Annotated in this window: 113 protein-coding genes and 1 pseudogene (1 of these 114 cut by a window edge); 58 read left to right on the top strand and 56 right to left on the bottom strand. The window is 60.6% G+C overall.

Going from position 1 to position 111266, the window contains the following annotated elements; translation table 11 throughout:
• Nucleotides 1-77, bottom strand: partial view of an SURF1 family protein gene (locus GV819_RS00275; RefSeq protein WP_161752375.1) — the beginning only. The gene continues 664 nt to the left of window position 1, outside the view; the window shows 77 of its 741 coding nt (coding positions 1-77); it begins with the start codon at nt 75-77; its stop codon lies off the left edge, out of view.
• A gap of 70 nt (nt 78-147) precedes the next feature.
• Between GV819_RS00275 and GV819_RS00280 the strand changes: the two genes are divergently transcribed.
• Nucleotides 148-351: a twin transmembrane helix small protein gene (locus GV819_RS00280; protein WP_161752377.1), complete on the top strand. Its 204-nt coding sequence runs from the start codon at nt 148-150 to the stop codon at nt 349-351.
• A gap of 7 nt (nt 352-358) precedes the next feature.
• Here GV819_RS00280 and GV819_RS00285 read toward each other — a convergent pair whose 3' ends face one another.
• From GV819_RS00285 to coxB, 4 genes are all read right to left on the bottom strand, one after another.
• Nucleotides 359-1246, bottom strand: a complete 888-nt coding sequence (locus tag GV819_RS00285; RefSeq protein WP_161752379.1) for a cytochrome c oxidase subunit 3 — start codon at nt 1244-1246, stop codon at nt 359-361.
• Nucleotides 1247-1281: 35 nt separating this feature from the next.
• Nucleotides 1282-1839 (bottom strand): cytochrome c oxidase assembly protein, encoded by a 558-nt coding sequence (locus GV819_RS00290; RefSeq protein ID WP_161752381.1) that lies wholly within the window; start codon nt 1837-1839, stop codon nt 1282-1284.
• Nucleotides 1840-1950: 111 nt separating this feature from the next.
• Entirely contained in the window at nt 1951-3546 is a 1596-nt protein-coding gene (gene ctaD, locus GV819_RS00295; protein ID WP_161752383.1) for a cytochrome c oxidase subunit I, read from the bottom strand.
• 82 nt (nt 3547-3628) lie between these two features.
• Nucleotides 3629-4756: a cytochrome c oxidase subunit II gene (coxB, locus tag GV819_RS00300; RefSeq protein WP_161752385.1), complete on the bottom strand. Its 1128-nt coding sequence runs from the start codon at nt 4754-4756 to the stop codon at nt 3629-3631.
• Between the two features lie 370 nt (nt 4757-5126).
• Here coxB and GV819_RS00305 point away from each other — a divergent pair, with 370 nt between their 5' ends.
• Nucleotides 5127-5777, top strand: coding sequence for a hypothetical protein (locus tag GV819_RS00305; protein WP_161752387.1), 651 nt, complete (start codon nt 5127-5129; stop codon nt 5775-5777).
• A 263-nt stretch (nt 5778-6040) separates the two neighbouring features.
• Here GV819_RS00305 and GV819_RS00310 read toward each other — a convergent pair whose 3' ends face one another.
• Nucleotides 6041-6775, bottom strand: coding sequence for a carbonic anhydrase (locus GV819_RS00310; protein ID WP_161752389.1), 735 nt, complete (start codon nt 6773-6775; stop codon nt 6041-6043).
• Nucleotides 6776-7018: 243 nt separating this feature from the next.
• On the bottom strand, nt 7019-8077 hold the full coding sequence (locus GV819_RS00315) for a PA0069 family radical SAM protein (RefSeq protein ID WP_161752391.1): 1059 nt from the start codon (nt 8075-8077) through the stop codon (nt 7019-7021).
• 192 nt (nt 8078-8269) lie between these two features.
• Between GV819_RS00315 and GV819_RS00320 the strand changes: the two genes are divergently transcribed.
• Entirely contained in the window at nt 8270-8626 is a 357-nt protein-coding gene (locus GV819_RS00320; RefSeq protein WP_161752393.1) for a hypothetical protein, read from the top strand.
• A gap of 45 nt (nt 8627-8671) precedes the next feature.
• Here GV819_RS00320 and GV819_RS00325 read toward each other — a convergent pair whose 3' ends face one another.
• The 3 genes from GV819_RS00325 to GV819_RS00335 are packed head-to-tail and all read right to left on the bottom strand — an operon-like array spanning nt 8672 to nt 12528.
• Nucleotides 8672-9976, bottom strand: coding sequence for a c-type cytochrome (locus tag GV819_RS00325; RefSeq protein WP_161752395.1), 1305 nt, complete (start codon nt 9974-9976; stop codon nt 8672-8674).
• A gap of 12 nt (nt 9977-9988) precedes the next feature.
• Nucleotides 9989-11773, bottom strand: a complete 1785-nt coding sequence (locus GV819_RS00330) for a GMC family oxidoreductase (RefSeq protein ID WP_161752397.1) — start codon at nt 11771-11773, stop codon at nt 9989-9991.
• A gap of 2 nt (nt 11774-11775) precedes the next feature.
• Complete coding sequence (locus GV819_RS00335; RefSeq protein WP_161752399.1) at nt 11776-12528, bottom strand: gluconate 2-dehydrogenase subunit 3 family protein; 753 nt, start codon at nt 12526-12528, stop codon at nt 11776-11778.
• Nucleotides 12529-12822: 294 nt separating this feature from the next.
• Between GV819_RS00335 and GV819_RS00340 the strand changes: the two genes are divergently transcribed.
• On the top strand, nt 12823-13482 hold the full coding sequence (locus GV819_RS00340) for a phosphatase domain-containing protein (RefSeq protein WP_161752401.1): 660 nt from the start codon (nt 12823-12825) through the stop codon (nt 13480-13482).
• Between the two features lie 121 nt (nt 13483-13603).
• Here the strand turns inward: GV819_RS00340 and GV819_RS00345 are convergent, their stop codons facing one another.
• From GV819_RS00345 to GV819_RS00355, 3 genes are all read right to left on the bottom strand, one after another.
• Nucleotides 13604-13882, bottom strand: coding sequence for a YheV family putative zinc ribbon protein (locus tag GV819_RS00345; protein ID WP_161752403.1), 279 nt, complete (start codon nt 13880-13882; stop codon nt 13604-13606).
• Nucleotides 13879-15930, bottom strand: coding sequence for an oligopeptidase A (prlC, locus tag GV819_RS00350; RefSeq protein WP_161752405.1), 2052 nt, complete (start codon nt 15928-15930; stop codon nt 13879-13881). Before prlC ends, GV819_RS00345 begins: the two co-directional genes overlap by 4 nt.
• 82 nt (nt 15931-16012) lie before the next feature.
• Nucleotides 16013-16192, bottom strand: a complete 180-nt coding sequence (locus GV819_RS00355) for a hypothetical protein (RefSeq protein WP_178124883.1) — start codon at nt 16190-16192, stop codon at nt 16013-16015.
• Nucleotides 16193-16367: 175 nt separating this feature from the next.
• Between GV819_RS00355 and GV819_RS00360 the strand changes: the two genes are divergently transcribed.
• Both GV819_RS00360 and GV819_RS00365 read left to right on the top strand, forming a co-directional pair.
• Nucleotides 16368-16916 carry a gamma carbonic anhydrase family protein gene (locus GV819_RS00360; RefSeq protein ID WP_161752409.1) on the top strand — a complete coding sequence of 183 codons (549 nt, stop codon included), beginning with the start codon at nt 16368-16370 and terminating at the stop codon, nt 16914-16916.
• A 28-nt stretch (nt 16917-16944) separates the two neighbouring features.
• Entirely contained in the window at nt 16945-17595 is a 651-nt protein-coding gene (locus GV819_RS00365; RefSeq protein ID WP_161752410.1) for an HAD family hydrolase, read from the top strand.
• Between the two features lie 21 nt (nt 17596-17616).
• Here GV819_RS00365 and GV819_RS00370 read toward each other — a convergent pair whose 3' ends face one another.
• Nucleotides 17617-18726: an aminopeptidase gene (locus GV819_RS00370; RefSeq protein WP_161752412.1), complete on the bottom strand. Its 1110-nt coding sequence runs from the start codon at nt 18724-18726 to the stop codon at nt 17617-17619.
• Nucleotides 18727-18785: 59 nt separating this feature from the next.
• On the opposite strand from GV819_RS00370, the gene GV819_RS00375 reads away from it, so the two are divergent.
• Together GV819_RS00375 and GV819_RS00380 are read left to right on the top strand one after the other, a co-directional pair.
• The gene (locus GV819_RS00375) at nt 18786-19199 is read left to right on the top strand and encodes a hypothetical protein (protein WP_161752414.1); all 414 of its coding nucleotides are present in this window, start codon (nt 18786-18788) and stop codon (nt 19197-19199) included.
• Between the two features lie 43 nt (nt 19200-19242).
• On the top strand, nt 19243-19662 hold the full coding sequence (locus tag GV819_RS00380; protein ID WP_161752416.1) for a hypothetical protein: 420 nt from the start codon (nt 19243-19245) through the stop codon (nt 19660-19662).
• Nucleotides 19663-19668: 6 nt separating this feature from the next.
• Here GV819_RS00380 and GV819_RS00385 read toward each other — a convergent pair whose 3' ends face one another.
• Together GV819_RS00385 and GV819_RS00390 are read right to left on the bottom strand one after the other, a co-directional pair.
• Nucleotides 19669-19902 carry a DUF1161 domain-containing protein gene (locus GV819_RS00385; RefSeq protein WP_161752418.1) on the bottom strand — a complete coding sequence of 78 codons (234 nt, stop codon included), beginning with the start codon at nt 19900-19902 and terminating at the stop codon, nt 19669-19671.
• A gap of 163 nt (nt 19903-20065) precedes the next feature.
• Entirely contained in the window at nt 20066-20497 is a 432-nt protein-coding gene (locus GV819_RS00390) for an OsmC family protein (RefSeq protein WP_161752420.1), read from the bottom strand.
• A 241-nt stretch (nt 20498-20738) separates the two neighbouring features.
• Here GV819_RS00390 and GV819_RS00395 point away from each other — a divergent pair, with 241 nt between their 5' ends.
• Complete coding sequence (locus GV819_RS00395) at nt 20739-21740, top strand: LLM class flavin-dependent oxidoreductase (RefSeq protein ID WP_161752422.1); 1002 nt, start codon at nt 20739-20741, stop codon at nt 21738-21740.
• A gap of 79 nt (nt 21741-21819) precedes the next feature.
• On the opposite strand, the gene GV819_RS00400 is transcribed toward GV819_RS00395, so the two are convergent.
• Entirely contained in the window at nt 21820-22044 is a 225-nt protein-coding gene (locus tag GV819_RS00400; RefSeq protein WP_161752424.1) for a DUF1161 domain-containing protein, read from the bottom strand.
• Between the two features lie 134 nt (nt 22045-22178).
• Complete coding sequence (locus GV819_RS00405; RefSeq protein WP_161752426.1) at nt 22179-22394, bottom strand: dodecin; 216 nt, start codon at nt 22392-22394, stop codon at nt 22179-22181.
• Nucleotides 22395-22552: 158 nt separating this feature from the next.
• On the opposite strand from GV819_RS00405, the gene GV819_RS00410 reads away from it, so the two are divergent.
• On the top strand, nt 22553-22879 hold the full coding sequence (locus GV819_RS00410; RefSeq protein ID WP_161752428.1) for a DUF883 family protein: 327 nt from the start codon (nt 22553-22555) through the stop codon (nt 22877-22879).
• On the opposite strand, the gene GV819_RS00415 is transcribed toward GV819_RS00410, so the two are convergent.
• On the bottom strand, nt 22876-23769 hold the full coding sequence (locus GV819_RS00415) for a LysR family transcriptional regulator (RefSeq protein ID WP_161752430.1): 894 nt from the start codon (nt 23767-23769) through the stop codon (nt 22876-22878). The two genes, GV819_RS00410 and GV819_RS00415, sit on opposite strands and share 4 nt — an antisense overlap.
• Nucleotides 23770-23915: 146 nt before the next feature.
• Between GV819_RS00415 and trpB the strand changes: the two genes are divergently transcribed.
• The 3 genes from trpB (at nt 23916) to GV819_RS00430 (ending at nt 26541) form a co-directional block, all read left to right on the top strand.
• Nucleotides 23916-25151, top strand: a complete 1236-nt coding sequence (gene trpB, locus GV819_RS00420; protein WP_161752432.1) for a tryptophan synthase subunit beta — start codon at nt 23916-23918, stop codon at nt 25149-25151.
• A complete protein-coding gene (gene trpA, locus GV819_RS00425) occupies nt 25151-25963 on the top strand; it encodes a tryptophan synthase subunit alpha (RefSeq protein ID WP_161752434.1) in 813 nt (270 codons plus the stop codon). Before trpB ends, trpA begins: the two co-directional genes overlap by 1 nt.
• A 122-nt stretch (nt 25964-26085) precedes the next feature.
• A complete protein-coding gene (locus GV819_RS00430) occupies nt 26086-26541 on the top strand; it encodes an RcnB family protein (protein ID WP_161752436.1) in 456 nt (151 codons plus the stop codon).
• 59 nt (nt 26542-26600) lie between these two features.
• Here GV819_RS00430 and GV819_RS00435 read toward each other — a convergent pair whose 3' ends face one another.
• Together GV819_RS00435 and GV819_RS00440 are read right to left on the bottom strand one after the other, a co-directional pair.
• On the bottom strand, nt 26601-26927 hold the full coding sequence (locus GV819_RS00435) for a DOPA 4,5-dioxygenase family protein (protein ID WP_161752438.1): 327 nt from the start codon (nt 26925-26927) through the stop codon (nt 26601-26603).
• A gap of 312 nt (nt 26928-27239) precedes the next feature.
• Entirely contained in the window at nt 27240-28190 is a 951-nt protein-coding gene (locus GV819_RS00440) for a choline sulfate utilization transcriptional regulator (protein WP_161752440.1), read from the bottom strand.
• A gap of 114 nt (nt 28191-28304) precedes the next feature.
• Between GV819_RS00440 and betC the strand changes: the two genes are divergently transcribed.
• The 3 genes from betC (at nt 28305) to GV819_RS00455 (ending at nt 32454) form a co-directional block, all read left to right on the top strand.
• Complete coding sequence (gene betC / locus GV819_RS00445) at nt 28305-29819, top strand: choline-sulfatase (protein WP_161752442.1); 1515 nt, start codon at nt 28305-28307, stop codon at nt 29817-29819.
• Between the two features lie 15 nt (nt 29820-29834).
• Nucleotides 29835-30752 (top strand): choline ABC transporter substrate-binding protein, encoded by a 918-nt coding sequence (gene choX, locus GV819_RS00450; protein WP_161752444.1) that lies wholly within the window; start codon nt 29835-29837, stop codon nt 30750-30752.
• A gap of 133 nt (nt 30753-30885) precedes the next feature.
• Complete coding sequence (locus GV819_RS00455; RefSeq protein ID WP_161752446.1) at nt 30886-32454, top strand: SulP family inorganic anion transporter; 1569 nt, start codon at nt 30886-30888, stop codon at nt 32452-32454.
• A gap of 104 nt (nt 32455-32558) precedes the next feature.
• Here GV819_RS00455 and aroE read toward each other — a convergent pair whose 3' ends face one another.
• Both aroE and hemF read right to left on the bottom strand, forming a co-directional pair.
• Nucleotides 32559-33380: a shikimate dehydrogenase gene (gene aroE / locus GV819_RS00460; protein ID WP_161752448.1), complete on the bottom strand. Its 822-nt coding sequence runs from the start codon at nt 33378-33380 to the stop codon at nt 32559-32561.
• A gap of 68 nt (nt 33381-33448) precedes the next feature.
• The gene (gene hemF, locus GV819_RS00465; RefSeq protein WP_161752450.1) at nt 33449-34366 is read right to left on the bottom strand and encodes an oxygen-dependent coproporphyrinogen oxidase; all 918 of its coding nucleotides are present in this window, start codon (nt 34364-34366) and stop codon (nt 33449-33451) included.
• Between the two features lie 167 nt (nt 34367-34533).
• Between hemF and GV819_RS00470 the strand changes: the two genes are divergently transcribed.
• Nucleotides 34534-35511, top strand: a complete 978-nt coding sequence (locus tag GV819_RS00470; RefSeq protein WP_161752452.1) for an NADPH:quinone reductase — start codon at nt 34534-34536, stop codon at nt 35509-35511.
• An 81-nt stretch (nt 35512-35592) separates the two neighbouring features.
• On the opposite strand, the gene GV819_RS00475 is transcribed toward GV819_RS00470, so the two are convergent.
• Both GV819_RS00475 and dprA read right to left on the bottom strand, forming a co-directional pair.
• Nucleotides 35593-36150 (bottom strand): L-threonylcarbamoyladenylate synthase, encoded by a 558-nt coding sequence (locus GV819_RS00475; protein ID WP_161752454.1) that lies wholly within the window; start codon nt 36148-36150, stop codon nt 35593-35595.
• A 54-nt stretch (nt 36151-36204) separates the two neighbouring features.
• Nucleotides 36205-37311: a DNA-processing protein DprA gene (gene dprA, locus GV819_RS00480; RefSeq protein ID WP_161752456.1), complete on the bottom strand. Its 1107-nt coding sequence runs from the start codon at nt 37309-37311 to the stop codon at nt 36205-36207.
• 507 nt (nt 37312-37818) lie between these two features.
• Here dprA and def point away from each other — a divergent pair.
• From def to GV819_RS00510, 5 genes are all read left to right on the top strand, one after another.
• Nucleotides 37819-38325: a peptide deformylase gene (def, locus tag GV819_RS00490; RefSeq protein WP_161752458.1), complete on the top strand. Its 507-nt coding sequence runs from the start codon at nt 37819-37821 to the stop codon at nt 38323-38325.
• Between the two features lie 69 nt (nt 38326-38394).
• Complete coding sequence (gene fmt, locus GV819_RS00495) at nt 38395-39354, top strand: methionyl-tRNA formyltransferase (RefSeq protein WP_161752460.1); 960 nt, start codon at nt 38395-38397, stop codon at nt 39352-39354.
• The gene (rsmB, locus tag GV819_RS00500; RefSeq protein ID WP_161752462.1) at nt 39351-40676 is read left to right on the top strand and encodes a 16S rRNA (cytosine(967)-C(5))-methyltransferase RsmB; all 1326 of its coding nucleotides are present in this window, start codon (nt 39351-39353) and stop codon (nt 40674-40676) included. Before fmt ends, rsmB begins: the two co-directional genes overlap by 4 nt.
• Before the next feature lie 22 nt (nt 40677-40698).
• On the top strand, nt 40699-42072 hold the full coding sequence (gene trkA / locus GV819_RS00505) for a Trk system potassium transporter TrkA (RefSeq protein ID WP_161752464.1): 1374 nt from the start codon (nt 40699-40701) through the stop codon (nt 42070-42072).
• A 104-nt stretch (nt 42073-42176) separates the two neighbouring features.
• Complete coding sequence (locus GV819_RS00510) at nt 42177-42488, top strand: tetratricopeptide repeat protein (protein WP_161752466.1); 312 nt, start codon at nt 42177-42179, stop codon at nt 42486-42488.
• 21 nt (nt 42489-42509) lie between these two features.
• Here GV819_RS00510 and GV819_RS00515 read toward each other — a convergent pair whose 3' ends face one another.
• From GV819_RS00515 to tag, 3 genes are all read right to left on the bottom strand, one after another.
• On the bottom strand, nt 42510-42749 hold the full coding sequence (locus tag GV819_RS00515) for a PilZ domain-containing protein (RefSeq protein WP_161752468.1): 240 nt from the start codon (nt 42747-42749) through the stop codon (nt 42510-42512).
• A 72-nt stretch (nt 42750-42821) separates the two neighbouring features.
• Nucleotides 42822-43709 (bottom strand): lysophospholipid acyltransferase, encoded by an 888-nt coding sequence (locus GV819_RS00520; RefSeq protein WP_161752470.1) that lies wholly within the window; start codon nt 43707-43709, stop codon nt 42822-42824.
• 42 nt (nt 43710-43751) lie between these two features.
• Nucleotides 43752-44315: a DNA-3-methyladenine glycosylase I gene (tag, locus tag GV819_RS00525; protein WP_161752472.1), complete on the bottom strand. Its 564-nt coding sequence runs from the start codon at nt 44313-44315 to the stop codon at nt 43752-43754.
• Between the two features lie 81 nt (nt 44316-44396).
• Between tag and glyQ the strand changes: the two genes are divergently transcribed.
• The 4 genes from glyQ (at nt 44397) to GV819_RS00545 (ending at nt 48804) form a co-directional block, all read left to right on the top strand.
• Complete coding sequence (glyQ, locus tag GV819_RS00530) at nt 44397-45350, top strand: glycine--tRNA ligase subunit alpha (protein ID WP_025132111.1); 954 nt, start codon at nt 44397-44399, stop codon at nt 45348-45350.
• Nucleotides 45347-47401 (top strand): glycine--tRNA ligase subunit beta, encoded by a 2055-nt coding sequence (glyS, locus tag GV819_RS00535; protein WP_161752474.1) that lies wholly within the window; start codon nt 45347-45349, stop codon nt 47399-47401. Before glyQ ends, glyS begins: the two co-directional genes overlap by 4 nt.
• 10 nt (nt 47402-47411) lie before the next feature.
• Nucleotides 47412-47951 (top strand): D-glycero-beta-D-manno-heptose 1,7-bisphosphate 7-phosphatase, encoded by a 540-nt coding sequence (gmhB, locus tag GV819_RS00540; RefSeq protein WP_368668857.1) that lies wholly within the window; start codon nt 47412-47414, stop codon nt 47949-47951.
• 82 nt (nt 47952-48033) lie between these two features.
• Nucleotides 48034-48804 carry a lysophospholipid acyltransferase family protein gene (locus tag GV819_RS00545; RefSeq protein WP_161752478.1) on the top strand — a complete coding sequence of 257 codons (771 nt, stop codon included), beginning with the start codon at nt 48034-48036 and terminating at the stop codon, nt 48802-48804.
• 222 nt (nt 48805-49026) lie between these two features.
• Here the strand turns inward: GV819_RS00545 and GV819_RS00550 are convergent, their stop codons facing one another.
• The 3 genes from GV819_RS00550 to GV819_RS00560 form a co-directional block, all read right to left on the bottom strand.
• Nucleotides 49027-51348: a CHASE2 domain-containing protein gene (locus GV819_RS00550; RefSeq protein ID WP_161752480.1), complete on the bottom strand. Its 2322-nt coding sequence runs from the start codon at nt 51346-51348 to the stop codon at nt 49027-49029.
• An 18-nt stretch (nt 51349-51366) separates the two neighbouring features.
• A complete protein-coding gene (locus GV819_RS00555) occupies nt 51367-52365 on the bottom strand; it encodes a FecR family protein (protein WP_161752482.1) in 999 nt (332 codons plus the stop codon).
• Between the two features lie 405 nt (nt 52366-52770).
• On the bottom strand, nt 52771-53055 hold the full coding sequence (locus tag GV819_RS00560; protein WP_161752483.1) for a hypothetical protein: 285 nt from the start codon (nt 53053-53055) through the stop codon (nt 52771-52773).
• A 232-nt stretch (nt 53056-53287) separates the two neighbouring features.
• Between GV819_RS00560 and GV819_RS00565 the strand changes: the two genes are divergently transcribed.
• Nucleotides 53288-54016, top strand: a complete 729-nt coding sequence (locus tag GV819_RS00565; protein WP_161752485.1) for a response regulator transcription factor — start codon at nt 53288-53290, stop codon at nt 54014-54016.
• Nucleotides 54017-54043: 27 nt separating this feature from the next.
• Here GV819_RS00565 and GV819_RS00570 read toward each other — a convergent pair whose 3' ends face one another.
• From GV819_RS00570 to dnaA, 9 genes are all read right to left on the bottom strand, one after another.
• Nucleotides 54044-54364, bottom strand: a complete 321-nt coding sequence (locus GV819_RS00570; RefSeq protein WP_178125904.1) for an immunity protein Imm33 domain-containing protein — start codon at nt 54362-54364, stop codon at nt 54044-54046.
• 11 nt (nt 54365-54375) lie between these two features.
• Nucleotides 54376-54717 (bottom strand): hypothetical protein, encoded by a 342-nt coding sequence (locus GV819_RS00575; RefSeq protein ID WP_161752489.1) that lies wholly within the window; start codon nt 54715-54717, stop codon nt 54376-54378.
• 23 nt (nt 54718-54740) lie between these two features.
• Entirely contained in the window at nt 54741-55226 is a 486-nt protein-coding gene (locus tag GV819_RS00580) for a DUF4265 domain-containing protein (protein WP_161752491.1), read from the bottom strand.
• Nucleotides 55227-55355: 129 nt separating this feature from the next.
• Complete coding sequence (locus GV819_RS33055; RefSeq protein ID WP_161752493.1) at nt 55356-55826, bottom strand: hypothetical protein; 471 nt, start codon at nt 55824-55826, stop codon at nt 55356-55358.
• 12 nt (nt 55827-55838) lie between these two features.
• Complete coding sequence (locus GV819_RS00590; protein ID WP_161752495.1) at nt 55839-56354, bottom strand: Imm21 family immunity protein; 516 nt, start codon at nt 56352-56354, stop codon at nt 55839-55841.
• Between the two features lie 114 nt (nt 56355-56468).
• The gene (gene gyrB / locus GV819_RS00595) at nt 56469-58886 is read right to left on the bottom strand and encodes a DNA topoisomerase (ATP-hydrolyzing) subunit B (protein ID WP_161752497.1); all 2418 of its coding nucleotides are present in this window, start codon (nt 58884-58886) and stop codon (nt 56469-56471) included.
• A gap of 4 nt (nt 58887-58890) precedes the next feature.
• Nucleotides 58891-59994: a DNA replication/repair protein RecF gene (gene recF, locus GV819_RS00600; RefSeq protein ID WP_161752499.1), complete on the bottom strand. Its 1104-nt coding sequence runs from the start codon at nt 59992-59994 to the stop codon at nt 58891-58893.
• A gap of 20 nt (nt 59995-60014) precedes the next feature.
• The gene (gene dnaN / locus GV819_RS00605) at nt 60015-61118 is read right to left on the bottom strand and encodes a DNA polymerase III subunit beta (protein ID WP_161752501.1); all 1104 of its coding nucleotides are present in this window, start codon (nt 61116-61118) and stop codon (nt 60015-60017) included.
• 38 nt (nt 61119-61156) lie between these two features.
• Nucleotides 61157-62674, bottom strand: coding sequence for a chromosomal replication initiator protein DnaA (gene dnaA, locus GV819_RS00610; RefSeq protein ID WP_161752503.1), 1518 nt, complete (start codon nt 62672-62674; stop codon nt 61157-61159).
• A 566-nt stretch (nt 62675-63240) separates the two neighbouring features.
• Here dnaA and rpmH point away from each other — a divergent pair.
• The 25 genes from rpmH (at nt 63241) to GV819_RS00735 (ending at nt 89700) form a co-directional block, all read left to right on the top strand.
• The gene (gene rpmH / locus GV819_RS00615; protein WP_003213577.1) at nt 63241-63375 is read left to right on the top strand and encodes a 50S ribosomal protein L34; all 135 of its coding nucleotides are present in this window, start codon (nt 63241-63243) and stop codon (nt 63373-63375) included.
• A gap of 16 nt (nt 63376-63391) precedes the next feature.
• Nucleotides 63392-63793, top strand: a complete 402-nt coding sequence (gene rnpA / locus GV819_RS00620) for a ribonuclease P protein component (RefSeq protein ID WP_368668858.1) — start codon at nt 63392-63394, stop codon at nt 63791-63793.
• Nucleotides 63786-64031 (top strand): membrane protein insertion efficiency factor YidD, encoded by a 246-nt coding sequence (gene yidD, locus GV819_RS00625; protein WP_010465488.1) that lies wholly within the window; start codon nt 63786-63788, stop codon nt 64029-64031. The genes rnpA and yidD overlap by 8 nt, the downstream gene beginning before the upstream one ends.
• Before the next feature lie 2 nt (nt 64032-64033).
• Complete coding sequence (yidC, locus tag GV819_RS00630) at nt 64034-65731, top strand: membrane protein insertase YidC (protein WP_161752505.1); 1698 nt, start codon at nt 64034-64036, stop codon at nt 65729-65731.
• A gap of 79 nt (nt 65732-65810) precedes the next feature.
• Nucleotides 65811-67181, top strand: coding sequence for a tRNA uridine-5-carboxymethylaminomethyl(34) synthesis GTPase MnmE (gene mnmE / locus GV819_RS00635; RefSeq protein WP_161752507.1), 1371 nt, complete (start codon nt 65811-65813; stop codon nt 67179-67181).
• 344 nt (nt 67182-67525) lie between these two features.
• Nucleotides 67526-68929, top strand: a complete 1404-nt coding sequence (locus tag GV819_RS00640) for an amino acid permease (protein WP_161752509.1) — start codon at nt 67526-67528, stop codon at nt 68927-68929.
• Between the two features lie 4 nt (nt 68930-68933).
• A complete protein-coding gene (locus tag GV819_RS00645; protein WP_161752511.1) occupies nt 68934-69746 on the top strand; it encodes a phytanoyl-CoA dioxygenase family protein in 813 nt (270 codons plus the stop codon).
• Nucleotides 69747-70286: 540 nt separating this feature from the next.
• Nucleotides 70287-72179, top strand: coding sequence for a tRNA uridine-5-carboxymethylaminomethyl(34) synthesis enzyme MnmG (mnmG, locus tag GV819_RS00650; protein WP_161752512.1), 1893 nt, complete (start codon nt 70287-70289; stop codon nt 72177-72179).
• The gene (gene rsmG / locus GV819_RS00655) at nt 72176-72820 is read left to right on the top strand and encodes a 16S rRNA (guanine(527)-N(7))-methyltransferase RsmG (protein ID WP_161752514.1); all 645 of its coding nucleotides are present in this window, start codon (nt 72176-72178) and stop codon (nt 72818-72820) included. The genes mnmG and rsmG overlap by 4 nt, the downstream gene beginning before the upstream one ends.
• An 18-nt stretch (nt 72821-72838) precedes the next feature.
• Entirely contained in the window at nt 72839-73636 is a 798-nt protein-coding gene (locus GV819_RS00660; RefSeq protein WP_161752516.1) for a ParA family protein, read from the top strand.
• Between the two features lie 9 nt (nt 73637-73645).
• Nucleotides 73646-74518 carry a ParB/RepB/Spo0J family partition protein gene (locus GV819_RS00665; protein WP_161752518.1) on the top strand — a complete coding sequence of 291 codons (873 nt, stop codon included), beginning with the start codon at nt 73646-73648 and terminating at the stop codon, nt 74516-74518.
• Between the two features lie 148 nt (nt 74519-74666).
• On the top strand, nt 74667-75074 hold the full coding sequence (locus tag GV819_RS00670; protein WP_161752520.1) for a F0F1 ATP synthase subunit I: 408 nt from the start codon (nt 74667-74669) through the stop codon (nt 75072-75074).
• Nucleotides 75075-75090: 16 nt separating this feature from the next.
• On the top strand, nt 75091-75963 hold the full coding sequence (gene atpB, locus GV819_RS00675) for a F0F1 ATP synthase subunit A (protein ID WP_161752522.1): 873 nt from the start codon (nt 75091-75093) through the stop codon (nt 75961-75963).
• Nucleotides 75964-76096: 133 nt separating this feature from the next.
• Complete coding sequence (gene atpE / locus GV819_RS00680; protein ID WP_002555987.1) at nt 76097-76354, top strand: F0F1 ATP synthase subunit C; 258 nt, start codon at nt 76097-76099, stop codon at nt 76352-76354.
• 57 nt (nt 76355-76411) lie between these two features.
• Nucleotides 76412-76882, top strand: a complete 471-nt coding sequence (locus GV819_RS00685) for a F0F1 ATP synthase subunit B (RefSeq protein WP_161752524.1) — start codon at nt 76412-76414, stop codon at nt 76880-76882.
• A 12-nt stretch (nt 76883-76894) separates the two neighbouring features.
• On the top strand, nt 76895-77431 hold the full coding sequence (locus GV819_RS00690) for a F0F1 ATP synthase subunit delta (protein ID WP_161752526.1): 537 nt from the start codon (nt 76895-76897) through the stop codon (nt 77429-77431).
• A gap of 21 nt (nt 77432-77452) precedes the next feature.
• Nucleotides 77453-78997: a F0F1 ATP synthase subunit alpha gene (gene atpA / locus GV819_RS00695; protein ID WP_161752528.1), complete on the top strand. Its 1545-nt coding sequence runs from the start codon at nt 77453-77455 to the stop codon at nt 78995-78997.
• A 50-nt stretch (nt 78998-79047) separates the two neighbouring features.
• On the top strand, nt 79048-79908 hold the full coding sequence (atpG, locus tag GV819_RS00700) for a F0F1 ATP synthase subunit gamma (protein ID WP_011064382.1): 861 nt from the start codon (nt 79048-79050) through the stop codon (nt 79906-79908).
• 27 nt (nt 79909-79935) lie between these two features.
• A complete protein-coding gene (atpD, locus tag GV819_RS00705) occupies nt 79936-81312 on the top strand; it encodes a F0F1 ATP synthase subunit beta (protein WP_161752530.1) in 1377 nt (458 codons plus the stop codon).
• A gap of 45 nt (nt 81313-81357) precedes the next feature.
• Nucleotides 81358-81783 (top strand): F0F1 ATP synthase subunit epsilon, encoded by a 426-nt coding sequence (locus GV819_RS00710; RefSeq protein ID WP_009041460.1) that lies wholly within the window; start codon nt 81358-81360, stop codon nt 81781-81783.
• 114 nt (nt 81784-81897) lie between these two features.
• On the top strand, nt 81898-83265 hold the full coding sequence (gene glmU, locus GV819_RS00715; RefSeq protein WP_161752532.1) for a bifunctional UDP-N-acetylglucosamine diphosphorylase/glucosamine-1-phosphate N-acetyltransferase GlmU: 1368 nt from the start codon (nt 81898-81900) through the stop codon (nt 83263-83265).
• 169 nt (nt 83266-83434) lie between these two features.
• Nucleotides 83435-84202 carry a DeoR/GlpR family DNA-binding transcription regulator gene (locus GV819_RS00720; protein WP_161752534.1) on the top strand — a complete coding sequence of 256 codons (768 nt, stop codon included), beginning with the start codon at nt 83435-83437 and terminating at the stop codon, nt 84200-84202.
• A 10-nt stretch (nt 84203-84212) separates the two neighbouring features.
• The gene (gene glmS, locus GV819_RS00725) at nt 84213-86045 is read left to right on the top strand and encodes a glutamine--fructose-6-phosphate transaminase (isomerizing) (RefSeq protein ID WP_161752537.1); all 1833 of its coding nucleotides are present in this window, start codon (nt 84213-84215) and stop codon (nt 86043-86045) included.
• Nucleotides 86046-86620: 575 nt separating this feature from the next.
• Entirely contained in the window at nt 86621-88363 is a 1743-nt protein-coding gene (locus GV819_RS00730) for an ABC transporter permease (RefSeq protein ID WP_161752538.1), read from the top strand.
• Nucleotides 88364-88377: 14 nt separating this feature from the next.
• Nucleotides 88378-89700: an ABC transporter ATP-binding protein gene (locus GV819_RS00735; RefSeq protein WP_161752540.1), complete on the top strand. Its 1323-nt coding sequence runs from the start codon at nt 88378-88380 to the stop codon at nt 89698-89700.
• Nucleotides 89701-89861: 161 nt separating this feature from the next.
• On the opposite strand, the gene GV819_RS00740 is transcribed toward GV819_RS00735, so the two are convergent.
• From GV819_RS00740 to GV819_RS00810, 15 genes are all read right to left on the bottom strand, one after another.
• Nucleotides 89862-91106 carry a glycosyltransferase gene (locus GV819_RS00740; protein WP_368668850.1) on the bottom strand — a complete coding sequence of 415 codons (1245 nt, stop codon included), beginning with the start codon at nt 91104-91106 and terminating at the stop codon, nt 89862-89864.
• A gap of 22 nt (nt 91107-91128) precedes the next feature.
• Nucleotides 91129-91536, bottom strand: a complete 408-nt coding sequence (locus tag GV819_RS00745; protein ID WP_161752542.1) for a hypothetical protein — start codon at nt 91534-91536, stop codon at nt 91129-91131.
• 60 nt (nt 91537-91596) lie between these two features.
• Nucleotides 91597-92601 carry a WavE lipopolysaccharide synthesis family protein gene (locus GV819_RS00750; protein WP_256667312.1) on the bottom strand — a complete coding sequence of 335 codons (1005 nt, stop codon included), beginning with the start codon at nt 92599-92601 and terminating at the stop codon, nt 91597-91599.
• On the bottom strand, nt 92598-94076 hold the full coding sequence (locus tag GV819_RS00755; RefSeq protein WP_161752547.1) for a GMC oxidoreductase: 1479 nt from the start codon (nt 94074-94076) through the stop codon (nt 92598-92600). The genes GV819_RS00750 and GV819_RS00755 overlap by 4 nt, the downstream gene beginning before the upstream one ends.
• Nucleotides 94076-94387, bottom strand: a complete 312-nt coding sequence (locus GV819_RS00760; protein ID WP_161752549.1) for a hypothetical protein — start codon at nt 94385-94387, stop codon at nt 94076-94078. The genes GV819_RS00755 and GV819_RS00760 overlap by 1 nt, the downstream gene beginning before the upstream one ends.
• 4 nt (nt 94388-94391) lie before the next feature.
• Nucleotides 94392-95006 (bottom strand): hypothetical protein, encoded by a 615-nt coding sequence (locus GV819_RS00765; RefSeq protein ID WP_161752551.1) that lies wholly within the window; start codon nt 95004-95006, stop codon nt 94392-94394.
• A complete protein-coding gene (locus GV819_RS00770; RefSeq protein ID WP_161752553.1) occupies nt 95003-96778 on the bottom strand; it encodes a hypothetical protein in 1776 nt (591 codons plus the stop codon). Before GV819_RS00770 ends, GV819_RS00765 begins: the two co-directional genes overlap by 4 nt.
• Nucleotides 96775-97101, bottom strand: coding sequence for a hypothetical protein (locus tag GV819_RS00775; RefSeq protein ID WP_161752555.1), 327 nt, complete (start codon nt 97099-97101; stop codon nt 96775-96777). Before GV819_RS00775 ends, GV819_RS00770 begins: the two co-directional genes overlap by 4 nt.
• On the bottom strand, nt 97098-97829 hold the full coding sequence (locus GV819_RS00780; RefSeq protein ID WP_161752557.1) for a glycosyltransferase family 2 protein: 732 nt from the start codon (nt 97827-97829) through the stop codon (nt 97098-97100). The genes GV819_RS00775 and GV819_RS00780 overlap by 4 nt, the downstream gene beginning before the upstream one ends.
• The gene (locus GV819_RS00785) at nt 97826-98473 is read right to left on the bottom strand and encodes an HAD family hydrolase (RefSeq protein ID WP_161752559.1); all 648 of its coding nucleotides are present in this window, start codon (nt 98471-98473) and stop codon (nt 97826-97828) included. The genes GV819_RS00780 and GV819_RS00785 overlap by 4 nt, the downstream gene beginning before the upstream one ends.
• Before the next feature lie 4 nt (nt 98474-98477).
• Nucleotides 98478-99095, bottom strand: a complete 618-nt coding sequence (locus GV819_RS00790) for a phosphodiesterase (protein WP_161752560.1) — start codon at nt 99093-99095, stop codon at nt 98478-98480.
• Between the two features lie 6 nt (nt 99096-99101).
• Nucleotides 99102-99857 (bottom strand): glycosyltransferase family 2 protein, encoded by a 756-nt coding sequence (locus GV819_RS00795; RefSeq protein ID WP_161752561.1) that lies wholly within the window; start codon nt 99855-99857, stop codon nt 99102-99104.
• 11 nt (nt 99858-99868) lie between these two features.
• The gene (locus GV819_RS00800) at nt 99869-100570 is read right to left on the bottom strand and encodes an ABC transporter ATP-binding protein (protein WP_161752562.1); all 702 of its coding nucleotides are present in this window, start codon (nt 100568-100570) and stop codon (nt 99869-99871) included.
• Complete coding sequence (locus GV819_RS00805; RefSeq protein WP_161752564.1) at nt 100567-101355, bottom strand: ABC transporter permease; 789 nt, start codon at nt 101353-101355, stop codon at nt 100567-100569. Before GV819_RS00805 ends, GV819_RS00800 begins: the two co-directional genes overlap by 4 nt.
• A gap of 162 nt (nt 101356-101517) precedes the next feature.
• On the bottom strand, nt 101518-102942 hold the full coding sequence (locus GV819_RS00810; RefSeq protein WP_161752566.1) for a mannose-1-phosphate guanylyltransferase/mannose-6-phosphate isomerase: 1425 nt from the start codon (nt 102940-102942) through the stop codon (nt 101518-101520).
• Nucleotides 102943-103108: 166 nt separating this feature from the next.
• Between GV819_RS00810 and GV819_RS00815 the strand changes: the two are divergent.
• The 6 genes and pseudogenes from GV819_RS00815 to GV819_RS00840 form a co-directional block, all read left to right on the top strand.
• Nucleotides 103109-103348 (top strand): annotated as a pseudogene (locus GV819_RS00815) (AAA-associated domain-containing protein); the annotation flags it as partial.
• Nucleotides 103349-103390: 42 nt separating this feature from the next.
• On the top strand, nt 103391-104293 hold the full coding sequence (locus GV819_RS00820) for a LysR family transcriptional regulator (protein ID WP_161752568.1): 903 nt from the start codon (nt 103391-103393) through the stop codon (nt 104291-104293).
• 126 nt (nt 104294-104419) lie between these two features.
• On the top strand, nt 104420-105049 hold the full coding sequence (locus GV819_RS00825) for a glutathione S-transferase (RefSeq protein ID WP_161752569.1): 630 nt from the start codon (nt 104420-104422) through the stop codon (nt 105047-105049).
• 25 nt (nt 105050-105074) lie between these two features.
• A complete protein-coding gene (locus GV819_RS00830; protein ID WP_161752571.1) occupies nt 105075-107114 on the top strand; it encodes an FAD-binding oxidoreductase in 2040 nt (679 codons plus the stop codon).
• 137 nt (nt 107115-107251) lie between these two features.
• On the top strand, nt 107252-108454 hold the full coding sequence (locus tag GV819_RS00835; protein ID WP_161752573.1) for a DUF3142 domain-containing protein: 1203 nt from the start codon (nt 107252-107254) through the stop codon (nt 108452-108454).
• Nucleotides 108441-110573, top strand: coding sequence for a hypothetical protein (locus GV819_RS00840; protein ID WP_161752575.1), 2133 nt, complete (start codon nt 108441-108443; stop codon nt 110571-110573). The genes GV819_RS00835 and GV819_RS00840 overlap by 14 nt, the downstream gene beginning before the upstream one ends.
• Before the next feature lie 43 nt (nt 110574-110616).
• Here the strand turns inward: GV819_RS00840 and GV819_RS00845 are convergent, their stop codons facing one another.
• The gene (locus GV819_RS00845; RefSeq protein ID WP_178125906.1) at nt 110617-111258 is read right to left on the bottom strand and encodes a LysE family translocator; all 642 of its coding nucleotides are present in this window, start codon (nt 111256-111258) and stop codon (nt 110617-110619) included.
• Nucleotides 111259-111266: the final 8 nt, after the last annotated feature.

A 111266-nucleotide genomic window follows, 5' to 3' on the forward strand; every position in this document is an offset into this window, starting at 1 on the left:
AAGCCCAGGGAAACCAGCACCGGCAGCAGCAACAGCACCACCAGGGTCGGCACGATTCCCGGCCGGAAGCCCTTCATGGCCTGCCCGCAAAGTTATGAAATCGACTCGCTATACTGATGTGCATCGCGCTTCCCCCGGAGTCCCACCATGCTCAAAGCAGCCATCGTCCTGACGCTGATTGCCACGGTTATCAGCCTGTTCAGCGGCCTGTTCTTTCTGGTCAAGGACGACAGTCAATCCAAGCGCCTGCTGACGTCCCTGAGCATTCGTGTATGCCTGGCCGCGATCACCGTCGGCCTTATCGCCTGGGGCTTCTTCAGCGGCCAGCTGGTATCCCACGCTCCCTGGTAAGACTGCCTTAGAGCACGTAGACGAAAACGAACAAACCGATCCAGACCACATCGACGAAGTGCCAGTACCAACTGGCGGCTTCGAAGCCGAACTGGTGCTCGGCGTCGAAATGCCCACGCATGATGCGCATCAGCATCACGAACAGGATCAACGTGCCGATGGTCACGTGGGCACCGTGAAACCCGGTGAGCATGAAGAAGGTCGCGCCGTAGACACCCGACCCCAGCGTCAGACCAAGCTCGTGATAGGCGTGGATGTACTCTTGAGCCTGAAAGCCGAGAAACCCGCAGCCCAGCAACACGGTCAGCGCCAGCCAGATTTTCAGCGCCCCGCGATGGCCCTTTTTCAACGCATGGTGGGCAATGGTCACCGTGACGCTGGAGCTCACCAGCAGCACGGTGTTGAGCAGCGGCAGGCCCCAGGGACTGATGGTGCCCTTGGGCGAGGGAAAGAGTTTCGGATCGGGGTTGTTGAGCAGCGGCCAGACGAACTCGAAGTTCGGCCAGAGCATATGGGCGATGCCTTTGTGGCCTTCGCCTCCCAGCCAGGGTCCGGACAGATGACGCACGTAGAACAGCGCGCCAAAGAAGGCCATGAAGAACATCACTTCAGAGAAGATGAACCAGCTCATGCCCCAGCGGAACGAGCGATCGAGCTGGGCGCTGTAGAGACCGGCACGGCTTTCCTTGATCACCGCGCCGAACCAGCCGAACAGCATGTAGGCCAGCAACAAGCCGCCGACGAAGAAGATCAACGGGCCATGGGATTCCGGGCGCGCCGCCTTGAGGTCGTTGAACCAGGTTGCCAGGCCGAACATGGTGACAAACATGCCCACCGTCGCGATGATCGGCCACTTGCTCTGTGCGGGAACGTAATAGTGCTCATGAGTCGCCATTTATTGTTCTCCTTATTCGGTCACGCTGGAACCTCTTAACCACCCGTCTTGGCGCTGACCGCCACCGGTGGATGACGCGCGGTGATATCGAACAGCGTGTAAGCCAGCGTCAGGTGCTTCACATCCTTGGGCATGTCGCGATCGACAATGAAACGCACCGGCATCTCGATCTTCTCGCCGGGTTGCAGCACTTGCTGGGTGAAGCAGAAACACTCGGTCTTGTGGAAATACATGGCCGCGCTGCTGGGGGAAATGCTCGGGATCGCCTGGGCGCTCATCGGGTGGTTGCTGGGGTTGCGGGCGACGAAAATCATCTCGTTCACGGCCCCCGGATGGACCACGATGTCATCGGCCTTGGGGTAGAAATCCCAGACCATGTCGATGGCGTTGGTGGACAGGAACTGCACCCGTATCTGACGCGACACATCCACCTGCTCACCCTGCGCCGAGTACTGCCCTCCGGTCTTGCCATTGATCCCCAGGGCCTTGCACATCACGTCGTAGATCGGCACCAGGGCAAAGCCGAAGACAAACATCGCCGCCACCACCAGCAGCAACCGAGTGACCAGCTTCTTCAACGAAATATCGGCCATCTCAAGCCCCTCCCGAACGTGTAGGAGCCGGCTTGCCGGCGAAGCGGGCGACGCCTTCTAGCGCCTGGCCCGACGCCTTCGCGAGCAAGCTCGCTCCTACAACACAGATGTTCATTTCACTTCCGGCGGCGTGACAAAGGTGTGATACGGCGCCGGTGAAGGAATGCTCCATTCCAGCCCCTCGGCGCCTTCCCAGGGTTTGGCCGGAGCCGGCTTGCCGCCACGGATGGTCTTGATGACGATGAACAGGAAGAAGATCTGTGTCGCGCCAAAGGTGAAAGCCCCGATGGACGAAACCATGTTGAAGTCGGCGAACTGCAGGTTGTAATCCGGAATCCGCCGCGGCATGCCCGCCAGCCCGACAAAGTGCATGGGGAAGAACGCCATGTTCATGCCGACAAAGGACAGCCAGAAGTGCAGCTTGCCCAGGGTTTCGTCGTACATGTGCCCGGTCCACTTGGGCAGCCAGTAGTAGGCCGAGGCGAAGATCCCGAAGATCGCTCCAGGCACCAGCACGTAGTGGAAGTGCGCCACCACGAAGTAGGTGTCCTGGTACTGGAAGTCCGCCGGGGCGATGGCCAGCATCAGCCCGGAGAAACCGCCAATGGTGAACAGGATGACAAAGGCCACGGCGAACAGCATCGGCGTCTCGAAGGTCAGCGAGCCCTGCCACATGGTGCTCACCCAGTTGAACACCTTGACCCCGGTGGGCACGGCGATCAGCAGGGTGGCGTACATGAAGAACAGTTCGCCCACCAGCGGGATGCCCACTACGAACATGTGGTGCGCCCAGACGATGAACGACAGGAAGGCGATGGCCCCGGTGGCATAGACCATCGAGGTGTAGCCGAACAGCGGCTTGCGGCTGAAGGTCGGGATGATCGAGCTGACCGCGCCGAAGGCCGGCAGGATCATGATGTACACCTCGGGGTGGCCGAAAAACCAGAACACGTGCTGGAACAGCACCGGGTCACCGCCGCCGGCAGCGCTGAAGAAGCTGGTGCCGAAGTGGATGTCCATCAGCATCATGGTCACGCAGCCGGCCAGTACCGGCATCACCGCAATCAGCAGGAACGCGGTGATCAGCCAGGTCCAGACAAACAGCGGCATCTTCATCAGGGTCATGCCCGGGGCACGCAGGTTGAGGATGGTGGCGATTACGTTGATCGCTCCCATGATCGAACTGATGCCCATCAGGTGGATGGCGAAGATGAAGAACGTCACGCTTTCCGGCGCATAGGTGGTGGACAGCGGGGCGTAGAAGGTCCAGCCGAAGTTCGGCCCGCCACCGGGCATGAACAGGGTCGAGACCAGCAGCAGGAAGGCCGCCGGCAGCAGCCAGAAGCTGAAGTTGTTCATCCGTGGCAGGGCCATGTCCGGCGCGCCGATCATCAGCGGGATCATCCAGTTGGCCAGGCCGACGAAAGCCGGCATCACCGCACCGAAGACCATCACCAGGCCGTGCATGGTAGTCATCTGGTTGAAGAACGCCGGCTCGACGATCTGCAACCCGGGCTGGAACAGCTCGGCGCGGATCACCATGGCGAAGGAACCACCCAGGAGGAACATGCAGAAGCTGAACCACAGGTACAGGGTCCCGATGTCCTTGTGGTTGGTGGTCAGTACCCAGCGCATCAGGCCTTTGGCGGGGCCATGGGCGTGGTCATCATGGCCGGCTTGGCCGTGGTCATCGATCACAGTACTCATGTCCTGTCTCCTGCGAGCGAATGGACTGGATGATCGGCGGCGGCGTGCCGCGACCGGTTGCGCAAATACCCGAAAGGCCGGCTCATTTGCTTTCCGCCTGTTTCAGCGCCAGGACTTCCTTGGGCGTGACCATGTCACCCTTGTTGTTGCCCCAGGCGTTGCGCTCGTAGGTCACTACCGCGGCAATGTCGACTTCAGACAGCTGCTTGCCGAAGGCCGCCATGGCAGTACCCGGCTTGCCGTGGAACACCAGGCTCAGGTGAGCCTCCTTGGGGCCGGTGGCAATCTTCGAACCCTTGAGCGCCGGGAACATCGGCGGCAGGCCCTGGCCCTCCGCCTGGTGACAGGCAACGCAGGTGGTGTGATAGATCTTGTCGCCACGGGCCACCAGTTCGTCGAGGGTCCACTCCTTGCTGGTCAGCTCCTTGAGCTTGGCGGCCTCGGCCTTGCGCTCGCCCATCCAGGTGTCATAGTCGGCCTGGCTCTTGACCTCGACCACGATCGGCATGAAGCCGTGATCCTTGCCACACAGCTCGGCGCACTGGCCACGGTAGATGCCGGGCTGGTCAACCCGCGTCCAGGCTTCGTTGACGAAACCGGGGATGGCATCGCGCTTGACCGCAAAGGCCGGTACCCACCAGGAGTGGATGACATCGGCGGCGGTCACCAGGAAACGCACCTTGGCGCCCACTGGCAGCACCAGCGGCTGGTCGACTTCCAACAGGTAGTGCTCGCCCTTGGCGGCCTTGTTGTGAATCTGCTCGGCGGGGGTCGCCAGGTTGCTGAAGAACTCCACATCCTGGCCCAGGTATTTGTAGTGCCACTTCCACTGGTAGCCGGTGACCTGAATGTCCACGTCCGGCTCACTGGTGTCGTACATTTTGATCAGGGTCGCGGTTGCAGGCACTGCCATGGCCACCAGGATCAGGAAAGGGATGATGGTCCAGAGGATTTCCACGGTGGTGCTTTCGTGGAACTTGGCCGGGACCTGGCCGGTGGAGCGACGGTGAACGATCATTGACCAGAACATCGCGCCGAAGACGATGACGCCGATCACCACACAGATCCAGAAGATGGTCATGTGCAGGTCGAATACCGCGTGGCTTATCTCGGTAGCCCCAGGCGTCATATTCACGGTCCAGGCGGCCTGCGCCTGGCTGAATATCGACCACAACAGGAGGCCCATCCAGACATGTGGATGTCGCATCATTGCGGGTTCCCCTTATCGTTCTTGTTATCCCGCCGGCTTTCACCTGCGGCAAGGGAGCGGCTGCCTAGACTACGAACTTAAACCGCCGGGCCTTCGCTGCACATGCAGTCGGGCGTCATCAGCTAACTTCATACAAGGGCGAGTATAGACAGCGACTCTCACCTCGCAACGCAGGGCGTAAATCAGCTGAAACACTTGCCAGGGAGGTTGCAGGCCACGGTAGGAAAGGAGTCGCAGGCCCGGGATGGCAGAACGATATAACCGTGATGACTAAGCATGAAATAATTATGACAAATGCGTCTTAGGCGATTTCGTGAGCGCGCTAACTTATGTCTTCCCTATTCAATTGCCCTTGTTCCCTGGAGTTTTCATGAACACCGCCGCCCTGCGCGAGCAGATCCAACTGGCCCAGCAACACGAAGCCAGCACGGGCCTTTTGACCCGTCAGTTGGAAACGCAACTGCCACACCTGCACCCCGCCATCCTGCTGCCCGAAGTCGACGCCAAGGGCGTCATGACCCGTTTCGTCAGCGCCTACATCAATCAGGTCCCGGACCTGCTGGACGCCGCCAACGCGGTCGCCCGGGAAGCCGGTATCGAATCGCAGATCAAACCCGTGCTGAAGATCGCCGAACAGTTCTTCCTCCAGCCTCCGGCCATCATGGAAGGCCACGTCGGCCTCGACAGCCTGCTGGACGAAGCCTACTTGGCACTGCGCCTGGTAGAAGAAGTCAACGACCTGTACATCAAGCATTTCGGCCGTCCACTGATCCCCCAGGACATGACGGTCGCCAACCTGATCGCTCACCAATTGATCGGCGAGACCTTCGCCAACCAGCTGGATGAGGCGGTGCATCACGCGGTCGACGCCATGCTCGACGAAGAAAGCTTCGCCCTGGAGTCAGTGGAAGCCTACCGCGACAAACTCAACAGCCCGGACACCGAGGCCGCCTGGAAGCGCTGGCCGTGCCTGTCACGCCAGCTGGGCGTGGAACTGGAACTCGACCAGCCCGCCGCCTGACTCCCATCCTCGCCAGCAAGGCTCGAACCGAGTCTTGTGGCGAAGGGACCAAGCCTCCCGCTCCGCATCGCAACCTTCAAGTCAGGCCTCGGTTTCAACCTCCAGCAGACACAACTCCAATCCAGCGGATGGAACTCAAGCGCCTTGCAAAACAGCGTTTCCAACCCCGAGCCTCGATAACCCCAACTCTCCCGACATTTACTCCAGGCGTGGCAAAGCCGGACCACGCAAACGGCGGTCCTGGCTATAGCCACACAGGGGATTTAGAAGCGCGCTTTGGGCGTCGCCATGGGCACCGGGTGGGTGCCATCGAGCGGCAGGAAGCAGCCCTTGTCCGCGTCGTAGGCCTTGATCGAACTGGTCTCGATGTCGTAGACCCAGCCATGGATGAACAATTGCCCGTTGGCCATGCGCGAAGCCACGGAAGGGTGGGTGCGCAGATGCTGCAACTGGGCGATGACGTTCTCCTCGGTCAGCACATGCATGCTCGAGGCTTCATCGGCGCAATCACAGTTCTCGTCAACCATGGTCCGGGCCACTTCGGCGTGGCGCAGCCAGGCCTTGACCGTGGGCATCTTCTCCAGGCTTTGCGGGTTGAGTACCGCACGCATGGCGCCGCAGTCCGAGTGCCCGCAGACGATGATGTGGTGTACCCCGAGGGCCAGCACCGCGTATTCGATCGCCGTCGACACACCGCCGTTCATCTGCCCATAGGGTGGCACCACGTTGCCCACGTTACGGGTCACGAACAGGTCGCCGGGGGAGCTTTGGGTGATCAGCTCGGGAACGATGCGCGAATCCGCGCAAGCGATGAACATCGCCCGCGGCCGCTGGGCAGTGGCGAGCTTCTTGAACAATTCTTCCTGCTGCGGGAAGACTTCATGATGAAAATGCAAAAAGCCGTCAACGATATGCTGCAACGCTGCATCGGCAGTTTCGGCAACCTCGGTGGGTGCGGGAGCCGACGCAGCCAACGGCTGTTTATCCTTATCACTCATGATTCATGCCTCTCTGTCGGATTGGGTGAATTTTCCAGAATTATCCGGCACGACGCCAGCAATCGATTAAAAAATAACCGAGCCGCCGACCGAGACCCATCGGTCACAGGATGGACAAGGTCACGGTAAAAACTTAACTAAAACTGAATGGAGCGCTCTAGAACGCCACTATGGGCGATGGCAAAAGGTGACCCGCGTACCTCGGCCAGCAGCGCCCACTCCTCAACGATAGGCCAATGCCACTCACAGCAACGACATCTGCCCACCCGGCGGACAGAAGGCCGAGCAATCGAGATCGAAGCCTTCGCGACCGTTGAGCCCCAGGCGCTTGAGTGCCTTGGTAAAGCGCTGGGCCAGCAGGTCGGCGAAGGGCCCCTCACCGCGCATGCGGGCACCGAAACGGCTGTCGTAGAGCTCACCGCCCCGGCTCTGGCGGATCAGGCTGAGCACGTGGGCCGCCCGCTGCGGGTAATGTGCCGCCAGCCATTCCTCGAACAGCGGCGCCACTTCCAGGGGCAACCGCAGCATCATGTAGGTCGCGCTCTGCGCCCCGGCGGCATGGGCCTCGCTGAGCAGGCTTTCCAGCTCGCTGTCGTTGATCATCGGGATCATCGGCGAACACAGCACCCCCACCGGAATGCCTGCTTCACGCATCACCCGGATCGCCCGCAAGCGTGCCTTGGGCGCCGCCGCCCGCGGTTCGAGAATCCGCTTCAGCTCATCGTCCAGGGTGGTCAGGCTGATCATCACCGCGACCAGCCGCTGCCGGGCCAGTTCGCTCAGCAGGTCGAGGTCCCGCAGGATCAGCGAACCCTTGGTGACGATGGTCACCGGGTGCCGATAGCGCAGCAGCACCTCAAGAGTGCGCCGGGTCAGTTGCTGTTCCCGCTCGATGGGCTGGTAGGGATCGGTATTGGACCCCAGGTTGATCGGTGCGCAACGGTAGCCGGGCTTGGACAACTGCTGCTCCAGCAAGGCCGCGGCATTGCTCTTGGCGATCAGCTTGGTTTCGAAATCCAATCCCGGGGACAGGTCCCAATAGGCGTGACTGGGCCGCGCGTAGCAATAGATGCAGCCATGCTCGCAGCCGCGATAGGGATTGATCGAACGGTCAAAGGGCAGGTCCGGCGAACTGTTGCGGGTGATGATCGACTTGGCGGTTTCAAAGCGCACTTCGGTGCCCTGCGTCAGCGGCACTTCCTGGTACCAGCCGTCATCCTCGGCCACCGAGCGGTTGGGGGCGAAGCGATTGTGCGGATTGCTCGCGGTGCCGCGACCACGAGGAGGCAGGGGGCTGAACATGAGGGCGCTCCATTACTGTATGTGCATACAGTAATGGAGTCGGATTTGTCTGACCAGCACCGCCGGACCGAAACCCAGCCCTGTAAGTGAAGGCTCCCCGCACGATGCAGGCCGCACCTTCGCCGGCAAGCCGGCTCCTACAGTTTTGTGCCGTTAGCGTATAAGGCAGGCTCAAAGAACAGGAGCACAGGCATGCCCAGGACACCCGGCACGCTGGAAAAGATCTTCTACGCGGCAGACGCCTACCTCCCGAGCTACGAACAAGGCGCCGACCTGATCATCGTCAAGGCACCGGATGGCCAGCTCTGGGGCCTGGCCTGCGAGTTCGACCTGTGCACCCAGGACATCGAGAAGGCCGCGGTGAGCGACCATCAGCCCTTCGATGCAGCAGACCCGAAGTTCTCCGAGGTGCGCTGGAGCCCCTACCACGATGGCATCGGCCTGCTGCCCGCAAGCTGGGAGGACCTGACGAACGCCGGGCTGACGCACTGCATCGCCGGCTATCAGCTGGAAAGCCGCCTGGGCATCCAGCGCTTCAGCCAGGGCTGAACAGCCATCCCGGGCCGGCGCCCGCAGCGGGCGCCGGCCTTGGGGCTAGTGGCTGGTGACCTGCCCCAGGTCATCGTTGGAGGTGCTCTGCAGGTCGCCATTGCGCAGCGCCGCCACGTCCCCGGGCTTCACCACCGATGCCTGGTTGCCCCAGCTGCTGCGGATGAAGTTGACCACGTCGGCCACCTCCTGGTCCGACAGGCGCCAGGCGAACGCCGGCATGGTGAAGGTCGAAGGCGCGCTGTGGGTCGCCGGCAGGGTGCCGCCCTTGAGCACGATATGGATCAGCGAGGTGGCATCCGCCGATTGCAGCACCGGGTTGCCTGCCAGCGCCGGGAACACCCGGGTATAGCCGTGGCCATCGGTACGGTGACAGGCCGCGCAGTTGTCGATGTACACCGCCGCGCCCGGCTTGCTGTCGTCACCTTTCCACAGGGCTTCGGCCACTTGCTTGTCGTACTGGTGCGGCTGGTCCTTGGGGTCATTGGCCGGCAATGACTTGAGGTAGCGGGCAATCGCCGTCAGGTCGGCCTCGGTCATGTACTGCATGCTGTGCACCACCACATCGCTCATGCCGCCGAACACCGCGCTGCGATCGCTGCGGCCGGTCTTGAGAAACTGCACCAGTTGCTCTTCGCTCCAGCTGCCCAGGCCGTCCTTGTGGTCACCGCGCAGGCTCTTGGCGATCCAGCCTTCCAACGGTGCGCTGCCGGAAAGGAAGGCACTGCCGTCGCTGGCGCTCAGGGCCTTCTCCTGCATGGTCAGGGCCCGTGGCGTATGGCAAGCGCCACAGTGGCCGAGGCCTTCCACCAGGTAGGCGCCGCGGCTGATCACAGGATCGCTGCCGGTCGCGAGCGCCGGGGTCTCCACGCTCGGCGCGAACATCCAGCGCCAGATCGACAGCGGCCAGCGCATGCTCAGTGGCCAGGGGATATCACTGTCCTGGTTGTCCCGGGCCACCGGTGCTACGCCCTTCATGAAGTAGGCGTACAACGCCTGCATGTCGGCGTCGCTGACCCGTGCATAAGACGGGAAGGGCATGGCCGGGTACAAGGTGCTGCCGCTCTTAGCCACGCCATGGCGCACGGCCTTGTCGAAGTCCTCGAAGCTGTAGCCGCCAATACCGCTCTGGTCCGGGGTGATGTTGGTGGAGTAGATCACCCCGATAGGGGTTTCCATCGGCAGCCCGCCGGCGAACGGCTTGCCGTCCTTGGCGGTATGGCAGGCCACGCAGTCACCGGCACGGGCCAGGTATTCACCCTGTTTGACCAACGCCTGCTGATCGGCTTCAGCGGCGTAGAGCGAGGCACTGCCCAGCAGCGCCAAGGTGGCGATAACGAATGCTTTCATGGTCATCGCTCCTTATGCCTGAACCAGTGGGCCGGGGTTTTTCAGGTACTGCTCGCGAATCGCCCGGGCCGACCAATAGGTCAGCGCCGCCACCAGGCCGGTGGGGTTGTAACCCAGGCCCTGAGGGAAGGCCGAAGCCCCCGGAACGAAGACGTTGTGCACGTCCCAGCTCTGCAGATAGCGATTGAGGGCACTGGTTTTCGGGTCGACGCCCATGATCGCGCCACCGTTGAGGTGAGTGGTCTGGTAGGACGCAGTATTGAAGTGTTCACCGACCTTCTTGCCCAGCAGGGCAATGGCCTTGGGGTTCATCGCCTCGGCGATCTTGCCCATCTTCTCGACCATGAAGCGGTTCATCTTGATGTCGTTTTCCTGCCAGTCGAAGGTCATTCGCAGCAGAGGCAGGCCGTAGGCATCACGGTACACCGGGTCCAGATCCAGGTAGTTGCCACGGTAGGACTGATGCGCACCGTGGGCGTCCATGGACACTTGGTGGGTGTAGTAGTCGGCGGTGGCTTTCTTCCAGGCGCCGCCCCAGGCCGGAGTGCCCGGCGGGTTGGAGGTGCCGGCGATTGGCCGGCTGCCGGCCTGGTTGACCCACATCGGCGAGCCGCCGACGAAGCCGTGTGGGCCGTGGTCGAAGTTGTCGGCGTTGAAGTCGTCCACCGCCACGCCGTTGCCGCCGGCGCCGATGAAGTTGTTGGTGTGCACGTCCTTGTCGAAGTAGGCCTTGATGGTGGCCATGTTCTGGTAGGCGAAGTTCTTGCCCACCACGCCTTCGCCGGTGATCGGGTCGTAGGGCTTGCCGATACCCGAAAGCAGCATCAGACGCACGTTGTGGAACTGGAAGGCACCGAGGATCACCAGGTCCGCCGGCTGCTCGATTTCCCGGCCCTGGCCGTCGACGTAGGTGACACCTGTGGCTTTGGTCTTACTGCTGTCGAGGTTGACCTTGAGCACGTGGGAGTTGGGCCGCAATTCGAAGTTCGGCAGCGGCTTGAGGGCCGGCAGAATGTTCACATTGGGCGATGCCTTGGAATACATGTAGCAAACGTAGCCGCTGCAGAAACCACAGAAGTTGCACGGCCCCATCTGCGCGCCGTAGGGATTGGTGTAAGGCCCAGAGGTATTGGCCGATGGCAGGTTGTAAGGCTTGTAGCCCACCTCATTGGCTGCTTTCTGAAACAGCTGTGCGGAATAGGTGTTCTTCTGCGACTCCAGCGGGAAGTGGTCCGAGCGATCCGGCGCATAAGGGTTGCCACCCTTGCCGTCGCCGACCAACTGGCCCTTCACGGTCCAGGCCTGGCCCGAGGTACCGAAGACTTTTTCCGCGTAATCGAAGAACGGCTCCAGCTCTTCATAGCTGACGCCGAAGTCCTGGATGGTCATGTCCTGGGGGATGAAATTCTTGCCGTAGCGTTCTTCATAGTGACTGCGCATGCGCAATTCGATGGGGTCTACGCGAAAGTGCACGCCGGACCAGTGCAGGCCGGCACCGCCCACGCCGTTGCCCGGCAGGAAAGCACCCAACTGACGGTTGGGCAGGGCCACATCGTTGACGCTGTGGCGGATGGTCACCGTCTCTTTGGAAATGTCCTGGAAGAGTTTCTTGCGCACGCTGTAGGTGAGTTCGTCGATCACCTGGGGATAGTTGCCGTCGGGGTAGGTGTCCTGCATTGGCCCGCGTTCCAGGGCCAGCACGTTGAGCCCGGCCTCGGTCAGCTCCTTGGCCATGATCGCGCCGGTCCAGCCAAAACCGACGATCACCGCATCGACCTTCTTCATTACCGTTGCCATGCTCAAGCCCTCTCGCCGCGAATCGACACTGCCGGGAAGGGGTATTGCTCGTTGCGTTCCACCCAATCCATGAAATCGGCGCGCGCGCCGGGAAAACCGATCAGGCTCCAGCCCACCAGGCCTTTATTGCCCCCGTGGATCGGATCGCTGAAGAAGCCTTCCTTGGTGTTCTGCAGCAGCAGATTGAAGAAAAGCTTGGCCGGGAGTGCATCGAACTGCGGAATTCCGGCCTCCAGCTGCTTGAGCAAAGCGTCTCGGGTAGCGCTGTCTTGCGCAGCAAAAACTTGGCCCTTGAGGTCTTTGCACCATGCATCCACAGCAGCAATGCCCAGGCGATAGATGTCCTTGGGCACCAGCTTGCTCTGCCAGCCCATCTCCGGCGCGGCGTCAGCCTTGAACGGGCCTTGCATGTACCACAGGGCACCGGCGGCGTAAGGCGTGTTCATTTGTCGGTCGATGTACTCCGGCACCCCGGCTTCCAGGGCGCCCGGCCCCATTTCGTCCGCTGGGATCAGGCGTTCCACTGCCGCCTTGATGAAGGCCCACTCTTCGGCGCTGAAGTAACTTGGCGCATAGCTCTGGCTGGCGCTGGGCAGTTGGCCCGGGGCGGCCGGCTTGGCAGGGGCGACAGTCTCGGGCGCGGCCGCCAGCATGGAACTGCCCAGGCCGGTACTGGCGACGGTGACCACAGGGATCAAGGTCAAGGATTTACGCAAGAACTCACGCCGCGGGTTGTCTCGATCTTGATCAGACATGGGTGCACCTCATCAGGCATTGATGGATTGTTCAGCCGCGTCATGGCGCGACTTTATGTTTGGGCAACGCAAAAGGCCGGGGAGGCCCCCGGTTTATGAACACATCAGCAAACTTTAGTTACAAATGGTAGCAGGCTAAGCATCAAGATGAATCGTTTCAGTCGGAAAAAAGATCAGAAACCGCTGTAAATGCGCTTCAGCTTCACGTTTCTTTGACAGTGGGCTCACGGGGCTTTGACCGAGTGCAAGGGACACTGCATGACATTCAATGCCCCCAATCAGTGACCCCCTCACATGTCCAGAATTCGCTTCATTCCTGCACTTTGTCTGTCGCTGCTGGCACTGATCGCCGGGGCGCAGGCCCAAGCCGCTGATGCCCCCACCAATCGCCCGGAGCAGTGGGCCCAACCGGTGGAAAAACAGTACAACCTGTATCAGATGTCGCCGACTCTGTACCGCAGCGCCCTGCCGGACAAAGGCGCAGTACCGTTGCTGGAGAAACTCAAGGTCGGGACGGTGATCAACTTCCTCCCAGAGTCCGACTCCAGCTGGCTATCGGCCCCGGGCATCAACCAGGTGCAGTTGCCCTACCGCACCAACCACGTGGATGACGCCGACGTGCTCAAGGCCCTGCGCGCCATCCAGACCGCCGAAGCCCAAGGCCCGGTGCTGATGCACTGCAAGCATGGTTCGGACCGCACCGGCCTGATGTCGGCAATGTATCGGGTGGTGGTCCAGGGCTGGAGCAAAGAAGATGCGCTGAATGAAATGACCCAGGGCGGGTTCGGCGACAGTTCCCACTTCAAGGACGGCATTCGCTACATGATGCAGGCCAATATCGACAAATTGCGCACTGCGCTGGCCAATGGCGACTGCAGCACCAGCGTGTTTGCCACCTGTTCGGTGAAAAGCTGGTTCGAGACGGTGGGCGCCAGCAAGCCGCTGAGCAACTGATACACAGCAGAACCTTGTAGGTGCGCGCTTGCTCGCGAGAGCGCTCTAGCGAAGGGAAGGGGGGCGAATCGATTCGCCGACAAGCCGGCTCCTACACAGGAGCCGGCTTTTTCTTGCGTGGTCAGTCAGGCTTTTTCTTCAACTTGGGGTTGGGGAAGAACTGCACCGATTGCACCTTGGTGTCCGCCACTTTCGGCGTGGTGATGTTGACCCGCGTCCCGAGCTCCTTGGGCACTGACAAACCCTGCTCGTTGAGGGTGTCAGCGTAACCACAGGCCACGCACTCGCGATGAGGCACGTTGTCCTCACTCCACATCATCAGCTTGTCCTGCTCACTGCACGCCGGGCAGACCGCCCCGGCGATAAAGCGTCTCTTGGTCTTCACGGGTGCTTCACTCATGCTGCCGCGTCCTCACTGAGGCCGCTGTGGCGCAAGAGTGCGTCAATCGACGGTGCCCGTCCGCGAAAATCGACGAACAACACCATCGGTTCCTGGGAGCCGCCGCGAGCCAGGATCGCCTCGCGGAACGCTCGCCCAGTGGCCGGATTGAGCACGCCGTCTTCCTCGAACTTGGAGAAAGCGTCAGCCGACAGCACTTCCGCCCACTTGTAGCTGTAGTAACCCGCGGCATAACCGCCGGCGAAGATGTGGGCAAAGCTGTTGGGGAAGCGGTTGTACGCCGGCGGACGCATCACCGAGACCTCATCACGCACGGTTTCCAGCACCTGCAGCACACTGCGACCGTCGCCGTGGGTGGCATGCAGATCGAAGTCGAACAGCGAGAACTCCAGCTGGCGCACCATCATCAGCCCGGACTGGAAGTTCTTCGCCGCGAGCATCTTCTGCAACAGATCCTCAGGCAACGGTTCGCCGCTTTCATAGTGACCGGAGATCAGCGCCAGGCCTTCCGGCTCCCAGCACCAGTTCTCCATGAACTGGCTCGGCAGCTCCACCGCATCCCAGGCCACGCCGTTGATCCCGGACACACCGGCGTGCTCGACGCGGGTCAGCAGGTGATGCAGACCGTGGCCGAACTCATGGAACAGGGTGGTGACTTCATCGTGGGTCAACAGCGCGGGCTTGCCACTGTCAGCCGGAGTGAAGTTGCACACCAGGTTGGCCACCGGGCTCTGCAACACCCCGTCAACGGTGCGGCGACGATCACGGGCACCGTCCATCCAGGCACCGCCACGCTTGTTGGCGCGGGCGTAAAGGTCGAAGAAGAAACGGCCCACGTGCTGGCCGTTTTCCTTGATCTCGAACAGGCGCACATCGGGATGCCAGGTATCGAAACCTTTCTGCTCGGCGATCTCGATGCCATACAGACGCTGAACGATGGCGAACAGCCCGCTCAGCACCTTGTCGATGGGGAAGTAGGCGCGCAGGGCTTCCTGGGACACGCTGTAGCGTTGCTCGCGCAGCTTCTCGCCGTAGAAGCCGCTGTCCCAGCTTTGCAGATCGGCGCAGCCTTGTTCGGCGGCATAGGCCCGCAGTAGCTCCAGGTCCTGGGCGGCAAACGGCTTGCTGCGCTTGGCCAGGTCTCGCAGAAAACTCAGCACCTGATCGCTGGACTCAGCCATCTTGGTGGCCAGGCTCAGCTCGGAGAAGCTGGCAAAACCCAGGAGCTTGGCCAGTTCCTGACGCAAGTCGAGGATTTCTTCCATCACCGGACCGTTGTCGTTCTGGCCGGCGTTAGGGCCCTGGTCCGAGGCGCGGGTGCAATAGGCGGCGTAGACCTCTTCGCGCAGGGCACGGTCCTGGGCGTAGGTCATCACTGCGTAGTAGCTGGGGAATTCCAGGGTGATCAGCCAGCCATCCAGCTCCTTGGCCTGGGCCGCGGCGGCCATCTGCGCCTTGGCCGAATCGGTCAGGCCGGCCAGGGCCGTTTCGTCAGTGATGTGCTTGGTCCAGGCCTGGGTAGCGTCCAGCAGCTGGTTGGAGAAGCGGCTGCCCAGTTCGGAAAGCTTCATCTGGATTTCGCCGTAGCGCTGCTGCTGATCCACCGGCAGGTCGATGCCAGACAGGCGGAAGTCACGCAGGGTGTGCTCGAGAATGGTCTTCTGCGCCACATCGAAGCCAGCTGCTTCGGGGCTGCCGGCCAGGGCCTCGTAGGCCTTGAAGAGCTCGCGATTCTGACCCTGCTCGGTCCAGTACTCGGACAGCATCGGCAGGCAAGCCTCGTAGGCAGCACGCAGCTCGGCGTTATTGCACACGGCGTTCAGATGGCTCACCGGACTCCAGGCGCGGCCAAGGCGTGCGCCCAGTTCGTCCAGCGCCAGCACCAGGCCCTTCCAGGTCGGCGTGCCTTCCTGCTGCTCCAGCAGCTTGGCAGTGGCGGCGCGGTTATCCGCGAGCAGAGTCTCGATAGCAGGCTGGACGTGCTCGGGACGAATGGCGGAATAGGGCGGCAGGTCGAAGTCCTGCAGGAGGGGATTGCTGGAGCTCAAGGCATTCACCTGTAGATTGCGTCTGGGTAGAGGTTTATAGAGCAGCAAGAAACAGAGAGGGGGCGCAAGCCCCCTCCGGAAATTATTTTCGTCTCCTGTTCAGATGCCAGGAGCCGTTTTTCGGTAGACCGCTGATGCCCTTGGCGATCTTTTCAATCTGTCCACCGCGACGCAGATATACCGCGACATGCACTGCGATTGATTCACGGGTTTCTATAGCCGCTTTACTTCCGGCCTTGCTCGCAGAAGATCTGATGCGCAAGGTGGTCATAAACATACTCCTTTCCAGAGACGGCCAGCCATTATGCCAGATTATTGACACTTTGGCCAAAGAAGGGCATTCAGCTAAGGAAATCCGTCATTTTCGACGATTTTCCCGGATCGATAGCGACCATCTTAAATTACAATCGGCGCCGGATGCAGCCACAGGAATGTCTATGAAAGCGATTAGAAAATATCAGGGCGTGACGCCACAACTTGGCGAGCGGGCCTTTGTCGACCACTCGGCGGTGGTCATCGGCGACGTCCAGATCGGCGCCGACAGCTCGGTCTGGCCCATGACCGTGATCCGCGGCGACATGCAGCGCATCCGCATCGGGGCGCGCACCAGCGTGCAGGACGCCAGCGTGCTGCACATCACCCACGCCGGCCCCTTCAACCCCGATGGCTTCCCGCTGCTGATCGGCGATGACGTGACCATCGCCCACAAGGTCATGCTCCACGGCTGCAGCATCGGCAGCCGTGTGCTGATCGGCATGTGCAGCATCGTCATGGACGGCGCGGTGGTGGAGGACGAGGTGATCGTCGGCGCCGGCAGCCTGGTGCCGCCAGGCAAGCGCCTGGAAAGCGGCTTCCTCTACGTCGGCAGCCCGGTGAAACAAGTGCGGCCATTGACCGACAAGGAGCGAGCCTTCTTCACCTACAGCGCCGCCAACTACGTGAAACTCAAAGACCTGCACCTGGCCGAAGGCTACGACCGCCCCTGATCAACTGTTGCTCTGCCCGGGAACTCCCATGCATTACCAAACCGTATTGTTCGACCTTGACGGCACCCTGACCGCCCCTCGTGAGGGCATCACTCGCTCGATCCAGTTTGCCCTGGCCAAGCTGGGGATCGATGAGCCAGACCTGACCAAACTGGAGCACTTCATCGGCCCACCGCTGCTGCAAGCCTTTATGCAGTTCTATGACTTCGATGAAGCCCGGGCCTGGGAAGCGGTGAATTTCTACCGCGAGCGCTTCAAGGTCACCGGCCTGTATGAAAACCGCGTCTTCGATGGCGTCACGCCGCTGCTGGAAACCCTCGGTGGACAAGGGCGCCAGCTATACATCGCAACGTCCAAGCCCTGGGTGTTCGCTCGGGAGATCGCCCGCCACTTTGACTTCGCCCGGCATTTCAAGGTGATCTACGGCAGCGAACTGGACGGCACCCGCACCGACAAGGTGGAGCTGATCGCGCATTTGCTGGAACAGGAACAGCTCGACCCGGCCAGCACCCTGATGATCGGTGATCGCAAGCACGACCTGATCGGCGCCCGGCGCAACGGGCTCGATGCAGCAGCGGTGGGTTATGGCTTTGGTAGCCGTGAAGAGTTGAGTGCAGAGGCGCCGGCCTATCACTTCGAAACCCTGAGCGAGTTGCGCCAGGCGTTTCTGCCGCGTTAGGGCAATCCCTTCGCCGGCCAGCTACTGGACAGGTGCAGCAACCGGCTGGCCAGCGAACGCATCCGGCAACTTGATCAAGGCTGCCTTACGCTGATCTGCCGGCAATCGCCCCAGCTTCTCCACTGCCAGGAAGAACGCCAGCCAATCCCCATTCACCTGCTTGAACAACTCGGCAAACGCCGGCACCCACTGGTCGTACAGACCGAAGGGCAGCAAACGGGCGTTGTTCAACGGGGCATTGATCCAGGCGTCATAGCGCGTGGAACCAGCCCATTGGCTATCGCGCAACTGACGATAGTCGCGGCGCATGCGCTCGAACTCCTGCACCTTGCGCTGACGCATCTGCTCGGCGGGCAAGGGCAGGGCATACAGTTGTTCCAGGCGTTTACGGGTATCGAGCACCAGTTGGGTGAATTGATCACGCTGACGCAACTCAGTGTTGTTGAGCGGCGGCAGGGCGCGGTAAGTCCGCCACTGCCGGGTACCTTCCTGCTCGACGAAAGTGGCGTAGGACTCATTGAATTCAGTGTCGTCCTTCACATAAAAACGCTGGTGCGCCAGCTCATGAAAGATCAGGGTCGCCAGGCGCTCATCGCCCCACTGCATCATCGAGCTGATGATCGGGTCATCGAACCAGCCCAGGGTCGAATAAGCCTCCACACCGCCAATCGCCACGTCCATGCCTTGTTGCTTCTGCAACGCCGCTTCACCCCGGGCCGCGCCCTGGCTGTAATAGCCGCGGTAGGCCACGCAGCCGGCAATGGGGAAGCAATGGGTTTGCGGGCTCAGGGAAAACTCCGGCGTGGCGAACACGTTCCACACCACATAGGGCCGGCCGATGTCGACGTACAGGCGGTAGCTGCGGTTATCCGGTAGATGCAGGTGCTGACTGGCAAAGCTCCGGGCCTGTTGCGACTGCAGCAGATGGGCGCGCAGGGTCGGGTCGCGGGAAGGGTCGGCCGCCACTTGGGCCACCGGCGTGCGCCCCCGCAACAGCTGCAGTTGACCGCCGGCCAACTGGTTGTAGTAGCCGATGCTGCTGCAACCGTTGAGCAGCAAAAGCATCAGGGCCGGAAACAAAAGGCGCAAAAGAGGATCAAGTACCCCATGGCTTGGACGCGGCCTATTCACATCGAATCATCCAGAGAGAGTCTGCCCGCAAGACTATCTCGCCTGCCTGGAGTTTCGCCATGCGCGTATTGCTATTGAGCGCCGGACTGCTGACCCTCGCCGGTTGCGCTGGGCTACCCGCTCCCGACCCGGCGCAAGCCTGGATCGACCTCACACCGCCCCGGGACAGCCACCTGCAAGCCCTGGAAGTGGACAAACAGAGCACCCTCGACCCGCGCTACTTCCAGGTCCAGCCCGGCAGCCATGAACTGACCTTGCGCTACCAGTTCGCCGTACAGCCAAGCAACATCGGCCCGGACGCCGAGCCGCTGTGGCGCGACTGTCAGCTGAATGTGAAATTCACCGATTTCAGCGCCGGCCAGCGCTACCAGGTACAAGCCGGCAACATTGGCTTCCACCCTTGGGCCAGGCTCTACGACGAGCAGCACACTCTACTTGGCAATGCCCAGCCCGCAGGCTGCCAGCGCAGCTGATCGGCGCTATGCTGAGAGCCTCTCGCTCATTCGGCCCTTCATCATGCGCCAGCCACTGCTGATCCTCGCCCTTACCACCCTCAGTGCTTGCAGCACGCCGTTGCCCAGCGTCGATCCGCAGCAGGCCTGGATCGACCTGGCCACTCCGACCCCGGGCGGCAAGTTGGTGATGGCCGAGCGCCTGGATAACCAGCGCCTGAGCGACGGCCGCTACTTCCAGGTCAGCCCCGGCAGCCACGAATTGATGGTGCGTTTCGACTTCGAAGTCTCCGCCGGCGGCATGGGCATGAACACCGATCCTCAGGAGCGGCTGTGCTATCTGAGTGTGCGCTATGACCATTTCCAGGCCGGCCAGCGCTATCGCCTGGAGGCGCGCAACCTGGCGTTCACCCCCAGCGCCCGGTTGTACAACGCCCAGCGCGAGATCGTCGCCGAGGAGCGCATGATCAACTGTGTGCCCTGAACAGGTTCAGCGATCGTTCTTCTGGTAGATAATCTTCTTCGTGCCGTTTTCACAGCTGCCGACCACCATGTTGTTGTCATGAACTTCGTCGTTACTGACGATTTCCAGGGTGTAGGACGCAACGCCCTGAGCCTGAATCTTGGCTTCGATCTCGGCCTTGAGTTCATCACAGGGCTTGGGCGCAGCCAGGGCCGATGTGGCCAGCGCGCAACTAACTACCGCCAAGGCAAAACGTTTCATGATCTAAAGCTCCCTTGCTACGGCGCGCACGAGCGTACGCTGAAGCCGCAGTCGCGTATTCGACCACATTTGCGGGAAACGAGTTCTGATCTGTCGCACAGACTGGAACACCCGGCTCCTAGCAGATGCGCATAGGAGCCGGCTGGCTGGCGAGGCCCTTGAGTCAACTGACCAAGGTTGCCTCCAGGCTGATCTTGGCATTGAGCACCTTGGACACCGGGCACCCCTCCTTGGCCTTGCTGGTCAGTTCATCGAACTGCTGCTGGCTGGCCCCGGGGATCTTCGCCTTGAGGATCAGGTGCACCGCCGTGATGGCAAAACCGCCATCGAGCTGATCCAGGGTCACTTCCGCCTGGGTGTCGATGCTCTCGGCCTTGAGCCCGGCGTCCCCGAGAATCATCGACAGCGCCATGGAAAAGCAGCCCGCATGGGCGGCGCCGATCAACTCTTCCGGATTAGTGCCCTTGCCACCCTCGAAGCGAGCCTTGAAGCCATAAGGCGCCTCACGCAATACCCCAGTTTCAGTCGAAATCGAGCCGATACCGGTTTTCAGATCACCTTGCCAATGAGCCGAGGCTTTCTTTTTGATACTCATCTCTTTCTCCTCAAGAACCGGTGCGAAGGCTCGCACCGCTATGGTTTGCGCTGCCTAAGGGTTCTGAGGATAGATCCGCAGGCAAAGTTCAGCCGGGGTGATCGACGCTTGTTTACCCGACAAATTCACTCTGACTATTGAAACTCGGGTATATGCCCACATTGCATAGGTCTGACTTACAGAATTCGGCAGGTTTTGGCTCATGACAAAAGCCTGCTCGCCCTCCAGGAGAAGCAGGCTTATGAAACCGCTGTCCGCTGTTAAATTCTCGACCCTCGACCTGGTGCCCGTCCGCGAAGACGGCAGCCCCGCACAGTCCCTGCGCAACTCCCTGGACCTGGCGCAGCATGTGGAAAAATTCGGCTACAACCGCTTCTGGGTCGCTGAACACCACAACATGGACGGCATCGCCAGCTCCGCCACCTCGGTATTGCTGGGCTACCTGGCCGGTGGCACGTCAAGCATTCGTGTCGGCTCCGGCGGGGTCATGCTGCCCAACCACGCGCCGCTGGTGATTGCCGAACAGTTCGGCACCCTGGAAAGCCTGTACCCAGGACGTATCGACCTGGGCCTGGGCCGTGCTCCGGGTTCAGACCAGATGACCGCCCGTGCCCTGCGCCGGGAACGCTCCGGCAGCGCCGATGATTTCCCCGACGATGTCGCCGAACTGATGGCCTATCTCGGCCCTCGCACGCCAGAACAACGGGTGATTGCAGTTCCGGGCACCGGGACCAACGTGCCTGTGTGGCTGCTGGGTTCCAGCCTGTTCAGCGCGCAATTGGCAGGAGAGCGGGGTTTGCCTTACGCCTTCGCCTCACATTTCGCACCGCGCTACATGCATGAGGCGATTCGCGTCTATCGCAATCATTTCAAACCCTCGGCCGTGCTCGACAAACCTTACGTGATGCTCGGCGTGCCTCTGGTAGCGGCGGATACCGATGAGCAGGCCGACTACCTCGCCACCTCGGTGTACCAGCGAATCCTCGCGTTGATGCGTGGCCAGAGCCTGGTGCAGCGCAAACCGGTGCAGAGCATGGACGGCCTGTGGCTGCCCCATGAGAAGGAAGCGGTAATGAGTTTCCTGGGACTGGCGATGATCGGCAGCCCGGCGAAAATCCGCGCCAAGCTGCAAGTGCTGATCGAACAGACCGGTGCCGATGAGCTGATCTTCACCTGCGACCTGTACGAGCACGCCGATCGCCTGCATTCCTATGAGCTGCTGTCACAGGTGATGAAAGGCTGAACCCGCAGGAAGGCTGTTTTTTCAGGCACAAAAAAGCCGACGCCTTGGCGTCGGCTTTTCAATGGGCATCTACAAAGGCTCAACTGCGCTTATAGACAATTTCCTTGGTGCCGGCTTCGCAGGTGCCGACCACTTTGCCGTCAGCCGCCGCACCTTTCTCGACCACTTCCAGCGAGTAATGCTTGGCGCCCTTGGCATCAATCTTCGCGGCAATTTCGCTTTTCAGCTCTTCGCACGGCTTGGCGGCAGCAAGGGCAGTTCCCGCAAGACTCAACAAAGCGGCTGCTAGTACTAGTTTTTTCATCGGTCACATTCCCTGGTCGGATCAAAAGAGGCGGCATTGAGGCCAGCCTGACAAAAGCTCAAGACAGTTGTAGCGCTTTGCCACTTCCTATGGCACTCGGCCAGCGCACAAGTTCCTGAGCCTAGCTCAAGCCTTTAACTATTGGCAATCCGAAAGCCGACCTTAAGCGTGACCTGGAAGTGCGCCGCTTTACCGTCCTTGATATGACCGCGTGTTTCGGTCACTTCGAACCACTCCAGGTGCTTGATGCTCTTGTATGCCTCGGCCAAGGCATTGTTGATCGCATCTTCGATGCTGTTCGGCGACGAACCCACCAATTCGACTTTCTTGTAGGTGTGATGATCAGTCATGGCGCTCTCCTTTTTAGCTGTGAATTACAGCCTAGCAGTGATTTTTCTTATTACTTGGGGCGCCCTATCCCAAGTGGACGTTCAGATTTTCTGCACTTTCCCCAAGCCCCGCAGTCGGAACCTACACACCTCACTCATCACCCTGCAGGAGAGCCGACATGGCCAACACCTCGTTACGCAAAGCCTCGCTGGAAAGTATGGAAGCCGAGATCGAAAGCCTGCTCAAATCGCTGGAAAGCCTTAAGGACGACGCTTCTGATGAGTCGCGCAAAACCCTCAAGGCGCTCAAGAGCAATGCCGAGAGCGCACTCAAGCACTCCCGTAGCCTGCTCAGCGATGCCTATGAAGAAGTCAAAGTGAAAACCCGTGAAACCGGGATCGCCACCCGCGACTACGCCCAGGAACACCCCTGGACCACTGCCGGCGTCGCCGTCGGGGCCATCGGCCTGCTGGCCGCTTACCTGCTGTGCAAACGCGGCAACTAAGCCTGCTGGCGCAGTTCGTTTTTCAGCCACTGCGCCAATTGCCGAGCGCGCTCGTCTGCGGCGCGCTTGGGTAACCACAGCGCCAGTTGCCCCGGGGTGTCGGAAAAACCCCATGGGGCAACCAGCCTGCCTGCCAGCAAGTCCTCGGTCACCAGCGGCTCCGGGGCAATCGCCACCCCCAGCCCGGCGACGGCCGCCTCCAGCAAATAATACAAATGCTCGAAACCCTGCCCGTACTTCAGCCCGTCGGCGTCGATGCCGTTGTGCCGCGCCCAACTGGGCCAGGCCTGGGGACGCGATGTAGTGTGCAGTAAAGGCTCCTGCGCCAGCACACTGGCCGGCGCCTCGCGCAAGCCCGGGTAACCGGCGTAACGCGGGCTGAGCACCGGGCCGATGCGCTCGCCGGCCAGTTCATAGACCTGCATGTCCGTCGGCCACGGCGGCTCGGCAAAGACCAGCAGGGCATCCAGCCCTGGGCGCCGGGGGTCCAGATCTCCTTCACCGGCAGAAAGGTGCAGACGCAGGTCCGGCAAGTCGGCATTCAACCGCCCCAGACGGGGAATCAGCCAGCGCGCCAGCAGGCTGCCAGAACAGCCCAGTACGAAAGGCGCATCAGCGCTGCCCTGGGTCAATTCGGCGCAGACATCCCGCAGGCGCTCAAAGGCTTCGCTGCTGGCGTCCCGTAGGCGCCCCCCGGCATCTGTGAGTTTAAGGCCACGGCCTTCCTTGACGAAGAGACTCAGCCCAAGGTGCTCTTCGAGGACCTTCAATTGCCGGCTGACCGCGCCGTGGGTTACGTGCAATTGCTCGGCAGCCTGGCTGACGCTGTTGAGCCTGGCAGTGGCTTCGAATGCCCGCAGGGCATTCAGGGGGGGCAGCTCGCGGCTCATGGGATAGTTGAGTTTTCCTGACAGGTTGTGGCGATCTTATCGGTTTTCAGCGCCGGGGGTGAGGGGTAGAGTGAGCCTCATTGTCTTTCTTCAAAGCTTTCTTTCCATGAAGGCTTATCACTACGAACTTCCCCGGGAGCGCTCCAATGACCCAGTCCCAATTGCGTAATGGTCCTGACGACAACGGCCTGTTTGGCGCGTTCGGCGGCCGTTACGTGGCTGAAACCCTGATGCCGCTGATCCTCGACCTGGCCCGCGAATACGAAACAGCCAAGGAAGATCCCGAGTTCCTCAAGGAACTGGCCTACTTCCAGCGCGACTACGTCGGCCGTCCCAGCCCACTGTACTTCGCCGAGCGCCTGACCGAGTTCTGTGGCGGCGCCAAGATCTACCTCAAGCGCGAAGAGCTGAACCACACCGGTGCCCACAAGATCAACAACTGCATCGGCCAGATCCTCCTGGCCCGGCGCATGGGCAAGAAACGCATCATCGCCGAGACCGGCGCCGGCATGCACGGCGTGGCCACTGCCACCGTGGCCGCGCGCTTCGGCCTGGACTGCGTGATCTACATGGGCACCACCGACATCGAGCGCCAGCAGGCCAACGTGTTCCGCATGAAGCTGCTGGGCGCCGAAGTGATCCCGGTGGTGGCCGGCACCGGCACCCTGAAGGACGCGATGAACGAAGCCCTGCGCGACTGGGTGACCAACGTCGACAGCACCTTCTACCTGATCGGTACGGTGGCCGGCCCGCACCCATACCCGGCCATGGTCCGCGACTTCCAGGCAGTGATCGGCAAGGAAACCCGCGAGCAGCTGCAAGCCCAGGAAGGCCGCCTGCCGGACAGCCTGGTGGCGTGCATCGGCGGCGGTTCCAACGCCATGGGCCTGTTCCACCCGTTCCTCGATGACAAAGACGTGCAGATCATTGGCGTCGAAGCCGCCGGCTACGGCATCGAGACCGGCAAGCACGCCGCCAGCCTGAACGGCGGCGTACCCGGCGTATTGCACGGCAACCGCACCTTCCTGCTGCAGGACGACGATGGCCAGATCATCGACGCCCATTCGATTTCCGCCGGTCTCGACTATCCCGGCATCGGCCCTGAACACGCCTGGTTGCATGACATCGGTCGCGTCGAATACACCTCGGTGACCGATGACGAAGCCCTGGCCGCGTTCCACCAGTGCTGCCGCCTGGAAGGCATCATCCCGGCCCTGGAAAGCGCCCACGCCCTGGCCGAAGTGTTCAAGCGCGCGCCGACCCTGCCCAAGGATCACCTGATGGTGGTCAACCTCTCGGGCCGTGGCGACAAAGACATGCAGACCGTGATGCACCACATGGAACACTCTCAACAAGAGCAATCCAAGCAGGAGAAACACTGATGAGCCGCCTGCAAACCCGCTTTGCCGAGCTGAAGCAACAGAACCGCGCCGCCCTGGTGACCTTCGTCACTGCCGGCGACCCGAACTACGACACCTCCCTGGCGATCCTCAAGGGCCTGCCCGGTGCCGGGGCCGACGTGATCGAACTGGGCATGCCCTTTACCGACCCGATGGCCGACGGCCCGGCAATCCAGTTGGCCAACATTCGCGCCCTGGGGGCCAAGCAAAACCTGGCGAAAACCCTGCAGATGGTCCGCGAGTTCCGCGAAGGCAACAGCGACACGCCGCTGGTGCTGATGGGCTACTTCAACCCGATCCACCGTTACGGCGTGCCACGCTTTGTCGCCGACGCCAAGGCCGCCGGTGTCGATGGCCTGATCGTGGTGGACATGCCGCCGGAACATAACAGCGAGCTGTGCGACCCGGCCCAGGCCGCGGGCATCGATTTCATCCGCCTGACCACCCCGACCACCGACGACGCGCGCCTGCCGAAAGTGCTCGACGGCAGCTCGGGCTTTGTCTACTACGTCTCGGTGGCCGGGGTGACCGGTGCCGGCGCTGCCACCCTGGAGCATGTGGAAGAGGCCGTGGCCCGTCTGCGCCGCCATACCGACCTGCCCGTCAGCATCGGTTTCGGTATCCGTACTCCGGAACAGGCAGCGGCCATCGCTCGCCTGGCAGACGGCGTGGTAGTGGGTTCGGCGCTGATCGACCACATCGCCAACGCCGAGTCTTCCGAGCAAGCGGTGGACGGCGTCCTGAACCTGTGCGCGGCCCTGTCCGAAGGGGTGCGTAAGGCCCGTGTCAGCTGAAGGTAAAGTTCCTGATACAGAGGAATTAGCGCCTCTGGATGCAGACTAATCTGGCAAGACCGAGGGTTTCAGAACCAATGTTCTGAAACCCTTTTTGCTGTTTGTGCTGCGAGGAATACCTGATGAAAATGCCCAAACGTCTGATTGCCAGTGCCGCAGTGCTGATGCTTAGCGCCAGCCCGTTGCTGCACGTCATGGCCGACGACCGTGGTGATTATGATCGTGGGGGTGATCGCGCAGGTCCACAACAAGGTCATTGGGACAACCGCGGCGGCGATCATCGCGGCCCGGAATACGACCGGCGTGGTGGCCCACCCCGGGATTTCGGTCCGGTGCGTGAGACTATTCGCGACAACCACGGCTACTTCGTGCGGGGCGCGCCTCCACCTCCCGGCGTTCACCTGATGCGCGGCCAACCGCTGCCTCGCGGCTACTACGGCGAACGCCTGGACAACCGCGCACTGTCGCGCCTACCGGTGTATCCGGGTTATGAATGGCGACGCATGGGCGCTGACGTCTTCCTGATCGAAGTGGGCAGCGGCATCGTCTACGACATACTCGACGGCGTGCTCTACTGATCAGTTTTTGTACAAAGCCGGCCCTGGCAGGGGCCGGCTTGCCGACGCGCCATCCCCCCTCAAAATCCCGTCAAATCCAACGGCCGCATCGCCCCCATCCAGATCGCATGATCAGTGTGATCCAGCAGGTCATCGCCTGTATCCGGATGTAGAAACACCACCAGCCCCTGGCGATTGAGCGCCAGCCATGGCACCACATCGGCAAACACTTGCGGCGTGAACGCCAGTTGGCAACTCCAGTCCGGATGCGGCCCCACCGGCCGCTCGTGGACCCGGCCCATTTTCACGGCAAACAGCTGCGCCGCCTGCTCGCACAAAGCTCGGGCCTGGTCGATGGTGCTGGCGTCAAAATACACGTGGGCGTGATAACCCTTGATCCGTTGCATGCAAAACCTCTCGATAAAATCGAACCTTCCGGCTTGCCTCAGATGTCCCGCTCAGCCTGTGAAAAACAGGCCATCACCTCATGAGGACGGCAGATCCGCTGTTCAAGCAAATGCGCCATGGTGCCATGAGTCGTCCAGTCAGTGCGTCCATGCTGACGCGCGCAGGTCATCAATCTCCCGGGCCTTGCTGAAGTTCAACCCGCCCAGGCCAGTGAGTGACCGGAATGGTTAGTCGTCCTTGCGCAGGCGTCGGTATCACTGAGCAGCCAGGGCAACCACATGCAACCCTGTGACGCCTGCTCAAGGCGCCGATTACTGGGCGATGGATGGCAGCGACAGCCCCTTGAGGGATTGAGCGCTGTCGGCCTGCTCGCTCATCAGCCAGTCAACGAAACGCTGGATCAACGGTCCCCGGCGTTTACGCTGGGGCAGCACCACGTAGTAGCCGTAGCTGGAGATCTGCGTTTCGGCGATCGGCCGGCATAGCAGGCCCTGATCCAGCAGGTTGTCCACCAAGTGGCGCCAGCCGATGGCCACGCCCTGGCCGCCGATAGCCGCCTGGATCAGCAAGGTGTAGTTATCGAAGCGCAATTGCCCCGGGGCCGGCGCGGTGGCAATGCCCAACTCACGGAACACCCCATTCCAGTCGAACCAATGGCTGCTGTTTTCGCCACGCAGGTGCAGCAGCGGCAACTCCAGCAAGGAGCGCACGGGCAGGGGCGCGATGCGCTCCTTGAGCAGCAGCGGGCTGCACACCGGAAACACTTCCTCTCCGAACAGCCAGCGACTTTGCCCCTGCTTGAAACGCCCATCGCCAAACAGCACCGCCACGTCGATATCACTGCGCAGCATGCTGTGGCTGCGTTCGCTGGTGACCAGGCTGACGTCCACCTGCGGGTTGGCCTGATGAAAACGGTGCAGGCGCGGCATCAACCAGTAGGCGGCAAAGGCGAAATCCGTGGCCACCTGCAACACCTCGTGCTGATGCTGTTGGCTGAGGGCACTCAAGCCGGCATCGATACTCTGCAAACCAGCCTGCACCTGCTCCAGCAGCAAGGCCCCGGACTCGGTCAGTTCGATGCCCCGGTAGATCCGGTCGAACAGGCGCACGTTCAATTGCTCCTCCAGCCGCTTGATCTGCTGGCTGATAGCCGGCTGGGTGGTGCCCAGCTCCAGCGCCGCGGCAGTGAAACTGCGCAAACGGGCCGCCGCTTCAAACACTCGGAACAGGTCCAGGGACAAATCGCCAAGGGCTTCATACATAAGCTGCACTTATCCTAGTCATTGCCTTGCATGGGCTTTACCGCAAAAGACAGGGAATCCATGCTCAATCGCAGCACTCTCGCATAACCATCGACTATGGAATGCCGCGAACCCATGAAGCGCAAGAACATTCTTTTCATCATGGCCGACCAGATGGCCGCGCCCTTGCTGCCGTTCTACGGTTCATCGCCGATCCAGCTGCCACACCTCAGCCGCCTGGCTGCTAAAGGCGTGGTATTCGATGCCGCCTACTGCAACAGCCCGCTGTGCGCACCGTCGCGCTTCACCCTGGTGAGCGGTCAATTGCCGAGCAAGATCGGCGCCTATGACAACGCCGCCGACTTCCCTGCCGACGTGCCCACCTACGCCCACTACTTGCGACGTCTGGGCTATCGCACAGCGCTCTCGGGCAAGATGCACTTCTGTGGACCGGACCAGTTGCACGGCTACGAAGAACGCCTGACCAGCGACATCTACCCCGCCGACTACGGCTGGGCGGTGAATTGGGACCAGCCCGAGGTGCGCCCCAGCTGGTACCACAACATGTCCTCGGTGTTGCAGGCCGGGCCCTGCATACGCACCAACCAGCTGGATTTCGACGAAGAGGTGGTGTTCAAGGCCCAGCAGTATCTGTTCGACCATGTCCGCGAGGCTGGTGAGCAGCCATTCTGCCTCACCGTCTCAATGACCCATCCTCACGACCCGTACACCATTCCCAAGGCGTTCTGGGACCTGTACCACGACGATGAAATTCCACTGCCGCAAACCCCTCCGCAAAGCCAGCTGGATCCACACTCCCAGCGCCTGCTCAAGGTCTACGACCTGTGGGACAAGCCCTTGCCTGTGGATAAGATCCGCGATGCGCGCCGCGCCTACTTCGGTGCCTGCAGCTACATCGACAGCAACGTCGGCAAGCTGCTGCAGACCCTGGAAGACACCGGATTGGCGGACGACACACTGATCGTATTTTCCGGCGACCACGGCGACATGCTCGGCGAACGCGGCCTCTGGTACAAAATGCACTGGTTCGAAATGGCCGCACGGGTGCCGCTGCTGATTTGCGCACCAGGGCAATTCGCCGCCGGACGGGTCAGCGCCGCGGTGTCCACGGCCGACCTGTTGCCGACCCTGGTGGAGCTGGCCGGCGGCCAGGTGCAAGCCGATCTGCCCCTGGACGGCCGCTCGCTGATCCCACATCTGCAAGGGCGCGGCGGGCATGATGAAGTGTTCGGCGAATACATGGCCGAAGGCACCATCAGCCCGCTGATGATGATTCGCCGTGGCGCCTACAAGTTCATCTACAGCGAAGACGACCCGTGCCTACTCTTCGATGTGCACAACGACCCGCAAGAACACAGCGACCTCAGCCAGTCAGCCGAACATCGGCCAGTATTCGCAGCCTTCCTTGCCGAAGCCCGGGCCAAGTGGGACATCCCGGCCATACATCAACAGGTCCTGGCCAGCCAGCGCCGCCGCCGCCTGGTGGCCGAGGCGCTGAGCCGGGGCAAGCTCAAGAGCTGGGATCACCAACCACTGGTGGACGCCAGTGCGCAATACATGCGCAACCACATCGACCTCGATGACCTGGAGCGCAAGGCTCGTTATCCACAACCCTGCCAAAACCAATAATGTAAGGGGAAGAGCATGCAAAGGTTATCCACAGCACTGGCGGTCGGGCTCCTGGCCCTGGGCAGCACATCTGCCAGGGCCGACTCATGCGAAACGGTGAAAATGGCCGATCCGGGCTGGAGCGACATTGCCGCCACCAACGCCATCACCGGCTTGCTGTTGGACGGCATGGGCTACAAGACAAAGGTCGACACCCTGGCCGTACCCATCATCTATGGCGGTCTCAAGGACGGCCAGGTAGACATATTCCTGGGAAACTGGATGCCGGCGCAGCAGGGCTTCTACGACAAGTTCGTGGCCAACGGCGAAGTCATCCAACTGGCGAAGAACCTGGAGGGCACCGAGTTCACCCTGGCGGTGCCGGACTACGTCTGGGACGCGGGCGTGCATGACTTTGCCGACCTGAACAAGTTCGCCGACCAGTTTGACAAGAAAATCTATGGCATCGGCTCCGGCGCCCCGGCCAACCTGTCGCTGCAGGAAATCATCAAGAACAACCAATTCAACCTCGGCCAGTGGAAGCTGATCGAGTCCAGCGAACAGGCAATGCTTGCCGAAGTGTCCCGGGCCACCCGGAAACAGCGCTTCGTGACCTTCCTCGGCTGGACCCCACACCCGATGAACGTGCAACTGAAAATGCATTACCTCAGCGGCGGCGATAAGTACTTTGGCACCAGCGGCAGCGTCTATACCCTGACCCGCAAGGGTTATGCACAGGCCTGCCCGAATGTCGCCAAGCTGCTGGGCAACCTGCGCTTCACCCAGGACATGGAGAACAGCATCATGGCCGAGGTAGCGAACAACAAGCTGAGCAATACCGAAGCGGCCAAGGCCTGGATCAAGGCCAACCCGGCGGTGCTGGAGCAATGGCTGGAAGGGGTCCGGACCCTCGACGACAAGGATGCCCTGACGGCGGTCAAGGCCAGGTTGTAGATCGAGACGCGCCGTTCGCCTTGGCCATTCGCTGGCAAGCCAGTTCATACGGGCGAACGGCTCTCAAGACTTGCACCCCATCCACTGACGCTCCACCCTGACACTTCGTCCCGTCCCCACCCCGCGAGGAACCATGGCCTGGCCCAACCGCCATTCACTCCTGCCTTTCCTGAGCTGGCTGCCACAGCAGACCCGCACCAGTGTCGGCCGCGATCTGCTGGTGGGCCTGAGCGGCGCGATCCTCGCCCTGCCGCAATCCATCGCCTACGCCTTGATCGCCGGCCTGCCTGCGGAATACGGGCTGTACGCGGCCATTGTTCCGGTGCTGATCGCCTGCCTCTGGGGCTCGTCCTGGCACTTGATCTGTGGCCCCACGGCGGCGATTTCCATTGTGCTCTACGCCAGTGTCAGCCCCCTGGCGGTGCCGGCGTCCGAGGACTACATCACCCTGATCCTACTGCTGACCCTGTTGGCCGGGGTCTTCCAGTGGCTGCTGGGGATGCTGCGTTTCGGGGCCCTGGTGAACTTCGTCTCGCACTCGGTGGTGCTGGGCTTCACCCTCGGTGCGGCGGTGGTGATCGCCCTGGGCCAGATGCCCAACCTGATGGGCCTGGACCTGCCGAACCAGGCCACTGCCCTCAATAGCCTGACCTTGCTGCTGGAACACTTGGACGCCGTGGACCCGCCTTCGCTGCTGCTGGGGCTTGGCACCCTGGTGGTCGGGCTCACCTTGAAGCTGCTGGCGCCACGCTGGCCGAGCCTGTTGCTCAGCCTGCTGCTCAGCGGGCTGGTGGTATGGCTGCTGCCGGGGATGTTTGGCCAGGTCCGGCTGGTCAGTGCCTTCGTCGGCCAACTGCCACCGTTGAGCCCGCTGCCACTGGATCTGGAACTGATCCTGCGCCTACTGCCCAGCGCCGTGGCAGTGGGCATGCTCGGGCTGGTGACCAGCTTGTCAATTGCCCGCTCGCTGGCGGCCCGCTCGGAACAACTGCTGGACGCCAATCAGGAAGTCCGCGCCCAGGGACTGTCGAACATCGTCGGCGCGTTCTTCTCCGGCTACTTGTCCTCGGGCTCATTCACCCGCTCCGGACTGAGTTACGAAGCCGGTGCACGCTCGCCCCTGGCCGGGATGTTCTCGGCACTCTGGGTGGCACTGTTCGCGGTGACCGGCGCCGGGTTGATCGCCCACATCCCGATCCCCGCCATGGCCGGGAGCATCCTGCTGATCTGTTGGGGGCTGGTGGATCACCGGGGGATTCGCGCCTTGTTCCGGGTCAGTCGCGCCGAGTTCGTGGTGATGAGCCTGACCTGCATCGCCACCTTGCTCCTGGAACTGCAGACGGCGATCTATGCCGGAGTCCTGGCATCGCTGTTCTTCTACCTCAAGCGCACCTCGCAACCCCGGGTGCAGCAATCCAGTGAAGGGGATGAAGACATCCTGCGGGTCGGCGGCTCGATCTTCTTCGGCGCCAGCCACTACCTGCAGGTGCGCATGCAACGCTGCCATGCGCCGAGGCTGGTGATCGACGCGCGGCAGATCAACTTCATCGATTACTCAGGCGTGGAAATGCTGCACCAGGAGGCACGCCGGCTGAAGCGCCAGGGCCGCAGCCTGACACTGCGCCGGGCACGGCAGACGGTGAAAGAGGAATTGATCAAGCTGGAAGGACCGCAGCGGTGTCCGATCCACTTCGAGGACTGAAACATGGTCCGTAGCTGCCGACTGGCCAGCGCATGGCCCCGGAGAATCGGCATCTGCCGCAAGACCGTCGGCGCTGGCAACCCAGCACCTACACAGTGCCGCGGCTACAGAGCCAATTGGCGGCGCAGTTCGGCCAGCACCGGGGCGCTGTCCGGACGCACACCGCGCCACAGGTAGAAGGCTTCCGCGGCCTGCTCGGCCAGCATGCCCAGGCCGTCCAGCGCCAGTGCGGCGCCATGTTCGCTGGCCCAGCGGCAGAATGGCGTCGGCTCCTTGCCGTACATCATGTCGTAGCACACCGTGTGGCCCGGTTCGATCAGGCTGCTGGCTATTGGCGGCAGCTCGCCCGACAGGCTGGCGGAGGTGGCGTTGATGATCAGGTCCACCGACTCTTGCAGCCAATTGAAACCACTGGCCGCCACAGGCCCCAGGTCGGCGAACAGCTCCGCCAGCAATTCGGCCTTCTCTACGGTGCGGTTGGCAATCACCACCGACGCCGGTTGCTCCGCCAACAAAGGCTCGAGGGCACCGCGCACCGCACCACCGGCACCCAGCAGCAGAATCCGCTTGCCCTTGAGGCTGACCCCGGCGTTCACCGTCAGGTCACGCACCAATCCGGCGCCATCGGTGTTGTCCCCCAGCAGGCTGCCATCGGCCTGCTTGTGCAAGGTGTTCACCGCACCGGCCCGCTGGGCGCGCTCGGTCAGGCGGTCGCACAAGCGATAGGCATCTTCCTTGAACGGTACCGTGACATTGGCCCCGCAGCCGCGGGCAAAGAAGCTGCGGGCGGCGCCGGCGAAATCATCCAGGGGCGCCAGCAGGGTGTTGTATTCCAGGCGCTGGCCGGTCTGTTCAGCGAACAACCGATGGATCAGCGGCGACTTGCTGTGGCCGATCGGATTACCAAAAACGACGTACTGATCCATCTCTCAACCCTTTGTCCAACGGCAACCTCCAGGCACTGGCTGGCCAGCGCCTACGGCAGGCGCGGTATTTAGTTGCTGCCAGCCAGCCAGTCGCGATCCTGCAGGAAGTACTCGGTCAGGCGCGCTTCTTCGCTGCCCGGCTCGGCCTTCCAGTCGTAGCCCCAGCGCACTTGCGGCGGCAGCGACATGAGGATCGATTCGGTGCGGCCACCCGATTGCAGGCCGAACAGGGTGCCACGGTCATAGACCAGGTTGAACTCCACATAACGGCCACGGCGGAACTCCTGGAATTCCCGCTGCTGTACGCTGTAGGCAGTAGCCTTGCGCCGCTGGACGATGGGCAGGTAAGCCTCGATATAGGCATCGCCAATCGCCCGCATGAAGGCGAAGCTGGTGTCGAAGTCCCACTCGTTCAGGTCATCGAAGAACAGACCACCAATGCCCCGGGGCTCGTTGCGGTGCTTGATGTGGAAGTAGCTGTCGCACCAGGCCTTGTAGCGCGGATAGACCTCGGGACCGAAAGGCGCGCAGGCACGCTCGGCAACCCGGTGCCAGTGCACGCAGTCATCGATGTTGCCGTAGTAAGGGGTCAGGTCGAAGCCGCCACCGAACCACCAGACTGGTTCTTCACCTTCCTTCTCGGCGATGAAAAAACGTACGTTGGCGTGGGACGTCGGCACATGCGGGTTGTGCGGGTGAATCACCAGCGACACGCCCAGGGCCTCGAAACCACGACCGGCCAGTTCCGGACGGTGGGCGCTGGCCGATGGCGGCAGACCGCTGCCGAACACATGGGAGAAGTTGACCCCGCCCTTTTCGATCACCGCACCGTCGCCGATCACCCGGGTACGGCCGCCGCCGCCAGCAGGGCGGGTCCAGGCGTCCTCGATGAAGCGTGCACTACCGTCTTCGGTTTCCAGTGCAGCGCAAATGCGGTCTTGCAGGTCGAGCAGGTAGGCTTTTACGGCCTCGGTGCGGGTAGTCATGGCATCACCTTGGATCGGGCAAAGCTACGCGGCGCTAGGGATGAAACGCAGGCCGGCGCAAATGGGCGCGTAGCATAACACCGCCCCGGGGCCTGCCGCAGTTGACGAAGGTCAAGCGGAGGAGTCCGATAGAGCACTTTCACGCGACGACCGAGGAGAGAGTGCAGATGGCCAAACGAATCCAGTTCCGTGCCCATGGCGGCCCCGAAGTACTCGAGTATGTGGATTACCAACCAACCGAACCCGGCCCGCAGCAGGTTCGCGTCAGCAACCAGGCCATCGGCCTGAATTTCATCGACACCTATTTCCGCAGCGGCCTGTATGCGCCACCGACACTGCCATCGGGCCTCGGGGCCGAAGGGGCTGGGGTGGTCGAGGCCGTCGGCAGTGCCGTGACCCGCTTCAAGATCGGCGACCGGGTGGCCTATGGCAGCGGGCCGCTGGGCGCCTACAGCGAAGTGCATGTGTTGCCGGAAGCCAACCTGGTGCACCTGCCGGACAGCATCAGCTTCGAACAAGCGGCCGCAGTGATGCTCAAGGGCCTCACCGTGCAGTACCTGCTGCGCCAGACCTATGAACTCAAGGGCGGCGAAACCGTGCTGTTCCATGCCGCAGCGGGCGGCGTCGGTTCCCTGGCCTGTCAGTGGGCCAAGGCGCTTGGGGTAAAGCTGATCGGCACCGTCAGTTCGCCGGAGAAAGCCGCCATCGCCAAGGCCCTGGGCGCCTGGGAAACCATCGACTACAGCCATGAAGATGTCGCCAAGCGGGTACTGGAACTGACCGATGGCAAGAAGTGCCCGGTGGTCTATGACGGCGTGGGCAAGGACACCTGGCTGACATCCCTGGACTGCCTGGCACCGCGTGGCCTGATGGTCAGCTTCGGCAATGCCTCGGGCGCGGTGGACGGGGTGAACCTGGGCATTCTCTCGGCCAAGGGCTCGCTGTACGTGACCCGGCCGACCCTGGCCAGTTACGCCAACAACGCCGAGAACCTGCAGATCATGGCCGACGAGCTGTTCGGCATGATCACCAGCGGCAAGCTGAAGATCGAGATTGGCCAGCGCTTCCCCCTGGCGGACGCAGCCAAGGCCCACATCGAACTGTCGGCGCGGCGTACTACCGGCTCGACGGTGTTGTTGCCCTAGACGTCTGCGGCGGCAAGCGCAGGCCGCCCGGCCGCTCCTGCAATGCAATTCCTGCAGGAGCCGGCTGGCCGGCACCGCTGTTCAAGAAGGCCGCACCACCTTGCCCGTAGCCAGATCACGAATCAGGCTCGGGTTCTTGCGCCCACCCAGGCTGCCGCCCAGGACCATGTCCAACTGCCCGCGGAAATACTGCTCGATGCGAATCCGCGTCCGAGCCGCCGGCCGCCCCTGGGGATTGGCCGAGGTAGAAATCAACGGCCCGACCAAGGCGCACAACTCACGCACCTGCGGATGATCACTGACCCGCAGGGCCACGGTGTCGTGTACCCCGGTAACCCATTCGGGCAGCAGATCCTGGTGGGGCACCAGCCAGGTATTGGGTCCCGGCCAGGTGCTCGACATGCGATCGATCCAAGTGTCCGGGAAGTCCTCGAAGAGGAAGTCGAACTGACGGATATTGTCAGCGATCAGGATCAGACCCTTGTCCACTGACCGTGACTTGATCGCCAGCAGGCGATCCACCGCCTCTTCATTCCAAGGATCGCACCCCAGGCCCCAGACCGCTTCGGTTGGATAGGCAATCACCGCCCCTGCGCGAATCTCTCGTGCGGCTTGTTGCACACGCCAACTGCTGACCATTGCCGACTCTCCAGATAAAAGCTGTGCGCAGTTTACCGATCCTGCTTATAAAACCTAGCTCAGGCGTGCAAACCAACGCCCGTTTTCATTGACCGCGCGACCTTCGATCTCCAGCTCGGTCAGGGCCGCCAACACCCGGGGCAAGGGCCATCCGCAGGCAGCGGCCAAGGCCTCGCTGCTGTGGGGCGCGGCCTGTAGCAGGGCCAGCAATGGATCCGCGCAGGTCTCGGCCAGGGGGAAAGTGGTCGGCGGCAAGTGCTGCCAGCCTCTCAGGGTCTCAAGTATGTGCTGAACGCTTTCCACCAGCACCGCGCCATCGCGGATCAGTTGATGACAGCCCCGGGCTGCCGGGTGGTGGATAGAGCCGGGAATGGCATACACCTCGCGGCCTTGCTCCGCCGCCAGGCGAGCGGTGATCAAGGAACCGCTGGCCACGCTGGCCTCCACCACCAGCACGCCCAGGGACAGGCCACTGATGATCCGGTTACGCCGGGGGAAGTGTTCCGGACGCGCTGCGGTGTCCAGCGGGAGCTCGGAAATCACCGCGCTGCCCTGCTCGATCATCGTCTTGGCCAAGGCCCGATGCCGCTGTGGATAAAAATTTTCCAGGCCCGTCCCCAGCACCCCCACGGTACGTCCACCAACCTCCAGGGCCGCCTGGTGCGCAGCACCGTCGATGCCCAGGGCAAGGCCACTGGTGATCACGAAACCGGCCCCGGCCAGGCTCCGGGAAAACGCTGCAGCGGTGTCCAGTCCCGGCCGCGAAGCACGGCGGCTGCCCACCATCGCCAACTGCGGCAACTCCAGGATCGACGGATCACCGGCCACGAACAACAGCGGTGGCGCATCCTCCAACTGCGCCAGCAAGGCCGGGTAGCCGGGCTGGTCCCACATCAGCAAATGCTGGGCCTGGTTGTCTATCCAGGCCAACGCGCGGCGGGCACCATCACGGACTTCGACGCTGCGCCGGGCATCGCTACAGGCCTTCGGCAGGCCCAGCGAGTGCCAGGCAGCCGCGGGAGCGACCAGGGCTTTGGAAGCAGAACCGAAGGCCTGAAGCAAACGCTGAAAGCGCATGGCACCCAAGCCGGGCAGGCCATGCAAACGTAGACGGGCCTCCAGTTCGGCCGGGGAAATGGCAGCAGCATTCGAGTGCGACATGGATCATCCTTGATCGTCATCGGGCCGCTCGGCACCGGAACAAGCTGTGGATAAGTCTGTTGGTAACTTGTTGAGGAAAGGCTGCCCGCAAGGGGCGCGCGCCGTGTCCAGCGGCGCCAGCGCGCGCAAGGCCTGGAGTACGAGCCCATCGCTGAGTTTGTCCTAGCAACGGCAATCCACCGGTCGAAACTCGCTCCATCGCCAGGGCTGTTGCAGATAGCGGCTGGCACTGCTTCACGGGGTATCGCCCGCCGTCACCCAACAATGCTGTGGATAACCGTCCTTGAGATGCACCTGGGCCTGACCGATGGCAGTCCAGCCCAACAGCAGCAAGGCGATCAGTGATTTCCTCATGGGCTGAATCCCTTTATTATGTAGGTTCGCGTAAAACGCCAGAGCCTGCGCGGCTCGCTCCTTCCCTGAGCACGTTTTGCATCGGCGACCCAGGTCCAGGACCTGCCAGGACGCCGACTCCGCCCTTACTTCACACGTGTAGCAATTACGCTTATGGCCATTTTAAACATCCTCGAATTCCCCGATTCGCGCCTGCGCACTATCGCCAAACCGGTGGAGGTAGTGGACGACGAAGTGCGTCAGTTGGTCGATGACATGTTTGAAACAATGTATGAGGCCCCAGGCATTGGCCTGGCGGCGACCCAGGTCAACGTGCACAAACGCATCGTGGTCATGGACCTGTCCGAAGACCGCACTGAACCCCGGGTGTTCATCAACCCCGAGTTCGAAGCCCTGACCGACGAGATGGACCAGTATCAGGAAGGTTGCCTCTCGGTACCGGGCTTCTATGAGAACGTCGACCGTCCGCAACGCGTCAAAGTCAAGGCTCTGGACCGTGATGGCCAGCCTTACGAACTGATCGCCGAAGGCTTGCTCGCGGTGTGTATCCAACACGAATGCGACCACCTCAACGGCAAGTTGTTCGTCGACTACCTGTCCACACTCAAACGTGACCGGATCAAGAAGAAACTGGAAAAGCAGCATCGCCAGAACGCTTGATGCTCCTCTTCCAAAGGCTTGCAGCGGCAAGCCTTTTTCTTTTCCGCATGTTTACTACCGAGAATTCCCATGACTGAGCCACTGCGCATCGTCTTTGCCGGCACTCCCGAGTTCGCCGCCGAACACCTCAAGGCCCTGCTCGACAGCCCTTATGAGATCGTCGCGGTCTACACCCAACCGGATCGCCCGGCCGGCCGTGGACAAAAACTGATGCCCAGCCCGGTCAAGCAGCTTGCGCTGGAGCACAACATTGTCGTGCTGCAACCGCCGACCCTGCGTAACGCCGAGGCCCAAGCCGAACTGGCGGCGCTCAAGCCGGACCTGATGGTGGTGGTGGCCTACGGCCTGATCCTGCCGCAGGTGGTGCTGGATATTCCACGCCAGGGTTGCATCAACAGCCACGCCTCCCTGCTGCCACGCTGGCGCGGTGCGGCGCCGATCCAGCGCGCCGTGCAAGCCGGTGACGCACACAGCGGGGTGACCGTGATGCGCATGGAAGCCGGGCTGGATACCGGGCCGATGCTGCTCAAGGTCAGCACCCCGATCAGCACCCAGGACACCGGCGGCAGCCTGCACGACCGCCTCGCCGAAATGGGCCCGCCGGCCGTACTGCAAGCCATCCAGGGCCTGGCCGCCGGCACCCTGGAAGGCGAAATCCAGGACGACAGCCTGGCCACCTACGCCCACAAGTTGAACAAGGACGAGGCACGCATCGACTGGCAGCGCCCCGCCGTGGAGCTGGAGCGTCTGGTACGGGCCTTCAATCCCTGGCCGATCTGCCACAGCACCTTGAATGGCGAGGCCCTGAAAGTCCTGGCCGCCACACTGGCTGAAGGCCAAGGCGCTCCGGGGCAGATCCTCGACGCCAGCAAGGACGGCCTGCTCGTTGCCTGTGGTGAGCAGGCACTGTGCCTGACCCGCCTGCAACTGCCCGGTGGCAAGGCGCTGAACTTCAGCGACCTGTTCAACAGCCGCCGCGAGAAATTCGCCATCGGCACGCTGCTCGGCCAAACGGCGGACGCCCAATGAACCCGCGCCTGGCCGCCGCCAAGGCACTGACCGCGGTCCTCAACGGCAAGGCCTCGCTCAACAGCTCGTTGCCGATCCAGCTGGACAAGGTCGAAGTGCGCGATCGCGGCTTCACCCAGGACCTGGCATTTGGCACCGCACGCTGGCAGCCACGGCTGTCGGCACTGGCGGCCAAGCTGCTGCAGAAGCCCTTCAAGGCGGCGGATGCCGATGTCGAGGCGCTGCTGCTGGTGGGCCTCTATCAACTGCTCTACACCCGGGTGCCGGCCCACGCCGCCATCGGCGAAACCGTAGGCTGCGCCGACAAGCTGAAGAAGCCCTGGGCCAAGGCCCTGCTCAATGCCGTGCTGCGCCGCGCCCAGCGCGAAAGCGAAGCCCTGCTGGCCGAACTGGAACACGACCCGGTGGTGCGTACCGCGCACCCACGTTGGCTGCAAAAATCCCTCAAGGCGTTCTGGCCCGAGCAGTGGGAAGCCATCTGCGCCGCCAACAACGCCCACCCGCCGATGATCCTGCGGGTCAACCGCCGTCACCAATCCCGGGACGCCTACCTCAAGCTGCTGAGCGAGGCCGGCGTAGCCGCCAAGCCGTGCGTCTACAGCCAGGACGGCATCGTTCTCGACGAGGCCGGTGACGTCCGCAGCCTGCCGGGCTTTGCCGAGGGCTGGGTCAGCGTGCAGGACGAAGCCGCACAGCTGGCCGCCGACCTGCTGGAACTGGCACCGGGACAACGGGTGCTGGACGCCTGCTGCGCACCGGGAGGCAAGACCTGCCATATCCTCGAAGTCGAGCCGGCCCTGGCCGGTGTGGTGGCGGTCGACCTGGAAGCCAAGCGCCTGGTACGGGTCCGGGAGAACCTCGATCGCTTGGGGCTCGACGCCCAATTGATCGCCGCCGATGGCCGCAACACCCAGGTCTGGTGGGACGGCAAACCGTTCCAGCGGATCCTGCTGGACGCGCCGTGCTCGGCCACTGGGGTGATCCGCCGCCATCCGGACATCAAGCTGACCCGTCAGCCCGAAGACATCGCCGCCCTGGCGCAACTGCAAGGCGAGCTGCTGGACGCCATGTGGCAGGCCCTGGAAGTCGGCGGCATCCTGCTCTACGCCACCTGTTCGACCCTGCCCACCGAGAACACCGAAGTGATCGAGGCGTTCCTGGCCCGCACCCCGGGCGCTCGTGAATTGGACATCGGCGGCCAACTGGGGCAGCCTGCGGCCGGCCTCAAGCAGCCCCACGGGCGCCAGCTGCTGGCGCAAGAGGGCGGCCACGACGGCTTCTACTACGCCAAGCTGATCAAGATTGCCGCGGCTCGCGGCTAAACGGTTTTAAGGGAGTGACTGGATGAAGATCATCATCCTCGGTGCCGGCCAAGTCGGTGGCACGCTGGCGGAACACCTGGCCAGCGAAGCCAACGACATTACCGTGGTGGACACCGACGGCGAACGCCTGCGCGACCTCGGCGATCGCCTGGACATTCGCACCGTGCAAGGCCGTGCCTCCTTTCCCACGGTGCTGCGCCAGGCCGGCGCCGATGACGCCGACATGCTGGTGGCGGTGACCAACAGCGACGAAACCAACATGGTCGCCTGCCAGGTCGCCCACACCTTGTTCCACACCCCGACCAAGATCGCCCGGGTGCGCGAGGCCGCCTACCTGACCCGCGCCGGGTTGTTCGACAACGACGCGATCCCGGTGGACGTGCTGATCAGCCCCGAACAGGTGGTGACCAACTACATCAAGCGCCTGATCGAGCACCCCGGCGCCCTGCAGGTGATCGACTTCGCCGAGGGCAAGGCCCAGCTGGTGGCGGTCAAGGCCTACTACGGCGGCCCACTGGTGGGTCAGCAGTTGCGCCAACTGCGCGAGCACATGCCCAACGTCGATACCCGGGTAGCGGCGATCTTCCGTCGCGACCGGCCGATCATGCCCAAGGGCGATACGGTGATCGAGGCCGACGACGAGGTGTTCTTCATCGCTGCCAAGGCCCACATCCGGGCGGTGATGAGCGAAATGCGCCGTCTCGAAGAGTCCTACAAGCGCATCGTCATCGCCGGTGGTGGGCAGATCGGCGAGCGCCTGGCCGAAGCCATCGAAAGCCGCTACCAGGTAAAGATCATCGAGATGAACCCGGCCCGTTGCCGCTATCTGTCGGACACCCTGGACAGCACCGTGGTGCTGCAGGGCAGCGCCTCGGACCGCGACCTGCTGCTGGAAGAGAACATTGCCGACGCCGACATCTTCCTGGCCCTGACCAACGACGACGAGGCCAACATCATGTCCTCGCTGCTGGCCAAGCGCCTGGGGGCGAAAAAGGTCATGACCATCATCAACAACCCGGCCTATGTCGACCTGATCCAGGGTGGCGACATCGACATCGCCATCAGCCCGCAGTTGGCGACCATCGGCACCCTGCTGACCCACGTGCGCCGTGGCGACATCGTCAGCGTGCACTCCCTGCGCCGGGGCGCGGCAGAAGCCATCGAGGCCATCGCCCATGGCGACGCCAAGTCGAGCAAGGTGATCGGCCGGGCCATCGAGAACATCGGCCTGCCGCCGGGCACCACCATCGGCGCGATCATTCGTGATGAAGAAGTGCTGATCGCCCACGACGACACCGTGATCGAGGCAGGGGACCATGTGATCCTGTTCCTTGTGGATAAAAAGCACATCCGTGATGTGGAGAAACTGTTCCACGTTGGCCTGAGCTTCTTCTGATCAAACGCGGCCCTGTGGCCTCTGCCACAGGCTGGGATTGCCCAATAAGGGTGCGGCCCGCAAAAAATCCGGCGCTGCTGCACCAACCCACAGGAGTGACAACGATGCTTGAATCGCTGGAAAAAATGCTCGCCAAGGGTGTGGATAACGCGCTGCTGCGCTTCGGCCTGGGCAAGGGTTACCTGGATCAGGGCGAGTACGCCAAGGCCGCCGAGCACCTGCAACACTGCGTGGCCTTTGATCCCAAGTATTCAGCGGCCTGGAAGCTGCTGGGCAAGGCTTGCCAGGGGCAGGGCGACACTCAAGCAGCGCGCCAGGCCTGGGAGCAGGGGCTGGAAGCAGCCCGTGGCCACGGTGACAAGCAGGCGGAAAAGGAAATGACCGTGTTCCTCAAGAAGCTCGATCGCCAGTCCTGAAGCCCCTATAGCCGCTGCCTTTCACAGGTAACGCAGGGCAATCCCTTGCGCATCCACCTGGATCACTTCCATGCGCACCCGCGGAGCGCTCTCCGACAGGCCCTGCACCTGGCCATAGACCACTGCGCCCTTAGGCAACTTCGCCAGGACCGGACTTTGCACATAGACGCCGCTGGCGGACAGGTTGCGGGTCTGCCCCAGGCATTCGCCAATGCTCTCGTGCTGAATCTTGATACGAAACGACTTGCGGTGCTCGGACATCTTCTGCGCCCTTGTTCAGTGTGCTGTGGATAATTCCCCGCTGGGGTTATCCACAGATCGTGCCAGCTCTTGTCAGTACCAGCGCGCCTCACCCGGCGGGCGTTTCTTGAAGCGCTTCATGCTCCACATGTACTGGCTCGGATAAGCCCCGACATAACGCTCGACCACCTTGCTCATGGCGGCGCAGGAGGTTTCGGTATCGGTGCTGTACATCTCTTCCGGGGCCGCTTCGAGGATCACCTTGTATCCCGACCCATCAGGCAGGCGCAGGGCATGCAGGAACACGCCGACGGCCTTGCCGCCGGCCAGCATGTTCGGCACAAACTTGCTGGTCAGCGCCTGGGTGGCGAAGAAGGGCACGAAGATCCCGGCGGATTCGGCCGGTTCCGGGTCGGCGGGGATGCCCACTGCCCCCCCTTTGCGCACTTCCTTGATGACGCTGAGGATGCCTTCCTTGGTGGAGGCCGCCACGCGGTTGCCCAGTTGCACCCGCTGCTTGCGCAGCAGTTCGTCCACCGCCTTGAGCTTCGGCGGACGGTAGAAAATGATCGGTTTGCATTGGCTGCAGTAGAAGTGGTTGAGCACTTCCCAGTTGCCCAGGTGGCTGGTGATGCCGACCACACCCTTGCCCGAGGCCAGGGCATCCTTGAGCACATCGAGGCCCTCGACTTCACGCACCAGCTCGATCGAGCGCTGCGCCGGCCAGATCCAGGCACAGGCGCTTTCGGTCAGGGATTTGCCGATGTCCTTGAGGCTCTGTCCGACTAGCCGCTCGCGCTCGACCGGGTCCATCTGCGGAAAGCATTTGGCCAGGTTGATGCGCACCACGTCGCGGGAGCGGTTGGGGGTCTTCCACATGATCCAGCCGATGGCCGTGCCGACCGCCTGCACCGCACGCCAGGGCAGCAAGGCAAACAACCGCAGAGCGCCCACCAGCAGGGCGCCTTTGAACTTATCCACAAATGACTCCTGATCTGTAGGTCATGATCTAGTCGCAGCCGACTATTCTAACCGCGCATCCGCAAGGATGGCGTAGCGATCACAGTCGCGAGTGTGATCCATGACCATGCCCGAGGCCTGCATCAAGGCATAACAGATGGTCGGACCGACGAAGGTGAAGCCGGCTTTCTGCAGTCCGCGGCTCATGGCCTCGGCTTCCGGGGTCACCGCCGGAACTTCGCTGCGGTCCTTGAAGTGGTTGATCTTCGGCACGCCGCCGACGAACGACCAGAGCAACCCCACCGGGTCTTCCAGCTCCAGCCAGGCCTGGGCATTGCGCCGGGCGGCGTTGAGCTTGAGACGGTTGCGGATGATGCCCGGATCGAGCATCAGTTCGTCAATCTCCGCATCGCTCATCTGCGCCACTCGCTGCACATCGAAGCCGAACAGCACCTGGCGATAACGCTCGCGTTTCTTCAGCACGGTGATCCATGACAAGCCGGCCTGGAACCCTTCGAGCAATAACAACTCGAACAAGCGCTGCCCATCGCGCAGCGGCACGCCCCACTCCTGATCGTGATATGCCATGTACAGCGGATCTTCGGAACACCAAAAGCAGCGTGGCATAAGGCTCCAGGGGGCGTGCGCAGGACTGAATCGGGTATACTCCCGCTCCTTAAATCGCAGCCCAAGTAACAGGTGAATTTCGTGAGCCAGCCTACGCCAGCCGTGCGTACCTTCCAAGACTTGATCCTCGCCCTCCAGCAGTACTGGGCCGAGCAAGGTTGTGTGGTACTTCAGCCCTACGATATGGAAGTAGGCGCCGGCACTTTCCACACCGCTACCTTCCTGCGGGCCATCGGCCCGGAAACCTGGAACGCCGCTTATGTGCAGCCCAGTCGTCGCCCGACTGACGGCCGCTACGGCGAAAACCCCAACCGCCTGCAGCACTACTATCAGTTCCAGGTGGTCTTGAAGCCCAACCCGGAGAACTTCCAGGAGCTGTACCTGGGTTCCCTGAAGCACGTGGGCCTGGACCCGCTGGTGCACGACATCCGTTTCGTCGAAGACAACTGGGAGTCGCCGACCCTAGGCGCCTGGGGCCTGGGCTGGGAAGTCTGGCTCAACGGCATGGAAGTGACCCAATTCACCTACTTCCAGCAAGCGGGCGGCATCGAGTGCTATCCGGTGACCGGCGAGATCACCTATGGCCTGGAGCGCCTGGCCATGTACCTGCAGGGCGTGGACTCGGTGTACGACCTGGTCTGGGCCGACGGCCCGTTCGGCAAGGTCACCTACGGCGACGTGTTCCACCAGAACGAAGTGGAGCAGTCGACCTACAACTTCGAACACGCCAACGTCGAGAAGCTGTTCGAACTGTTCGACTTCTACGAAAGCGAAGCCAAGCGCCTGATCGAGCTGGATCAGCCGCTGCCACTGCCAAGCTATGAAATGGTCCTCAAGGCCTCGCACACCTTCAACCTGCTGGACGCGCGCCGAGCAATTTCGGTGACGGCCCGTCAGCAGTACATCCTGCGTGTACGCACCCTCGCGCGCTCCGTGGCCCAAGCCTACCTGATGGCTCGCGCCAAGCTGGGCTTCCCGATGGCGACCCCGGACCTGCGTGATGAAGTGTTGGCTAAGTTGGAGGCGGCACAATGAGTGCGCAAGATTTTCTGGTTGAACTGGGCACTGAAGAGCTGCCCCCAAAAGCCCTGAACACCCTGGCCGACGCCTTCCTGGCCGGCATCGAGAAAGGCCTGCAGAGCGCTGGCCTGAGCTTCGAGGCCAAGCAGGTCTATGCCGCGCCACGGCGCCTGGCAGTGCTGATCACTGGTCTGGCTACCCAGCAGCCAGACCGCAGCATCAACCTCGACGGCCCACCGCGCCAGGCCGCCTTCGATGCCGACGGCAACCCGACCCAGGCCGCCCTCGGCTTCGCCAAGAAGTGCGGCGTGGACCTGAGCGAAATCGACCAGAGCGGCCCCAAGCTGCGCTACAGCCAGAGCATCCAGGGCAAGCCCACCGCCAGCCTGCTGCCGACCATCGTCGAAGACTCGCTGAACGACCTGCCAATCCCCAAGCGCATGCGCTGGGCTGCGCGCAAGGAAGAGTTCGTGCGTCCGACCCAGTGGTTGGTAATGCTGCTGGGCGATGAAGTCATCGACTGCACCATCCTCGCCCAGAAAGCCGGTCGCGACTCCCGCGGTCACCGTTTCCATCACCCGGAAAACGTACGCATCACGGCGCCGGCCAACTACCTCAATGACCTGCGTGCCGCCTACGTACTGGCCGACGCCAACGAGCGCCGCGAGCTGATCAGCAAGCGCACCGCAGAGCTGGCAACCCTGCAGGAAGGCACGGCGATCGTGCCGGCAGACCTGCTGGACGAAGTCACCGCGCTGGTGGAATGGCCAGTGCCACTGGTGTGCTCGTTCGAGGAACGTTTCCTCGACGTGCCCCAGGAAGCCTTGATCACCACCATGCAGGACAACCAGAAGTACTTCTGCCTGCTGGACATCGACGGCAAGCTGCTGCCGCGCTTCATCACCGTGGCCAACATCGAAAGCAAGGACCCGCGCCAGATCATCGAGGGCAACGAGAAAGTCGTGCGCCCGCGTCTGACCGACGCCGAGTTCTTCTTCAAGCAAGACAAGAAGCACAAGCTCGAAGACTTCAACCTGCGCCTGCAGAACGTGGTCTTCCAGGAAAAACTCGGCAGCGTCTACGACAAGGCCGAGCGCATTTCCAAGCTGGCAGCGTTCATTGCCCCGCGCATCGGTGGCGACGCCCAGCGCGCAGCCCGCGCCGGCCTGCTCTCCAAGTGCGACCTCGCCACCGAGATGGTCGGCGAGTTCCCGGAAATGCAAGGTGTTGCCGGTTACTACTACGCCCTCAATGACGGCGAGCCGCAAGACGTGGCCCTGGCCCTGAACGAGCAGTACATGCCTCGTGGCGCCGGCGCCGAGCTGCCGAGCACCATCACCGGTGCCGCCGTGGCCATCGCTGACAAGCTGGACACCCTGGTGGGTATCTTCGGTATCGGCATGCTGCCCACCGGCAGCAAGGACCCCTACGCCCTGCGTCGTGCAGCCCTGGGTGTACTGCGCATCCTGATCGACAAGAAGTTCGACCTCGACCTGACCGACGCCGTGGCATTCGCCGTCAGCGCTTTCGGCACCAAGGTCAAGGCCGCCGGCCTGGCCGAGCAGGTGCTGGAGTTCATCTTCGACCGTCTGCGTGCCCGTTACGAAGACGAAGGCGTGGATGTAGCCACTTACCTGTCGGTGCGAGCCCTGAAGCCGGGCTCGGCCCTGGACTTCGACCAGCGCGTGCAAGCCGTACAGGCGTTCCGCAAGTTGCCGGAAGCCGCCGCCCTGGCTGCGGTGAACAAGCGCGTGTCGAACCTGTTGAGCAAAGTCGAAGGCAATGTGCCGACCACCATCGAAGCCAAGTACTTCGACAACGCCAACGAGTTCTCCCTGTACTCGGCAATCCAGCAGGCAGATCAGGCTGTACAGCCAATGGCCGCGGCCCGTCAGTACAGCGAGACCCTGGCCCGCCTGGCCGCCCTGCGCGAACCGGTGGACGCCTTCTTCGAGGCGGTAATGGTCAATGCTGAAGACGCCAAGGTACGGGCCAACCGCTATGCGCTGCTGGCGCGGCTGCGGGGCCTGTTCCTGGGCGTGGCGGACATTTCGGTACTGAGCTGACAGGTAGGGAATTGCTGTGAAACTGCTGATACTCGATCGTGACGGCGTGATCAATCACGACTCCGATGCCTACATCAAATCGGTGCAGGAGTGGATTCCAATCCCCGGCTCGATCGAAGCCATCGTGCAGTTGAGCAAGGCCGGCTGGACGGTGGCGATTGCCACCAACCAGTCCGGCATCGCTCGCGGCTACTACGACCTGGCCACTCTCGATGCCATGCACGCGCGCCTGCGCGAGCTGGTGGCCGAGCAGGGTGGTGAGGTTGGGCTGATCGTCTACTGCCCCCACGGCCCCGACGAAGGGTGCGCCTGTCGCAAACCGAAACCGGGCATGCTGCGAACCATTGCCGAGCACTACCAGGCGGATCTGACCGGTCTATGGTTTGTTGGTGACAGTCTCAGTGACCTGGAGGCCGCAAAAGCCGTCGACTCTCAGCCAGTATTGGTAAAGACCGGGAAAGGCCAAAAGACCCTGGGGAAAACCCTGCCGGTAGGCACCCTGATATTTGACGACCTGGCGGCCATTGCCGCTGAACTTATCCACAATTAGGCCCCTTCTGGCATCCTGACCAAGGACTGTTTGGGAGAGCGCTTTTTAACAGGCGGGCATGCCCGCAATGGTAAATGCCGCTATGTCGATCCTGCAGGCCATCAGAACCTTCTTCTTTTACCTGCTGCTGGGCACCAGTTCCTTGCTGTGGTGCTCCTTGAGCTTTTTTATCGCGCCGTTCCTGCCATTCAAGGCGCGCTATCGCTTTATCAACGTCTATTGGTGCCGCTGCGCACTGTGGCTGACCAAGGTATTTCTGAACATCCGCGTGGAAGTACAGGGCGCGGAAAACGTTCCCGAGCGGCCTTGCGTGATCGTCTCGAACCACCAGAGCACCTGGGAAACGTTCTTCCTCTCGGCCTACTTCGAGCCCCTGAGCCAGGTGCTCAAGCGCGAGTTGCTGTTTGTGCCGTTCTTCGGCTGGGCGATGGCCATGCTGCGGCCCATCGCCATTGATCGGGACAACCCCAAAGCCGCCCTCAAGCAAGTGGCGAGCAAGGGCAACGAGCTGCTCAAGGACAACGTCTGGGTGCTGATTTTCCCTGAGGGCACCCGTGTGCCGTTCGGCCAGGTCGGCAAATTTTCCCGCAGCGGCAGCGCCCTGGCGGTGAACGCCGATCTGCCGGTGCTGCCGGTGGCCCACAATGCTGGCAAGTACTGGCCGAAGAGCGGCTGGGCCAAGCGTCCCGGCACCATCACCGTGACCATTGGCGCACCGATGTATGCAGAAGGCAGCGGCCCACGGGCCATCGCCGAGCTCAATGACCGGGTGGCAGCATGGAACGAACAGGCTCAGCGGGATATGGGCTCATTGCCACCATTGGCCACTCCTGCAGATAAGATTGCTGTATGAGCTTCTGTGGATAACCTGTGTACGACTTTTCGTACAATGGCTAAAATTTACGTATAAATCACTGATTTATATGTATATTTCAAGAGCTCATAAAATACTGAAAAACGTGCATAAGTTTTTCTGAAGGCAAGAAATCGATCCGCAATGACTGCTGGCTGAGATAAGGCGCACTGCGCCTTCCGAGGGCCTCAAGTACCGGGATGATCTGCGGCATTCCAGCAGCTACAGGTCCTCCAGCAGGGGCAGCTCGAGGATGAAGCACGAGCCCTGGCCCACCACGCTCTTGCAGCTGATGCGCCCGTGATGCCGATCCACCACCGCCTTGACCATGGACAAGCCCAGGCCCAGGCCGTCGATGCCCTTGGCCGAGGCAAAGCGCTGGTATTGGCCGAACAGCAGGGGCAGATCCGCAGTCGCAATCCCCTGGCCTTCATCGCTGATCTCGCAACGCAGCCAACCTTCGGCACAACTGACTTGCACGCTTACGGTGGAGCCTGCCGGGCTGTACTTGATGGCATTCTCCAGCAGATTGAACAGGGCTCGGGTCAGCAGCGACTGATCCGCCAGGACCAGGCCTTCCGCTTCTTCATCCAGATCATGCCGCAGACCGATATTCTTCAACTGAGCCAAGGTGGTGGCCTGATCGAAGACATCCAGTACCAGCATGGCGAACATGCTCGGCTCGAACTGATAGGCCTCCGATTCGGCCTTGGCCAGTTGCACGAAGGCGTCGGTCAGCCCCAGCGCCCGGCGAACCTGCTGCTCGATCTGGGCGTATACCTGCTTGGGCAGCGAGGGTTGATGACGCTGGACATCCAGCAGCGCAAGGATCGCTGAGTGGGGCGCGCGCAAATCGTGGGAAAGAAACCGCAGCAGCACTCCGCGCTGCTGTTCGGCATCGCGCTCGACACTCAGGTCGGTCAGGCTCAACAACCAGCCGATCGGTGTGTCGCTGTCCACCGGCAGCAAAGGCGCCAACTCCATGCGCAAACTGCGTTGCTGAACATCGCGGAATTCTATTGCGGGCAACTGCGCCAGGCTCGGGTACAAGGCCGGTTCTGCCAACCCCGGATACCCCAGGAGCGCCAGTTGCGGGATCAGGGCCTGCCCGATCAGCGAATGGGCAAACACATCACGGGCATTGCGATTGGCCAGCAGGATCTTGCCGTCCGGATCACTGATCAGGGTCGCTACCGGCAGATATTCCAGGCCGTCGGCAATAAAGCGCCGGGTATCCCGGGTCCGGCTCAAAGCCTGCTCCAGGGCGACAATCTGCCCTTGCAACACATCACCCACCGGCGTCTGACTACGGCGTCGCTCCGGTAGCACCTTGGGTTCGCTGTCGAGGCGCGCAAGCTCCCAGCCGAAGTAGGCCAGGATCACGCTCAGCCGGCGCCAGTTCCAGATCAGATACGCCAGCAGCATGCCCAATAGGCTCGCTACCGGCGACCACCAGAACCCCAGGCGCAGCATCAGTACCGACCCCAGCAACGCCAAGCCTATGCAACCCAGGGTTATCCACAAGGCGTGGCGCGGACGCCAAAGCAGCAGACCGAGCAGGGCGGCGGTCAAGGCCATGGATAAGAGCATTCCCGACCATTTGCCCAGGGCGACAATACTGCGATGCTGCAACAGGCCGTTAAGCAGGTTGGCCTGGATCTCGACTCCCGGGGTGGTGCCCTGGCTGCCGGATTGCGGCGTCACGTAGCGATCCCCCAGCCCTGGAGCCGTGGACCCCACCAGGATCAACCGACCCCGCAGCAGCTGCGCTGGCACCTCGCCCCGCAACACACTGGCATAAGGCACGCTGGGAAAGCCCGCGGCCTTGCTGATAAAGGGAATACGTACCAGGTTGGCACGCAGCCAGCCCTGGGCAACCAGGGGACTCCCGGAACCCGGCATCAGCGGTAAAAGCGGGTCGGCTTCGGTGAGTTGGTAAAGCAACCAGGACAGTTGCGCTCGAGGCGCCTGCTGCGGACCTTCCTGCAGGTAGACACTGCGGACCGTGCCATCGGCATCCGCTTCAGCATTGATGTGACCCAGGCCCCGGGCACAGTTGCGCAGCAGCGCTACCGGAGGGATCTCGGCCAGGTCCTGGCCATAGCGGGCGGCGCCCTCACGCAGCACTGGCAGGAATACGTTGCCGGCGCGACAGAGGGCAGCCGCCAGACGGGTATCGTTCTCCTGCGTAGCGCCAGGCTCACTGAGGATCACATCGAACAGCACGCCCTTGACCTCGGCGGCAGTCAGCCGGTCCAGCAACTCGCCATGGATCGCCCGGGGCCAGGGCCAACGACCCAATTGCTGAAGGCTGTAGTCATCGATGGTCACCAGCAGAATTCGCGGGTCTACCGGCAGCGGGGTAAAACGCCGCAGATTGTCATAGAACAGGTTGTTCAGGGCCAGGCCGTGGCTCAGGGACAGCACCGCCGTCAGTGGCAGCAGAATCAGGCTGACCCACAACCACTGCCGCACCAGGCGCCGGAACAGATGCTGGGCCTGGGTTGACTCACGGCCATCGGTGCGGCGGCTCCACAGGCCCATCAGCGGTCTGCCGACGGGTTATTGGACACGGGTGGTTCTGGGGTAATAGAAGATGTCATAAACCCCGGTCTCTCCTTCCAGGCCATGCTCGTCGAACGCCGAAAGGCGCACGTGATAGAAAAATGCCTTCAAACCAGTGAAGTTGACTTCCGGGGTACTGGAGAACTGCTCCTGCTTGATATTCAGGAAATCCTTGTCAGTGGCCACCTGGGCTCGGTAACGACGGGCACCCGGCAAGGGTTGCAGGATCAGTTGCCAAACCGGCAGCGCGGCGATTTGACCGGCCTGCCCCAACAACCTGGGCGCCGCCAGCAGTTCCACCGGCTTCAACTCACCTTGTTTCTGAATCCGTAGGCCCTGGCGCGCCATGACCTGGACCTCGCCCGGCACCGGCCCTGCGGGTTTATCCACAGGACGCTTGCGAGCACGCGGCGCAGCCTTGCCCGGTGAGTCTTCCTCCCGGCTCACCGCCACCTGCCCGTTGAGCACCTCCACCAGCGCTTGTTGATCATCATTGCGCACTCGGAAATGGGTGCCGCGCACCCCCAACACACCCACCGGAGTGACGATCTGGAAGCGATCATGGTCGCTGCTGCGCTTGATCACATAGGACTCGATCTGCCCCTGTTCCAGGACCACCTGAGGAATCCGGTACTGGTTGTTCAGTTGCAAGGTGATCTGTGAGCTGGAGGGCAGCACCACCCGTGAGCCATCCCCCAAGGACAAGCTGACAAACGCCGATGGCGACGTCTTGACGCCCTCCTTTTCATCAATGCTCATGCCTTCTTCCAGAGCCACCTCACGGCCCTTGGCGTCCAGCTTCCAGGCTTCACCGGTCAAGTGTTCGACCGTGGCCGGTAGCGGCTGGCCACGACATTGCTGGTTGTCATCGATATAGGGCAGGCGTTGCGGGGCGGCCTGCACGGTGCACAGCGGCAGGATCAACCCCGCCAACAGCAGTGCGGCTCGCGCCACCTGAGACCGGCCAGCGGACGGAGAAGGGCAGAGGTCATTCATGGATATGCTTTGAGCCTTTGGGGAAACCACGGCGAAATCCTACGCACCATACCTGAGGCTGGTCACTGGCAGAAAGCCGGACACTGCATGATGCCGCCCGTTCAGGAGCGGGAGGTGGTGGTGAGGCAAAGGGGGGAGGAGAGTCAGGGGAGAAAAAAGTGACACATCCTTGTGTCGGGATCGAAGCGACCAGTCGCCCGATCCAGAGTCCTGAGGAGGCACTCCCTGTTTTCCCCTTCAACGACGCACGCAGGCGCGCGTTGTCCCGCCAGCCTGGCGGTTGACACTCCCTGTGTCGGAGCACTTCCAGGTGCCCCCGTGTGCCACTCAGCGGCAAGCAATGTAACGCTGCCTGGGCGGCTGCGACGGATTTGCAATATTTGTTCAGAATCATCCACAGCGCCCCTAGAAAACCCAGCGTTGAACCGGCTGCTGGGCGCGGGAAGGCAGTGCTATGCGCCCCATCACCGGTTCTGCATCCAGGGTCAGTGATGAATCGACAGGGCTGGGCAACGCCATTCGCGTGTACTCGGGCATCACTGCCGTGTAGGAAGGCGCTGCAGATGAATGCATAGTGCTGGCATTGACCCCGAGATAGGCGGCCAGCAACAGACTGAAAAAGCGTATCGGATCCTTACCGCTGAAGATTCCAACAACGGCGGCCTGGCCTTTCCTGAACATGTTCCCCATGATTGTTTTCCTTGCGTGTTCGAGCCGGTATCGTGCCGCTGCAACAGTCCGGCGACACCAGTGCTCCTGGCGTATTACCGGCTATTTGATATCAGCGTACCGAGGGAGCAGGGCCCCAAGAGCAATTCGCCACAATTGTTCAGATTCAGGTCTGGAGCCTAAACTTCTGCCTAGCCCACAGAGCGCAAGCCACCGCCTCGTGCGCTCCCCGAACCATAAGGAACTGCCTCGCATGCGTGTCGCAATACTGGATGACGAACCCGCAGAACTGGCACGGGTGGAACAGACACTGCGAGAAATTCCCGGCGCTGGCGAACAGCCCTGGACCCTGCACAGCTTCGAGCGCGGTGAAGACCTGTTGCGCCAACTGCGGCGGGAAACCTTCGACCTGCTGATTCTCGATTGGCAAGTACCGGACCTCAGTGGCCTGTCATTGCTGCGCTGGACCCGGGAACACATGGACTCGCCCCCACCGGCCATCATGCTCACCAGCCGCGATGCCGAGAGCGACATCGTCCAGGCCCTGAACACCGGGGCTGACGACTACCTGAGCAAGCCCTTTCGTCCCAACGAGCTCAAGGCCCGGGTCAACGCGGTGCTGCGCCGCCACGGCTTGCAGCGTAACAACAGTGAAGAGGTGCAGAGCTTCAACGACCTGAACTTCGACGATGCCGAGCTGACCGTCACCCGCGCCGGCGCCCCCATCAGCCTCACCGAACGCGAGTACCGCCTGGCCCGCTGCCTGTTCGCCAACCTGGGGCGACCGCTGTCCCGGGAGTACCTCTATGAGCGTTTCTGGACCCATGAGGAAATCGTTTCCTCACGGCCTCTGGATACCCACATCTACCGCCTGCGTAACAAGCTGGGGCTGACGGCCGATCGGGGCTGGCAACTGCTGACGATCTACGGCTATGGCTATCGCCTGGAAAGTGTCGCGTCGCCTGACGAGCAGGGCAACTGACTGCTTGCCGTCAAAAGCGGCTTGATATCATTCCGGGTCCCGCCAGACATCTTCATAGCCGCCGCGGTCGATGATGAAATGCGTCCCGCTCGGCAGATACAGGTAATCGATCACCTCCGGCAACAGCTCGAGCAGATGCTCGGCGCACAGAGGCTGGTAGAAATCCGCAGCGGCGGAATGTTCGCCGCAGTGGAAAAACCAACTGACCGTGCCGTTCTCCGGCAACTCGACCCGGGTGCCGTAGATGGGCGACTGCGCAAGGGAGCCGGTGGCCAGTGCAATCATCGGCTCCGGTGCCTGGGGAGCAAGGTCGTAGCGTTCACAGATAAGCTGCTGTCTTGGGTTCATTGGGCCAGCCATCAAGGGAAAACGGGGAGAATACGGCCCAGCGCAAAGACCTGTTCGAGTGCAACCTCGTCATCGCTGTCACCCTCTTCGAAACACCGGAAACGACGCCCCCGCAGCGCCGGCTCCAGGCACTTGTGTAACGCCGCGGTCCGGAACAGCAGCTCCATCCAGAGCCTATGGTCACTCTCGAAGGTCAGGCGCAGATCATAGTCGGCGCTGCTGCCCAGGCCAGGGTCCTTGAACTCGACCACCTGCTCTGCAGCCCGCACACAATCCGCACTGCCGCGCAGTCTATGCATGACCTGCCGCGCGTCCAGCGGCTCATCAAACACCAGGCAATATTCGTAGCCCATGCTCGTCTTCACTCCGTTCGCGATCAGCTATCCAGCCACCAATTGAGCAAGGTCTCGTCATCGGTGTCATCGAGGTTTTTATAGATGTTGGCGTAGTACCACTCGATGCCCGTGATCTCACGGAAGCGGTTGAAGAACAAGGCGATGTTGTCCATGCCATTTAGCGCTGGAACCGACAATGTCAGATTGCCCTTGTAGCGCCCGTCGAGCATGCCGCCCAATTCGGTCGCCACATCCGCCGCCAGGGCAACGATGTGTTCTTCAGGGATGTGATTGGCATAAATATGGATGCAGAAGTTGCCGCCACGCTTGAGCACCACGGCGGGGGCCTTGGGGTCCTTGATCGAGATGATGTCGCCCTTGGCCAGGTTCAGCGTCAGCCCTGGTGAATAGAGAATCTCGTAGCTGTCCTCATTGATCCGCCGTACATGCAGCGGCTCGTAGACCGGGCCGTGGTTGTTCTGCCCCGCGACAACCCGAATCGATATTTCCTGGTTTTCATCATCCATAACCAATTTCCGAGCGATTGCTGTTTTGACAAAGGGTGAAAAGGGTCGAGCCGGGCTCAGCTGAGTAGCGGGGTCAACGGCTCGACAAACACGTCTAAAAGCATGTGCTGTCGAGTTTTCCATCCCATCTCACAAAGGCGCCGCCATGGGCCTCACAAACTGTCCGCGAAAGAAGTTTTCCTCGAAGGAAAATATGACCTCTGCACTGCCCGGCATGACCAGGACCGTATTCTCATCGGACGGATAGAAAAAGTCGTCCCAGCATTTTATTAAAATATCCCTGGGCACCTGTGCTGCGCAGCACCTGCCCCAGAACAACCAGAGCCATTTTTCACCCTCTAGGGTCTTCTGGAAAAACCCGGCGCCGTCTGCCCGACGCTTGAAATCCAGGGTGGTCGTTTCGCTGACCTGAAACGTCCCGGCGCTGACGCTCATCAGGTGCGAAACCGCAACCCACTCATCCCATAGCGCCTGGGACTGCGCCTGCTGGTACAAGCACAGACGCTGTTTGTCGCTATCGGACAACCCACAATCCCGAGCATTGAACCGCCAGGCAATGGGGTAGCGTTGCTCATCAAAAAGGTAATGCTGCCTATCCATGCATGCCAAACCTCAGTGCGGATGGGCCCACTGGCGAGGCACTATCTGGTGGATCAACAGGGCGGTATCGGGCGTGGGCTGGTAGCGGAATGTCGATACCTCGCTGTGCGGCGACAGCAGTTGAAGGTGCAGACAAGCCTGTGGATCAAACCGGTCGACCCCATCAAACAGCACCAGCGCGTCGCTTGACCAATCAATACTCAATCGCTCGATCGGGTTCAGTGGACCAAGCTCAAGCAACTCAAGCTGCGCCAGCACCTCGGCCTCAGATGGGGCGCACATCCATCGGATAATCAGCAAGGCATCGTCTGCCGTGGCAATCGCCGTGTCCAAAGGCTCGTCACCCAGGACAAGAATGTCGTCATCGACACCCGCCAGCCGGCCGGCATAGTCATCCATCTGACACGCCCTGTGGTAATCCGAGGGATCACCGTCGAGGCCACGCCACAGACCGGCCAAGCCTTCCCCCATCACCACCAAGGGGCCACCGGAACTGGACAGCCATGGAGAAATCTTGAATCGACTCATAGGCTCCTTGCCTTCCTGTTGAGCAGAACAGCTACATGATCCACAGACAACGCCATGATGTCCGCGCAAAAAAAAGCCAACGCTAGGCGTTGGCTTTTGAGGTGCCACTGCGGATCAGAAATCCAGGTTGGACACCGCCAGGGCATTGCTTTCGATGAAGTCGCGACGTGGCTCAACCGCATCACCCATCAGGGTGTTGAAGATCTGGTCGGCGCCGATGGCGTCTTCAATGGTCACCTTGAGCATGCGGCGCATGCTTGGGTCCATGGTGGTTTCCCACAGTTGCTCAGGGTTCATTTCGCCCAGACCTTTGTATCGCTGGATGGTGTGACGCTTGGTGCTTTCCGCCATCAACCAATCCAGGGCTTCCTTGAACTCGGTCACCGCTTTCTTGCGCTCGCCACGCTGAACATAAGCACCTTCGTCCAGCAAGGTGCTCAGTTGAGCGCCGAGAGAGACGACGGTCTTGTAGTCATTACTGCCGAAGAAGTCGCGGTTGAAGGTGACATAGTTGGACAGGCCATGGGAGATCAGCTCGACCTCTGGCAGCCAGACATTACGCTCACGGTCTTCACGCAGGCTGGCCTTGTAGACCAGGCCGGACTTCTCGGAAGTGCGCAGACGGACGTCGAACTTGGCCAACCAATCCTGCATGGCCGCGTGATCGGACAATTGCTCCATGCTCACGGCCGGCAGGTAGATGAAGTGCTCGGTCAGCTCCTGCGGGTACAGGCGCGACAAACGCTTGAGGGTCTTCATCACCATGCGGAAGTCATTCACCAGAGCCTCCAGCGCAGGGCCGGAAATCCCAGGGGCTTCGTCGTTCAAGTGCAGGCTGGCATCTTCAAGCGCCGACTGGGTCATGTAGTCTTCCATGGCCTCGTCGTCTTTGATGTATTGCTCTTGCTTGCCCTTCTTGACCTTGTACAGCGGCGGCTGAGCGATGTAGATGTAGCCACGCTCAATCAGCTCTGGCAACTGACGGAAGAAGAAGGTCAGCAACAGGGTACGGATGTGCGAACCATCGACGTCAGCATCGGTCATGATGATGATGTTGTGATAACGCAGCTTGTCGATGTTGTACTCGTCGCGGCCGATGCCACAGCCCAGCGCGGTGATCAAGGTGCCGACCTCTTGCGAGGAGATCATCTTGTCGAAGCGCGCCTTCTCAACGTTGAGGATCTTGCCCTTGAGCGGCAGGATCGCCTGGGTCTTGCGGTTGCGTCCCTGCTTGGCGGAGCCGCCAGCAGAGTCACCTTCCACCAGGTAGAGTTCGGACAGGGCAGGGTCTTTTTCCTGGCAGTCCGCCAGTTTGCCCGGCAGGCCGGCAATATCCAGCGCGCCCTTGCGGCGGGTCATTTCACGGGCTTTACGCGCCGCTTCACGAGCACGCGCAGCATCGATCATCTTGCCCACCACCAACTTGGCTTCGTTGGGGTTTTCCAGCAGGAAGTCGGAGAAGAACTTGCCCATCTCCTGCTCGACAGCGGTCTTCACTTCGGAAGACACCAGCTTGTCTTTGGTCTGGGAGCTGAACTTCGGATCCGGTACCTTCACCGAGATAATCGCGGTCAGGCCTTCACGAGCGTCGTCACCGGTGGTGGCAACCTTGTGCTTCTTGGCCAGGCCTTCCTGTTCGATGTAGGTGTTCAGGTTCCGGGTCAGTGCCGAACGGAAGCCCACCAAGTGGGTGCCGCCGTCGCGCTGCGGAATGTTGTTGGTGAAGCACAACAGGTTCTCGTTGAAGCTGTCATTCCACTGCAGGGCGATTTCTACACCAATGCCGTCTTCACGTTGGACATTGAAGTGGAACACCTGGTTGACCGGCGTCTTGTTGGTGTTCAGGTAATCAACGAACGCACGCAGGCCGCCTTCGTACTTGAACAGCTCTTCCTTGCCGCTGCGTTCATCCTTGAGGACGATGCCGACACCGGAGTTGAGGAACGACAGTTCACGAATCCGCTTGGCCAGGACGTCCCAGCTGAAGTGGATGTTCTTGAAGGTATCAGCCGAAGGCTTGAAGTGGATCTGGGTACCGGTGGTTTCGCTGTCGCCAACGATCTTCATCCGATCTTGCGGTACACCGTGGACGTAGGTCTGTTCCCAGATCTTGCCGCTGCGGCGTACGGTGAGGATCAGTTCCTCGGACAGCGCGTTCACTACCGACACACCTACACCGTGCAGACCGCCGGATACCTTGTAGGAGTTGTCATCGAACTTACCGCCGGCGTGGAGCACGGTCATGATGACCTCTGCTGCGGAAACGCCTTCCTCTTTATGCACATCCACCGGGATGCCGCGACCGTTGTCGCGCACGGTGATGGATTCGTCCGGGTGGATGATGATGCTGATGTCGTCGCAATGGCCGGCCAAAGCTTCGTCGATCGAGTTATCGACCACCTCGAACACCATGTGGTGCAGACCGCTACCGTCATCGGTGTCGCCAATGTACATACCGGGACGTTTGCGTACGGCATCCAAACCTTTTAGCACCTTGATGCTGGTCGAGTCGTACGTATTTTCTTCGCTCATGCCTTCACTCCCGATGGTCGTGGGTCTGGGTGATACGGCCTTGTTCCACGTGGAACAAAGCGACTGGCGTTTCCGTCTGCCAGCCTTCCCTCAATAATTCGTGATCTACACAGGTGATAAACACCTGGCAGCGTAAGTCTTCCAACAAGCGACATAGAGCGCGGCGGTGCTGCTCGTCCAGCTCGGACGGCAAGTCATCCACTAGATAAATACACTGACCGCGGCGGGCCTGGCTGACCAGGTGCCCCTGGGCAATGCGCAAGGCACAGACCACCAACTTCTGCTGGCCACGGGACAAGATGTCCGCGGCGTTGTGCCCACTCAAGCGCAGACGCAGATCAGCACGTTGGGGACCGGCCTGGGTATGACCCATTTGCTGATCACGGTGCAGGGAGGTCGCGAGTACTTCGCTGAGCTCTCGTTCCTTGTCCCAACCACGGTAATAGCTAAGCGTCAGGCCCTCGAGCTCCAACAGTTCGCTCAAGGTCCGCTCAAAGACTGGTTTCAAGGCTTTGATGTAAGCGCGGCGGTATTCATCGATTTCAGCGCTGGCCTGACACAGTTCCCGGTCCCAGGCCGCTTGCGAAGCGGCGTCAAGTGTACCATGCCGCAGCCATGAGTTCCGCTGCCGCAGGGCCTTCTGCAAGCGCTGCCAGGTGGACATGAAACGAGGTTCCACATGGAACACACCCCAGTCGAGGAACTGCCGACGGATCTTCGGTGCACCTTCCAGCAGGCGAAAGCTGTCGGGGTTGATCAGTTGCAGCGGCAGGATCTCCGCCAGCTGTGCCGCACTGCGGGCATTCTGACCATCGATGCGGATCTGGAATTCCCCCTGGCGATCCCGGGAGATTCCCAGGCTGCTGTGCCCACCCTGAGCCAACTCCACCTGGCCAAATACGGTACAGGCCAGCTGCTCATACTGGATCACCGGTAACAGGCGCGCACTGCGAAACGAGCGGGCAAGCCCCAGCAGGTGGATGGCTTCCAGCACGCTGGTTTTGCCACTGCCATTGGCGCCGTAGAGAAGGTTGATGCGGGGGGAGGGGGAGAAGGTCACCGGGTGCAGATTGCGCACCGCGGTGACCGAGACGCGACTGAGGGACATCTAGCTTCCGCTGAGCATGATTACAGGCGCATCGGCATGACAACGTAAGCCGAGTCGTCGTTGTCGGATTCCTGCACCAGCGCACTGCTGTTGGAGTCGGACAAGATCAGGCGCACCTGCTCGGTAGTCATCACCCCCAACACGTCCAGCAGGTAGCTGACGTTGAAGCCGATCTCCAGCGCACCGCCGTTGTATTCCACACCCACTTCTTCTTCCGCTTCTTCCTGCTCCGGGTTGTTGGCCTGGATCTTCAACTGACCATTGGCCAATTGCAGACGGATGCCGCGGTACTTCTCGTTGGACAGGATCGCAGTACGGCTGAAGGCTTCACGCAGGGCCTGACGATCGCCCAGTACCAGCTTGTCGCCACCTTTGGGCAGCACACGCTCGTAATCCGGGAACTTGCCGTCCACCAGCTTGGAGGTGAAGGTGAATTCACCAGTCGTGGCACGGATATGGTGCTGACCCAGGACAATGCTGACACTGCCATCGGGCTCGGTGAGCAAGCGGGCCAGTTCGAGGATACCTTTACGCGGCACGATCACCTGATGGCGATCCGGCTGGCCGATATCCACCTGCATCGAACACATGGCCAGGCGGTGACCGTCGGTGGCCACGGCACGGATGATTCCGGCAGAAACTTCCAGCAGCATGCCGTTGAGGTAGTAGCGCACGTCCTGCTGGGCCATGGCGAAGCTGGTGCGCTCGATCAAGCGACGCAACCGACTCTGCTCCAGCTGGCAGGTCAGCGAGCCCGGGCCTTCTTCCACAGTCGGGAAGTCGTTGGCTGGCAGGGTCGACAGGGTAAAGCGGCTACGACCGGCCTTTACCACCAGCTTCTGCTCGTCGACCTTGATGTCGATCAGGGCGTCGTTGGGCAAGCTCTTGCAGATGTCCATCAGCTTGCGCGCGGGAACGGTAATTTCCCCCGGCTCTGCCGGCTCTTCAAGCTGCACACGACCGACCAGCTCGACTTCCAGGTCGGTACCGGTCAGCGACAGTTGCTGGCCTTCGACAACCAACAGCACGTTGGAAAGCACCGGCAAGGTCTGACGGCGTTCGACGACGCCGGCGACCAGTTGCAGGGGTTTCAACAGGGCTTCGCGTTGAATGGTGAAATGCATGGTCTAGTCCCTTGCCTTAATAAGCTGCGTTGGTGTCATCAAGTGGTCAGAGTACGCAGCAGGTTCTTGTAGTCCTCGCGGATGTCCGCGTCGGATTCCTTAAGTTCATTGATCTTGCGGCAGGCGTGCAACACGGTGGTGTGGTCGCGGCCGCCGAACACATCGCCGATTTCCGGCAGGCTGTGGTTGGTCAGCTCCTTGGACAAGGCCATGGCCACCTGACGCGGACGGGCCACCGAACGCGAGCGTCGCTTGGACAGCAGATCGGAAATCTTGATCTTGTAGTATTCGGCGACGGTGCGCTGGATGTTATCCACAGACACCAGTTTGTCCTGCAGGGCCAGCAGGTCCTTCAGGGATTCGCGAATCAACTCGATGGTGATGTCGCGACCCATGAAGTGCGAGTGCGCGATGACCCGCTTGAGTGCGCCTTCCAGTTCACGGACGTTGGAGCGAATCCGCTGGGCGATGAAGAACGCCGCATCATGAGGCAGTTCGACTTTGGCCTGGTCGGCCTTCTTCATCAGGATCGCCACCCGGGTTTCCAGTTCCGGCGGTTCTACCGCCACCGTCAGGCCCCAGCCGAAGCGGGACTTGAGGCGCTCTTCCAGCCCTTCGATTTCCTTTGGATAACGGTCGCTGGTGAGAATCACCTGCTGGCCGCCTTCGAGCAGGGCGTTGAAGGTGTGGAAGAACTCTTCCTGGGAACGCTCTTTACGGGCGAAGAACTGAATATCGTCGATCAGCAGCGCGTCGACCGAACGATAGAAGCGTTTGAATTCATTGATCGCGTTGAGCTGCAACGCCTTGACCATGTCTGCCACAAACCGCTCGGAATGCAGGTACACGACCTTGGCATTCGGATTCTTCTTTAATAGGTGGTTACCCACGGCATGCATCAAGTGGGTCTTACCCAGACCGACGCCGCCATAAAGGAAAAGCGGGTTGTAGCCATGCTTGGGATTATCCGCCACCTGCCAGGCCGCTGCGCGGGCCAGCTGGTTGGACTTGCCTTCGACAAAATTCTCAAAGGTGAATGTGCGGTTCAGGTAGCTGGTGTGCTTGAGCGCACCTTCTACCTGGACGGTACGTTGCTCTGCACGTACCGGTGCCTGCTGGGAGCTGGCGCCCGCCATCGGGTCGAAACTGTCACGAGAGGGCTCTGTACTGACCTCGGCGGCCTTCTGCGTCGCGGCTTTTTTCGCCGGAGCAGAGACGGGTGCCGGAGCTGCCGGAGCCGCGTTAGCTTGCAACGCCTGGGAAGCGGCGGCGGCCAGCGGGGCATTGGGCGCAGCGCGAGGCGCCGAACTGCGTTTGCTGCCTATTAATAAGGAAAGAGCCGGCGCCATACCGTTGCCGTGCTCATCCAGTAGCTCGAGCACACGCCCCAGGTACTTTTCGTTGACCCAATCGAGAACAAAACGATTCGGTGCGTATACACGCAACTCGTCGCCTTCGGCTTCGACCTGTAGCGGACGGATCCAAGTGTTGAATTGCTGGGCAGGCAGCTCATCACGCAGAAGCTCCACGCACTGCTGCCAAAGTTCCACTGACACGGATATCCCCTAAGTTGAAAGCCGGTGAGGCAAAAACAAGCGGCTATTGTAGCGATCAGCCGCCCACTTATCCACATGTAGCGTGCCTTGAGAACGCTAAGAATCAACGCCTTACCCTGAATAAACACGACCAATGGTATGTGCATAAGCTCTGTGGATAACCCTGCTTGAGGTCGTTGCACAACTCGGGGTTGAACTCTGTGGGTAACTCGCCTGTGGATAACAACCCTTTCCACACACAGCTTTTCCGACAGTGCAGCACAGGCAGAACACTGCTTCTCAACCGTGTTGTCATTCTCTGTACAGTACGGACTATAAGGGCTAAAGGTAGTTATCCACAGAAGATGGCGTCCCTAGCTTTTATAAGCTTTACAGAAAAGCTTTAAATACTTTCCTTCTTTATTTTTATATCTAGCTGACCTGAGCTCACAATCCTGAACCCGGACATAGATAGATAAAGGAAAAGCTGGTTGGAAATTGACCTAGAGGCTTGCTTTCTCTAGAATCGCCGATCTCTTAAAACGGGGGCCATTCCGGCCCGTTGTGGACGAACCAGGTAACACGACATGAAACGTACTTTCCAACCAAGCACTATCAAACGCGCTCGTACCCACGGTTTCCGTGCTCGCATGGCTACCAAGAACGGTCGGGCTGTCCTGTCGCGTCGTCGCGCCAAAGGTCGTGCGCGTCTGGCAGTTTGATAATCCGGTACTGGAGGTGAGTCAGGACTTCAGTCGGGATAAGCGTCTGCTTACTCCCCGGCACTTCAAGGCGGTCTTTGACTCCCCTACCGGCAAGGTTCCGGGGAAAAATCTCCTGCTCCTTGCGCGCAATAACGATCTTGATCATCCCCGTCTGGGGCTTGTGATCGGGAAAAAGAGCGTAAAGCTCTCCGTTGAGCGCAATCGCCTCAAGCGCCTGATGCGCGAATCGTTTCGTCTCCACCAGGATTCACTGGTCGGATGGGATATCGTTATCGTCGCGCGCAAAGGTTTGGGCGATGTAGAAAACCCCGAATTGATTCAGCATTTCGGTAAGCTCTGGAAACGCCTGGCGCGCAGCAAGCCGGTACCAGAAGTCAAATCCGAAACTGTAGGGGTAGACAGTCCAGATGCGTAAACTGGCCCTCGTTCCGATCCAGTTTTATCGCTATGCCATTAGTCCTCTGATGGCCAGTCACTGTCGTTTCTACCCCAGTTGTTCCTGCTACGCGTATGAAGCCATCGAAAATCATGGCCTTCTGCGCGGTGGCTGGCTGACCTTTCGTCGTTTAGGTCGCTGTCATCCGTGGAATCCCGGTGGTTATGACCCGGTTCCACCTATCCCTACCTCCCGTTCTTCTTCGATGGCCGAGTAATCATGGATATCAAACGCACGATCCTGATCGTCGCCCTGGCAATCGTGTCCTATGTCATGGTTCTTCAATGGAACCAGGATTATGGCCAGGCTGCCCTGCCGACTCAGAATGTTGCTTCCAGCACGACCACTCCGGGCTTGCCGGATACTCAAACTGGCACTTCTGCTGCCAATGACGACATTCCGCGCGCAGCAAGCGACAACACTGCACCCGCCGAAGCGCCAGTAGCGGCAAGTAAAGATCTCATCCAGATCAAGACGGATGTGCTCGACTTGGCTGTCGATCCACAAGGTGGGGATATCGCACAACTGCGTTTGCCACTGTATCCACGTCGTCAGGACCACCCGGAAATTCCTTTCCAGCTGTTCGATAACGGCAACGAACGGACTTATCTGGCACAAAGTGGCCTGATTGGCAGCAATGGTCCGGACGCCAGCCCAACTGGTCGCCCTGTCTACTCCTCGGAGAAGAAAAGTTATCAACTGGCTGACGGTCAGGACCAACTGGTGGTCGACCTGAAGTTCAGCAAGGACGGCGTCAACTACATCAAGCGCTTCACCCTCAAGCGCGGCCTGTATGACATCACCGTTTCCTACTTGATCGATAACGAAAGCGCTCAACCTTGGACCGGTGCGATGTTCGCCCAGCTCAAGCGCGACGCCAGTTCCGATCCGTCCTCCAGCACCGCCACCGGCACCGCGACTTACCTGGGCGCAGCCCTGTGGACAAGTTCCGAGCCGTACAAAAAAGTGTCCATGAAAGACATGGACAAGGTGAACGAGGACAAAACCAAGGCGCCGATCACTGAAAATGTTCAGGGTGGTTGGGTAGCCTGGTTGCAACACTACTTCGTGACCGCCTGGATTCCGCCAAAAGGCGAGAACAATCAGGTCCTGGCGCGTAAAGACAGCAAAGGCAACTACATCATCGGCTACACCGGCCCTTCGATGACCGTTGCTCCAGGTGCCAAGGCTGAAACCAGCGCTACTCTGTACGCCGGTCCGAAAAGCCAGGCCGTGCTGAAAGAGTTGTCCCCAGGTCTGGAATTGACTGTGGATTACGGCTTCCTGTGGTTCATTGCTCAGCCAATCTTCTGGCTGCTGCAACATATCCACAGCCTGGTGGGTAACTGGGGCTGGTCGATCATTTTCCTGACCATGCTGATCAAGGGGATCTTCTTCCCACTGTCGGCCGCCAGCTACAAGTCCATGGCACGTATGCGTGCAGTGGCGCCGAAACTGGCTGCGCTGAAGGAAAAGTTTGGCGACGATCGTCAGAAAATGTCCCAGGCGATGATGGAGCTGTACAAGAAAGAGAAGATCAATCCGCTGGGTGGTTGCTTGCCAATCCTCGTGCAGATGCCGGTTTTCCTGTCCTTGTACTGGGTACTCCTGGAAAGCGTGGAAATGCGTCAAGCACCGTTCATGCTGTGGATTACTGACCTGTCGATCAAGGATCCGTTCTTCATTCTGCCGATTATCATGGGCGCTACCATGTTCATCCAGCAGCAGCTGAACCCGACGCCTCCGGACCCGATGCAGGCCAAGGTGATGAAAATGATGCCGATCATCTTCACCTTCTTCTTCCTGTGGTTCCCAGCCGGTCTGGTGCTGTACTGGGTAGTGAACAACTGCCTGTCGATCGCACAACAGTGGTACATCACTCGTAAGATCGAAGCGGCGACCAAAGCTGCTGCCTGACCTACGCTGTGGATAACCACACAAGACGCCCCCTAGTGGGGCGTTTTGCTATCTGTCACTTTTGTCTGGATGTCGGGTTATGAATGTCCCTCGTGAAACCATCGCCGCTATTGCTACCGCCCAAGGCCGCGGCGGCGTGGGCATCGTACGGATTTCCGGGCCTCTGGCGGGCGCGGCGGCCAAGGCCATCAGTGGCCGCGAGTTGAAGCCACGGTTTGCCCATTACGGCGCGTTTCTCAGTGAGCAGGAAGAGGTGCTGGATGAAGGCATTGCCCTGTATTTTCCGGGGCCGAACTCCTTCACCGGGGAAGACGTGCTGGAGCTCCAGGGACACGGCGGTCCCATCGTTCTCGACATGCTGCTGCAGCGTTGCCTGGAACTGGGCTGCCGTCTGGCCCGGCCGGGTGAGTTCAGCGAACGCGCCTTCCTCAATGACAAACTCGACCTGGCTCAGGCCGAAGCCATTGCCGACCTGATCGAAGCCAGCTCCGCACAGGCCGCGCGCAATGCCTTGCGCTCGCTGCAGGGAGCCTTCTCCCTGCGTGTGCATAAGTTGACCGAACAGCTGATCGCCCTACGAATCTATGTCGAAGCGGCGATTGATTTTCCTGAAGAGGAAATCGACTTTCTGGCCGACGGCCACGTATTGAGCATGCTCGATGCGGTTCGCGACGAGTTATCCACAGTGCTGCGCGAAGCCGGTCAAGGCGCCTTGCTCCGTGATGGCATGACGGTAGTGATTGCTGGCCGGCCGAACGCGGGAAAATCCAGCTTGCTCAATGCCCTGGCCGGGCGTGAGGCCGCTATCGTCACCGAAATCGCCGGCACCACGCGGGACATCCTGCGTGAACATATCCACATCGATGGCATGCCGTTGCACGTGGTCGACACCGCTGGCCTGCGGGACACCGAGGATCAGGTGGAAAAGATCGGTGTCGAGCGGGCCCTCAAGGCCATCAGCGAAGCCGACCGGGTGCTGTTGGTAGTGGACGCCACTGCAGCAGAGGCTGCTGATCCCTTCGCCTTGTGGCCAGAGTTTCTCGAACAACGTCCGGATCCGGCCAAGGTCACCCTGATCCGCAACAAGGCGGATTTGACTGGCGAACCCATCGCCCTGGAAACCTGTGACGATGGCCACGTCACCATCAGCCTCAGCGCCATGTCCGCAGGGGCTGGGCTGGAGTTGTTGCGTGACCATCTCAAGGCCTGCATGGGTTACGAGCAGACCTCCGAGAGCAGCTTCAGTGCCCGCCGCCGGCATCTGGAAGCCCTGCGCTATGCCAGCGCCGCGCTGGAACATGGCCGGGCGCAACTGACCTTGGCCGGAGCCGGTGAATTGCTGGCTGAAGATCTGCGCCAGGCCCAGCAGTCGTTGGGGGAAATCACTGGGGCATTCAGTTCCGATGATCTGCTGGGACGTATTTTCTCCAGCTTCTGCATCGGCAAGTAGTTACGGGCTCATCGAAGTCCCCGGCGGTGACAGCTGGGGTTTTCTGCCTGTGGGTAACTTTGCCCGGAGCACTGTCTACGGGCGTTACCTTTATCCCCCCTGCAGCTATCCACCTCCGGACCTGCGACCTTGAGTAACAGCCTCTATCCATAGATCACTCGTTTATCGCTGTTAAATCGGTAAATGCCTGACTAATCGACGAAGTTAGCCGGTTTTACAAAGTGGTTCCCAATTTGCATCACTGTTTTGTACAGGTTCATACATCTAGGAAAAACCTTGATATTGAGCCTGCATGTCGGCCAATGGACGCCGGCTCGTGATGTGAACGCATTCAAGGAACAGACATGGCTAACGTGGGCTCTGCTTTACACCGTGGCTTGAGTACTCGACATATTCGTTTCATTGCCTTGGGCTCGGCTATCGGTACCGGATTGTTCTATGGTTCGGCGGCCGCCATCCAGCGGGCCGGCCCTTCGGTCCTGCTGGCTTACCTGATTGGTGGTGCAGCCATTTACCTGACCATGCGTGCCTTGGGAGAAATGGCCGTCAGAACTCCGGTATCCGGCTCCTTTGGGCACTATGCCAGCAACTATCTGGGACGCTTCGCAGGATTTCTCACCGGTTGGACCTATGCCTTCTCGATGCTCATGGTGTGCCTGGCGGATGTCACGGCCTTCGGTGTCTACATGGGGTTGTGGTTCCCCGATACACCCAGATGGATCTGGGTGCTGAGCATCGTCCTGGGGATCGGTGCTTTGAATCTGTGCAGCGTGCGGGTGTTTGGCGAGATGGAGTTCTGGCTGTCGCTGCTCAAGGTCAGTGCCATCATCGCGATGATCGTTGGCGGGTTTTGCGTATTGCTGTTTGGTATCCAGTTGGGAGAAGGCCATAGCAGTGGGGGGCTGGGCAATCTCTGGAACTATGGCGGCTTTTTCCCCAATGGCTTGGAGGGCATGATTGCCTCCTTCAGCATTGTCATGTTCGCGTTCGGCGGGATCGAAGTGATTGGCATCGCCGCCGGCGAGGCCAAGGATCCGCAACGCATGATTCCCAAGGCCATCAACTCGGTGCCGCTGCGGATCCTGATCTTCTATGTCCTTACCTTGCTGGTTCTGCTGACATTGTTTCCTTGGTCGAGCATTGGCAGCCAGGGCAGTCCTTTCGTGCAGATATTCAGCAGCCTGGGAATAGACTCGGCGGCCACTGTGCTGAATATCGTGGTGATTTCTGCAGTGGTCTCGGCGATCAACAGCGACATTTTCAGCGCCGGCCGGATGATGTACGGCATGGCCGCCATTGGCCAGGCCCCAGCAGTGTTCGCCAGGACCTCACAATTCGGCGTGCCCTGGATGACGGTGCTGGTGATGTCAGTGGCGCTGCTGTTGGCAGTACTACTCAATTACTGGGTACCGGAAGAACTGTTCCTGATCTTCGCTTCGCTGGTGACCTTTTCGGTGGTCTGGGTCTGGCTGATGATCCTGCTGTCGCAGATGGCCATGCGCCGTGGCATGACCGCCAATGAGATCGAAGCACTGCACTTTCCAGTGCCGCTGGGGGCCGCTGGCCAGTACTGCACTGCGGTCTTCATGCTGTTCATTTTCGTGGTGCTGGGCGTATTCCCCGAGACTCGTTTGGCGTTGTATGTAGGACTGGGTTGGCTGGCACTGCTGTCGCTGGCCTATTGGATATGGATAAAACCGGGCAATGCTGCGAGCGAGGCCGGTATTGAAGCTCATGAAAAGGGATAACCCCATGCGATCATTCGAGTTGCCGCGTTCAACTGTTGAAGCCTTCCAGCGCGATGGTGCGGTTTGCATTCGCCAACTGTTCAACACTGATGAAGTCGCCCTGCTGGAGCAGGGCATCGAGCACAACCTGGCACTTCCCAGCGAACGGGCCAAGGTCGCCAGCCGGCCTGATGATCCTGGCTGGTTCTTCGAGGACTTCTGCAACTGGAGCGAAAATCCGGCCTATCGGCGGTTCATTTTCGAAAGCCGGGTCGGTCATGTGGCAGCGCAGTTGATGGACAGTGAACAGGCCCGGCTGTATCACGATCATTTGCTGGTCAAGGAACCCAACACTCGACAGCGCACGCCCTGGCACCAGGATCAGCCTTACTACAACGTCGAGGGACGACAGAATTGCAGCATGTGGATGCCGGTGGACCCGGTTGCCCGAGAGTCGACCCTGGAGTTTGTCGCGGGTTCTCACTTGGGACCCTGGCTGATGCCCCGAACCTTTCTCGACAATCAAGCTAAATGGTTTCCGGAAGGTAGCCTGGCGGATCTTCCGGATATCGAGGCCGATCGTTCGGCGTGGAATATTCTTGGCTGGGAACTGCAGCCCGGAGATGCCGTGTTTTTTCACATGCTGACCCTGCACGGAGCCGGGGGCGTCGGAGGAGATCGACGGCGACGGGCGTTCTCCCTGCGCTTCCTCGGGGAAGACATGCGCCATGCTCCTAGGCCCTGGCGCACGTCTCCGGAGTTTCCCGGCCTGGTCGAGCAATTGTCGGCCGGGGCACCCCTGGAGCATGAGTTGTTTCCGCAACTCTGGCCTGAGTAAGCGGTTACCCACAGATAGGTCGCTCCGGCGACCTATTTTTTTGCCTGCCCTACGGTTTTTTTCGATCTTCGCGGGAGCTTGGTCCTTCGAAGGGTATTGCTGTGGGCGCTCGGGTGGCCATTTCTGTGGATTAAGCCCTGTGCATAACTGCCCTTTAGCTCAGTTGATAACAGGACCTGAAAACTGATGATAACTACCCCTGTGGATAACAGCCCCATTCATCCACAGGTTTAAAGCGCTTATCCAAGGGGCTCATCAGTACCTAACCACAGAGTTTAAATTCTCTGTACACATTGAATATAAAGGTCTGCAGCAATCTATCCACAGATAAGGTGGTGCATAAGAATAAACATAAAAACAAAGATTTAATAAATCTCTCTCTTTTAATTTCTATTGTCCGTGAGTCATCCACAGCTGGTTAAATTTTGTGCAAAGGGTTCTTTAGAAAGGGCGAAGTCCCTATACTTGCCGCCTTGGTCCAAAAACCAACCCAACAACTATTCCTAATTACTCCTACTTGAAGCAGGCACGAGGTGCGTGGTGGATTTCCCTTCCCGTTTTGAAGTGATCGTCATCGGCGGCGGTCATGCCGGTACCGAGGCAGCACTTGCATCAGCACGCATGGGGGCAAAAACCCTGTTGCTGACGCATAACGTGGAAACCCTCGGAGCAATGAGCTGCAATCCCGCAATCGGTGGGATTGGTAAAAGCCATCTGGTCAAGGAAATCGATGCCCTGGGCGGCGCGATGGCCATGGCTACAGATAAAGGTGGTATTCAATTTCGCGTATTGAACAGCCGTAAAGGCCCGGCCGTGCGCGCTACTCGCGCCCAGGCCGACCGGGTTCTGTACAAGGCAGCTGTCCGCGAAGCGCTGGAAAACCAGCCGAACCTGTGGATATTTCAACAGGCCGCTGATGACCTGATCGTTGAACAGGATCAGGTACGGGGTGTGGTCACCCAGATGGGCCTGCGTTTCTTCGCGGAGTCCGTGGTGTTGACCACCGGTACCTTCCTGGGTGGACTTATCCACATCGGCATGCAGAACTATTCCGGTGGCCGTGCCGGTGATCCTCCGTCGATTGCCCTGGCTCAGCGTCTGCGCGAATTGCCTTTACGCGTCGGTCGTCTGAAAACCGGTACCCCACCGCGTATCGATGGGCGTTCTGTGGATTTCTCGGTAATGACCGAGCAACCGGGCGATACGCCGATTCCGGTCATGTCGTTCATGGGTTCCAAAGAGCAGCATCCACAGCAAGTCAGCTGCTGGATCACTCACACCAATGCCCGCACCCACGAAATCATTGCCTCCAACCTTGATCGTTCGCCGATGTATTCCGGCGTGATCGAAGGTATTGGCCCGCGTTACTGCCCGTCGATTGAAGACAAGATCCATCGCTTCGCCGACAAGGAAAGCCATCAGGTCTTTATCGAACCGGAAGGTCTTACCACTCACGAGCTGTACCCGAACGGGATATCCACATCCTTGCCGTTCGATGTGCAGTTGCAGATCGTCCAGTCGATCCGCGGTATGGAGAATGCTCATATCGTGCGTCCTGGTTATGCGATCGAGTACGACTACTTCGATCCGCGGGACCTGAAGTACAGCCTGGAAACCAAAGTTATCGGCGGCCTGTTCTTTGCCGGGCAAATCAATGGCACCACCGGCTACGAAGAAGCCGGCGCCCAAGGTTTGCTGGCTGGCGCCAACGCAGCATTGCGTGCACAGGGCAAAGACAGCTGGTGCCCGCGTCGCGATGAGGCGTACATCGGAGTATTGGTCGACGACCTGATTACCCTGGGGACCCAGGAACCGTATCGGATGTTCACTTCCCGTGCTGAATACCGCCTGATCCTGCGTGAAGATAACGCCGACCTGCGCCTGACCGAGAAAGGTCGCGAGCTGGGTTTGGTGGATGACGTTCGCTGGGCTGCGTTCTGCAAAAAACGCGAAAGCATTACGCTGGAAGAACAACGTCTGAAAAGCACCTGGGTTCGTCCAGGTACCGAGCAGGGCGATGCCATTGCCGAAAAATTCGGTACGCCGCTGACTCACGAATACAACCTGCTGAACCTGCTGAGCCGTCCGGAAATCGACTACGCTGGTCTGGTCGAAGTGACCGGGCAGGGCGCAGAAGATCCACAGGTCGCCGAACAGGTTGAAATCAAGACCAAATACGCCGGTTACATCGATCGCCAGCAGGATGAGATTGCTCGTCTGCGGGCCAGTGAAGACACCAAGCTGCCTGTGGATATCGATTACACCAACATTTCTGGGCTCTCCAAAGAGATCCAGAGCAAGTTGGGCGCTACCCGTCCAGAGACCTTGGGCCAGGCTTCACGTATTCCAGGTGTGACGCCTGCGGCGATTTCCCTGTTGATGATTCATTTGAAAAAACGCGGCGCGGGCCGTCAGTTGGAGCAAAGCGCTTGAGTTCGTTGGTCACCTCGCAACACGCCGAAGAGTTATCCACAGGTGCTCGCCAGCTCGGTGTCAACCTGACACAAACCCAGCACGAGTTGCTGCTGGGTTATCTGGCCCTGTTGATCAAATGGAACAAGGCTTACAACCTCACAGCTGTCCGCGATCCGGATGAAATGGTTTCGCGCCACTTGCTCGATAGCCTGAGCGTGATGTCCTTCATCGAAAATGGCCGCTGGCTGGATGTTGGCAGTGGCGGCGGGATGCCTGGTATTCCGCTGGCTATCCTGTTTCCAGACTCGCAAGTGACCTGCCTGGACAGCAACGGCAAGAAAACTCGCTTCCTGACCCAGGTCAAACTCGAATTGAAACTGGATAACCTGCAAGTTATCCACAGTCGTGTTGAAGCTTTCCAGCCTGAACAGCCGTTTAACGGGATCATCTCCCGGGCTTTCAGCAGCATGGAGAACTTCAGCAACTGGACTCGCCACCTTGGCGATCGCGATACACGTTGGCTGGCAATGAAGGGCGTTCATCCCGCTGATGAGCTGGTAGCATTGCCGGCAGACTTCCACCTCGATAGCGAACACGCCTTGGCCGTACCTGGTTGCCAAGGCCAACGCCATCTGCTGATACTGCGCCGCACGGCATGATTGGGAACACAAGCAAGAATGGCTAAGGTATTCGCGATAGCGAACCAAAAAGGTGGCGTGGGCAAGACCACCACCTGCATCAACCTCGCAGCATCCCTGGTCGCAACCAAGCGCCGGGTGCTGTTGATCGATCTTGATCCACAGGGCAACGCCACCATGGGTAGCGGTGTGGATAAACACGGTTTGGAAAACTCGGTCTATGACTTGCTGATCGGTGAATGCGACCTGGCCCAGGCCATGCATTTCTCCGAGCACGGCGGTTATCAACTGCTGCCGGCCAACCGCGACCTGACTGCGGCGGAAGTGGTCCTGCTGGAAATGCAGATGAAGGAAAGCCGCCTGCGCAGTGCTTTGGCGCCTATCCGTGAGAACTACGACTACATTCTGATCGACTGCCCACCGTCGCTGTCGATGCTCACCCTCAATGCCCTGGTGGCCGCCGACGGGGTAATTATCCCCATGCAGTGCGAATACTTCGCACTGGAAGGCCTGAGCGACCTTGTGGATAACATCAAGCGCATTGCTGAATTGCTCAATCCTCAGCTGAAAATCGAAGGTTTGCTGCGCACCATGTTCGATCCGCGCCTGAGCCTGATGAACGATGTTTCCGCGCAGCTCAAAGAGCACTTCGGTGAGCAGCTGTACGACACCGTGATTCCGCGCAACATCCGTTTGGCCGAGGCGCCGAGTTACGGCATGCCGGCATTGGCGTACGACAAACAATCCCGTGGCGCGCTGGCCTATCTGGCCCTGGCGGGCGAGATGGTTCGCCGGCAACGTAAACAATCCCGCGCCGCAGCCGCCCAGCCAACTTAAGGAATCCCCATGGCCGTCAAGAAACGTGGTCTCGGACGTGGACTGGATGCACTGTTGAGTGGTCCGACTGTCAGTGCACTGGAAGAACAAGCGGTGCAGGCTGACCAGCGCGAGCTGCAACACCTGCCGCTGGACCTGATCCAGCGTGGCAAGTACCAGCCACGCCGCGACATGGACCCCCAGGCGCTGGAGGAACTGGCTAACTCCATCAAGGCCCAGGGCGTGATGCAGCCGATCGTGGTGCGTCCCATCGGTTCCGGTCGCTTTGAAATCATCGCCGGTGAACGCCGCTGGCGTGCCAGCCAGCAGGCTGGCCAGGAAACCATCCCGGCAATGGTCCGCGATGTACCGGATGAAACCGCCATCGCCATGGCGCTGATCGAGAACATCCAGCGCGAAGATCTCAATCCCATCGAAGAGGCAGTTGCCCTGCAGCGTTTGCAGCAGGAATTCCAGCTGACTCAGCAGCAGGTCGCCGAAGCAGTGGGCAAGTCCCGTGTCAGCGTAGCCAACCTGCTGCGCCTGATTGCCTTGCCTGAGGTGATCAAGACCATGCTGTCCCACGGCGACCTGGAAATGGGTCATGCCCGTGCATTGCTCGGATTGCCGGAAAATCAACAGGTTGAAGGGGCGCGACACGTTGTCGCACGAGGCCTCACTGTGCGCCAGACCGAAGCCCTGGTACGCCAGTGGTTGAGTGGCAACCAGGAGCCTGCTGAACCGGTCAAGACAGACCCGGATATTGCCCGTCTCGAGCAGCGCCTGGCCGAGCGCCTGGGCTCTGCGGTGCAGATCCGCCACGGTAAGAAGGGCAAAGGGCAGTTGGTGATTGGCTACAACTCCCTGGATGAGCTACAAGGCGTCCTCGCTCACATCCGCTGAAACATTTCCTTATGTAGCGCGCAGTCGGAAATCACTACCTGGCAGTTGAATAGGGGCTGAACCGCCCCTATACTCTGCGCGCATTTTGTCGGCACAAATTATGCCAAGTTATTGAATTCTGGCAGCCGACCCATGAGGAGCAAGAGCGATGGAAACCCGCACGCCAAACCGCTTGCCGTTTCATCGCTTGGCGGTTTTTCCGGTTTTATTGGCGCAGTTGGTCATTCTACTGATAGCCGCTCTGGCGCTCTGGCAATGGCGGGGAGTCGTAGCCGGATATTCAGGCCTTTGCGGAGGACTGATAGCCTTGCTACCCAATGTGTATTTTGCTCACAGGGCATTTCGGTTTTCCGGCGCCCGAGCAGCCCAAGCCATCGTCCGGTCTTTTTATGCCGGTGAGGCGGGCAAATTGATTTTGACGGCGGTGCTGTTTGCACTGACGTTTGCAGGTGTGAAGCCATTGGCGCCGCTAGCTGTATTCGGCGCCTTCGTGCTGACCCAGATGGTCAGCTGGTTCGCTCCCCTGCTAATGAGAACAAGACTTTCGAGACCTTAGGGCGTTTGAGGCAACCATGTCAGCAGAAACAACCGCTTCGGGCTATATCCAGCACCACTTGCAGAACCTGACCTTCGGTCAGCTACCCAATGGGAGCTGGGGCTTTGCCCACTCCGCAGCAGAAGCCAAGGAAATGGGCTTCTGGGCATTCCACGTCGATACCCTCGGCTGGTCTGTCGCACTGGGTGTGATCTTCATTCTTCTGTTCCGCATGGCGGCGAAGAAAGCGACTTCCGGTGTGCCGGGCGCTTTGCAGAACTTCGTTGAAGTCATGGTTGGCTTCGTCGATGGCAGCGTGAAGGACAGCTTCCACGGCCGCAGCCCGGTAATCGCGCCGCTGGCACTGACCATTTTCGTCTGGGTGTTCCTGATGAACGCCATCGACCTGGTTCCAGTGGACTGGATTCCACAACTGGCCATGTTGATCACCGGTGATTCGCACATTCCATTCCGTGCCGTATCGACCACAGACCCGAATGCGACCCTGGGCATGGCCCTGTCGGTATTCGCGCTGATCATTTTCTACAGCATCAAGATCAAGGGCATCGGCGGCTTCATCGGCGAACTGACCCTGCACCCGTTCGGCAGCAAGAACATTGTGGTTCAGGCGCTGTTGATTCCGGTGAACTTCCTGCTGGAATTCGTGACCCTGATTGCCAAGCCGATCTCTCTGGCACTGCGTCTGTTCGGCAACATGTATGCCGGCGAACTGGTGTTCATCCTGATCGCTGTGATGTTCGGCAGTGGCCTGCTGTGGCTCAGCGGCCTGGGTGTGGTTCTGCAATGGGCGTGGGCAGTGTTCCACATCCTGATCATCACCCTGCAGGCCTTCATCTTCATGATGCTGACCATCGTCTACCTGTCGATGGCGCACGAAGAGAACCATTAAGACCAGTCTCGACTAGTCTGATGTCCCTCTCGTTGCGGCGAGAGGGGGCCCTTCTCGGGCTCGATGAAACGATTTGTTTTACCGCTTTAATCTAAAAAACCTAAACCATACGACGTAAAAGTCGGGAGGAAAGATGGAAACTGTAGTTGGTCTAACCGCTATCGCTGTTGCACTGTTGATCGGCCTGGGCGCACTGGGTACCGCAATTGGTTTCGGCCTGTTGGGCGGCAAGTTCCTGGAAGGCGCAGCGCGTCAGCCAGAAATGGTTCCAATGCTGCAAGTTAAAATGTTCATCGTTGCCGGTCTGCTCGACGCCGTAACCATGATCGGTGTTGGTATCGCTCTGTTCTTCACCTTCGCAAACCCCTTCGTTGGTCAACTCGCTGGCTAATCACTCGATTATTCGAGTTGATTGGTGTGACGGACAACGAACGAGCGAGGTGTTGGCGTGAACATTAATGCAACCCTGATTGGCCAGTCCGTTGCGTTCTTAATTTTTGTATTGTTCTGCATGAAGTTCATTTGGCCTCCGGTCATTGCTGCTTTGCACGAACGTCAAAAGAAGATCGCGGATGGATTGGACGCTGCCAGCCGAGCAGCTCGTGACCTGGAGCTGGCCCAAGATAAAGCGGGTCAGCAACTGCGCGAAGCTAAAGCTCAGGCAGCTGAAATCATTGAGCAAGCCAAGAAGCGCGGTTCTCAGATCGTCGACGAAGCCCGTGAACAGGCTCGTGTCGAAGCTGATCGTGTGAAGGCTCAGGCTCAGGCCGAGATCGAACAGGAACTGAACGGTGTCAAAGACGCGCTGCGTGCCCAACTGGGTAGCCTGGCAGTCAATGGCGCAGAGAAGATCCTGGGTGCCACAATCGATCAAAACGCGCACGCAGAGCTGGTTAACAAACTGGCTGCTGAAATTTAAGCGAGGGCGATCATGGCAGAATTGACCACGTTGGCCCGACCTTACGCTAAGGCGGCCTTCGAGCACGCTCAGGCCCACCAGCAGCTGGCCTCTTGGTCAGCCATGCTCGGCCTGGCTGCAGCGGTGTCACAAGATGACACCATGCAGCGCGTGCTTAAGGCCCCGCGACTGACGAGCGCAGAAAAGGCCAACACTTTTATCGAAGTGTGTGGCGACAAGTTTGATGCACAGGCACAGAATTTCATTCACATTGCCGCCGAAAACGACCGTCTCCTGCTGTTGCCGGAGATCTCGGCTCTGTTCGACCTGTACAAGGCTGAACAAGAGAAGTCGGTAGATGTGGACGTCACCAGTGCTTACGCATTGAACCAAGAACAGCAAGACAAACTCGCCAAGGTTCTCAGTGCACGGCTCGGCCGGGAAGTGCGACTGCACGCTGCGGAGGATGCCAGCTTGATTGGTGGCGTCGTAATCCGCGCCGGCGACCTGGTTATCGATGGCTCGATTCGCGGCAAACTCGCGAACCTTGCCGAAGCATTGAAATCTTGAGTTTGAAGGGGCAGCAGAGCAATGCAGCAACTCAATCCTTCCGAAATAAGTGAAATTATCAAGGGCCGCATCGACAAGCTCGATGTGACCTCCCAAGCCCGTAACGAAGGCACAGTCGTCAGCGTTTCTGACGGTATCGTGCGGATTCACGGTCTGGCCGACGTCATGTACGGCGAGATGATCGAGTTTCCGGGCGGTGTCTACGGTATGGCCCTCAACCTTGAGCAAGATTCTGTAGGTGCCGTTGTATTGGGCGCTTACCAGTCTCTGGCTGAAGGCATGAGCGCCAAGTGCACTGGCCGCATCCTCGAAGTTCCGGTTGGTAAGGAACTGCTGGGTCGCGTAGTCGATGCATTGGGTAACCCAGTTGACGGCAAAGGTCCGCTGAACAACACCGAGACCGATGCGGTCGAGAAAGTTGCTCCAGGCGTGATCTGGCGTAAGTCGGTAGACCAGCCTGTACAGACTGGCTACAAGGCTGTCGATGCCATGATTCCTGTCGGCCGTGGCCAGCGTGAGCTGATCATCGGTGACCGTCAGATCGGTAAAACCGCTCTGGCGATCGACGCGATCATCAACCAGAAAGACAGCGGCATCTTCTGCGTCTACGTAGCAATCGGTCAGAAACAATCGACCATCGCCAACGTGGTTCGCAAACTGGAAGAAAACGGCGCCCTGGCCAACACGATCATCGTGGCTGCCAGTGCTTCGGAATCTCCTGCGCTGCAGTTCCTGGCACCGTACTCCGGTTGCACCATGGGCGAGTACTTCCGCGACCGCGGTGAAGACGCGCTGATCGTTTATGACGATCTGTCCAAGCAAGCAGTGGCTTACCGCCAGATTTCCCTGCTGCTGCGCCGTCCACCAGGCCGTGAAGCTTACCCAGGCGACGTGTTCTATCTCCACTCCCGTCTGCTGGAGCGCGCATCTCGCGTTTCCGAAGAGTACGTAGAGAAGTTCACCAACGGCGCAGTGACCGGCAAAACCGGTTCCCTGACCGCACTGCCGATCATCGAAACTCAAGCTGGCGACGTTTCCGCGTTCGTTCCGACCAACGTGATTTCCATCACCGACGGTCAGATCTTCCTGGAATCGGCCATGTTCAACTCTGGCATCCGTCCAGCTGTGAACGCCGGTGTTTCGGTATCCCGTGTGGGTGGTGCCGCTCAGACCAAGATCATCAAGAAGCTCTCCGGTGGTATCCGTACCGCTCTGGCTCAGTACCGTGAACTGGCGGCATTCGCCCAGTTCGCTTCTGACCTGGACGAAGCGACCCGTAAGCAACTTGAGCATGGTCAGCGCGTTACCGAGCTGATGAAGCAGAAGCAATACGCGCCGATGTCCATCGCCGACATGTCCTTGTCCCTGTATGCCGCTGAACGTGGCTTCCTGACGGACGTCGAGATTGCCAAAGTTGGTAGCTTCGAACAGGCCATGATTGCTTACTTCAACCGCGATCACGCCGAATTGATGGCGAAGATCAACGTGAAGGGTGACTTCAATGACGAAATCGACGCTGGCCTCAAAGCCGGTATCGAGAAGTTCAAAGCCACCCAAACCTGGTAAGCCGCAGCGGGAGCCGCAAGGCTCCCGCTTGCTAACCTGATAGGTGTTACATGGCAGGCGCAAAAGAGATTCGCAGTAAGATTGCGAGCATCAAAAGCACGCAAAAAATTACCAGCGCCATGGAAAAAGTGGCGGTCAGCAAAATGCGCAAGGCACAAATGCGCATGGCTGCTAGCCGTCCTTATGCGGAGCGCATCCGCCAGGTTATTGGTCATCTGGCCAACGCCAACCCGGAATATCGTCACCCATTCATGATCGACCGTGCTATCAAGCGCGTCGGTTACGTTGTGGTGAGCAGTGACCGTGGTCTGTGTGGTGGCTTGAACACCAACCTGTTCAAGGCCCTGGTCAAGGACATGGCGGTAAACCGCGAACAAGGCGTCGAGATCGATCTGTGTGTGGTCGGTAGCAAGGGTGCGGCCTTCTTCCGCAACTTCGGCGGTAACGTCGTTGCAGCTATCAGCCATCTGGGTGAAGAACCGTCGATCAATGACCTGATCGGCAGCGTCAAGGTGATGCTGGATGCGTACCTGGAAGGCCGGATTGACCGCCTGTCCGTGGTATCCAACAAGTTCATCAACACCATGACCCAGCAGCCGACCGTGGAGCAGTTGATTCCACTGGAGGCAACCCCGGATCAAGAACTCAAGCACCACTGGGACTATCTCTATGAACCGGATGCCAAGGAGCTGCTGGACGGCTTGATGGTCCGTTACGTGGAGTCGCAGGTCTACCAGGCGGTGGTCGAGAACAACGCAGCTGAACAAGCCGCGCGGATGATCGCAATGAAGAACGCTACCGACAACGCCGGTGATCTGATCAGCGATTTGCAGCTGATCTACAACAAGGCGCGTCAGGCTGCGATCACCCAAGAGATCTCGGAAATCGTCGGCGGCGCTGCCGCGGTTTAACGGTTCAAATATTCAGAGGATCCAGCTATGAGTAGCGGACGTATCGTTCAAATCATCGGCGCCGTTATCGACGTGGAATTTCCACGCGACAGCGTACCGAGCATCTACAACGCGCTGAAAGTTCAAGGCGCGGAAACCACTCTGGAAGTTCAGCAACAGCTGGGCGACGGCGTGGTTCGTACCATTGCGATGGGTTCCACCGAAGGCTTGAAGCGCGGTCTGGACGTTATCGACACCAAGGCAGCCATCTCCGTACCGGTCGGTAAAGCGACCCTGGGCCGGATCATGGACGTTCTGGGCAACCCGATCGACGAAGCTGGTCCGATCGACACCGACGAGCGCTGGGGTATTCACCGCGCTGCACCATCTTTCGCAGACCAGGCAGGCGGCAACGACCTGCTGGAAACCGGCATCAAGGTTATCGACCTGGTTTGCCCGTTTGCCAAAGGCGGCAAGGTTGGTCTGTTCGGTGGTGCCGGTGTAGGCAAGACCGTAAACATGATGGAACTGATCCGTAACATCGCCATCGAGCACAGCGGTTATTCCGTGTTCGCCGGTGTGGGTGAGCGTACTCGTGAGGGTAACGACTTCTACCACGAGATGAAGGATTCCAACGTTCTGGACAAAGTGGCACTGGTTTACGGTCAGATGAACGAGCCGCCGGGTAACCGTCTGCGCGTAGCCCTGACCGGCCTGACCATGGCCGAGAAGTTCCGTGACGAAGGTAACGACGTTCTGCTGTTCGTCGACAACATCTATCGTTACACCCTGGCCGGTACTGAAGTATCCGCACTGCTGGGCCGTATGCCTTCGGCAGTAGGTTACCAGCCGACCCTGGCTGAAGAGATGGGCGTGCTGCAAGAGCGCATCACTTCGACCAAGGAAGGTTCGATCACTTCGATCCAAGCGGTATACGTACCTGCGGATGACTTGACCGACCCGTCGCCAGCGACCACCTTCGCCCACTTGGACGCCACTGTCGTTCTGTCCCGTGACATCGCTTCCCTGGGTATCTACCCAGCGGTAGACCCACTGGACTCGACTTCGCGTCAGCTGGATCCGAACGTGATCGGCCAGGAGCACTACGACACCGCTCGCGGCGTTCAGTACGTGCTGCAGCGCTACAAAGAGCTGAAGGACATCATTGCGATCCTGGGTATGGACGAGCTGTCGGAAGCCGACAAGCAGTTGGTATCCCGTGCTCGTAAGATCCAGCGCTTCTTGTCGCAACCGTTCTTCGTGGCTGAAGTCTTCACCGGTGCTTCGGGTAAATACGTTTCCCTGAAAGACACCATTGCTGGCTTCAAAGGCATCCTCAACGGTGACTACGACCACCTGCCAGAACAAGCGTTCTACATGGTCGGCGGCATCGAAGAAGCGATCGAGAAAGCCAAGAAACTGTAATCCAGGCGCCCGGCAACGGGCGCTAATTTAGGTTGAGGCAAGCAGATGGCTATGACAGTCCATTGCGATATCGTCAGCGCGGAAGGAGAGATTTTCTCCGGTCTGGTCGAGATGGTGATCGCGCACGGCGAACTGGGTGATCTTGGTATCGCTCTGGGTCACGCACCGCTGATCACTAATCTGAAACCAGGTCCGATCCGCTTGATCAAGCAGGGCGGGGAAGCTGAGGTGTTCTACATCTCCGGTGGTTTCCTCGAGGTTCAGCCGAACATGGTCAAGGTTCTTGCCGACACCGTGCAACGTGCTGCCGACCTGGACGAAGCCTCCGCTCAGGAAGCCGTCAAGGCTGCTGAGAAGGCCCTGAATGAAAAAGGCGCAGATTTCGACTACGGTTCTGCTGCTGCACGTCTGGCCGAGGCCGCAGCTCAGCTGCGTACCGTCCAGCAGATCCGCAAGAAGTTCGGCGGCTAAGCCGCTCGCTCCATGCGTGATTGATTAAAAAGGGTAGCCTCGGCTACCCTTTTTCTTTTTCTGCAATTCACCCCCCGGTCACAGTCGCTGACCACCCAGGATTGGTAGCCAGTCATGTCTCTCGAAATCGTTATCCTCGCTGCCGGTCAAGGCACCCGCATGCGCTCGGCGCTGCCGAAGGTCCTTCACCCGGTCGCCGGCAACTCCATGCTGGGACATGTTATCCACAGCGCCCGGCAACTTGATCCACAAAAGATCCATGTGGTGATCGGCCATGGTGCGGACGCGGTTCGTGAACGTCTGGCCGCAGATGACCTGAATTTCGTGCTGCAGGACAAGCAACTGGGCACCGGTCATGCCGTGGCTCAAGCCGTACCCTTCATTACCGCAGACACGTTGCTGATCCTCTATGGCGACGTACCGCTGATTGAAGTCGAGACTCTGCAACGCCTGCTCAAAAAGGTCGGTTCCGAACAACTGGGCCTGCTCACCGTCGAGCTGGACGATCCGACCGGCTACGGGCGTATTGTGCGTAACGCCGAAGGCCAGGTAATGGCCATCGTTGAGCAAAAAGACGCCAATGATGCCGAACGGGCGATCACCGAAGGCAATACCGGCATCCTCGCGGTCCCGACTCATCGGCTGGGTGACTGGATGAGCCGCTTGTCGAACAACAACGTCCAGGGCGAGTACTACCTGACCGACGTGATCGCCATGGCGGTCAGCGACGGCCTGATCGTCGCCACCGAGCAACCGCACGACGCCATGGAAGTGCAGGGCGCCAACGACCGCAAGCAACTGGCGGAGCTGGAGCGGCACTACCAACTGCGTGCTGCTCGCCGGCTGATGGCCCAGGGCGTGACCTTGCGCGACCCGGCGCGTTTCGATGTACGCGGCGAGGTCACTGTGGGTCGCGATGTGCTGATCGACATCAACGTGATCCTCGAAGGCCGGGTGGTGATCGAGGACGACGTAGTGATCGGTCCCAACTGCGTGATCAAGGACAGCACCCTGCGTAAGGGCGTGGTGATCAAGGCCAATAGTCATCTCGACGGCGCTGTGCTCGGCGAGGGCAGCGATGCCGGGCCGTTCGCGCGCCTGCGTCCCGGCACCGTGCTGGAGGCCAAGGCCCATGTGGGTAACTTCGTTGAACTGAAGAACGCCCATCTGGGGCAGGGTGCCAAGGCCGGCCACCTGAGCTACCTGGGGGATGCAGTGATCGGCGCCCGCACCAATATTGGCGCTGGCACCATCACCTGCAACTACGACGGGGTGAACAAGCACAAGACGGTGATGGGCGAGGACGTGTTCATCGGCTCCAACAACTCCTTGGTGGCGCCTGTGGATATCTCTTCCGGGGCCACCACGGCTGCCGGTTCCACCATCACCCAGCATGTCGCACAAGCCCAGCTTGCAGTGGGTCGGGCGCGGCAGAAGAACATCGACGGCTGGAAGCGGCCGGAGAAAATCACCAAGGGCTGAAGTTATCCACAACTCTTTCGCCGGCAAGCCGGCTCCTACCGATCGGTGTAGGAGCCGGCTTGCCGGCGAATGCCGCGCCAGCAATTTTTTTCACCTCCGCGCTTGACGAAGTTTCGATCATGGGTTTTAAATGCGCGCATTATCTTTCGAATCGAAACTTAGAGCCTCCATGTCGAAGCGCAATACGCCCCAGCGTCGTCACAATATCCTTGCCTTGCTCAATGAACAGGGTGAAGTGAGTGTCGACGAGTTGGCCAAACGTTTCGAAACTTCTGAAGTTACGATTCGAAAGGACCTGGCTGCCCTGGAGAGCAATGGCTTGCTGCTGCGCCGTTACGGCGGCGCGATTACCATGCCCCAGGAACTGGTCAGCGACCTTGGCCAACCGGTATCCCTTTTCAAGCAGGCCATCGCCCGGGCTGCGGTGCAGCGTATCCGTGAACACGCCCGAATCATCATCGACAGTGGCAGCACCACCGCCGCGATGATTCCCCAACTGGGCCTGCAGCCCGGGCTGGTGGTCATGACCAACTCGCTGCATGTAGCCAACGCCCTGAGCGAGTTGGAGCATGAACCGGTGCTGTTGATGACCGGCGGCACCTGGGACCCGCACTCCGAGTCCTTCCAGGGCCAGGTGGCCGAACAGGTTCTACGCTCTTACGACTTTGACCAACTGTTTATCGGTGCCGACGGCATCGACCTGGCCCGTGGCACCACCACCTTCAACGAGCTGCTGGGATTGAGCCGAGTGATGGCCGAAGTGGCCCGTGAAGTGGTGGTGATGGTCGAATCCGACAAGATCGGCCGCAAGATTCCCAACCTGGAGCTGCCGTGGAGCAGCATCCATACCCTTATTACCGATGATCGCCTGCCCTTTGAGGTCCGCGACCAGATTCAGGCCCGCGGCATAACTTTGATTTGCGCGGCTGTCAGCTAGGAGAGAAACCATGTGTGGAATTGTTGGCGCCGTTGCTGAACGCAATATCACCGCCATTTTGCTGGAAGGCCTCAAGCGCCTCGAATACCGCGGTTACGACAGTGCCGGGGTGGCGGTCTTCACCAACGCCGGCAAGCTCGAGCGCATGCGCCGTCCGGGCAAGGTCAGCGAGCTGGAACAAGCCCTGAACAGCGAGCCGCTGGTGGGTCGCCTGGGCATCGCCCACACCCGCTGGGCCACCCACGGCGCGCCGTGCGAGCGTAACGCTCACCCGCATTTCTCCGGCGATCTGTCGGTGGTGCACAACGGCATCATCGAGAACCACGAAAGCCTGCGCGAACAGCTCAAGGCCCTGGGTTATGTGTTCACTTCGGACACCGACACCGAAGTCATCGCCCACTTGCTGAACCACAAGCTCAAGGACCTGGGGGATCTGACTGTCGCCCTCAAGGCCACGGTCAAGGAACTGCATGGCGCCTATGGCCTGGCAGTGATCAGCGCTAGTCAGCCGGATCGCCTGGTTGCCGCCCGCAGCGGCAGCCCGCTGGTGATCGGCCTTGGCCTGGGGGAGAACTTCCTGGCTTCCGACCAACTGGCCCTGCGCCAGGTCACCGACCGCTTCATGTACCTGGAAGAAGGCGATATCGCTGAAATCCGCCGTGACAGCGTGCAGATCTGGGACATCGACGGCAAGGCCGTGGAGCGTGAAGCGGTGCAGTACCGCGATGGTGCCGAAGCAGCGGACAAGGGCGAGTACCGTCACTACATGCTCAAGGAAATCCATGAGCAGCCGTCCGTGGTGCAACGCACCCTGGAAGGTCGCCTGAGTGCCAATCAGGTATTGGTCCAGGCCTTCGGTCCTCAGGCCGCCGAGCTGTTCGCCAAAGTGCGCAATGTGCAGATCGTCGCCTGCGGCACCAGTTACCACGCCGGCATGGTTGCCCGTTACTGGCTGGAAGAACTGGCCGGCATTCCGTGCCAGGTCGAAGTGGCGAGCGAGTTCCGCTACCGCAAGGTGGTGGTGCAACCCGACAGCCTGTTCGTGACGATCTCCCAGTCCGGTGAAACCGCCGACACCCTGGCCGCCTTGCGCAATGCCAAGGAGCTGGGTTTCCTCGCCAGCCTGGCAATCTGCAACGTTGGCATCAGCTCCCTGGTGCGTGAATCGGACCTGACCCTGCTGACCCAGGCCGGTCGCGAGATTGGCGTGGCCTCGACCAAGGCCTTCACCACCCAACTGGTGGGCCTGCTGCTGCTGACCCTGTCATTGGGCCAAGTCCGCGGCACATTGGCTGCCGGCGTTGAAGCCGAGCTGGTGGAAGAACTGCGCCGCTTGCCGATCCGCCTTGGCGAAGCCCTGGCGATGGACAGCGTGGTGGAAAAGACCGCCGAACTGTTCGCCGACAAGCACCACACCCTGTTCCTCGGCCGTGGCGCCCAGTATCCGGTGGCAATGGAAGGCTCGCTCAAGCTCAAGGAGATTTCCTACATCCACGCCGAAGCCTACCCGGCCGGTGAGCTCAAGCACGGCCCGCTGGCGCTTGTGGATAACGACATGCCGGTGGTCACCGTGGCGCCGAACAACGAGCTGTTGGAAAAGCTCAAATCCAACCTGCAGGAAGTGCGGGCCCGGGGCGGTGAACTGATCGTGTTCGCCGACGAACAGGCCGGCATGAGCAACGGCGAAGGCACCCACGTGATCCAGATGCCGCACATCCACGACATCCTCTCGCCGATTCTCTACACCATCCCGCTGCAGTTGCTGTCCTACTACGTGGCGGTACTCAAGGGCACCGACGTCGACCAGCCACGCAACCTGGCCAAGTCGGTTACCGTGGAGTGAGTTATCCACAGTTGGGCCTCGCCTGACTGAAGCCCCCCGGATCAAGGAGCGTCCTGTTGATAACAGGCGCTCCTTTTTCTTTGTCCGCTGTTTTACCAATGCCCCCCTGGCAGCGATCTATCCACAGCTGGATAGGCCTGTGTAAAAGTTACGTCAGCTTTATACTTTTGTAACATTTTGAAACTTATACTCGGTCTTCACTGCCAGGTAGGTGGCTACAGCTGTGGCTGATCCAAAAGCTGCCGACCCTTGCAAACTTTCATTTGACGACCTTCGAGGACCCAACAGTCGATGGAGCCTGTCCATTCTCGATGGGCCACCCCAGGGGACACCGAGGTCAACATCGGCGCTGTTCAACGCTTCAGTGCATGCCTTGCCTGAGGCCGTTGCAAACGGTGCCGTCGCACTTCGTGGTTTTTCCTGCTGTGGCCTTCCTCCGTGATTTCGCTGCCCCGCTAGAGTGTAGGTAGAGCGCTGTGGTCGCCAGTCGAGCGCCGCTGCGCTGGGCCATGCTAGTGGGTGTTGATGGGCGGTCCTGGACCGCTTTCTGAACGCAACCGGGAACCTGACTGACCATGAACAGGGTATTGCGTCACTACATACCGGCTACTACCCGGCGCTTGTTGCCCAACCGCTGGGACCTGATCGCCCTGCCTCTGGTGATAGGCTTCTTGCTGTTCTTCTCGATCGGCGCACACCAGACCTGGGCGCCGATCTCGACCCTGGAAACCCAGGCCATCTCCCTGGACCCCAGTGACTTGCCCGAGTACGCCATCCGTACCACCTTGCGCATGCTCGCGGCGATGGTCGCCTCGCTGATTTTCACCCTGGTCTATGGCACTCTCGCCGCCAAGAGCCGACGTGCCGGCAAGCTCCTGGTGCCGGTGCTGGATATCCTCCAGTCGGTGCCGGTGCTGGGCTACATCTCCTTTACCGTGACCTTCTTCCTGCTGTTGTTCCCCGGCCGGGTGCTGGGTGCCGAGTGCGCGGCGATCTTCGCCATCTTCACCAGCCAGGCGTGGAACATGACCTTCAGTTTCTACCAGTCCCTGCGCACCTTGCCGCGGGACCTGGAGGAGGTGGCGAGTAACCTGCAGTTCTCCAGCTGGCAGAAGTTCTGCAAGCTCGACGTGCCGTTCGCCATCCCCGGGCTGGTGTGGAACATGATGATGAGCATGTCCGGCGGTTGGTTCTTCGTGGTGGCCTCGGAGGCGATCACCGTCGGCGACAAGACCATCACCCTGCCGGGCGTGGGGGCCTACCTGGCCACCGCTATCGAGCAGCGCGACCTGCATGCGGTGGGCTATGTGATCCTGACCATGATCGTGGTGATCCTGATCTACGATCAGTTCCTGTTTCGCCCGCTGGTGGCCTGGGCCGACAAGTTCCGCATGGAAAACACCGCCGCCCAGGGTGGCGCTCCCGAGTCCTGGGTGCTTAATCTGATCCAGCGCACCCGGGTCGTGCAGCGCTTGCTGCGCCCGCTGACCCGAAGCCTGGCGCGACTCGGCAACCTGCGTTTGAGCCCGCTGCGTTCGCCGCGGCGGAGCATGGTCGCCAGCCCGCAGGTTTCTACCCTGATCGATTGGCTGTGGGGCGCCGGCATTGGCCTACTGACCCTCTATGCGCTGTACCACATCGTCCTCTACGTCGGCAGCGAAGTGACCTTCGACGAGTTCTGGCATGTGCTCTGGCTGGGGTGCATCACGTTGTTGCGGGTGGTGGTGCTGATCTTCCTTGCGTCGCTGGTCTGGGTGCCCCTGGGGGTGATGATCGGCCTGCGTCCGCACCTGGCGGAGAAGATCCAGCCACTGGCGCAGTTTCTCGCGGCGTTCCCGGCCAACCTGCTGTTTCCGGTGTTCGTCATCTTCATCCTGCATTACCAGCTCAACCCGGACATCTGGCTTAGCCCACTGATCGTACTGGGCACCCAGTGGTACATCCTGTTCAACGTGATCGCCGGGGCCAGCGCTTTCCCCAATGACTTTCGCGAGGCCGCAGCCAACTTCCGTATTCGCGGCTGGCAGTGGTGGCGCCAGGTAATGCTGCCGGGAATCTTCCCCTACTACATCACCGGGGCGATCACCGCGTCCGGGGGGGCGTGGAACGCCAGCATCGTTTCCGAATTCGTTTCCTGGGGCCAGGACAAGGTGGTTGCCCATGGCCTGGGGGCCTATATCGCCCAGACCACGGCCGCCGGCGACTTTCCGAAAATCACTCTCGGGGTGGTGGTCATGTCGTTCTTTGTCGTGGCCTTCAATCGTCTGCTGTGGCGGCCGCTGTATGCCATAGCGGAAAACAAGTTGCGACTGAACTGACGGGTGTCGATCTGATGAATGGCCATACCGAAAAAACCGCTCCAGCGCGGGAAATCTACTCGCTGAACAACGTCAGTCATGGTTTCGGCAAGGGCAAGGACGAGCTGCAGGTATTGAGCGACGTCGACCTGAGCCTGCACGAAGGGGAGATCGTCGGCATGCTCGGGCGCTCCGGGTCCGGCAAGTCGACCCTGTTGCGGATCATCGCCGGGCTGATCCAGGCGTCCTCGGGCGAGGTGCGTTACAACGGCTCGTTACTCAGCGGGCCGGCCGAGGGCGTGGCCATGGTGTTCCAGACGTTTGCCCTGTTTCCCTGGCTGACGGTGCTGGAAAATGTCGAGGCAGGGCTCCAAGCGCTGCAGGTCGAACCCAAGGCTTCCCGCAAGCGCGCGCTGGAGGCCATCGACCTGATCGGCCTCGACGGCTTTGAAAACGCCTATCCCCGGGAGCTGTCCGGCGGCATGCGGCAGCGGGTCGGGTTCGCCCGGGCCCTGGTGGTCAACCCGACCCTGTTGCTGATGGACGAGCCGTTTTCTGCCCTGGATGTGCTCACTGCGGAAACCCTCCGGACCGACTTGCTGGACCTGTGGAGCGGCGGCCAATTGCCGATCCAGTCGATCCTGATCGTCACCCACAACATTGAGGAAGCGGTGCTGATGTGCGACCGGATCCTGGTGCTGTCGTCCAATCCAGGGCGAGTGGTGGCGCAGATCACCGTGCCTTTCGCCCAGCCGCGCAACCGCCTGGACCCGGCGTTCCGGCGCATGGTCGATGACATTTATGCACTGATGACCGATCGGCGCAGCGCCGAACCGGGCAGTGGCAAGGCCGAGCTGCAAGTTGGCAGCCCGTTGCCGGAAGTCTCCACCAACCTGATGGCCGGCCTGATCGGTGCCCTGGCCGTCGAGCCCTATCACGGGCAGGCCGGGCTCTCCAGCGTGGCTGAGCGCTTGCTGTTGGAGGTCGATGACCTGTTCCCGGTGACGGAAATACTCGAACACCTGGGGTTCGTCGAGCTCAAGGGCGCCGACATCCATTTGACCGAGGCCGGCCGTTTGTTCGCCGATTACGGCACCCAGGAGCGCAAGACCCTGTTTGCCGAGCACCTGATCCGCTATGTACCCCTGGCTGCACGGATTCGCGGCGTGTTGCAGGAGCGCCGCGGGCATTGGGCGCCACGGGTGCGTTTCGAGCAGGAACTGGAGGATTCGCTGAACGACTCGGCGGTGGAGGAAACCCTGGAGTCGGTGATCAGTTGGGGTCGTTACGCGGAGATTTTCTCCTACGACGACAACAGCGAGACCTTCAGCCTGGAGGATGTCGAAGGCAGCCTGTAACCTCGGCTGCCAGCCACTCTTCAAGCCATCGGCAGCAGGTTCATGGATAGATTTCAGGAGTGGAGTGAGTTATCCACAGTCGTGCGTCGCCTGACTGTGGATCAAAAATTAAACGGAGCACGAGCTGAACCCCCGTATTTACGGGGAGGGCCATTTTTGGCTCAACCCTCAGCCTGAGTCTTTCGCTTCGTTTCGCTCTGGGAATAGGTTGGGGAGCGCTGTGCTATCGGATCGACTACTCGAGCGGCACATGCGTGCTTCAGCGTTGCCGGCCGTTCCTGCCCCGTTTGTGCATTTCGTCGTGACACTACCTGCATGTACAGCTCTGTGTATGCCTGCCCCAAGTATTGCGCAGTGAACACTTCCAGATAACGTGCACGAGCGGCCTCACCAAAGCGCTGTGCCAGCGCAGGGTTGTCCCAGAGTATCTGCATCGCCTGGCGCAAGGCGCTGGCGTCCATCGGCGGCACGACGATACCTGTAGATTCGTGTTGATTGATGAAGCTGGTGCCCGTGCCGACTTCGCAGCAGATCAGCGGCTTGCCGAACATCGCCCCTTCAAGCAGTCCGATACCGAATGCCTCGGAGCGCAGATGTGATGGGAAGATCACCGAATAGCAGGCTTGCATCAGGTTGATCTTTTTCTGCTCGTCGACGCGTCCGAGGAAGTGCACGTTGGTGAGCTGGAAGCGCTCTGCCATGCGCATCAGCTCCTGCTCCATGGGGCCGACACCGACGATGAGCAATGGCCAGGGCGCCGTTTTCATGGCCTCGAGCAGGAAGTGCAGGCCTTTGTAGTAGCGCTGCACACCGACAAAGAGAAAAAAGCGCTCACCGTAACGACGTTGCAACTGCGCCACTGCCCCGGCGTCCGGTATCGGGTAGAGGGACTGGTCCAGGCCGATGGGAATTGACAGGGCCTTGTCCTGGTAGCGGCGCAATACGTTCGAGCTCTGCAGGTAGTTCGGACTGGTCGCGGCAATGGCGTCGACTCGCCCGAGAAAGGCGTGCATCAGTGGCCGGTAGACCTGCAACAGCACTTTCTGGCGGACGATGTCGGAGTGATAGGTGACCACACTGGGTTTGTTCAACCCCTTGATCAAGTGAACCAGGTCCATGAACGGCCACGGGAAATGGTAATGGATCACGTCGGCCTCTTCGGCGAGGCGCGCGAAATCCTTGAATACTGACCAGGAGAACCCTGTCGAGGCAAGATTCAGGTCCTGTCTGGCCTGATACATCCGGAAACTGGGCGTCTGTAGGGGGGGCAGGGGCTCATCCGCCAGTGAGAGCACCGTATTCTCGCAGCCCAGGGCCGATGTGGCATGTGTCAGGTGCCGAATGAACATCTCGACACCTCCGAACTGGTCCGGCCCGAAGGTTTTGTAGAAGTGCAGAACTCTCACGACAAATGTGCTCCTGGCGCTATCAGGCATCAGCCGACAATTTGGTCCACAGGCCGTCGACCTTCTGGATTGGGCAATTGGCGTTGAAACCTTCGGTGTCGGTACGCTCGGCCTTCATCGCTTTGGGGTTGTCGTCGATTTTGCTGAAGGTGATCACGCCGCAGTCTTTGATACGCACCACCAGCGGGCTGACGTCGGAAAACTTGCCGGTCTCGACACTGAAGCCCGGATAGCCGCTGATGACCTTGTAGACTTTGCCGATGACACGGTGGGCTTCCAGGCGAGTCTCACCGTCTGCCAACTGGTTGAAGCGCAGGTATTGACCGTCTTGTTGCGGCACATTGATCGCTGCTTGTGGCGTTGGCGCGGCTGGTTTGTCACAACCGACGAGAGCCAACAGTGCGGCACCAACGACGAACATCTTGTTCATGAAGCGATACTCCTAGGGATGTTTTGGAAGAACGGTTTTGCCGGTAATCGCAGTCGGCACTCAGGAGCGTTGAGCACCTGTAAGGCGTCGATAGGTATCACGCGCTGCAGTGGCGACGTTCGGCGAAAATGAGAACAGCAGTAGCGAAGACACTGAAACCAGCCAGCGGCGGCGGAACCAGCACAGCGCGTATTTGTTGAGCAGCAGGTGCAGATAGCGTCTTGCCCTGTGCGGCTTCGAGCGGTGCATACGCAGCGTGCGCATGTCGCGGGCCGTGATGATCGACTTGGGCGCGTAAGGGGCACTGAGAAAACGCGTAGGCGGGGTAACGCCAAGGCTCTGCCAGTCATGAACCTCGAAGTTGTCGAGCAGCAGATCTTCCCAGGCGCAGAACAGATCGAAGCGGCTATGCGAGATGTGTTCCAGGTCCAGCGACATGCCACACGTATGGATGAAGCGCAGCAGGATGGCCTGCTCGGGCAACAGGCGAAATGCGGTGTAGCCCTGGAATGTGCCAAGCGGATTGACCCGTGGCCCACCTGCCAGGTAGACGAAATCAGCCGCAAGTGGGCCGAGGTTCCAGAGCTTGCGCAGATCGTCGCTGCGACCGAACTGCAGGGTGTCGCTCAGATGGAACAGGTAGCAGAGCCTGGTCGGATTGCGCAGGAACAGGTTCGATACGCTAACCCTTGCGCCCAGCAGGTTTGCCGGCTGCTCATCGCCCATCAGGGCCAGCAAGGCGTCACTGTGCAGCACATGATCGGTGCGCAGCTTCAGCGAGTACTCGCGCTCGACCAGCGCCAGGCCATTGGCCACGGTGGCAATGAGCTTGTTGACGTTGTTGATATTACCGTTTACGTCGTCGAAGTGGCTGGCCGAGGTATCGGTCACGCACTGCACACTCTCGAATGACACATGGGTGCAGTCATCGGTGGTAGACAGAATGATCTGCGCATCTGGCAGGTATCGGCGCACCGACTGTATGGCTCGCGCAGCAATATCCACTGCTCCCTCCTTGAGAGGGCCCTGGACAATCACCGCAAGCCTGCTGGAGTCGATGCTCATACACTGGCGTTCAATGTGTCCGCCAGCATCAGGGCAAGGGCGACCACTGTAACGGTGGGGTTGCGCGACCCGCAGCGCGGGAACAGTGAGGATCCGGCGATGTAGACGTTGGCACTGCCCTTGAGACGGAAGTCCGGATCGACTACCGCGTTGTCACCCGCGCTCATGTTCAACATGCCGACCAGGTGATGGGTGCCAAAGGCGTCACGGTAGTGTGGCTGTTCTGCAGCGCGAATCGGTACCACGCCGAGGGTTTCCATCTGTGCATAGATGGCCTCGATCACGGCGTCGTAGCGGTGCTTGTTGCCATGGTATCCATCGCTATCCATGCGCACGCTGCCGCCTTCGTAAAACAGCGAGATATCCCATTGCGGCGGGATTTCCAGGAGGATGTACAGGCTCAGGGTGCCTGCCAGATCCTCCACCGATTCACGCACCGCCCAGTTGTTCAGTTTTTCCAGGTCCAGGGAGCCTTGCAGGGCTTCGTCATTGGCCGATGTCATCAGCCCCAGCGTGGTGTACTCGATACCATCAAGCTCACCACAGAGCTCCGGAATCACCACCTGCGCGGCGGTGTTGACCTGGAAGAACGGGATCTTCGCCTGCGGCAGATGGCAGGCCAGCTCTGCCACCGCGTGGTCCTGGCAGTAGCGGCCGATGAATGCTTGCGGCGTATCCGGCGGCAGGTTGCTCTTCCACAGCAGCTTCAACGACTCGACCCCGTGGGCGGCAATCACCACGCGATTAAAGCGAATGTTCAGCGGCCCCTTGGGGGTATGGCAAATCGCTTCGACCGCCTTGTCACCCTCGAAGCGCAGGTGCTCGACAAGTACCTCGTTGAGTACTTGTGCCTTGTTGCGGATATGCAGCGAACGGGTCTTGGCGTCCATGGGGCACAACTCGCAGTCACCGGCCCCCACGCAGAGGCCTTGTCCCTCCAGGTTTTCCACGTTCAGGTTGTGTGCCTGCGCGCCAATGTAGGCTTGCGGAAAATAGGGCGCCAAGGCGTTGTGCCAGCGCTGGCTACCCTGGATCTCGGACAGCGGGTTGCGCTCGTCGGGGTCACGCGGATCGGCGCTGATGCGCAGCAGGCGCTCGGCATTGCGGTAGAAGGGTTGCAGCGTCTGGAAATCGAACGGCCAACGAAAGGTGTCGGCGCTCTGGTCGAACATTGCCTTCGACAAGCGGAAACTCAGCCCGCCCCAGTGATTGGAGCAGCCGCCATCGACCAGGATGTAGTCTGATGCACAATCCGCCGGCAGTTTTTCGGGCACATTGAAGGCATGCACCGACTCGTAGGAACGGCGGATCAGAGCATCATGTCGATCCGCCTTTTCCATGGCATTGAAGCGAGCGCGTCGTTCGAAGATGTTGAACTTCTCTCCGCGCTCGACGATCAGGCAGGGCCCCGTGAGTCCGTGCGCAACCGTACGTCCGGCAAAGCCATTACCGATAATCAGCGTTTCAACAAACATTAACCTGTAACTCTGTAAAAGCCGGGCGTACCTAAAGTGCGGGCATAGGGCTCGGCCACGAACAATGAGCGGTTATGGTGGACCAGGTGGTGCAGGATCGACTGTCGGTCCTGATCCGTGAGATTGCGCGAATACAGCTTGATCAGCAGATCAGGCGGCATGTGGTGGAACTTCACATCCGGGTTGCCTTGCAGGAAGGCGCGGAAGTCCACCGGCTCTTCAGGCGAACGCTGGCCCAGCCGATACCCCAGCACTGCGCTCGTACCACTGGCGAATACGCATAGTCCCGCAACGAATGCTCTACGCTTCATCCGATCACGTTCTCACGCGGACAACCCGCTGATAAAAGAACCGGGCCAGCTGCCGCACCTTGACAATCGGCCAGGCAATGATCGGCCAGTTCAAGTAGAGCTTTTCCAGCATTATCGAAAGCAGGAACAACCGGTAGCTATCCGCGTCCGCCGCAGGGCTGCCACTGGCCGTGCTATTGAACGTAGCGTTGACGTGGCGCCCCATGAAGCCCAGCTTCGGACGAGGCATCAACAGGGCGATGTTCTTCTCGCGAAGATCCTTGGAGAGGAACGTGAACGTCGCCAGCTTGCGGATGAAATCCAATGCGATCCCGCAGTCGTGCAGACCGAAGTCGATGATCAGCCACGACTCGGAAGCCGCGCCAAGTTTTGCCCCGATCACATTGGCATCGGCAATGAACTCGCCATTGTTGACGCTGCCCTTTTCGTGCAGGAAATCATCCAGCAAGAAGTTGCCGAACGTCGGTACGGGAAGTTCCTGAGGTGTGGACCACGCACATTCGTCGATCACTACAACGGAGGTGAGCCGCGAGGGCTGCAATCGCACCTGCGATAGGTAGGCGGCCATTTTCGATTGCTGGCCTCGCGCCGACTCCTGGGAAATCACGAAGATGTTCATTTCTGCTGCTCCACATAGGAATGGAAAGGCGTGGAGTTGTAGATCGCCCGCACACAATCCCGGAAGCCGGTGAAATAGAAGACCCTGCCATTTCGACGGTACAACCTGATGGCCGACAGGAGGGTGCCGGGCAACGCTAGCGCACCGTGATGGAAGTACTCGTCCAGATCTTTATAGAACCAGCTCTGGGCCGGACGCTGGCGGAGCATGTTACGGATCTCGGTGCTGCCATAGATCAGGTTGCGCTTCGCCTCGTTCGGATTCTCCATGAACTGGAAAGCGATCGACTCGACCACCGTGTTTGGCAGTTGATCCAGCAGCACCCACTTCTCGAAGTCGCGGATGAAGGTCATGAGCGATTCGAGGTCATTGCTGAAACTGCAGCTTTGCACCACGGCGTTCACCAGCTTCAGCCAGTTGCGCGAGCTGACGGTCTTGAGGCCAGTAGGGATGTGAGGAGCGATGTCCGTCATCGCGTACTTGTTGGCAAACCGCTGCAAGCGGATCAGCGCTTCATCTGCCGACAGGCGAATCAGCGGCTTCTTGCGCAAGATTGAGAACTGCGCAGGGCCCGTACTGATGTAGCGACCGTTGCACGACTCGACCGGCGACTCAGTGCCAAGCAGTGCCCTGGACGTTACCGACTGGGTGATGCCATACGGATTGATCCGTGTTGGAACACCGCCCTTGGACGCACGAATGCCATGCTCGACGTCTTCGAACTCGGTCCATAGCAGGGACTCGTCAAGGGGAAACGCCTGCCACACTTCCTTGCGGCACATGTACAGGCTGCCGGTGGGGTAGCTGGCATCCTTGTTGTAACGCAAGGGGCTGGCAAAACAGAAACCGGTACGTTCGATTTCTGCGAACAGAGCCGGCGCAATACTGACCACCGCATTTTCGTGGCGATGCAGGCCTTTCATGCCCTCGGCGATGGTACTCATGGCCATGCCATAGTCCGAATAACGGCGTGGATGCATGTTGCGCACATTGTCGAAGAACATGCTTTGCAGCGTCATCAGCGGGTAGCGCGGCCCGAAGCGACGGACCATTTCGCCGAAGTGCGCAGGCAGGAACACCCGGTCATGCAGGATGACCAGATTGTTGTAGCGCGCTTCGTCGGCGAGGCGGTTTTTCTTCTTGCAGATCTGTACCGGCGGCGCGGTGATGTCTTCACCAACGATGCGTACGTGCTCGAAATAGCGGAAGTTCTTGCCCGGCGTTCCGCACAGGAGGATTTCCTTGTTGGGGATATCCAGTTCAAGAATGCGCTTGACCACGGCATTGAGTACTGTGGCGTCTTCCGGGCCGACCGGGATGCCAAAGGTCCAGCTGTCCAGGTCGTCGTCAGTCTGCGCCGGCAGCGGGGCCGCCTTGCGGTAGGTCACGCGGTTGGCGCTACGTTCCACGCAGGTCAGGGCCGAGTTGAAGTACTCGCGGTCCAGGTAGCTCTCGAGTGCAGAGTCCTCGATGAGCGTGAGCGTTTCACCCACTTCGAGAAAGTGCGCGGCGTCCCACAGCAGCAACGGGCTGAGTTGCGAATCGCTCTGCACACCGTAGAAGCAGTACGAACCGGAACCATAGATGTCCAGCGGCCGCTTGGCGGCGTGCAGTCCCTTGAGGGTGACATCAGGACGCTTCTGTATGAAGCGCCGGAAGGAAAACAGCGTCTTGCAGTGTTCGGGCAGGTTCAGGTCGGCCGGAATAGGGCGCAAGTGCTTGGCCGCGAGATAGCCCAGCTTCGGATCATGTTGGAGCTGTATCGTCTTCATTCTTCTACGACGTACTTGTCATTCAGCGCGCCCGGTACCTTGACCACGACAGTCACCGCATCGCTCAACGCCTTGAAGGCGGTGATGTCACCTGGTTCGAGCACCACGATCTCTCCCGCGCCCCAGGTCTTGCCGCACATTTCGACTTCGCCGGACAGGATCAGCGTCACTTCCGTGGCGATCTTGTGATAGTGAGCGGCCTCGGCGTCACCCGCGACATATGGCTTGACGGCGACTTCACAGGCTTGGGTGCTGAACGCGGTAGGAGTGAAGCCACCGACGAACCAGCCTTTGACCATGTCTTTCAGATTCGCGGAGTTCATCGTGGACCTACATTCTCGAACGCATGAAGCTGATGAGGATTCTTCAGCGGGTAGTACTGGCTTGGCTGGACACGGTAGGTGCCGATCTTTTTGTGCAGCAGCACCAGTTCATTGAGCGAAGGCGCGATGTAGTACGCATCGTTGACCTTGGCGCCTTTGCGGATCATTTCCTTCACCGCCTTGACGAACACGCCGCCTTTGGCGAACCAGTACAGGCCGGCCACGGCATGGTTGCTGATCGGATTCTTCTCGGCAGCCTCGACCACGCAGCCTTGTGCGTTCTTGCGCACGAACGAGTAGCGCGGGTGCAGCGACTTGAACACCACGACCCCGGCGTCGCATTGGTCCTTGCGAAAACCAGCGACGATGTCGCCAAGCGGTGCGTCGAGCAATTCGTTGCAGCTGAGGATCAGCAGTTCGTCTTCGTTGTCGATGCTCTCAGCCGCCAGCAGCGCAGTGCAGGCAGCACCCATGGTCAACGCATGCACCGGATACACAGTGGCGATCGGGTTCATCTGGTGCAGCATGTTGCGCAGGTGGTACTTGGCGACGTCAGCTTTGGGCAGCATGCAGGCGATGCTCGCCGGCTTGAGTTCAAGGCATTTTTCGACCAGGTGCTGGATCAACGGAAGGCCATCGCGCTCGGACAGGTAGGACGGGTAGCTGCTCTCGGCCATTACCGAGGTGGTATCGCCACCGGCGAGCAATATGATGTTCAACTGGTTCACAGCAGGCCCCCTTGCTGAGCAGCCTGGGCGTTGATCTGCTGAATTCGTTCGGTGATGTTGTCCAGGTTCACTTCCTCGACATCCTGCACCACCAGTACGCTCGCACCGGAAGCACGCGCAGCACGAATGCCATTCTCATTGTCTTCGACGATCAGGCACTCTTCAGGCCGCAGCCCGAAACTCTCGATGGCCTTGGTATAGATGTCCGGTGCCGGCTTGGCGTTCGCCACGTCTTCGTTGGACAGCTTCAGGTCCAGGTACTGGTCCAGGCGGGACTTTTCCATCATCACTTCGACCGTGTTGCGAATCGAGTTGGACGCAACCGCAAGCTTGTAGCCGAGGTTCTTCAGCGACGACAGCGCGTACTGGTGAACGAAGGTCGGCTTGCACTGTGAGTAGACGATTTCCATCGTGTACATCTGCTTCATCTCATTGATGAAGGGGTGCAGTTTGACTGGCAGATCGCGTTCGACGCTGAGCATGTCCAGTTTGCGCGAGGTCGGCAGGCCATCGAAGGTGGTCAAATGCTCGTGGCGGCTGATGGTGTGACCGAACAGGTTCAGCGCCTTGTTCAGCGCCTCGTAGTGCCAATCCTTCGCTTCGATCAGCACACCGTCCATGTCGAAAATCACGGCTTTAATCATGATGTCATTCCTTGAAGAAAGAGCGAGCTGCCTCGGGCAGATCAGTACACAACGTCAGGTTGGCGTCGCTCTGGAACTCGCTGAGCAGTTGCCACAAAGGCAGGTAGTCACGGCCATGCAGTTCCGGGGATACCACGCAGACCTGCTTGCCTAGCCCCAGCAGCTCGGCGAGCTGGGGGCTCGAGTACCATTCGGCAGCGAAGCTATCCAGCCAGATACCATCGGCCTCGTTCAGCCATGCAGGTACGGGCTCGACCTCGCTCTGGCGGGTGTAGGTGCACACACTGCCAGCGAGGTAGCTGCGCATGTCGGGCACGGCCATGTCGAAAACGAACCAGTTGCTGTGACCGTGTGCTTCGAAGGTGGCCTTCAGCGGGGCACAGAGGCCGTCAGCCTTGATGTTGATTGCCAGCGGCAGGTTGCGACCGGCCATGATCGTCAGCAGGTCGTCCAGAGACATTTCGCTGCCGTCCGGCATGTCGTGGGAAATGACTAGGCGCCCGGCAACGTCGCGTACATCGGTTTCCGTGCCGAAGCCCAGGTCGAAGGAGCGCTCGAAGGCGACTTTCAGGTTGCGTTCGGGCTTTTCCAGCCAGTAACCGCGGTGACTGATGATCTGCATTGTGGATCAGCGTCCTGCGCAGGCTGCGCGGCTGACCGGCAAGTTGAGGAACAGTTCCAGGTCTGCGGGAATGCCCAGGCCGTACATGCCAGCGCCTTCGGAGCCGATGCTGTAGTGGATGACTCGGGCCTGGTCCTCGATCATTTCGTTGTAGGCCGGAGCGACATAGAACTCGCCATTGACCCTGAGGTCCTTGTCGAACATCGATTCGATGGCGGCGATCAGTTGACGCCCACTGCGGAAGTTGTAGATGCCCACCGTGGCCTCATCGGAAATCACTTCCTTCTCGACCACGCGGTTGATGCGACCATCATCGGCAAAGCCGACGAAGGACCACTTGGGGTCGTTAGCCTTCATGGTCATGATCAGGCCATCGGCGTCCTGCGCCTGCATGGCGTCCAGGTAGACGTTGATGTCGACATCGACGTACTGGTCGCTGTTGGCGATCATCACCGGCGCATCGGAGTCGATCAGCTCCTTGGCCGCATATACGGTGCAGGCAGCGCCCTCGGTGAGGCCGTTCAGCTCGACGATGGCGCAACCTGGCGCCCATGCCTGGAGTTTGTCCTTCAGGCTGTAGGCTTCGACGTGAGCAGCCTGGCAAATGAAGATGAAGCGGTGCTCGCAGACCGGCGTGAGATTGTCGATGACCACTTTGATCATCGGTACCGAGTGCACCGGAATCAGCGGTTTCGGATCGGCGTAGCCCGCAACTGCGAAGCGGCTGCCGGCGCCTGCCATGGGAACGACTATGTTGAGCATCTGCTTTTCCTTCACTTGTGTACGAGGTACTCGTCGTACGCGTCTATAACGTCATTGGTCGGGCCGATCATCTGCACCCGTCCGTCCTTGAGCCAGCACACGCGACTGCACAGCTCCCTGATTCGTTGTGAATCGTGCGAGACGAAGACGACGGTCTGGTGGCCCATCATCATTTCTCGCATGGTGGCCTCGGCCTTCTCACGGAAGTGGCCATCACCGACACTGAGCACTTCATCCAGCAGGATCACGTCCGGGCGCGAATACTTGGAAATGGCAAAACCCAGGCGTGCCTTCATGCCAGTGGAATAGCTGCGTACCGGGACGTTGGCGCTGGCATGCAACTCGGCGTAGTCGAGGATCTCGTCGCTCACCTCACGCATGCGCTTGCGGCTCTGACTCATCAGCATGCCGCTGAGGACAATGTTGTCGCGAGCGTCGAGGTTCTCGTCGAAGCCCAGTTGCAGGTTCAGCAGCGAGACGCTGGAGACCGACTGGACCAGGCGCCCGCGGGTCGGCTGATAGATACCGGCCAGTACCTTGAGCAGCGTGCTCTTTCCTGCGCCGTTGCCACCCACCACGCCGAACGTCTCGCCCTGGGCGATGGCAAAGGACAGATCGTGCAGCACCGTGGTCGAGTTCCTCGACAAAAGGCGCAGACCATTGCGGAACGTCAGCGAAACGGATTCGGCCGTCAGCGCGGCGGGCATCATCATTTGCTCAGCGCCATGGCGTAGGCGTTCTTGTTCCGGGACAGAAACAGGACGGCCAGCGTGAACAGCAGCACTGCACCGCCCAGTAACGTCAGCAGATCGACCAGCACCGGCGCACGGCCATACATCAGTACATCGCGGTACATGGAAATCAGCGCGGCGAGCGGATTGATGTCGAGCAGGAAGCCCAGCTCTTGCGGGATATTGGCCTTGTTGTAAAACACTCCGGAGGCAAACATCAGGAATTGCAGGCCTGTGGAAATAAGAATGCGCAGGTCCGGCATGAACGGAATAAGCCCCGCAACCAATACCCCCACGGCGGCAGTGATGATCAACTGCACGAGGGCAATCAGCGGCACATACAGCCAGAGCCAACTAGGCGTGGTGCCGATGGCGCATAAAAGCAGCAATAACAAGGCAACTACTAGTGACTCTTTCACTAGGTCCTTGAATATTGAAGTTAGGGGGAAAATAAGGGGCTCGACCCGACAATGCTCGAGAATATGCTTCTTCTCGTATATAGCATCGGTACAGTTCATCACGCTCTTGTTGAACCAAGTCCAAAAGGTGACACCGATAATAAGAAAGACGGCAAAGTTCTCCACCTGAATTCGTAACAGGTGGCCGAAGACGGTGTAGTAGATACTCAGTAGAAGAAGCGGCTCAAGAACCCACCAAGCAAGTCCTAGACGGGTTCTTGTGGTTTCCGATTTCAATCCGAGCCGTGCACGTTCCATCGATATCTGCACTATCGGCCAGATACGTTTACTTCCTTGTTGCCAGCTCAACGCTCAGCTCCGGCCTGCCAAAAAAGAATTAATCCTACACGATTAATCGCGTTCAATGGTAGGAAATATCTTACAGAGATCGTCTGGTTTGGATTACAAGCCCCAGTGTTACAATTGGTAATATAATTTTATCACTCAACTAACAGGGCTAGTGTTGGTTGGTCACGACTCTAGGATATCTCGCAAATAGCGGTCCTCGAAACGCACGATGTCGTCTTCACCCAAGTAGGGCCCAGACTGCACTTCGATCAGTTCTAACGGTACCTTGCCCGGGTTGGACAGCGAATGCTTGACCCCCAGTGGAATGTAGGTCGACTGGTTTTCGGTGAGGAACATCTCGGTGTCGCCGCACACTACTTTGGCAGTCCCCGTTACTACTACCCAGTGCTCGGCGCGGTGGTAGTGCAACTGCAGCGACAGGCTTTCGCCAGGCTGCACGGTAATACGCTTGACCTGATAACGCTCGCCACGGTCGATGGTGTCGTAGTGGCCCCAAGGCCGGTTGACCAGTGAGTGGCTGACATACTCACTGCGCCGATCGGTCTGCAATTGTCTGACCACTTCGCCGACTTGCTGGCAGTCACTTTTGCGCGCAACCAGCACGGCGTCCTTGGTCTCGATGACCACCAGATCCTCGACACCGATCGTCGCTACCAGGCGATGGTTCGATTGGATCAGGCTGTTGCTGGTGGCGAAGGCCAGTACATCGCCCTCGATGCAATTGTCGGCGGCATCATGCTGGCCGACTTCCCAGATCGACGCCCAGCTGCCAAGGTCGCTCCAGCCCGCGTCCAGCGGTACCACCACCGCATCCACGGTATGTTCCATCACCGCATAGTCGACCGACTCGGCTTCACAAGAGGCGAATGGCTCGGCCTGCACATGCAGGAAATAGTGGTCCTCCTGCGCATGGAGCATGGCGTGGTGGCAGTTGTCGAGCATCTCCGGCCGCAGCCGTTTGAGTTCTGCGAGGACGCGCGAGGCACGGAACATGAACATGCCGCTATTCCATAGGTATTGGCCGCTGGCCAGGTATTCCTCGGCCACCTCCTGGGAAGGCTTTTCGCGAAAGGCCAGGAGCTGCTGCCCACCCTTGCCGGTGGACTCACCACAACGGATGTAGCCAAAACCGGTTTCCGCGCGCACCGGCTTGATGCCGAATGTGACCAGCTTGCCTTCACTGGCATGCAGTGCGGCAACTTCGACTGCGCGGCAGAGCGCGGCCTGATCTTCGATGAAGTGATCGGCTGCCAATACCAGCAGCAATGTATCGTCACCATCACGCTGTGCCTCCAGGGCGGCCAACGCAATGGTCGGTGCGGTATTACGCGCCATTGGTTCGAGGATGATCCGGCGACTGTTGCGCCGCTCTTGGCGCAACTGCTCGGCGACGATGAAGCGATATTCCTCGTTGCTCACCACCAGCGGGGCCGAAAGCTCCAGGCTGTCGAGGCGCGAAAGCGTGCGCTGGAACATCGTGCCAAGGCTCTTGCCGTCCAGTGCAAGGAACTGCTTGGGATAATTCTGGCGAGACAGCGGCCACAGCTGCGAACCGCTGCCACCGGCCAGAATGACGGGGGTGAACATATGAACTCTAATTCAATTCGGCGGAAATTCCGCGGCGGCATTATCCAACCCCCCCGCCAGCGTCGCAACCAAGCCATGAGCACAGGAACCCTTTCGTAGAGTTGACACAGACACCCCAACGGCCGCACTCGAAGAAGTCCACCTGAAAAGTCGGTAAGGCTGGTCTGCCGAGCATCTGATCCGCTATGTACCCCTGGCTGCACGGATTCGCGGCGTGTTGCAGGAGCGCCGCGGGCATTGGGCGCCACGGGTGCGTTTCGAGCAGGAACTGGAGGATTCGCTGAACGACTCGGCGGTGGAGGAAACCCTGGAGTCGGTGATCAGTTGGGGCCGTTACGCGGAGATTTTCTCCTACGACGACAACAGCGAGACCTTCAGCCTGGAGGATGTCGAAGGCAGCCTGTAACCTCGGCTGCCAGCCACTCTTCAAGCCATCGGCAGCAGGTTCATGGATAGATTTCAGGAAATGCAGGTGTTCGTCTGCGTGGCTCAGGAACAGGGCTTCGCTGCCGCCGCGCGCCGCCTGAACCTGTCGGCGGCCAGCGTCACCCGGGCCGTCGCCGCCCTGGAGCAACGGATCGGCACCCAGCTGTTGATTCGTACCACCCGCAGCGTGCACCTGAGCGAAGCCGGGCAACGCTTCCTGGAAGACTGCCGACGCATTCTCGCCGAGGTCCAGGACGCCGAAGCCTCGGCCGCCGGCATTCACGCCCAGCCCCGGGGCCAACTGACCCTGACCGCTCCGGTGCTGTTTGGCGAGCTGTTCGTCACGCCGTTGCTGGTGCGCTACCTGCAACGTTATCCACAGGTCAGCGTCAACGCGCTGCTGGTGGACCGGGTCGCGAGCATGGTGGAGGAGGGCATCGATGTGGCCGTGCGGATTGGCGAGTTGCCCGACAGTGGCCAGCACGGTATCCGTGTTGGCGAGGTGCGCCGGGTGGTCTGCGCTGCGCCGGAATTTCTGGCCGCCCAGGGTCGCCCGCAACACCCCGATGACTTGCGGCAGGCGCCGGTGATCGCGCCGTCGTCCATCGGCCAGGCGCGCAACTGGCAATTCAATGATGCCGGTCGTGCCCTGAGCATTCGTCCTGAACCGCGTTTGCTGGTCAGTGCCAACCAGGCGGCCATCAGTGCTGCCTGCCTGGGGCTGGGCCTGACTCGGGTGCTGTCCTATCAGGTCGCCGACAAGGTTGCGGCGGGCCAATTGGAAATTGTTCTCCAAGCCTTCGAACTGCCGCCCCTGCCGATCCACGTGGTGTACCAGGGTGGGCGCAAGGCGCCGGCGCGGGTGCGCAGCTTTGTCGACTTCGCCGTGCAGGCCCTGCGGGAACATCCAGCGCTCAATCCTTGATCAGGTTTATTGCGCTGGATGAAATGATGGATTGCGATTTCTGGTGATTCTGTTGTTTTTCCCCAGGGACGAAGATAGGCCTCCCCGCGTGGTACTTGGACCGCGCTGCTGCCTGCGGAGTCGACCATGTCGCTGCTTCCCATCAAGTTCTACAACTTTCCCCGTTCCGGGCATGCCCATCGCGTGGAGCTGATGTTGTCCCTGCTGGACCTGCCTACCGAAACCATCTTTGTCGACCTGGTCACGGGTGCCCACAAGCAGGCCGACTTCCTTGCCCTCAACCCCTTTGGCCAAGTGCCGGTAATTGATGATCAGGGCGTGGTGGTGGCGGATTCCAACGCGATCCTGGTGTACCTGGCGCAACGCTACGGCCGCGGTCGCTGGCTGCCCACCGACCCGGTGGGAGCGGCCCAGGTGCAGCGCTGGTTGTCCGTGGCAGCGGGGCCGATTGCCTTTGGTCCGGCCGCAGCGCGGCTGATCACGGTATTTGGCGCGCCTTTCAATGCCGAAGAGGTCATCGCCCGCTCCCACGCCTTGCTCAAGGTCATGGATCAGGAGTTGGCGGGCCGGCCATTCCTGGTGGGCCAGCAGCCGACCATCGCCGACATTGCCGGCTACAGCTATATCGCCCACGCCCCGGAGGGCAACGTGTCACTGGCCGACTACCCCCACGTGCGGGCCTGGCTGGAGCGGATCGAAGCCTTGCCCGGCTTTGTCCCCATGCCGTCCACCGCGGCGGGTTTGAAAAGCGCCTGAGGCGCCATCCTGTGGAGGCGACGACATGAGTTCGAATTCACCTTGGCATGCCGGCGAGCGGCAATTGCAGGCCCAGGCCGGGGTGGCCGAGCGCATGCACAGCTTCGGCGGCAAAGTCATCCGCCAGGCCATGCCCGACCAGCACCGGCAGTTCTACGGGCAGCTGCCGTTCATCCTGGTGGGCGCAGTGGATGCCAACGGTGATCCCTGGGCGAGCATTCTCGAAGGCCCGCCCGGTTTCGCCCAGGCGCCCCAGGCCACCTTGTTGCGCCTGGACAGCCTGCCGGCGGTCGACGATCCGTTGCCATTGCACGAGGGCGCGGCACTGGGCCTGTTGGGTATCGAACTGCATACCCGGCGGCGCAACCGTCTCAATGGAAGGATCAGTACCCTGGACCGGGACGGTTTCAGCGTGAGCGTGCAACAGTCCTTCGGCAATTGCCCGCAGTACATCCAGCTGCGAGCGTTGCAACAGGTACCCTTGAGCGATCCCGCCAGTCGCCCGGCCGAGCATCGGCGGGATCTGGACGAGGCGGCGCAGAGCCTGATCCGCGCTGCCGACACCTTCTTTGTTGCCAGCTACGTCGACCTGGAAGGCCAGCGTTCGGTGGACGTGTCCCACCGTGGTGGGCAGGCCGGTTTCGTCCGGGTCGAGGGCAATTGCCTGACCATCCCGGACTTCGCCGGCAACCTGTATTTCAATACCCTGGGCAACCTGCTGCTCAATCCTCGGGCGGGCTTGCTGTTCATCGACTTTCACAGTGGCGAGTTGCTGCAGCTCAGCGGTCGCACCGAGATCATTCTCGATGGGCCGCTGATCAGCGCTTTCCAGGGCGCCGAGCGGCTGTGGCGCTTTACCGTGGAACAACTGGTGCGGCGGCCCGCGGCCCTGTCCCTGCGCTGGCAGTTGCAGGCCTTTTCCCCGAACAGCCTGTTGACCGGCAATTGGCAGCAAGCCGAGGCGCGGTTGCGAGCGGCAACCCTGGGCCAGCAATGGCGACCGTTACGGGTGGTGCGTATCGAGGACGAGAGCCGCAGCATTCGCTCGTTCTACCTGGAGCCGGCCGATGATGCGGGCGTGCCGAGCTTTTTGCCCGGCCAGCATCTGCCACTGCGGGTGCTGATCGAAGGCCAACCACTCATTCGCACCTACAGCCTGTCCAGTGCGCCTTCTGATGGTTTCCTGCGGATCAGCGTCAAGCGTGAAGGGTTGGTTTCCAGCTACCTGCACCAGCAGGTCAAGGTCGGCGACCTGCTGCAGGCGCGGCCGCCCCAAGGCCACTTCAGCGCTGATCCTCTAGCTGCACGGCCGCTGGTACTGCTGGCGGCCGGAGTGGGCATTACGCCTCTACTGTCGATGCTACGGGAGGTGCTTTACCAGGGCTTGCGCACCCGCCGCAGCCGGCCCACCTGGTTGATCCAGAGTTCGCGCAGCCTCGCCGAGCAGCCCTTCGCTGCCGAGCTGCAAGCCTTGCAGGTGCAGGCAGGAGACTCCTTGCAGGTGCTGCGCCTGCTCAGTCAGCCGGAAGCAGGAGTACAACCGGGGGCGGGCTTCGATCAGTGCGGACGGATTGATGTGCAACTGCTGTTTGCACAGCTGGAGCTGGATTTTGATTCCGCGGATTTTGTTCTCTGTGGTCCCGGCGCCTTTACCCAGGACCTGTACGACAGCCTGCGGGCCCTGGACCTCCGCGACGGGCAGATCCACGCCGAAACGTTCGGTCCCTCGACCTTGCGCCGCCAGCCCGACCCCCAGGCTGTGCCGTTCATGCAACCGCCGGCCGCCACCCAGGCAGTGGCGGTGCGTTTCCAGCGGGCGGGCAAGGAGCTGTCCTGGCATCCCGGCAGCGGCAGCCTGCTACAGCTGGCGGAAAGCGCTGGCCTGCGTCCGGAGTTCAGTTGCCGGGGCGGTTCTTGTGGCACCTGTCAGACTCGGCTGCTCAGCGGCCAGGTCAGTTATCCACAGGTGCCGCCGCAATTGCCAGAAGCCGGGCAGGTACTGATTTGCTGTGCGTTGCCCGCGGCTGTGGATAAACATTCGCAGCCCTTGGTACTGGACCTGTAGGACGGAGAAAAAAGTCCCAGCCAGCGATTGCCGCCAGCCCCGCCCCTGCGTAGGCTGGCACGATCTGGGTGAGCGTTGGCGCCAGCTCTTTCTGCGGCAACACAGGGCCTTTTTGCGTTAAAGGGAATCAACGATTCATGCTCCCCCGGGTCTCGCTGCGCCTCCTCGCCTTATTGTTCTGCGCACTGCTGCTCAATGCCTGCCGTAACGAAGACGCGCCGCCCCTCGACCAACAACTCTATATCTGGCAGCGCCAGTGGACTCCCGCCCACGCCGAAGCCCTGGCCGCTTCCCGAGAGGATTTCTCCTGCCTCCGGGTCCTGGCGCTGCAAGCTTTTCCACAGGCCGGCTGGAACCGCGCGCGGATCGACGCAGGCCTGCTCAAGCAGGACGGGCGCCCGCTGATCGCGGTGGTCCGCCTGGATGGCCAACTGCCGTCCCTGGATCAGGCCGAGATCATCCGCCAAGTGCAGCAACTGCTGGTCGACTGGCAAGGGCAGGGGCTGACCCTCGCCGGTATCGAGATCGACCACGATGCCGGCACTGCACGGTTGCCGGCTTACGCCGAGCTGCTACAGCGATTGCGAGCGGTGCTGCCGGTGAACCTGGCCCTGAGCATTACTGCGCTGCCGTCCTGGCTCGACAGCCGCGAACTGCCCGGGCTGTTGGCCCAGGTCGACAGCAGCGTGCTCCAGGTGCACGCGGTGAGCGATCCACGGCGCGGCCTGTTCGATCCCGGGCAGGCTGAACAATGGGCCAGGCGCTGGGCGAAGATCAGCGACAAACCGTTCTACCTGGCATTGCCTGCCTACGGCGTGGCGTTGCTGCCCGGTGCCCAGGGTGTGCCCGTGGTGGAAAGCGAAGCGCCGATTGCACGCCGCGGTCAGCGCCAGGAGTTGATGGCCGACCCCGAGCAACTGAGCCAACTGGCCAAGACCCTGCGCCATGAGCCGCCGCCGCACCTGGCTGGCCTGATCTGGTTTCGCTTGCCTCTCAAGGGCGATGTACGGGCCTGGAGCCTCGACACCCTGCGCGCAGTAGCCCGTGGCGACACTCTCGACAGCCGCTTGACGGTGGCCCTGCAGGAGCAGGACGGCCTCTTCGACATCAGCTTGAGCAACTCGGGCAACCTCGATCGGCCGTTACCTGAACAACTGACCCTGGCCGTTGCCCAATGTGACGGATTTGACGGGCTCGGCGGCTACACCGCCCAATTGCGTGACGGCCAATTGCTGTTGACCCGCCAGCAGACCGGCCGCTTGGCGGCGGGCGGCATCCGGGCCGTGGGCTGGGCTCGCTGTACAAAAATTGACCAAGGAGCTGCACATGTTCGTCCCTAGATCCCGCTACCTGCTGTGCCTGAGCCTGTGCCTGCCCTTGGCCCCGGCCCTGGCCTGCGGTCCGACCTTTCCCATGCGCCTGCTGGAAGATCGCTCGCAGACCCTGGCGCAGTTGCCTGAAGGCAGTTTCCGGTTCGAAGTCAGCCGGCTGGGAAAGGCCATAGCCGGGCTCAAGCCCGTGGCCGAGAATACCTTCAGCCGTGATTACAACCTGCCTGAAAGCTACGAGGTGCAAGAGCGAAACTCAGCGGAACAGCAAGGGCTGAACGAGGCTCAGAAAGCCCTGGTCGGCCAGCTGCGCAAGCTCAACGACGGACACGTAGCGGAACAACAAGGGGCCAGCCTGCCGCCGGAGATCAACCTCTACACCGCCGGCGCCGTGGCCTTCGGCGCCGGGGATCATGAGCTGGCGGCGGAGTATTTCCGCAAAGTGCTGGCGCTGCCCGCCGAGCAGCGTGCACTGCGCAGTACCTGGGCCGCCTATTCCCTGGGCCGGGCCCTGCAAGCCATCAGTGAACAAGCCAACGAGCTGGACGAGCAGGGGCGCAGTGCCACCTTGCAGGCGGCGCGCCAGGCCTTCATCCAGACCCGTCAACTGAACATCGATGGCTTCAGCGACCCCCTGGAACTGGGCATCGCCAGCCTGGGAGAAGAGGCGCGCATTCTGAAGAACCAGAACCAGTGGAGCCAGGCCATCGACCTGTATGCCAGCCAGAACCTGCTGGGTTCGGACGTCGGCTACAGCTCCCTGAAGCAAGTGGTGGGCGAGCTGGGCGGCCTGTCGGACGCGCAACTGCTGGAACAGCTCAAGCAGCCTGCGGTGGCGCGCTTGCTCACTGCCTCGCTGGTCTCGCACCAGGGCTGGTCCTTTGGCGAGAAGCCGGCTACCGAGCAGAACCTGATCAAGCTGCTGAGCCAGGTCACCGCCGGCACGTTCGACAACGCTGATCGGCTGGCAGCGCTGAATTACCAGAACGGCGATTTCGTCACCACCAAGCAACTGCTGGAGCATGCCGGCGACGGCGGCCTGGCCTGGTGGCTGCGGGCCAAGCTGGCGCTGCGCGACGGCGACAAGGTGGCGGCCGCAGCCGCCTACGCCAAGGCCGCCGCGGCCTTCCCCCGGGACGAGAGCTGGGGCTTTCGTGGCGACTACGACGGCAACTATGAAGACCTCAAGCCGGGCTGCCGGGTAGAAGGCGAAAGCGCCTTGCTGGCCCTGGATCGCGGTGACTACGTGCAAGCGTTCGAGCTGCTCTACCGCAGTGGCGACATCTACTGGCACGACGCGGCGACCGTGGCCGAGCGGGTGCTGACCCTGGATGAACTCAAGCACTTCGTCGACACCCAGGTGCCCGCGCCGCCGCCCACCCCCAAGCAACTCGATGCCTACTACGAGAGCCTGCCGATTGCCGCCCAGGTGCGCGAACTGCTGGGCCGACGACTGCTGCGCGAAGGTCGCTACGAAGAGGGCTGGGGCTACTTCTACAGCCCCGAGCGCCAGGCCATCGCCAAGGCTTATGGCGAACACCGGCGCAGCGCCGAGTCGGCCTGGCTGCCCACGGGGCGGGCCGAGGCCTATTACCAGGCGGGCCAGCTGGCGCGGGCATCGGGGATGGAGATCCTCGGCTACGAGATGGGCCCGGATTACCACAGCCTGTGGGGCAGCTACAGCCTGGAAATCCCGCCGGTGCAGGCGGGCCCGCTGATCAGCGCCGACGAAGTGCAGCGCCAGCGCTCCACCACGGCCGAACCCGATGTGCGCTACCACTATCGCTACGTGGCCGGGGAGCTGGGCAACCGCGCCGCGGATTTCCTGCCCCATACCAGCCAGGCCTATGCCGCGGTGCTGTGCAAGGCGGCGCGTTGGACCCGCGGCAGCGATGCCGAGATCGAGTACTACCAGCGCTACGTGGAAAACGGTCCCTTTGTGGAGTGGGCCGGCAACTTCGGCATGAACTGCGAAGAGCCGGACTTCGGCAGCGCCAACAAGCGCTACCTGACCCAGTGGCTGGCTGAGTCTCGTTCTACAGTGGAGCGACACAAGCTGGCGGCTGCCGGTGGCGGCGTCGTCCTGCTGGCTGCCGCCTACCTGTTCTGGCGCCGCCGGCAAAGCGCCTGATTGTGGTCAGGAGGACGCGCTTGCCACTCAGGTTTGCTTGTCCTCAGGCCTGCTGGACAAAGGTCAGGCGCAGGGCGAAGCCAATCAGCAGGCTACCGAACAGCCACTGTTGCAACCGTTGCGCCGACGGGCTGCGCTGCATCCAGCGGCCCAGTCCGGCACCGGCGAGGGCGTAGCAACAGTCGAACATCCCGCCCACCGCCACCAGCAGTACGCCGAGGGTGACGAATTGCGGCACCACCGCGCCGGCCTGGGGGTCGACGAACTGCGGCAGCAACACCGAGCAGAACAGCAGCGCCTTGGGGTTCAACAGGTTGGTCAACAGACCGCGCTGGATCGCTTCGCGCCAGCGCAGCGGCGTGGCCGCCGCGCCGGTGTTGTCGAGGCTGGGCAACAGGTTCGCGCGCAGGCACTGGATGCCGATCCATAGCAGATAGGCGGCGCCTACCAGGCGCACCAGGTCGAAGGTCCAGGGTGCGGCCTTGAACAGTGCTGCCAGGCCCAAGGCGGCCAGGGCCACGTGGCAACTGCGGGACACGGCTAGCCCCAGGGCGGTGGCCAGCGCCTGGGCCTTGCCTTGGCGGGCACCGGTCTGCAGCAGGAGGATCATGTCGGGCCCGGGCAGCAGATAGACCACCGCCAACGCCAGGAAATACATCCACAGTTGCGCCACCTTGCACCCCATTCGTTGTC

The sequence above is a fragment of the Pseudomonas sp. Fl5BN2 genome, from assembly GCF_009908205.1.
GTDB lineage: Bacteria > Pseudomonadota > Gammaproteobacteria > Pseudomonadales > Pseudomonadaceae > Aquipseudomonas.

What these genes read in the sequence shown, in the direction of transcription:
- GV819_RS00475 (WP_161752454.1), bottom strand. Translation starts at nt 36,150, where the DNA reads ATGGTCAGCAGTTGGCGTGTGCAACAAGCCGCACGAGAGATTCGCGCA.
- GV819_RS00575 (WP_161752489.1), bottom strand. Translation starts at nt 54,717, where the DNA reads ATGGGCTACGAATATTGCCTGGTGTTTGATGAGCCGCTGGACGCGCGG.
- ctaD (WP_161752383.1), bottom strand. Translation starts at nt 3,546, where the DNA reads ATGAGTACTGTGATCGATGACCACGGCCAAGCCGGCCATGATGACCAC.
- trkA (WP_161752464.1), top strand. Translation starts at nt 40,699, where the DNA reads ATGAAGATCATCATCCTCGGTGCCGGCCAAGTCGGTGGCACGCTGGCG.
- coxB (WP_161752385.1), bottom strand. Translation starts at nt 4,756, where the DNA reads ATGATGCGACATCCACATGTCTGGATGGGCCTCCTGTTGTGGTCGATA.
- GV819_RS00415 (WP_161752430.1), bottom strand. Translation starts at nt 23,769, where the DNA reads ATGAGCCGCGAGCTGCCCCCCCTGAATGCCCTGCGGGCATTCGAAGCC.
- GV819_RS00440 (WP_161752440.1), bottom strand. Translation starts at nt 28,190, where the DNA reads ATGTATGAAGCCCTTGGCGATTTGTCCCTGGACCTGTTCCGAGTGTTT.
- GV819_RS33055 (WP_161752493.1), bottom strand. Translation starts at nt 55,826, where the DNA reads ATGGATAGGCAGCATTACCTTTTTGATGAGCAACGCTACCCCATTGCC.
- trpA (WP_161752434.1), top strand. Translation starts at nt 25,151, where the DNA reads ATGAGCCGCCTGCAAACCCGCTTTGCCGAGCTGAAGCAACAGAACCGC.
- GV819_RS00375 (WP_161752414.1), top strand. Translation starts at nt 18,786, where the DNA reads ATGCGCGTATTGCTATTGAGCGCCGGACTGCTGACCCTCGCCGGTTGC.
- GV819_RS00290 (WP_161752381.1), bottom strand. Translation starts at nt 1,839, where the DNA reads ATGGCCGATATTTCGTTGAAGAAGCTGGTCACTCGGTTGCTGCTGGTG.
- GV819_RS00565 (WP_161752485.1), top strand. Translation starts at nt 53,288, where the DNA reads ATGCGTGTCGCAATACTGGATGACGAACCCGCAGAACTGGCACGGGTG.
- GV819_RS00430 (WP_161752436.1), top strand. Translation starts at nt 26,086, where the DNA reads ATGAAAATGCCCAAACGTCTGATTGCCAGTGCCGCAGTGCTGATGCTT.
- GV819_RS00770 (WP_161752553.1), bottom strand. Translation starts at nt 96,778, where the DNA reads ATGAAGACGATACAGCTCCAACATGATCCGAAGCTGGGCTATCTCGCG.
- aroE (WP_161752448.1), bottom strand. Translation starts at nt 33,380, where the DNA reads ATGGATCAGTACGTCGTTTTTGGTAATCCGATCGGCCACAGCAAGTCG.
- atpG (WP_011064382.1), top strand. Translation starts at nt 79,048, where the DNA reads ATGGCAGGCGCAAAAGAGATTCGCAGTAAGATTGCGAGCATCAAAAGC.
- GV819_RS00840 (WP_161752575.1), top strand. Translation starts at nt 108,441, where the DNA reads ATGTTCGTCCCTAGATCCCGCTACCTGCTGTGCCTGAGCCTGTGCCTG.
- GV819_RS00570 (WP_178125904.1), bottom strand. Translation starts at nt 54,364, where the DNA reads ATGAACCCAAGACAGCAGCTTATCTGTGAACGCTACGACCTTGCTCCC.
- GV819_RS00690 (WP_161752526.1), top strand. Translation starts at nt 76,895, where the DNA reads ATGGCAGAATTGACCACGTTGGCCCGACCTTACGCTAAGGCGGCCTTC.
- GV819_RS00760 (WP_161752549.1), bottom strand. Translation starts at nt 94,387, where the DNA reads ATGAAGCGTAGAGCATTCGTTGCGGGACTATGCGTATTCGCCAGTGGT.
- mnmE (WP_161752507.1), top strand. Translation starts at nt 65,811, where the DNA reads ATGAATGTCCCTCGTGAAACCATCGCCGCTATTGCTACCGCCCAAGGC.
- GV819_RS00560 (WP_161752483.1), bottom strand. Translation starts at nt 53,055, where the DNA reads ATGGGGAACATGTTCAGGAAAGGCCAGGCCGCCGTTGTTGGAATCTTC.
- GV819_RS00330 (WP_161752397.1), bottom strand. Translation starts at nt 11,773, where the DNA reads ATGGCAACGGTAATGAAGAAGGTCGATGCGGTGATCGTCGGTTTTGGC.
- GV819_RS00320 (WP_161752393.1), top strand. Translation starts at nt 8,270, where the DNA reads ATGCCCAGGACACCCGGCACGCTGGAAAAGATCTTCTACGCGGCAGAC.
- atpA (WP_161752528.1), top strand. Translation starts at nt 77,453, where the DNA reads ATGCAGCAACTCAATCCTTCCGAAATAAGTGAAATTATCAAGGGCCGC.
- GV819_RS00720 (WP_161752534.1), top strand. Translation starts at nt 83,435, where the DNA reads ATGTCGAAGCGCAATACGCCCCAGCGTCGTCACAATATCCTTGCCTTG.
- betC (WP_161752442.1), top strand. Translation starts at nt 28,305, where the DNA reads ATGAAGCGCAAGAACATTCTTTTCATCATGGCCGACCAGATGGCCGCG.
- rpmH (WP_003213577.1), top strand. Translation starts at nt 63,241, where the DNA reads ATGAAACGTACTTTCCAACCAAGCACTATCAAACGCGCTCGTACCCAC.
- GV819_RS00825 (WP_161752569.1), top strand. Translation starts at nt 104,420, where the DNA reads ATGTCGCTGCTTCCCATCAAGTTCTACAACTTTCCCCGTTCCGGGCAT.
- GV819_RS00360 (WP_161752409.1), top strand. Translation starts at nt 16,368, where the DNA reads ATGAAAGCGATTAGAAAATATCAGGGCGTGACGCCACAACTTGGCGAG.
- GV819_RS00845 (WP_178125906.1), bottom strand. Translation starts at nt 111,258, where the DNA reads ATGGGGTGCAAGGTGGCGCAACTGTGGATGTATTTCCTGGCGTTGGCG.
- glmS (WP_161752537.1), top strand. Translation starts at nt 84,213, where the DNA reads ATGTGTGGAATTGTTGGCGCCGTTGCTGAACGCAATATCACCGCCATT.
- GV819_RS00590 (WP_161752495.1), bottom strand. Translation starts at nt 56,354, where the DNA reads ATGAGTCGATTCAAGATTTCTCCATGGCTGTCCAGTTCCGGTGGCCCC.
- GV819_RS00745 (WP_161752542.1), bottom strand. Translation starts at nt 91,536, where the DNA reads ATGAACAAGATGTTCGTCGTTGGTGCCGCACTGTTGGCTCTCGTCGGT.
- choX (WP_161752444.1), top strand. Translation starts at nt 29,835, where the DNA reads ATGCAAAGGTTATCCACAGCACTGGCGGTCGGGCTCCTGGCCCTGGGC.
- def (WP_161752458.1), top strand. Translation starts at nt 37,819, where the DNA reads ATGGCCATTTTAAACATCCTCGAATTCCCCGATTCGCGCCTGCGCACT.
- GV819_RS00305 (WP_161752387.1), top strand. Translation starts at nt 5,127, where the DNA reads ATGAACACCGCCGCCCTGCGCGAGCAGATCCAACTGGCCCAGCAACAC.
- GV819_RS00410 (WP_161752428.1), top strand. Translation starts at nt 22,553, where the DNA reads ATGGCCAACACCTCGTTACGCAAAGCCTCGCTGGAAAGTATGGAAGCC.
- GV819_RS00660 (WP_161752516.1), top strand. Translation starts at nt 72,839, where the DNA reads ATGGCTAAGGTATTCGCGATAGCGAACCAAAAAGGTGGCGTGGGCAAG.
- GV819_RS00545 (WP_161752478.1), top strand. Translation starts at nt 48,034, where the DNA reads ATGTCGATCCTGCAGGCCATCAGAACCTTCTTCTTTTACCTGCTGCTG.
- GV819_RS00390 (WP_161752420.1), bottom strand. Translation starts at nt 20,497, where the DNA reads ATGAGTATCAAAAAGAAAGCCTCGGCTCATTGGCAAGGTGATCTGAAA.
- atpE (WP_002555987.1), top strand. Translation starts at nt 76,097, where the DNA reads ATGGAAACTGTAGTTGGTCTAACCGCTATCGCTGTTGCACTGTTGATC.
- GV819_RS00340 (WP_161752401.1), top strand. Translation starts at nt 12,823, where the DNA reads ATGTCCAGAATTCGCTTCATTCCTGCACTTTGTCTGTCGCTGCTGGCA.
- GV819_RS00640 (WP_161752509.1), top strand. Translation starts at nt 67,526, where the DNA reads ATGGCTAACGTGGGCTCTGCTTTACACCGTGGCTTGAGTACTCGACAT.
- GV819_RS00335 (WP_161752399.1), bottom strand. Translation starts at nt 12,528, where the DNA reads ATGTCTGATCAAGATCGAGACAACCCGCGGCGTGAGTTCTTGCGTAAA.
- trpB (WP_161752432.1), top strand. Translation starts at nt 23,916, where the DNA reads ATGACCCAGTCCCAATTGCGTAATGGTCCTGACGACAACGGCCTGTTT.
- GV819_RS00835 (WP_161752573.1), top strand. Translation starts at nt 107,252, where the DNA reads ATGCTCCCCCGGGTCTCGCTGCGCCTCCTCGCCTTATTGTTCTGCGCA.
- GV819_RS00510 (WP_161752466.1), top strand. Translation starts at nt 42,177, where the DNA reads ATGCTTGAATCGCTGGAAAAAATGCTCGCCAAGGGTGTGGATAACGCG.
- GV819_RS00405 (WP_161752426.1), bottom strand. Translation starts at nt 22,394, where the DNA reads ATGACTGATCATCACACCTACAAGAAAGTCGAATTGGTGGGTTCGTCG.
- GV819_RS00345 (WP_161752403.1), bottom strand. Translation starts at nt 13,882, where the DNA reads ATGAGTGAAGCACCCGTGAAGACCAAGAGACGCTTTATCGCCGGGGCG.
- GV819_RS00730 (WP_161752538.1), top strand. Translation starts at nt 86,621, where the DNA reads ATGAACAGGGTATTGCGTCACTACATACCGGCTACTACCCGGCGCTTG.
- GV819_RS00750 (WP_256667312.1), bottom strand. Translation starts at nt 92,601, where the DNA reads ATGAGCATCGACTCCAGCAGGCTTGCGGTGATTGTCCAGGGCCCTCTC.
- GV819_RS00795 (WP_161752561.1), bottom strand. Translation starts at nt 99,857, where the DNA reads ATGCTCAACATAGTCGTTCCCATGGCAGGCGCCGGCAGCCGCTTCGCA.
- GV819_RS00820 (WP_161752568.1), top strand. Translation starts at nt 103,391, where the DNA reads ATGGATAGATTTCAGGAAATGCAGGTGTTCGTCTGCGTGGCTCAGGAA.
- GV819_RS00285 (WP_161752379.1), bottom strand. Translation starts at nt 1,246, where the DNA reads ATGGCGACTCATGAGCACTATTACGTTCCCGCACAGAGCAAGTGGCCG.
- GV819_RS00785 (WP_161752559.1), bottom strand. Translation starts at nt 98,473, where the DNA reads ATGATTAAAGCCGTGATTTTCGACATGGACGGTGTGCTGATCGAAGCG.
- GV819_RS00670 (WP_161752520.1), top strand. Translation starts at nt 74,667, where the DNA reads ATGGAAACCCGCACGCCAAACCGCTTGCCGTTTCATCGCTTGGCGGTT.
- GV819_RS00755 (WP_161752547.1), bottom strand. Translation starts at nt 94,076, where the DNA reads ATGTTTGTTGAAACGCTGATTATCGGTAATGGCTTTGCCGGACGTACG.
- glyS (WP_161752474.1), top strand. Translation starts at nt 45,347, where the DNA reads ATGAGTGCGCAAGATTTTCTGGTTGAACTGGGCACTGAAGAGCTGCCC.
- GV819_RS00515 (WP_161752468.1), bottom strand. Translation starts at nt 42,749, where the DNA reads ATGTCCGAGCACCGCAAGTCGTTTCGTATCAAGATTCAGCACGAGAGC.
- GV819_RS00580 (WP_161752491.1), bottom strand. Translation starts at nt 55,226, where the DNA reads ATGGATGATGAAAACCAGGAAATATCGATTCGGGTTGTCGCGGGGCAG.
- GV819_RS00385 (WP_161752418.1), bottom strand. Translation starts at nt 19,902, where the DNA reads ATGAAACGTTTTGCCTTGGCGGTAGTTAGTTGCGCGCTGGCCACATCG.
- yidD (WP_010465488.1), top strand. Translation starts at nt 63,786, where the DNA reads ATGCGTAAACTGGCCCTCGTTCCGATCCAGTTTTATCGCTATGCCATT.
- atpD (WP_161752530.1), top strand. Translation starts at nt 79,936, where the DNA reads ATGAGTAGCGGACGTATCGTTCAAATCATCGGCGCCGTTATCGACGTG.
- dprA (WP_161752456.1), bottom strand. Translation starts at nt 37,311, where the DNA reads ATGTCGCACTCGAATGCTGCTGCCATTTCCCCGGCCGAACTGGAGGCC.
- glmU (WP_161752532.1), top strand. Translation starts at nt 81,898, where the DNA reads ATGTCTCTCGAAATCGTTATCCTCGCTGCCGGTCAAGGCACCCGCATG.
- GV819_RS00775 (WP_161752555.1), bottom strand. Translation starts at nt 97,101, where the DNA reads ATGAACTCCGCGAATCTGAAAGACATGGTCAAAGGCTGGTTCGTCGGT.
- rsmB (WP_161752462.1), top strand. Translation starts at nt 39,351, where the DNA reads ATGAACCCGCGCCTGGCCGCCGCCAAGGCACTGACCGCGGTCCTCAAC.
- recF (WP_161752499.1), bottom strand. Translation starts at nt 59,994, where the DNA reads ATGTCCCTCAGTCGCGTCTCGGTCACCGCGGTGCGCAATCTGCACCCG.
- hemF (WP_161752450.1), bottom strand. Translation starts at nt 34,366, where the DNA reads ATGACTACCCGCACCGAGGCCGTAAAAGCCTACCTGCTCGACCTGCAA.
- GV819_RS00555 (WP_161752482.1), bottom strand. Translation starts at nt 52,365, where the DNA reads ATGAATGACCTCTGCCCTTCTCCGTCCGCTGGCCGGTCTCAGGTGGCG.
- fmt (WP_161752460.1), top strand. Translation starts at nt 38,395, where the DNA reads ATGACTGAGCCACTGCGCATCGTCTTTGCCGGCACTCCCGAGTTCGCC.
- GV819_RS00665 (WP_161752518.1), top strand. Translation starts at nt 73,646, where the DNA reads ATGGCCGTCAAGAAACGTGGTCTCGGACGTGGACTGGATGCACTGTTG.
- GV819_RS00550 (WP_161752480.1), bottom strand. Translation starts at nt 51,348, where the DNA reads ATGGGCCTGTGGAGCCGCCGCACCGATGGCCGTGAGTCAACCCAGGCC.
- yidC (WP_161752505.1), top strand. Translation starts at nt 64,034, where the DNA reads ATGGATATCAAACGCACGATCCTGATCGTCGCCCTGGCAATCGTGTCC.
- GV819_RS00380 (WP_161752416.1), top strand. Translation starts at nt 19,243, where the DNA reads ATGCGCCAGCCACTGCTGATCCTCGCCCTTACCACCCTCAGTGCTTGC.
- atpB (WP_161752522.1), top strand. Translation starts at nt 75,091, where the DNA reads ATGTCAGCAGAAACAACCGCTTCGGGCTATATCCAGCACCACTTGCAG.
- GV819_RS00735 (WP_161752540.1), top strand. Translation starts at nt 88,378, where the DNA reads ATGAATGGCCATACCGAAAAAACCGCTCCAGCGCGGGAAATCTACTCG.
- GV819_RS00790 (WP_161752560.1), bottom strand. Translation starts at nt 99,095, where the DNA reads ATGCAGATCATCAGTCACCGCGGTTACTGGCTGGAAAAGCCCGAACGC.
- GV819_RS00710 (WP_009041460.1), top strand. Translation starts at nt 81,358, where the DNA reads ATGGCTATGACAGTCCATTGCGATATCGTCAGCGCGGAAGGAGAGATT.
- GV819_RS00310 (WP_161752389.1), bottom strand. Translation starts at nt 6,775, where the DNA reads ATGAGTGATAAGGATAAACAGCCGTTGGCTGCGTCGGCTCCCGCACCC.
- GV819_RS00645 (WP_161752511.1), top strand. Translation starts at nt 68,934, where the DNA reads ATGCGATCATTCGAGTTGCCGCGTTCAACTGTTGAAGCCTTCCAGCGC.
- GV819_RS00765 (WP_161752551.1), bottom strand. Translation starts at nt 95,006, where the DNA reads ATGAACATCTTCGTGATTTCCCAGGAGTCGGCGCGAGGCCAGCAATCG.
- GV819_RS00470 (WP_161752452.1), top strand. Translation starts at nt 34,534, where the DNA reads ATGGCCAAACGAATCCAGTTCCGTGCCCATGGCGGCCCCGAAGTACTC.
- GV819_RS00455 (WP_161752446.1), top strand. Translation starts at nt 30,886, where the DNA reads ATGGCCTGGCCCAACCGCCATTCACTCCTGCCTTTCCTGAGCTGGCTG.
- GV819_RS00810 (WP_161752566.1), bottom strand. Translation starts at nt 102,942, where the DNA reads ATGTTCACCCCCGTCATTCTGGCCGGTGGCAGCGGTTCGCAGCTGTGG.
- GV819_RS00400 (WP_161752424.1), bottom strand. Translation starts at nt 22,044, where the DNA reads ATGAAAAAACTAGTACTAGCAGCCGCTTTGTTGAGTCTTGCGGGAACT.
- GV819_RS00830 (WP_161752571.1), top strand. Translation starts at nt 105,075, where the DNA reads ATGAGTTCGAATTCACCTTGGCATGCCGGCGAGCGGCAATTGCAGGCC.
- GV819_RS00365 (WP_161752410.1), top strand. Translation starts at nt 16,945, where the DNA reads ATGCATTACCAAACCGTATTGTTCGACCTTGACGGCACCCTGACCGCC.
- GV819_RS00395 (WP_161752422.1), top strand. Translation starts at nt 20,739, where the DNA reads ATGAAACCGCTGTCCGCTGTTAAATTCTCGACCCTCGACCTGGTGCCC.
- GV819_RS00325 (WP_161752395.1), bottom strand. Translation starts at nt 9,976, where the DNA reads ATGAAAGCATTCGTTATCGCCACCTTGGCGCTGCTGGGCAGTGCCTCG.
- GV819_RS00280 (WP_161752377.1), top strand. Translation starts at nt 148, where the DNA reads ATGCTCAAAGCAGCCATCGTCCTGACGCTGATTGCCACGGTTATCAGC.
- GV819_RS00435 (WP_161752438.1), bottom strand. Translation starts at nt 26,927, where the DNA reads ATGCAACGGATCAAGGGTTATCACGCCCACGTGTATTTTGACGCCAGC.
- GV819_RS00315 (WP_161752391.1), bottom strand. Translation starts at nt 8,077, where the DNA reads ATGTTCAGCCCCCTGCCTCCTCGTGGTCGCGGCACCGCGAGCAATCCG.
- tag (WP_161752472.1), bottom strand. Translation starts at nt 44,315, where the DNA reads ATGCCACGCTGCTTTTGGTGTTCCGAAGATCCGCTGTACATGGCATAT.
- gyrB (WP_161752497.1), bottom strand. Translation starts at nt 58,886, where the DNA reads ATGAGCGAAGAAAATACGTACGACTCGACCAGCATCAAGGTGCTAAAA.
- dnaN (WP_161752501.1), bottom strand. Translation starts at nt 61,118, where the DNA reads ATGCATTTCACCATTCAACGCGAAGCCCTGTTGAAACCCCTGCAACTG.
- GV819_RS00800 (WP_161752562.1), bottom strand. Translation starts at nt 100,570, where the DNA reads ATGATGATGCCCGCCGCGCTGACGGCCGAATCCGTTTCGCTGACGTTC.